We start from the raw sequence: 115,343 nt of genomic DNA on the forward strand, positions 1-115,343 counted from the left end.
TTGTTTTATGTTGTTTTTATCATAAAACTCTTCGGGATTAATTTTCCTCACTAACTTGTTGTTTTGAGCGTGAGGATTCGGGGAGACATTCACGCTCATGCTTTCCATGTAAACAATGGACAATAAGAGGGGAACATCGCAACAAATTTGCATGATCGTGCATTTTGCTTGCCTAAAGAGTGAACGGGCGTTCATAATTCAAAAGGGAAGCAAATAGATATAAGGAGCAAGGTTGGGAGAATTTTCAGGAAAAGGAGAGAATGTCATGACTGTTATTCGAGGTTTAGAAGGGGTAGTAGCAACAACATCATCTGTGAGCTCTATTATTGATGATACATTAACTTATGTTGGGTATAATATTGATGATTTAGCTGAGAATGCTACATTTGAAGAAGTAGTGTACTTATTATGGCATCGCAAGCTTCCTAATGAACAAGAACTAGCGAAATTTAAAGAGATTGTATCGGAATACTATAAAGTTCCAGGTGAGATTTTAACATATTTGAAACAAGTAGATTTAAAAATCGCACATCCGATGTCTGTTTTACGAACTGCAATTTCCATGCTATCATTATACGATGAGAGCGCTGAAATTATGGATGAAAACTCCAATTATTTGAAAGCGGTTAAATTGCAGGCTCAAGTAGGAACTTTAGTTGCTGCTTATGCAAGAATTCGTAAAGGTTTAGATGTTGTTGAGCCTAGAAACGATTTATCATTAGCTGCAAACTTCTTGTACATGTTAAATGATCGCGAGCCAAATGAAGTTGAAATTGAAGCTTTTGATAAGGCGCTTGTACTTCACGCAGATCATGAGTTAAACGCTTCTACATTTACTGCACGCGTTTGTGTAGCTACACTTTCAGATGTATATTCTGGTATTACAGCAGCAATCGGTGCGTTAAAAGGTCCTCTTCACGGCGGGGCAAACGAAAATGTAATGAAGATGCTAACTGAAATTGGCGAAGAAGAAAATGTAGAATCATATATTCATAATGCTCTTCAAAATAAAGTGAAAATCATGGGCTTTGGCCACCGTGTATATGAGCAGGGTGATCCGCGTGCAAAACATTTACGCGAAATGTCTAAGAGATTATGCGTGCTTTTAGGAGAAGACAAATGGTATAATATGTCTATCAAAATTGAAGACATTGTAACAAAAGAAAAAGGTCTTCCACCAAATGTTGATTTCTATTCAGCTTCTGTATACCATTGTTTAGGAATTGACCATGACTTATTTACACCTATTTTTGCAATTAGCCGTATGTCAGGCTGGTTAGCTCATATTCTAGAACAATATGAAAACAACCGTTTAATCCGTCCGCGTGCTGATTATAATGGACCAACACATCAAGTGTACGTTCCAATTGCACAACGATAAGCGAAAAACACTATTTTGATAGTGAAAATACGCTTTCAAAAGTCTGATTTTTTCGGAAAGACGTAATGATTAGAATATTTTAATTTAAATAACGGTTTGAACTGAGGGGTTATTCCCTCAGTTTCATACATATGAAATTTCAAACATGGGGGTTATCACATTGACGACAGGTGAAAAAATTACTGTAACTAATGGTGTTATGAATGTACCAAACAATCCGATTATTCCATTTATCGAAGGAGATGGAATTGGTCCTGATATTTGGGCAGCTGCATCTCGTGTACTAGAAGCAGCAGTTGAAAAAGCTTATGATGGTGAGAAGAAAATCGTTTGGAAAGAAGTGCTTGCAGGGGAAAAAGCATTCAACCAAACAGGCGAGTGGTTACCAGAAGAAACTTTAAATTTAATCCGTGAATATTTAATCGCGATTAAAGGTCCACTTACAACTCCAGTTGGCGGTGGTATTCGTTCTCTAAACGTAGCACTTCGTCAAGAATTAGATTTATATGTATGTCTACGTCCAGTTCGTTATTTTGATGGTGTTCCTTCACCTGTAAAACGTCCGGAAGATACTGATATGGTTATTTTCCGTGAGAATACAGAAGACATTTATGCTGGAATTGAATATGCGCAAGGATCTCCAGAAGCAGAAAAAGTCCTTGCTTTCTTAAAAGAAGCAATGGGTGTTAATAAAATCCGCTTCCCAGAAACATCTGGTATTGGTATTAAACCAATCTCAGAAGAAGGGACAAAGCGTCTTGTTCGTGCTGCAATTCAATATGCAATTAACGAAAAACGTTCTTCTGTTACATTAGTTCATAAAGGAAACATTATGAAATTTACAGAAGGTGCTTTCAAAAACTGGGGTTACGAAGTAGCGGAACAAGAATTCGGCGATAAAGTATTTACTTGGGCTGAATATGACCGTATCGTTGAGAAAGATGGTAAAGATGCAGCGAATAAAGCGATGGCAGACGCTGAAGTGGCTGGGAAAATCATCGTAAAAGATTCTATTGCAGACATCTTCTTACAACAAATTTTAACTCGTCCACGTGAGTTCGATGTTGTTGCAACAATGAACTTAAACGGAGACTACATCTCTGATGCACTTGCTGCACAAGTAGGTGGAATTGGTATTGCACCTGGTGCAAACATTAACTATGTGACTGGACATGCTATCTTTGAAGCTACACATGGTACAGCTCCAAAATATGCAGGTTTAGACAAAGTAAACCCATCTTCGGTTCTTCTTTCTGGTGTATTATTATTAGAGCACTTAGGATGGAACGAAGCTGCGAAATTAGTAACTGATTCAGTTGAGAAAACAATTGCTTCAAAAGTAGTAACTTATGATTTCGCACGCTTAATGGAAGGTGCAACAGAAGTGAAATGTTCTGAGTTCGCTAATGAACTTATTAAAAACATGGATGTAGCGATAATCAAAAACGCATAATTAAAGCGGGGGGTAAATTATGACAATCAAACGCAAGAAAGTTTCAGTCATCGGTGCAGGATTTACAGGAGCAACAACAGCATTCTTATTAGCACAAAAAGAACTTGCAGATGTTGTATTAGTGGACATTCCACAACTGGAAAATCCAACAAAAGGGAAAGCGTTAGATATGTTAGAAGCGAGCCCAGTACAAGGTTTTGATGCTAACATTATTGGAACATCTGATTACACAGATACTGCTGATTCTGACGTTGTCGTTATTACAGCAGGTATTGCACGTAAGCCTGGTATGAGCCGTGATGACTTAGTAGCAACAAACTCTAAAATTATGAAAAGTATTACGCGCGACATTGCAAAACATTCACCAAATGCGATTATTGTTGTATTAACAAATCCAGTTGATGCAATGACATATTCTGTATTTAAAGAAGCAGGATTCCCGAAAGAGCGTGTTATCGGTCAATCGGGCGTATTAGATACAGCTCGTTTCCGTACATTTATTGCACAAGAATTAAATCTTTCTGTGAAAGACATTACAGGATTTGTTCTTGGTGGACACGGTGACGATATGGTACCTCTTGTACGTTATTCTTATGCAGGTGGCATTCCGTTAGAAACGTTAATTCCGAAAGAGCGTTTAGAAGCAATCGTAGAACGTACCCGTAAAGGTGGCGGCGAGATTGTAGGCTTATTAGGAAACGGTAGTGCATATTACGCACCAGCTGCTTCTTTAGTTGAAATGACAGAAGCAATTTTAAAAGATCAACGCCGTGTATTACCAGCTATTGCGTACCTTGAAGGTGAATATGGTTATAGCGACCTTTACTTAGGCGTACCAGTAATTCTAGGTGGTAACGGAATTGAAAAAATTATTGAGTTAGAACTTCTTACAGATGAAAGAGAAGCGTTAGATCGCTCTGTAGAATCTGTACGTAATGTAATGAAGGTTCTTGTTTAATAATTAAATATAAGTAGAAAAAGATTCGGGGCCCCGAATCTTTTTCTACTATTTATTCAAATGTTTTTTTGAAATAATATGAAAACGCTATCATTTGGTGTATCCTATAATGAAACTATAGATTTATACTATACATTGCCCTCATCATAGTAAATTTCGGATCAGGTATCGCTATTAGTAGGATAATAAGGTGAAAAAATCGGAGGGGGTTGTAACATGTTAAAGAAAAAAGTTCAAATTGGTCGTAGAATGGATGAAATTACAGTAGGAGAGAAATTATCTATCACTGAAAAAATTGAGGATAAAGATTTGTTATTGTACTTAGGGTTAACGAATGATGCCAATCCATTATATATTCAGCATGATTACGCATCCCAAACTCCGTATGAAAAGCCGATTGTACCAAGCATTATGCTAACGGGAATGATTACAACGGCAGTTACGAAATATTTACCAGGTCCAGGCAGTCATATTACTAGGAAGGACCTTACGTTCGTGAAGCATGTTCATCATTATGAAACGTTACAAATCCATTTTGAAGTTGTGGCTGTTTCTGAGGAGGAACATACAATTGATATGCTTGTATCTGCTCATGATGAAAAAGGAGAAACGGTTGTAAAGGGTTCTTTAACAGTAACGCCGCCTTTTAAATCAGTTTCTATTATGGAAAAAGCATTAGATAATTTTTAAAGCATGAAAATATGAATAGCGCTAGCATACCTTACTATAAGGGGCTAGCGCTATTTTTAGTTGAAAAATCCTTCTTTAAACCCTTCGGCAAATTCTGAGCAACCTGTTTTAATCGTATCCCAGCTTGGTACGTTAAAAGTAAGGAAACATGTTACTACTAAAGTTAAAATAGGTAGTAATACTCGCATAATAGCCTCCTGAATCGTATTTATTTATATATTTAAATTAATAATATATTTATTGGTAATTGAAGTCAATGAAAGGGTTGTTTTTAAGGTGAAGTGGAAGAGAGAAGACATTATTTTTGAAACGATAAGAGAAGCTGAAGTGTGGGCAGAGGGGGGGGCGCGAATGAAATGTATGGAAGACTATTTGATGGATATGAAACACTGGACTATAAAATAGCGTATGCTCTTTCGTTTTTCCTAGCGCAGGAGGGGGGATTTATGGTTCATACGGAAAAATACTTTGAAAAAGGTAGGTTTATCTATCGAATTTGGATAGCGGAGAGGGAGAGAGAATGAAGTTTTAATTGCTTTTATTTTCGAAGCATTAGTAGAAACGAGCTCCATGTATAGACAATTATATTGAGAGGTACCTTGTTTTCTAGTATGATGAGAATAACGGGGAAAATACTAGGATGAAGAAGGTTTCAAGTCTATAACTTGGAGGAAAAGAATGAACAATCGTATTTTAGTAGTTGATGATGAGGAGTTTATCTTAACTTTAATTGAATTTAATCTACAACAAGCTGGGTTTGAAGTGATAACAGCGATGGATGGAGAAATGGCGCTTCAAAAAGCGACAACAGAACGCCCAGATTTAATTATATTAGATTTAATGCTTCCGAAAATGGATGGTATGGAAGTGTGTAAAGAATTACGATTGCAGCGCGTTATGACGCCGATTTTAATGTTAACAGCAAAAGATGATGAATTTGATAAGGTGCTAGGTCTTGAACTTGGGGCAGATGATTATATGACGAAGCCATTTAGCCCAAGGGAAGTTGTTGCGCGTGTGAAGGCAATTTTGCGCCGCACGAAATTACAACAAGAAGAACAAGTGAAAGAAGCGTCAGATGAAGAGAGCATCACACTTGCTGAACTTAAAATTTTGCCGGAATTTTATGAGGCTTATTTCCAAGGAAGAAAGCTTGAATTAACACCAAAAGAATTTGAACTACTTGTTTATCTTGCGAAAAATAAAAGTCGCGTGTTGACACGTGATCAATTATTAAGTGCTGTATGGAACTATGATTTTGCTGGTGATACACGAATTGTTGACGTTCATATTAGCCATTTGCGCGATAAAATTGAACAAAATACGAAAAAACCGACGTACATTAAAACGATACGTGGTTTAGGATATAAATTAGAGGAGCCAAAAGGGGATGAATAAATTTCGTTCCAGGCTTCTTTTTACATTTGTTTCTCTTATTGTATTTATTTTAGTTGGACTAGGTTTATTACTGGAAACCGTATTTGAAAACTACTATATAGATCATGCGAAAGAGAGAATGGTAAAAGAAACAGAGTACGTTGCGGTATTAGCAGAAGAACAGGGTTTTGATGATGTTTTAAAAAATCCATATGTATTTGAAAAGTTAGAAGAAAAAATCCAGGCTTCTATTGCATTTTTAGATGAAAAAAAGAAAGTTCAATATAGCGGAGGAGAACAGTCTGCTTTTAGTCAAGGGATAATTAAAGAACTTTCTTCTGAAACAACAAAACAAAGAAACAAAGTCATTACGAAAGAAACAGATCAGAATAATGAATTTTACCATGCGGTATTCGTTCAAGATGTAGCAGGGAAACAAGGGTACATCTTGGTGAAAAGTACAATTGAGCCTTTGAAATCTGTTCATCAAAAAACGTGGGGATTATTAATTATAGGATTTGTTATCGCTTGTCTCGTAGTCGTATTTTTAGGTATGAAAATTACAGGGCAATATATTAGGCCGATTGAATCCGTTACGAAAGTTGCTATCGAATTAGCGAAGGGAAATTATAAAGCACGCGCTTATGAAAGTCATTCGGATGAAACGGGAATGCTGAGTAAAGCGATTAATATTTTAGCCCGTAATTTACAAGAGATGACACTTGAGCAAGAAATGCAACAAGATCGTCTGCATACGTTAATTGAAAATATGGGAAGTGGAATGATTTTAATTGATAGCCGCGGTTATATAAACCTTGTAAACCGTTCTTATAAGGAGACTTTCCACGTAACAGATGAAGAATATTTAGATCGTTTATATTATGAGTCGTTTCATCATACAGAAATTATAGAGCTCGTGGAAGAAATCTTTATGACAGAAGTGAAAGTGCGTAAACAAATGTTATTGCCGCTTGGAATTGAGCGAAAGCATTTTGAAGTATATGGAGCACCGATTATCGGGACGAACCATGAATGGAAAGGGATTGTCCTTGTATTCCATGACATTACTGAGCTAAAGAAATTAGAACAAATGAGAAAAGACTTTTTAGCGAATGTGTCTCATGAACTAAAGACACCGATTACTTCTATTAAAGGTTTTTCAGAAACGCTCTTGGACGGTGCTATGGATAATAAAAAATTCTGCGAACATTTCTTGCACATTATTTTAAAAGAAAGTGAACGCATGCAAGGGTTAATTGAAGATTTATTAGATTTATCAAAGATTGAGCAACAAGGATTTAAATTGAGTATGGGGACCGTTGATATGAAGGGACTTCTTGAAGACATTCGTATGGTGCTTGATAACAAAGCAGGAGAAAAAGAAATCTCTTTACAAGTAAATGCGCTAAAAGGAGTCTCGGTCATTGGAGATCCAAGTCGTTTGAAGCAAATCTTTATTAATTTAATGAATAACGCAATCGTATATACGCCGGCTGGAGGCGTTGTTTCTGTAGAATTAGCAGAAGATAAATATAATGCTTATATAAAAGTATCGGATACGGGAATTGGTATTAGTAAAGATGAAATTCCGCGTATTTTTGAACGCTTTTACCGAGTGGATAAAGCGAGAAGTAGAAATACTGGTGGTACAGGCCTTGGATTATCGATTGTAAAGCATTTAGTTGAGGCACATCACGGTACGATTACAGTGGATAGTGAAGTTGGCGAAGGGACAACATTTACAGTTGTTTTACCAAAATCAGCAACTGAAAAATAGGATGAAGGATGTTTACAATATATTAACAATGGCTTAATTAAATATTAATAAAGGTCTGTTAATATAATACATGAAAACCCCTTCATCCAAGGAGTAATTTTGGACGAGAATAGTTATGCTGTTCTCGTCACTTCCCTTTTATGTTAGTAAACGTTTGTATATATGATAGAAAATAGCCGTTATTTTTCTTCTCTCTATTAGTCATGTTAATATAGAGAGAAGAAAGGAACGGTTTTTTTCTGTGAAAAAAATCATTTCAAATTTGTATGGGGAGGTTTCTGGTTTGGAAAAAAAGGTCGTATTAGTAGATGGTAACAATATCGCGTATCGTGCTTTCTTTGCACTACCGCTTTTAAATAACGACAAAGGTATACATACGAACGCAATTTACGGTTTTACAATGATGTTAATGAGAATATTAGAGGAAGAAAAACCAACGCATATGTTAGTAGCGTTTGATGCGGGGAAAACGACATTCCGTCATAAAACGTATAGTGAGTATAAAGGAGGACGTCAAAAGACTCCACCTGAATTATCAGAGCAATTCCCGTTTATTCGTGAGATGCTTGATGCATTCAACGTACCGCGTTATGAATTAGAAAATTATGAAGCGGATGACATTATGGGGACGTTAGCGAAAGAAGCGAGTGAACAAGGGTTTCATGTAAAAGTTATTTCAGGAGATAAAGACTTACTGCAACTTGTTTCAGATAATACACTCGTATGTATTCCTCGTAAAGGGATTACAGAAGTGGATGAATATACGAAAGAAGCTTTATTTGAGAAATACAGCTTATCACCAAAGCAAATTATCGATATGAAAGGTTTAATGGGAGACCAGTCAGATAATATTCCAGGTGTACCAGGAGTTGGTGAAAAAACTGCGATTAAATTGTTAACACAGTTTGAAACGGTCGAGGCAGTGTATGAAAATATAGATCAAGTAAGCGGGAAGAAATTAAAAGAAAAGCTAGAAGCAAATAAAGACCAAGCTCTTATGAGTAAAGATCTTGCAACTATTATTACAGATGCGCCGATTACAGTGCATGTGGATGATATGGAGTATAAAGGGTATGAAGCAAGTGATGTGATTCCAATGTTCGAGAATTTAGGATTTACATCCCTTTTAAATAAATTAGGTGTTACGCCAGAAGAAACGACTCCAGCTGAATTAGATGATATTACATTTGATATTGTGGAAGAAGTTACAGAAGAAATGCTAGTGCAAGATAGTGCGCTTATTGTTGAAGTACAAGAAGATAACTATCATAAAGCGGACATTCAAGGTTTTGGTATTCAAAACGAAAATGGCTGTTACTTTATTCAAACAGACATTGCCCTTAAGTCAGACGCTTTTAAAGAGTGGCTTGCAGATGGAGAAATGAGAAAGTATACATTTGATGCGAAGCGCGCAATCGTTGCACTTAAATGGAACGGGATAGATATGCAAGGGATTGACTTTGATCTATTAATCGCTGCTTATTTACTTGACCCGGCTGATACGGATAAAGATTTCCGTACTGTAGCAAAAATGAAAGAAACACATGCTGTGAAATCTGATGAAGAAATTTACGGAAAAGGTGCGAAGCGTGCTGTTCCAGAGCTAGAAGTAGTAGCGGAGCATGTAGCTCGTAAAGTGCACGTATTATATGATGTAAAGCAAACATTCGTTGAAGAGTTACAAAAGAATGAGCAATATGAACTGTTTACAGAGTTAGAATTACCACTTGCGCGTGTATTAGCTGATATGGAAGTAAAAGGTGTAAAAGTTGATACGGAGCGTCTTCGTAATATGGGAGAAGAACTTGCAGGTAGATTAAAGGAAATGGAACAGGAAATTTATAAGCTTGCGGGAACAGAATTTAATATTAATTCACCGAAGCAGCTTGGTGTTATTCTGTTTGAGAACTTAAATTTACCAGTTATTAAAAAGACGAAAACAGGTTATTCTACGTCAGCTGATGTACTAGAAAAGCTTATGGATCGCCATGAAATTATTCCAAACATTTTACATTATCGTCAATTAGGGAAACTGAATTCAACTTATATTGAAGGTTTATTAAAAGTTGTACATGAAGATTCATCTAAAATTCATACTCGTTTCAATCAAGTATTAACGCAAACAGGTCGATTAAGTTCAACAGATCCGAACTTGCAAAATATCCCGATTCGATTAGAAGAAGGAAGAAAGATTCGTCAGGCATTTGTTCCATCAGAAGAAGGATGGATTATGTACGCGGCAGATTATTCACAAATTGAACTTCGCGTATTAGCTCATATTGCAAATGATAAAGGGCTAGTTGAAGCGTTCCAACATGACATGGATATTCATACGAAAACAGCGATGGATGTATTTGGCGTTGAAAAAGATGAAGTAACTTCGAATATGAGACGACAAGCGAAAGCTGTTAATTTCGGAATTGTGTATGGTATTAGTGATTATGGTCTTTCACAAAACTTAGGAATTACAAGAAAAGCAGCAGCGGAATTTATTGAAAAGTATTTAGAAAGTTTCCCTGGTGTACAAGAATACATGAGTGACATCGTAAAAGATGCGAAACAAAAAGGATATGTGGCTACATTATTAAATCGCCGCCGTTATATTCCGGAAATTACGAGTCGTAATTTCAATTTACGTAGCTTTGCTGAGCGTACCGCTATGAATACACCAATTCAAGGGACTGCAGCAGATATTATTAAAAAAGCGATGATTATTATGGCAGACCGTCTAGAAGAAGAAGGATTACAAGCGCGTCTACTTCTGCAAGTACACGATGAATTGATATTTGAAGCACCAAAAGAAGAAATTGAAAAATTAGAGAAGCTTGTACCTGAAGTAATGGAGCATGCGATTGAACTCGCGGTTCCGCTGAAAGTTGATTATTCTTACGGTCCAACTTGGTACGATGCAAAATAAGGAAGTGATGAAATGCCTGAATTACCAGAGGTTGAAAACGTCAGACGGACACTTGAAAATCTTGTGACAGGAAAAACAATTGAAGATGTCATTGTTACCTATCCCAAAATAGTAAAACGTCCGGATGATGCAGAAATCTTTAAAGAAATGCTAAGAGGCGAGAAGATTGAAAATATAAAGCGAAGAGGAAAGTTTTTGCTTTTATATGTAACGAATTATGTTATTGTTTCACATTTGCGTATGGAAGGTAAATTTTTACTGCATCAAGAGGACGAGCCAATTGATAAGCATACACACGTCCGTTTCTTATTTACAGATGGAACTGAACTACATTATAAAGATGTGAGAAAGTTTGGTACGATGCATCTCTTTAAGAAAGGTGAAGAATTGAATCAAATGCCTCTTGCTGACTTAGGTCCGGAGCCGTTTGATGCTGAATTGACACCGCAGTATTTACAAGAAAGATTGCAAAAGACCAATCGTAAAATAAAAGTCGTATTATTAGACCAGCGTCTTTTAGTAGGGCTTGGAAATATATATGTAGATGAAGTTTTATTCCGTTCTCAAATTCATCCGGAACGAGAAGCTTCGTCTTTAACAGCAGAAGAAATTGAGCGAATTTACGAGGCGACTGTTACAACGTTAGGTGAAGCAGTGAAGCGAGGCGGAAGTACAATTCGAACGTATATGAATTCGCAAGGGCAAATTGGCTCATTCCAAGAACTTCTAAATGTATACGGAAAAAAAGGAGAACCATGTGTGACTTGCGGTACGATATTAGAAAAAACAGTTGTTGGCGGAAGAGGAACGCATTACTGCCCGATTTGTCAGCCGAGAATATAGAAAAGAGATAACATCGGATAGGCATTTGTCATATACATACAGCAGGGCTATGTATAAGGGAGGAGCTTACCGATGTACCTTTATTTATCTCTTATTTTATTAGCTTTTACATTAAGCTTAGATAGCTGTAGTGTAGGGCTAACGTATGGTTTAAGAAGCGTAAGAATTCCACTAAGATCAATTATAATTATCGGAATGTGTTCAGCGGCTGTTATGCTTGTTTCAATGGGAATTGGACATATGATCGCGAAAATATTTTCACCTGTTATCGCAACGCGTATCGGTGGGCTTGTTCTTATTGGAATAGGAATTTGGGTATTATACCAATTTTTTCGAAGTGAGAAAAAAGAAGAACCAAAGCAAGAGGAGAAGGTTTGGAAATTAGAAATTGCTTCGCTCGGGCTAGTGATTCAAATTTTACGGAAACCGACTGTTGCAGATTTTGATAAATCAGGCACCATTTCTGCAGGAGAAGCGTTACTTCTTGGTATCGCTCTTTCTATAGATTCGTTCGGTGCTGGAATTGGTGCATCTTTATTAGGGTATGCGCCCGCTATGATGGCGATATTAGTTGCGGTTATGAGTTCTTTGTTTTTATTTATTGGAATGAAACTTGGAACGGTTTTATCAAATATGAAATGGTTACAAAAATTTACATTCCTGCCTGGGGTATTACTCATTATTATTGGAATTTGGAAAATGTAAGTATGGGCGTGGAACATTAGTTTTGCGCCTTTTATTATGAGGAGGATTATATGATGACAGTAGTAATTGGATTAACGGGAGGCATTGCAAGCGGAAAAAGTACAGTGTCTCAAATGTTTCGTGAACTGAGTATACCAGTTATTGATGCAGATATTATTGCGCGAGAAGTTGTAGAACGAGGAAAACCAGCATATAACAAAATTGTAGAAGTGTTTGGAACGGAAGTATTACAAAAAGATGGAGAACTGGATCGACCGAAATTAGGAAGTGTCGTTTTCTATAATGAAGAAAAACGATTGCAGTTAAATAAAATTGTTCATCCTGCAGTGCGTGAGGAAATGAATACGCAAAAGGAAATGTACATAAAAGAAGGGGCGCAAGCGGTTGTGTTAGATATCCCTCTTTTGTTTGAGAGTAAATTAACAAGTCTCGTTGATCGTGTTTTAGTTGTAGCAGTTACACCGAAAACACAATTAGAACGTTTAATGAAACGAAATAATTTTTCAGAAGAAGAAGCAACAGCTCGTATTCAATCTCAAATGCCGTTAGAAGAAAAAGTGAAGAATGCAGATGAAGTGATAAATAATGATGGCACAATTATGGGAACGAAAACACAATTACAGGTGATTTTAAAGAATTGGAACATTATTGACTAAAAAATTGTGAAATTAATGAAAATGCTTAGTGACATATCCCCTTTTTGTGTTATACTATTATTGGGATTGGAGATAAATAGTATAACGCATTCAAGGGGGATAACATATTATGACTCGTGTGGCAATTAATGGATTTGGACGTATTGGGAGAATGGTATTTCGTCAGGCAATAAAAGAAAGCGCATTCGAAATTGTAGCAATCAATGCAAGCTATCCATCTGAAACGTTAGCACATTTAATTAAATATGATACAGTTCACGGCAAGTTTGACGGAACAGTAGAAGCATTTGAAGATCACTTATTAGTTGATGGGAAAATGATTCGCCTTTTAAACAACCGCGATCCAAAGGAATTGCCTTGGACAGATCTAGGTGTTGAAGTTGTAATTGAAGCAACTGGTAAATTTAATTCAAAAGAAAAAGCAATTCTACATGTTGAAGCTGGAGCGAAAAAAGTTATTTTAACAGCGCCTGGTAAAAATGAAGATGTAACAATTGTAGTTGGTGTGAACGAAGACCAATTAGATATTACAAAACATACTGTTATTTCAAATGCATCTTGCACAACAAACTGTTTAGCGCCTGTTGTTAAGGTGTTAGATGAGCAGTTTGGAATTGAAAACGGTTTAATGACAACTGTTCACGCTTATACAAATGACCAAAAAAATATTGATAACCCACATAAAGATTTAAGAAGAGCACGTGCTTGCGGACAATCAATCATTCCGACAACGACAGGTGCTGCGAAAGCGCTTGCAAAAGTTCTTCCGCACTTAAACGGAAAACTTCATGGTATGGCACTTCGTGTACCAACACCAAACGTGTCTCTTGTTGACTTAGTAGTAGATGTAAAACGTGATGTGACAGTTGAAGCTATTAATGAAGCATTCAAAACTGTTGCAAACGGTGCGTTAAAAGGCATTGTAGAATTCAGTGAAGAGCCTTTAGTATCTATTGACTTTAATACAAATACACACTCAGCTATTATTGATGGTTTATCTACAATGGTAATGGGTGATCGTAAAGTGAAAGTACTTGCTTGGTATGATAACGAGTGGGGCTACTCTCGTCGTGTTGTAGATCTTGTAACGTTAGTTGTTGACGAATTAGCAAAACAAAAAAATATGCAACATATTTAAGTAAATAAGGGAGAGGGCAAGTGAATATTTGCCCTCTTTTTTTTATTTTTTTCTGAAAAGGAAAAAAATTATATAAGTATATTTTTGAAAGTGGACATACCACGAAACGTTGTGATTACTGTATTTGTGAATCGTTTATGTTTTTTAGGGAAAAGTAAAGAGGAAAATATGACAGAAAATCGAAAAAACTGTTGTTGCAAAATGAAAATAAACAAAGTATACTAACACTCGTAAACTTAAGAGCTGAGGTACGTAGTCACTACTTAAAGGGTTAGGACCTCTCTGGACTAACTTTCCCCCGTGGTAGTGGAGCAAGCCAAATTGCAAATTAGTTTTCAATTCGAACAGTTAGAATAAATTTACAAGGGGGAACTGTAGAATGGATACTATGGATACGATGGGTCGTCACGTAATCGCTGAACTTTGGGATTGCGATTTCGACAAGCTTAATGACATGCCGTATATTGAACAATTATTTGTGGATGCAGCACTGAGAGCTGGTGCTGAAGTGCGTGAGGTTGCTTTCCATAAATTTGCACCACAAGGTGTAAGTGGAGTAGTAATTATCTCGGAATCACATTTAACAATTCATAGCTTTCCGGAGCACGGTTACGCAAGTATTGATGTTTATACTTGTGGGGATCGTATTGATCCAAATGTTGCTGCAGAATATATTGCAGAAGGTTTAAACGCGAAAACGCGTGAGAGCATCGAGCTTCCTCGAGGCACTGGTAGCTTCGAAATTAAGCAGAGAGAAACAAAAGCTCTTTAAAAAAGAACATAATTGATTTAAAATGTAAAGAGGTGTATAATGCACCTCTTTTTTAGTTTATAAAAAAGGAAAAATATAACGTACTCGTTAGTGAGATAAATTGGGCTCTTACGAATAAGTTAGCACCCCATCTACCATCTTATTTCTGAAAACGAGATGATAAAATAATGTGCTTAAACTTAAAGTGGTAAGAGAGTTAGAATGAGTTATATAATATTGTATATATATTGTCAGATGAAGTAAGTAGAGAAAAAATAAAGAGTATAGTGTAAAGGAGTGAATATATTGCGTTGTCCATCCTGTTCGCATAATGGTACAAGAGTGTTAGATTCGCGTCCGGTAGACGAGGGGCGCTCTATTCGAAGAAGGAGAGAGTGTGAAAGTTGTTTAAGTCGCTTTACGACATTTGAAAGAGTAGAAGAGTCACCTCTTATCGTTGTAAAAAAAGAAGGCACACGAGAAGAATTTAATAAAGAAAAGATTTTGCGCGGCTTAATTAAAGCGTGCGAAAAAAGACCAGTATCTTTAAGACAATTAGAAGAAGTAACTCAAAGTGTGGAACGTGAACTTCGTAATTTAGGTATATCAGAAGTGAAAAGTGATATGATTGGTGAAATTGTTATGGAAGAACTGCGTGATATTGATGATGTTGCTTACGTGCGTTTTGCTTCTGTATATCGCCAATTTAAAGATTTAAATGTATTTATTGAAGAATTAAAAGATATACTGCAAAAAGAAAGAGAGTAGAAGTTGTATTTTATTCTCTTTACATACCGTAAGTAATGAGATAAGAGAGCTAGAAGCGAAAGCTAATAGCTCTTTTTCGCTAAGCAATTATATAATGAAGATAGAACGAATGAAGTAGAGGATAGATTGGATGAGAGAAAGGAAAAGCAAGAATGGAAAAACAGTCATGGATGGAGCTATTGCCAATTGATCGTTATAAAGTAAGTGCGAAAGGGTTACTGCATAATTACGACCGAAAAGTGTTAACGATGTTGTATCAGCCGTTAATAGGTAGTAGAGCTTTTAGTTTGTACATGACGCTATGGGGAGAGTTAGAGCAAGATCGTGTGTTTGGAAAAGAGAATACACATCATTCCCTTATGGTGACCATGCAGATGCAGCTTCCCGAAATATATGAGGAACGAGTAAAGTTAGAAGCAATTGGCCTTTTGAAGGTATATATTAAGAAAGAAAAAGATATTCGAATGTTTATATACGAATTGCAACCACCTTTATCTCCGAAGCAGTTTTTTGATGATATTGTGCTAAGCATCTTTTTATACAATCGATTGAGTCGGACAAAATATAATCAAGTAAAGCAATATTTCTTAGAAGAAGAATTTGATTTTGCTTCTTATGAAAATGTTACGCGTTCTTTCAATGATGTGTTTGGTTCGTTTAATCCAGGACAGCTTGAGCATGCGCAAGAAGATCTTCGTATTCCAAAAACGACAGCTATGCCAAGTAACGAGAAGGGAGACGCTCCAAAAGTTTGGAATGATTTCTTTGATTTCTCCTTATTTGTAGATGGCTTGTCCGCTCTTGTCCCTAAAAAGGCGATTACAGATCAAGTGCGAGAATGTGTCAGTACACTTGCTTACGTGTACGATGTAGATGTGTTATCGATGCAAAATATCGTTCTTGGTACGGTGACAGAGATGCAGACAATTGATATCGAAAGGCTTAGAAAAGGAGCACGTGATTGGTATCAGTTCGAAAACGGTCAAGCGTTACCTGTATTAAGTGAAAGAGTACAACCTCACGCTGCACGTATGATGGAAGGAAAAGAGCCTTCTACGCAAGAAGAGATGTTAATAAAACAGTTAGAGGAAATCTCACCAAAACAACTATTAAAAGAAATCTCTGGTGGTGCAGAGGCGACAAAGGCTGACTTGCAGATCGTTGAAGATGTAATGATCAATCAAAAATTAACGCCAGGTGTTGTGAATGTACTTATTTATTACGTTATGCTACGCTCAGATATGAAGCTTGCGAAAACGTATGTGGAGAAAATTGCTGGGCATTGGGCACGTAAAAAGGTCGGTACAGTAGCTGAAGCAATGGCGTTAGCGAAAGAAGAAAACCGTCAATATCAAGAATGGGCTGAGACGAAGAAAAAAGGCCGTACGTCGAAGAAAACGATAAGAAAAGAAATGGTACCAGATTGGCTGAAAGAAGAGCCGAAAGAACAAGAGAAAGAAATAGTGAAGAAAGATGTAAGTAAGAAAAAAGATGCAAGTACGTTAGATGATGAACGAAAACGACTAGAAGAAGTGTTAAAAAAATATAAGCGTGATTAATAGAAGAGAATGAACGCTCTTTGAGGTGAGAAAATGGAGCATATTCAAAATTCATTTGCAAAGTTAATGGAAAATAAAAATTTTAAAAATAGATATGAAGTATTAAAGGCGGAAGTAATGGCACATCCGCGTGTGAAAGAATTTATAGACGAACATCAAGGTGAAGTAACAACTTCTATGATTGAGCGCAGCCTGGTGAAGTTATACGAATATATTGGACAAAGTGTAGGTTGTGCGGATTGTCCGGATCTAGGTTCGTGTAAAAACATGCTGCAAGGATATGAGCCAAAGCTCGTTATCCAAGGGAAGATGATTGATATTCAATACGATCGTTGTGTTAGAAAAGTAGCATATGACGAGAGAAAGAAATATGAAAAACTCGTTCAAAGTGTATATATGCCAACTGACATTTTACAGGCAACGATGGAAAACTTAGATCCTTCAGATTTAGATGCGCGTATTGATGCAATTGGTGCAGCTAATGAATTTTTAAGTACATATGAACCTGGTAAAAAAGTACAAGGTTTATATTTGTACGGTAAATTTGGTGTAGGGAAAACGTATTTGTTAGGAGCAATGGCGAATGAACTTGCTCAAAAGAAAATAAGTTCGATGCTCGTATACTTCCCTGAATTTCTACGTGAAATTAAAAGTTCGATTCAAGATAATTCGATTGGGGAAAAGATTGATGCGGTGAAACGCGTACAAGTTTTAATGCTAGATGATATCGGAGCAGAAGCGATGTCAAGCTTTGTGCGTGACGATGTGCTTGGTGCAATTTTGCAATTCCGTATGTTAGAAAACTTGCCGACGTTCTTTACGTCTAACTTTGATTTCAAGGAATTGGAACATCATTTAACGTATACACAGCGTGGTGAAGCAGAACAAATGAAAGCAGCACGTATTATGGAACGAATTAAATATTTAGCGAAGCCAATCCCGATTGGCGGGAAAAACCGACGTCATAAGTAAAGAGTAAGCTGAAAAGCTTGCTCTTTTTTCGTTTTGAACACTTTTCAGAATAGGTGAATTGCAAAACGAAAAACTTCTTATAGAAAATTCATTGTAGCTTGTATCATTTTTTTCTCCCTCCCTTAATATATATAAAATTAGCAAGCCATATTGAGTGGATTTTCTAACGATAGGAAATGTAATTCTACTAAGAGTGAACTTCACGCGGGACGGACTCTTATAGGATTTGTAACGTATAGATACAATCCTTTAGAGCAGGGATAAAAGGGGGGACAAAAGTGATTGAAATTTGCTTCGAAGAAAAAAATGATGCTATGCATGTATATAGACAACTATTGAAAAGAGCGGAACTGTTATATAAGGAAACGAGTGTGTATTTACAGGAACAAAAAGTGGTGATTCACATACCAGTATGTGAATCGAATTATATTGAAAAGATTTTATTGCCGGTAATGGTATATTTCATTGTGAATGTAAAGCAAAATAAGTGGATTTATACAATCTTAAAAGAGAAGTTTTTTTATGAAGAAGAGGAAGAGTGTCATCAAATATTGCATATGGCACAAGAGATTTTAAAGGGAAGAAGAAAAGGGATTGCTCGTGAATTAACACGTCACACATTTGAATCATATATTAAATCTTCTTTAAATAACTGGCTTTGTGATCCGCTTTCGTTCTCGTTTTCATCATATGTTCGTTTTCGCCTTCGTACATATAGGGAAATGGTAGCTAAGCTTGCTGAATTGTCGATTGATGAGTATAAGTTGGAACAAGAATATCAAATGTTTATTGAGACGCTAAGGCAACAAGTGCGCAGCCGAAAATCACGTTTGTCCTGTGTGCATCTTATTTTTGATGAAAGTTTTATTTTCTATGATGATAAAGGTAGACGTTTAAAACAGGAGAAATTGGTCCAATATATAGACGAGGAATTATTAAAGCAAAAGGATGTATATATTGATACGAAAGTAATTGCACCACTTCTTTCTATTTCGCCGAAAAAAATTTATTTATATACGAAAGAACAAGACCATAATATGATTATTACTTTGCGAAATGTATTTCAAGAACGGGTCCAATTACATGGATTACATGAGTTTGAGCGCAATGTGAAAAATTTAAAAAATAAAGGTAACGCCCTTGATTTTCTAAGTTTTTGAGCATATAATTACCTACATAAATGAAATATATTGAAATGTCATGATGAGGACATGAGTAGTTTTCTACGATTTTCAGAGAGGGAAGCCTTAGGGTGTGAGCTTCCTAGTACGGGATAATTACTTACCACCTCTAAACTTTAGCAGTGAACGGTTTTTTCTAGTAATTGCTAACGGACAACACCGTTATGTTGAACTTGAGCAATTAACAATAATGTTAATTGGAACAAGGGTGGAACCACGAATTCAACACTCGTCCCTTTTTACGGGATGAGTGTTTTTTATTTTGAAAAAAAGAGGAGTGACCAGTGATGGCAGATGTAGTTAAAATTACTTTCCCTGATGGAGCTGTGAAGGAGTTTCCAAAAGGCGTAACAACTGAAGAAATCGCAGCTTCTATTAGCCCAGGCTTAAAGAAAAAAGCTGTGGCTGGAAAATTAAACGATGAGATGATCGATCTTGTTACACCAATCGAAGAAGATGGTGCAGTTTCTATTATTACATTAGATTCTGAAGATGGCTTATACATTTTACGCCATTCAACAGCCCACTTATTAGCACAAGCGTTAAAACGTTTATATAAAGATGCTAAGCTTGAGCTCGGCATTGGTCCAGTAATTGAAAATGGCTTCTACTACGATATTGATATGGAAGAAGCAATTACAGTTGAAGACTTCAAGAAAATCGAAAAAGAAATGCAAAAAATTGTGAACGAGAACTTAGAAATCGTTCGTCATGAAGTGCCACGTGCAGAAGCACTTCGTCGCTTTGAAGAAATCGGCGATGAGTTAAAATTAGATTTAATTAACGATCTTCCAGAAGATGCAGTTATTTCAATCTATGAGCAAGGCGAATTCTTCGATCTTTGCCGTGGTGTTCACCTTCCATCTACAGGGAAAATTAAAGTATTTAAATTATTAAGCGTTGCAGGTGCTTACTGGCGCGGCGATAGCAATAATAAAATGCTACAACGTATTTACGGTACTGCATTCGTTAAGAAAGCAGAATTAGATGAGCACTTACGTATGCTTGAAGAAGCGAAAGAGCGCGATCACCGTAAATTAGGTAAAGAATTAAAACTATTTACTAATAGCCAAAAAGTAGGACAAGGTTTACCACTTTGGTTACCAAAAGGTGCAACTATCCGCCGCATTATCGAGCGTTACATCGTTGATAAAGAAGCAAGCTTAGGCTATGATCACGTATACACTCCAGTACTAGGAAGCAGAGAGCTTTATGAAACTTCTGGTCACTGGAATCACTACCGTGATGGTATGTTCCCATCAATGGAAATGGATAATGAAGAGTTAGTTCTTCGTCCGATGAACTGCCCTCACCACATGATGGTTTATAAAAATGATATTCACAGCTACCGTGAATTACCAATCCGTATTGCGGAACTTGGAACAATGCACCGCTATGAAATGTCTGGAGCATTATCTGGATTACAACGTGTACGCGGAATGACTTTAAACGATGCGCACATTTTCGTTCGCCCAGATCAAATTAAAGAAGAGTTAAAACGTGTTGTAAACTTAACTCTAGAAGTGTACAAAGATTTCGGTTTAGAGAATTATTCATTCCGTCTATCTTATCGTGACCCAGCTGATACTAAAAAGTACTATGCTGATGATGAGATGTGGGAAAAAGCACAAGGTATGTTAAAAGAAGCTATGGATGAAATGGGTCTTGATTACTATGAAGCTGAAGGCGAAGCGGCATTCTACGGTCCAAAACTTGACGTTCAAGTTCGTACTGCTCTTGGAAAAGACGAAACACTTTCAACTGTACAATTAGACTTCTTACTTCCAGAACGCTTTGAATTATCTTACGTTGGTGAAGACGGTAAACAACATCGTCCAGTTGTAATTCACCGTGGTGTTGTATCAACTATGGAACGTTTCGTAGCCTTCTTAATTGAAGAATACAAAGGTGCATTCCCAACTTGGTTAGCTCCAGTTCAAGCGCAAGTAATTCCAGTTTCTCCGCAAGTACATTTAGACTATGCGAAGAAAGTACAAGATGAATTACGTCGTGCTGGTATCCGTGTTGAATTAGATACTCGTGAAGAGAAAATTGGTTACAAAATCCGTGAAGCACAAATGCAAAAAATTCCGTACATGCTTGTAGTAGGTGACAATGAAGTAACTGAAAACGGCGTAAACGTACGTAAATATGGTGAACAAAAATCAGAAACAATTGCATTAGATGCTTTTGTTGATATGATTAAAGTAGAAGGAAAACGATAAGACAGAGCCGCGGTATACCGCGGCTTTCGTATGTATTATAAAAAAGAAAAACTAGAAAAAATAACCAAACTATACTTATCATAAAAAAGTATTGCAAGTATGTTAGTTGTTTGTTACAATATTTCTTGTTGTTAGTAAAACACATAGCGTCTTCTTGACAGACGTCATGTCCTATGATAAACTCATCAAGGATAATAGAATATTGTTTTGTGGAACAAGTAGAAGCACCCGCTTCTCACCTGATGGACGCATTCGCAGTTTACAGGTAAATGTATTTCTTACTTAAGAATTTACAAGTGTGGGTGTCGTATGCCCGCACTTTTTTTGTCGGGTTCTATGACTACAAAAGATGTTCTGAAAAAACCTTGGAGGTGGCTTACTATTAGCAAGGATATGATGATTAACGAGCAAATTCGTGCACGTGAAGTACGTTTAGTTGGTGCAAATGGCGATCAACTTGGAATCAAGTCTCGTAATGACGCTTTAGACTTAGCTGCAAATCTTAATCTTGATTTAGTATTAGTTGCTCCAAATGCGAAACCGCCAGTATGCCGCATTATGGACTACGGTAAATTCCGCTTTGAGCAACAGAAGAAAGAAAAAGAACAGCGCAAAAATCAAAAAGTAATTAGCATGAAAGAAGTTCGTTTAAGTCCAACAATTGACGAACACGACTTTAACACAAAACTTCGTAATGCTATCAAGTTTTTAGAGAAAGGCGACAAGGTTAAAGCGTCAATTCGCTTTAAAGGACGTGCCATTACTCATAAAGAAATCGGTCAACGTGTTTTAGATCGCTTCTCAGAAGCTTGTGCTGAAGTTAGTACAATTGAATCTAAGCCTAAAATGGAAGGACGTAGTATGTTCTTAGTTTTAGCACCGAAAAACGATAAGTAATAGATAGAGGAGGAAATACCTATGCCTAAACAAAAAACTCATCGCGGCTCTGCAAAGCGTTTCAAAAAGACTGGATCAGGTAAACTGAAACGTTCTCACGCTTACACAAGCCATTTATTCGCTAACAAATCTACAAAAGCTAAACGTAAACTACGTAAAGCTGGTGTAGTAAGCGCTGGTGACTTCAAACGCATTCGTCAAATGCTTGACAACTTAAAATAAGTTCGGCTGATATATAGAACAATTAGGAGGTAATATTATGCCAAGAGTAAAAGGTGGTACAGTTACTCGTCAACGTCGTAAAAAAGTTATAAAATTAGCAAAAGGTTACTACGGTTCTAAGAGTACATTATTCAAGGTTGCTAACCAACAGGTTATGAAATCTCTAATGTATGCATTCCGTGACCGTCGTCAAAAGAAACGTGACTTCCGTAAATTATGGATTACACGTATCAACGCAGCAGCTCGTATGAATGGTCTTTCTTACAGCCGTTTAATGCACGGTCTTAAAAATGCTGGCATCGAAGTTAACCGCAAGATGCTTGCTGACTTAGCTGTTCATGACGAAAAAGCTTTCGCTGAATTAGCAACAGTTGCAAAAAACAACATTAACTAATTAATTAGTTGAAACCTTAGAAGATTTTTCTTCTAAGGTTTTTTTATTTGTATGCAAAGAGAAGTATGTCGTTATCGATATGACAAAATCAATATAAAAGCTATAGCGATATAGAAGAATATCTATATGAAGCCAGGAGAATTCTCCTGGCTTTTTTCAATTATCCCCCTTTGGAAAGAAGAGTATCTTTCCTACCTGAAACGACACTGCTATAATGGAAAGATGATATGGAACTTTCATCAGATAAAATAAATTTTTTATCAGTGGACAATCCCCGGATAATGATTAACTATCACCAATCGGAGTGAACAATCTAATAGTGATGATTGAAACGTATTTGTAAATTAAGGACAAGCTATTTTGTAAAGAGATAAATGGCTGACTTATTAATAAGAAACGAAAAATAATAATGAACTTTGAGATGAAACAACATTGTTGCGTAAAATGCGATGTTGGAGGAGGACAATAGAATGGACTTACTACAACTATTTAAATTACAAAAAGAATTAGATGACCGTATTGTGAAAGAGCATGATTTACAACCGAAAAAGTTGTTAAAAGAAAAAATGTTAGCTCTTCTTGTAGAAATTGGAGAACTTGCAAATGAAACACGTTGTTTTAAATATTGGAGCAACAAACCAGCATCAGAACGTGAAGTAATATTAGAAGAATACGTAGATGGCTTGCATTTTATTTTATCAATCGGAATTGATTTAGGTATTGATAAAAACTTCCTATTCTATAAATGTGCACAAACGAATAAAACACAAGTAGAAATTTTCTTAGACACATATGCGAAAGTAATTCGTTTTACAGATCAACCATCTATTACGAACTATATTGAATTATTTACAAGCTACCTTCGACTTGGACAAGCGCTAGAGTTTGAGCAAGAAGAAATTGAAAAGGCATATTTAGATAAAAATGAAGTAAATCATCAGCGTCAAACACAAGGATATTGATTTAATTTTTGAATATTTCAATTTCCTTTTGTATAATGAAGTGACTGAAGAAAAAGGAGGGTGTTGGCAATGACAAAATTAGACGCGACATTGACAATGCTAAAAGAATTAACAGATGCACGTGGTATTGCGGGTAACGAGCGTGAACCACGCGAAGTAATGAAGAAATATATTGAGCCGTTTGCGGACGAACTTGCTACTGATAATTTAGGAAGCTTAGTTGCGAAAAAAGTAGGGGAAGAAAACGGCCCGAAAATTATGGTTGCAGGTCATTTAGATGAAGTCGGCTTTATGATCACACAAATTGATGACAAAGGTTTCCTTCGTTTCCAAACGGTTGGTGGCTGGTGGTCACAAGTTATGCTTGCGCAGCGCGTGACAATTGTAACGCGTAAAGGAGATGTAACAGGTGTAATTGGTTCAAAACCACCGCACATCTTACCTCCAGAAGCGCGTAAAAAGCCAGTTGAAATTAAAGACATGTTCATCGATATTGGTGCTTCTAGCCAAGAAGAGGCAATGGAGTGGGGCGTACGACCAGGCGATCAAGTTGTACCTTACTTTGAATTCCAAGTGATGAAAAATGAAAAAATGTTACTTGCAAAAGCATGGGATAACCGAATTGGTTGTGCAATTGCAATTGACGTATTAAAACAATTAAAAGATGAAAAGCATCCAAACGTTGTATACGGCGTAGGGACTGTACAAGAAGAAGTTGGTCTTCGTGGTGCGAAAACATCTGCGAACTATATTAAACCAGATATCGCGTTCGCAGTAGATGTTGGCATCGCTGGAGATACGCCAGGTGTAACGGCAAAAGAAGCGCAAAGTAAAATGGGTGATGGACCACAGATCATTTTATATGATGCTTCTGTTATTGGACATACAGGTTTACGTGACTTTGTAGTTGATGTTGCTGATGAATTACAAATCCCGTATCAATATGATTCAGTAGCGGGCGGTGGAACGGATGCAGGCGCAATTCACATTTCTGCAAATGGTATTCCGTCTATGGCAATTACGATTGCAACGCGCTACATTCATTCTCATGCGGCAATGTTACACCGTGATGACTATGAAAATGCAGTGAAGTTAATTGTAGAAGTTATTAAACGTCTTGATAAAGAGGCTGTACATAACATTACATTTAATTAATAGAAAAAGCGAAGGAGATTTTCCTTCGCTTTTTTATGTTTTAAAAAGGTCGTTCTAATCCTGCAGCAGTATGAGCTCCTAAAATAATTAAACGAGTTAATTGCATGGCCATAAAATGCGGGGTATAAATCATCCCTCTTTTTAACCATGACATAATCATCCCGATATGAGCTCCTGTCACATAACTAATTAAAATATCACGAGGAACCATAAGATCTTTATCATCTGGCTGTGAAATAGACAAGCTTAATGTTAAATGTGTTTGTATTGTTTTCATCATTTTATAAGAGTAGTTTCCAGCGGCTTTATCACCAAGCATAACGTTATAGAAGTTCACATTTTCTGCGATATGTTCGAACAAAGCCAAAAATGTCGGATGTGGTGAATCAAATGTAAGTTGAAACTCTTCTTTATTTCTATTTTTCGGCTTAATAACTTCTGTTAACTTCTCTAACATTTCTTCAATGCTTTTGTCTAATAGGTCATATTTATCATGGTAATGGCTATAAAACGTAGCGCGATTTACAGGAGCACGTTCTGCAATATGTTGAACAGTTACATCATCAAATCCTTTTTCGCCTACTAAAGCGACAAAAGCATCCTGTATGAGTTGTCTCGTCCGCTTTACACGTGGATCATTTGTATTTTTAATAGACATTTTTACTTCCCCTCGTTTAATTTTCTATACTTAAACAACATATAGGTATTATATTGTTGTTTAAGCGACATTTCATGCGTAAATTGTCGGTTGTAGATTCAAAATAATTATTTATAATTATAAACGATAGTCCTTCAGAAATCAGCACCGCTCGCAGGTAGATAAATTTCAATTTACACCGCAGATGGTGTGATTTTTTTGTTTAAAAGTTAATATAATTAACAATTAAACAATCTAAACAATAAGGACGTAAATAGTTTAGAAAAAAATTATATGCGATATAAGGAGAGGAATGCAATGAATCAGTTTCGAAGAATGGTGATTATCAACATTATCACATTAATTGTACTAGTTGGCGGCGGTATTGGCGGTTATTACTATTACAATCAAACGGAAAATTATTTAAAAACAGAAAATGCAAAAATTGATGGAAAGGTAATTCCGATTGCATCACCAGTAGCAGGTAAATTAACTGACTGGAAAGCTGAAGTAGGAAAGAATTACAATGAAAATGATAAATTAGGTGCTGTTACTGTAGCGGCAGCAAATGGAGAACAAACAGTAGATGTAACAATTCCACAAAATGCAACAATTGTACAATCAAATGCAACAACAAATGCTTTCGTTGGAGCAGGTAGCCCAATTGCTTATGCATTTGATATGAACAATTTATGGGTAACAGCAAACATTGAAGAAACAGATGTTGACGATGTACAAAAAGGTCAAGATGTAGATGTGTATGTAGATGCATACCCAGATACAACGTTATCAGGAAAAGTAGAGCAAGTTGGATTAACAACAGCGAATACATTCTCTATGTTACCATCAAGCAACGCAACAGCGAACTATACGAAAGTAACACAAGTAGTACCAGTTAAAATTTCTTTAGATCATAGTAAATCAGTAAATATTGTTCCTGGAATGAATGTGTCAGTTCGTATTCATAAGTAAGGGGGAGATGAGATGTCCTCAATTGCAATTGCAGGATATGCACTATTTTGTATAATCGTCTTCTTCCTTGTAAATCGTCTTTTACGAAAGAAAAAAACGAACGTGGGAGAAGAACAAGTCCCAGCCGTAAATAAAATAGAAGTAAGTAAGGTAGAAACAGAAGAGAAAGAAATTGAACGAAAGCAAGAAGCAGAAATTTCTAATGTAGTTGAGTTAGAAACAGGAAAGCAAGAAGAAGTAAAACAAGAAAAAGAAGTGCCGAAAAAACAAATGTCTACGCCTGTAGAAAATGTGAACGTAAAAGCAGTTGTAGCTGTATTAATTCTCGGCATGTTCGTTTCTATTTTAAACCAAACAATTATTAACGTTGCATTGCCTCCGTTAATGAATGAATTTAACGTATCAACTTCAACAGCACAATGGTTAATTACAGGCTTCATGCTTGTAAATGGTATTTTAGTACCGATTAGTGCCTTTTTAGTTTCACGATTTACGTATCGTAAATTATTCGTAGCGGCAATGTTATTCTTCACGGTAGGATCTATCATTTGTGCTATTTCAGGAAACTTTACAATGATGATGACGGGCCGCGTTATTCAGGCGGTGGGTGCAGGTATTTTAATGCCGGTTGGTATGAATATTTTCATGACATTATTCCCGCCTCATAAGCGCGGAGCAGCGATGGGATTACTAGGTGTAGCGATGATTTTAGCACCAGCTATCGGACCAACTGTAACGGGCTGGGTGATTGAAAATTATAGCTGGAACTTAATGTTCTATGCGATGTTTATTATCGGTTTAATTATTACATTCCTATCTTTAAAATTCTTTACACTAGCTCAGCCAGTATCTAAAACGAAGTTAGATGTATTCGGTGTTGTTAGTTCAAGTATTGGACTAGGTAGCTTATTGTACGGATTTAGTGAAGCAGGAAATAATAGTTGGACTAGTGCAGAGGTTGTTATTTCACTTATCATTGGTGTAGTAGGTATTGCGGTATTTATTTGGAGAGAGCTAACAACGGACAATAAAATGCTTGATTTACAAGTGTTTAAATACCCAGTATTTACTTTTACTTTAGTAATTAATGCAATTGTTACGATGGCATTATTCGGAGGTATGTTATTACTTCCGGTATATCTGCAAAACATTCGCGGTTTCACACCGATAGAATCAGGTTTATTACTACTGCCAGGATCATTAATTATGGGGATCATGGGACCTATTGCAGGTAAACTATTTGATAAGTATGGTATTCGTCCGTTAGCAATTGTCGGTTTAGCCATTACAACGTTTGCGACATATGAATTCACAACGTTATCGATGGATACACCGTATAGCGTTATTATGACGGATTATATTATACGTTCGATTGGTATGTCATTCATTATGATGCCAATTATGACAGCAGGTATGAACGCACTGCCGATGAAATTAATTTCTCACGGTACAGCAACGCAAAATACGTCAAGACAAGTAGCTGGTTCAATTGGAACAGCGATATTAATTACACTTATGACGCAACAAACGACTGCTCACGTAGCAGATTACGGCAACATGTTAACAACGTCAAACCCAATTTTAGTTGATAAAGTACACGGCATGGGGCAAAGTTTAGCAGCTATTGCTGGATCAGCGCAAGCAGGAGATGCGATGAGCACGCAACTATTATTTGGACAAATTTCAAAGCTATCTGCAATTAACGGTATTAACGATGCCTTCTTAATTGCAACGATACTCGCAGGGATTGCTTGGGTGTTATCGTTCTTCTTACCGTCAGGCAATAAATCAAATAGAAAAGCAGGGAATTAATTTCCCTGCTTTTTTGTCTTTTAAAGAGTGAGATATAAAAGGTGACAACCACTCACAGAGCATAATCCTGTTATAAACAAAAGCGTCCCCATAGCACGAATACTTGATATTTGTCTTCCGCTTATAATAGCTAATAGTCCGGCTAAAGAGAAAAAACTCCAATATAAAGTTCCTGAAATTGGAACCATCCCCTCTAGATCTATTCCATAACCTATACAAATGATAGGAACAACAATAAGCGATATGCTAATGAAACCAGCCATAATAGTAAGTGAGTTACGACATTTAATACCAGCAATAATTTAAAAAATGCCAACGATGAAGTCGCATAACATCAAAGTAAGAGCGAAAACCATCCAAGTTAATATTCCGAACACTTTTGTATTACCTCCGATTTATGCGTTTCTAAAAAATATTATATATAGTATGAATCACCTACAGTCATGGGTAATCAGAAGATAACCCCTAATATACCAGCGAAAAATCCGCATAAAACAAGAAGTGGCATATAAACAACCCAAAGTAAGCTCAACATATATAGTCTCCTTCTATGTAATCAGTTTTTACTACAGAAGGTTTATTTTGGATATTATTAATAAATATGTATAAATTGATAGAAGTGAGAAGTAATGATACGAATTAATAGATATAGAGAACGTTAGAGAGGAGGGTGCATATGAAAATTACAGAAGAGAACGTTGCAATGCAGCTAAGGAAAAGGAATGAAAAAGCATTATACTTTATTATCGACCAGTACGGTGGACTTATAAAAAGTATTATTCAGAAGCATTTAGCTTCGTTTCAAGATGTACAAGAGGAATGTATGGATGATGTCTTATTAGCGATTTGGAATCATATTGAAAAGTATGATGAAGAGAAAAATACTTTGAAAAATTGGATCGCGGCTATTACAAAATACAAATCTATCGATTATGCGAGGAAATATGCGAAAACAGTAAATGAAAAAGGGTTAGATCAAATAGGTGAAATAGCGATGCATACCGATACGACTAAAAATGAAATTAGTAATGATATGGAACATATATTAGATCATTTAAAGAAGAACGATAAAGAAATCTTTATGAAGCATTATGTGGAAGAAGATAGTGTAGAAAATATTGCAGAGAAAATGGGAGTGAAAACTTCTTTTATATACAATCGTCTATCGAGAGGACGGAAGAAGTTAAGGTCATTATTTTTACATAACCGGATGAAATAAATAAGAAAAGAGGTGAAGAAAATGAAAGATCCATATGAAATGTTAAATGATATGAAAATGGATGAGAATGAATATGAAGAGGTTAACTTAACTCACATAGAGAAACAGAAAATAAAAAAGCGAGTTCGTAAAAAAATAAACAAGAACAAAGCTCATACGAAACGGAATGTAGCGATTGTAACATCGGCTGCGGCATTATTTATTATGATGATGACTGTAGATATGAGAAGGATGATTGCGGATATACCGTTAATCGGAAGTAAAATGGAAGACTACGTAAACAGTAGAGGGGAACCTTTAAAAGAATATAAAACGACAATAGGACAAACAGTTTATGATAACGGTGTAGAAGTACGGTTAGATGAAGTGATGATAGATGAAGGGCAGATTATTGTTAATAGTACGTTTAAGTCTAGTCGAATCAATTTAGAGGGTTCTTATCCTAGTCCTGATATTTATATAAATGGAAAACAGTTAAATGGCAGTGGTAGTGGTGGAGACAAGAAAATAAATGAGTACACGTATACATTTTTCTCAAATATAGATTTAAAAGATGATGAAATGAATCCTCTAGAAATTCGTGGAGAATGTGATGTACAAGTTGTATATAGGGATATTTCTTTAAAAGAGGGCAATTCAACATGGAAAGGAGAATGGGGCTTTTCCTTCAAAGTGTCTGGAGACAAAATAAAAGCTGAAACGAAAACAATTCCAATCCATAAGCATTTTAAATTAGAAAATGGCCAAAAAATAGAAGTGGAAGATTTAAAAGTTTCTCCTATATCTGCGAAGTTGAACTATAAGATGTTGAATGGAACGAAATTAGAGGTGAAATTTATCGCGAAAGATCAAGAGGGAAAAGAGTTAATACCACATTCAGGCCTTACACTATCGAAAAATAGTTATTGGCGGTTTGAAAAACTAGAGGATAATGTAACGAAAATTATACTGACACCTGTCCTAACTTCTGGTGAAGAGGGAGAAAAGAAAACGAATTATCGAAAAGTGTTAACGGAAGAAGAGTTTGAAGTTGTTATAAAAGAGTAAAGAGAGGTATCGTGATGATACCTCTTTTTAGCTCAAAAATGCCAACATATTATTCAGAATATGAAATAACATAGCTGGAATTGGGGTGTCGCTAATAAATTTGATTTTTAAGTAAGAAGTAATCAGTGTAGGATAAAGAATCCACTACTGATGGAAGTTTTATAACAATGCAATGGTATTATTCAGCATGTGTAATAAAATAGCTGGAATAATGGAATTTGTTCTTTTACATAAAATAGCCATAAATAGACCTAGTATGAACATGCTAAACATCACACCAGTTGAGTACATATGACCTATTCCGAAGAGAAAGCTAGACCCAAGTGCTGCAATCCAAAAAGGGAAGCGCTGTTGTAGGAAGTGAAGAATAATACCACGGAATATAAGTTCTTCAAAAATAGGTACAAATATAGCAGTACCTAGTAGCAATACTAGTTTGTATTGTTTTAACATTTCTAGGTTTAAAGTGGATGATTGCTCTTTTACCGCATCAGGGAAAAGATTACTAATTATAAATATGTCATTAACAATATATAGTCCGTAAAAAAGAATGATATAGATGTATGTGCTTACTTTTTTTAATGCTGTAAAGTTTAGTGTTGGGACAATTAAATTTCTTAATGGCTTATATGCATAAATTAAAATTAATAAAATGCACAATACAAATAAATGCCTCCCAAAAGTAGTAAGTGATTTTGTTAAAGCAATTTGTTTTGGATCGGTTAAACCTTCTGTATAAATAACGGTAGGAAGGCCTATAAAGAGATCGGCTAGAAATCCTGTTCCCCAAATCGCAAAAACGAGTGAAAATAGAAATTGTGAGAGTGACATAGGGTGTTTTTGTGGGTAAGTTAGTTGTGTGGCTTGTATAATAGTGAATCACCTATCCTTGCTTATTTTATAGTTATATATAAAGATTATAGAATGTTTATACAAAAAAGTCATCAGTGTAGTAAAAATGATATTTTGAAGCTAATATTTACAGACAGTAATGATTTTACATTGATGTTCTGTGCAAACGGAAGAGTTTGAAGTTGTGATAAAAGAGTAAAAAGAGGTATCGCAATGATACCTCTTTTTAGCTCAAAAATGCCAACATATTATTCATAATATGAAATAACATAGCTGGAATAATGGATTTTGTTTTTTTACATAAAATAGCCATTAATAATCCCATGAAGAAAGTAATTACCATTACGCCAAGTGAGTATGTATGAGCGATACCGAAGAAGAAGCTTGTTACGATAGCTGCAATCCAAAATGGAAAGCGTTCTGAGAAGAAGCGGAGTATAAAACCACGGAAAATCAGCTCTTCAAAAATTGGTGTAAGTATTGCGAAGCCGAGAAGTAATAATATTTGATACTGCTTGAAAACATCTAAGTTAAGTGCAGAAGATTGCTGCTTTGTTGCGTCTTGGAACATATAATTTAACAAGATGTAATTGAGTAAAATATTTATAGTGAAGAAAAGAAGTAAGTATACGTATGTACGCCATTCTTTAAGTGCTTTAAAGTTAAAAGATTTTAGTAGTAATTTTTTTGCGGGTTCGAATTTAAAAATGAAGAATAACAACACGGCTAGTTGTAATACGATACTTGCAGTATTTGCAATAGATTCATACAGGGCAATTTGTTTTTTATCTGTAAGACCGGCTGTATAAATTGTTAAGGGCATTGCGAGGAACACAGTGATAAGTCCGGTTCCGAAAAAAGCGAATAAAACGGAGCTAATAAATTGTCCCCATGACATAGAGTATTTCTGTTCATTAGAAAGTTGTATAGCGGGTTGCATTTATAAAATCACCTCTTTATATTTGTATATTTAATTATGAAGTATTTTGTTTTCGAGTGTAACATTAAAATATTACATATAAAGGTGTATTTTCCATAAAATAATAAAAGAGGTATCACCCTATAGTGATGCCTCTTTCTCATTGATAACTATGTTCTGCCTTGTTATTCGATTTTGATTGCTCTATTTGCAATTCACGCTCTACCAATCGATCTAACTGCTGAATAGCTTTTAATGCTTTTTCATAAGAAATCGTTCTATAATGATGCGCTCCGCCCGGTTCTTCATCTGCTTCGTCTGCCCATTTAATAATACTTTGAAGAGATGTTCTTTCAATTTCTTGCTGTACTAAGAAAGAATCTGTATGAAGAAGAATCGCGATAGAAATTTCTTTTGCTAGTTTCGGATGTTCTCCTAATCTAATAAGCAATTTATGAGCTCTTTCTGCTCCTTTAATCGCATGTATATCATTCTTTTTATACAAGTCATAATCCCATTCTCCCTCACTGTACCATGTGTGATGTCCGATATCATGAAGGAAACCAGCTTTTGTTGCAGCATCGACTGAGGCATGATGCTTTTTCGCTAAGTGAAACGCATGGTAAGCGACAGCAATCGCGTGGACCATTCCAGAACGGTTTACATATTTTTGTGTAATGTGATGTTTAAAAACTTGTTCAAGCGTAATACGTTGCATAAAACATTCACTCCTTTTATCTAATGATGTATATGAAGAAAAATCGATCGGTTTAAATGTATTTTGAACATTGTACTCCATCTGGGTAGCGTTAGTAAAGTAGAAATGTTTAGGAGAAGAAAAATTTTATAGACATAAAAGGTCACCTTAGTTTTTTTCTAAGGTGACCTTTTATTGTTTATTTTTTTAATCCTTGCTCCAGTGTTCCTAACATTTCGTGTTTTTCATTTTCATCAGCATTTTTCCAAATGACTTCGAATAAAACGCCAAGACCTGGAAGCATTTTTTCTTCACCGCTTTGAATTGCATCGACAATCGTTTCTTGTAATTGATCTTGTGAATTTCCAGATACATTCGCTAATACAGCGCCGCGTAAATTAAAACTCATTATTTTCACCTCTTCTTCAGAATTGAAACTGACGTTAGTTTTTGTTCTTTTTTATGTAAATATGTATGAAAAATAGGCTATAATGATAAGACAAGAAGAGAGGGAAATACATATTATGAAAAACATTGATTCAGTGCAAAATCCGCGTGTGAAGCAGTGGAAAAAGCTGCAGACGAAAAAAGAGCGCGATAAAAAAGGTTTATTTTTTGTAGAAGGATTCCACTTAGTGGAAGAAGCTTTAAAAGCAGGAGTTGTAACAGAACTTATCGTTTCTGATCAGACAGATCTTCCGAAAGATTGGACAGTTAATGATGTGGAAATGTATATCGTACCTGAAGCAATCGTAAAAGTACTCCGTGAAACAGAAACGACGCAAGGGGTATTTGCTGTTTGTGAGAAACACGAGAGTGAAGTAGCTCTTGCAGATGGAAAGTTTCTTTTATTAGATGGTCTTCAAGACCCGGGCAACTTAGGGACAATTATTCGTACAGCTGATGCAGCTGGTATTCATGCTGTTGTGCTTGGAGAAGGATGCGTTGATGCATATAATAGTAAAGTGCTTCGCTCTACACAAGGTTCTATTTTCCATTTACCAGTTGTAAAAGGGAACTTAGAAGAGTGGGTAGACAAGTTAAGAGAAAATAACGTTCCTGTATATGGAACAGCTCTTGAAAATGGAGTTCCGTATGGTGAAGTAACACCAGCTGGTGGTTTTGCATTAATTGTAGGAAATGAAGGAAGCGGCGTAAGCCAAGAAATTCTTGCAAAAACGGATCAAAACTTGTATATTCCGATTTACGGCGGGGCAGAATCATTAAATGTTGCGGTTGCAGCAGGGATTTTAACGTATTATTTACAAAGCCCAGTTGCGAACAAATAAAAAACTTCTTATAATAAGTTGAAGTATATTATATTAAAAGTTAAATAACGAAAAACGTTGATAGAGAAGAGTAACTTACAAAATCGCCATATAGGGAGAGAATGCCTTAGACTGAAAGCATTCTTATGGTAGACGGAAGTGAATTCACCTCTGGAGTTGACGCCAGGACCATATATATGTAAAGGCGTTCCGGTCAGAATTGATCGTTATAACTAATGAGTGGGCAGACCTGGTCTGTCAATTTAGGGTGGTACCGCGAATTTACCTCGTCCCTTTTTGGGAGCGAGGTTTTTTTATTTTTAAAATTAGGAGGGTTCCAAATGGAAGCACGTTTAAAAGAGCTAAAGCAAAAAGCGTTAGAGCTTATTGAAGAAGCGAAAGAGCTAAAGGGCTTAAACGACGTACGCGTAGCGTATTTAGGAAAAAAAGGTCCAATTACAGAAGTATTACGCGGCATGGGAAAATTATCAGCAGAAGAGCGTCCACGTATGGGAGCATTAGTAAATGAAGTACGTGAAGCGATTCAAACGCGTCTAGACGACAAAATTGGTAACTTAGAAAAAGCAGTAATTGAAGCGAAATTAGCTACGGAAACAATTGATGTTACACTACCAGGTCGTCCTGTTGAAACAGGTTGTCACCATCCGTTAACAGCTGTTGTTGAACAAATTGAAGATGTATTCATCGGTATGGGTTATGAAGTAGCTGAAGGAACAGAAGTAGAAAAAGACTACTACAACTTCGAAGCATTAAACTTACCGAAAGATCACCCAGCGCGTGATATGCAAGATACATTCTACATTACAGAAGAAACGTTACTACGTACACATACATCTTCTGTGCAAGCACGTACGATGGAAAATAATAAAGAAAAAGGCCCAATTAAAATTATTTGTCCTGGTAAAGTGTATCGCCGCGATGACGATGATGCGACGCATTCACACCAGTTCATGCAAATTGAAGGTCTTGTAATTGATAAAAACATTCGCATGAGTGACTTAAAAGGTACACTGCAAGTATTCGTGAAAAAGATGTTCGGTGAAGATCGTGAAATCCGTCTTCGTCCAAGTTTCTTCCCATTCACAGAGCCATCTGTAGAGATGGATATTTCTTGTATGATGTGTCACGGCAAAGGTTGCGGCACTTGTAAAGGAACTGGCTGGATCGAAATTTTAGGCGCAGGTATGGTTCATCCGAACGTACTTGAAATGGCTGGTTATGATTCAAAAGAATATCAAGGTTTCGCATTCGGTATGGGCGCAGAGCGTATCGCAATGTTGAAATACGGCGTAGATGACATTCGTCATTTCTATACAAATGATGTACGTTTCTTACAACAATTCAAACGAGCGTAAGGGAAGGAGAGGATAAGTATGTTCGTATCATATCGTTGGTTACAAGAGTATGTAGATATTAAAGATGTAACAGCACAAGAACTAGCAGACAAAATCACGAAAAGTGGTATTGAAGTAGAAGGCGTTGAAGTATTAAATAAAGGTGTAAAAGGTGTTGTAGTAGGTCACGTATTAGAATGTGAAAAACACCCAGAAGCTGATAAGTTAAGCAAATGCTTAATCGATATCGGGGAAGAAGAGCCAGTTCAAATTATTTGTGGAGCTGCTAACATTGCAAAAGGTTTAAAAGTACCAGTTGCAAAAGTTGGTGCTGTACTTCCTGGCAACTTCAAAATTAAAAAGGCAAAACTACGTGGTGAAGCTTCTCACGGTATGGTTTGTGCGCTTCAAGAGCTTGGCATTGATGGAAAGTTAGTTTCAAAAGAATATGCAGACGGTATTTTCATCTTCCCGAGTGACGCTGAAGTTGGTGCAGACGCACTTGAAATTTTAAATTTACATGATGAAGTACTTGAGCTTGGTTTAACACCAAACCGTGCAGATTGCTTAAACATGTTAGGTGTTGCATATGAAGTCGCTGCTATTTATGGCCGTGAAGTAAAACTTCCAGCTATCAGCTTACAAGAAACAGCAGAAAAAACTTCTGATTACATTTCTGTAAGTGTAGAAGCGAAAGAAGAAAACCCATTATATATTGCAAAAATGGTGAAAAACGTAAAGATTGGTCCATCACCAATGTGGATGCAAACGCGCCTTATGGCAGCTGGCATTCGTCCAATTAGCAATGTAGTTGATATTACAAACTACATTTTAATGGAATACGGTCAACCGTTACATGCATTCGATTACGATAAATTAGGTTCAAAAGAAATCGTTGTTCGTCTTGCAAAAGAAGGCGAAAAAATTGAAACGTTAGATGATCAAGAGCGTACGTTACAAAGCCACCACCTTGTAATTACAAACGGAACAAAAGCTTTAGCTGTTGCTGGTGTAATGGGCGGAGCGGATTCTGAAGTTACAAATGAGACAGTAAACGTTTTAATTGAATCTGCATACTTTGCAGGTCAAACAGTGCGCCGTACATCAAAAGACTTAGGTCTTCGCAGTGAATCAAGCGCACGTTTTGAAAAAGGAATCGACCCAACACGTACATTTGAAGCAATTCAACACGCAGCTGCTTTAATGGCGAAATACGCTGGCGGAGAAGCACTTGAAGGTGTAGTAGAAGCTGATAACTTACAAGTACAAGAGCATACAGTATCTGTTACTGCTGAAAAAGTAAACCGTGTATTAGGTACAAATATTCCTGCAAGTGAAATGGGTACAATGTTCACAAACTTGAAATTCCCATTCACAGAAGTAGAAGGAACATTCCATGTGAATGTACCAGCACGTCGTCCTGATATTACAATTTCAGAAGACTTAGTAGAAGAAGTGGGTCGTCTATACGGTTATGACCACATTCCAGTTACATTACCTTCTGGAACAATGACTCGTGGTAAATTAACATCAGCACAAACGAAACGTCGTAAAGTACGTCGATTCCTAGAGGGTGCTGGTTTATATGAAGCGATCACATATTCATTAACAAGCGCTGATAAAGCGAAGCAATATATGGTTGAGCCAAATGAAAAAGCTCCTGTAAACCTTGCACTTCCAATGAGTGAGGAGCGTAGCCAACTTCGTTTAAGTTTAGTACCGCAATTACTAGAAGCTGTTTCATATAATGTGGCACGCAAAAACGATAGTGTTGCTTTATACGAAGTAGGTTCTGTCTTCTTACCAACAGAAGTAGGAGAACTTCCGAAAGAAGAACAACATCTTGCAGGTGTTATGACAGGACTTGCTCTTCACCATGCATGGCAAGGTGAGAAGAAAGTAGTAGACTTCTTCGTTGTGAAAGGTGTACTAGAAGGATTATTCGACGTACTTGGCGTTGCAAACCAAATCACTTATGCACCAGCAAAACGTGAAGGTATGCACCCAGGTCGTACAGCTGACATCGTATTAGATGGCGAAGTAATTGGTTTCATCGGTCAATTGCACCCAGAAGCAGAAAAACAATTAGATGTGAAAAATACATTCGTATTCGAATTATCTCTTGTAAAAGTATTTGGTGCAGACGCAGAAGAAACTTACTATGCAGCAATTCCACGTTTCCCATCTATGACACGTGATATGGCTGTTGTCGTAACAAAAGAAACAAAAGCTGGCGAAATGAAGCAAGTCATTGCTGAAGCTGGCGGAGAACTTCTGAAAGACGTAACGTTATTCGACTTATACGAAGGTGAAAAAATGGAAGAAGGCAAGAAGTCACTTGCATTCTCTATGACCTACTTCGATGCAGAACGTACGTTAACAGACGAAGAAGTAACAGAAGCACATAACCGTGTATTAACAACGGTAGAAGAGAAATTTGGTGCGGAGTTACGTAAGTAATAAAAGATTGCCGGATTAAGTCCGGCAATTTTTTTTTATGGCACGATTGTCGGAAAATCGATATATTACAAAAATCGCTGATATATTTTTTGGTATCTTGCATCTTTCTCTCGAATGTAGTACATTAATTTTAGTTTAACAAAATGAAAGACGATGATAAGGAAAAGTAGTATATACTATAATCCAAAGCGAGTCAGGGACGGTGAGAGCCTGATGAGGCGGTATATGTGAAGAACACCTTGGAGTTGCTAACCGAAATTGAATCTTGTATTCAAGAGTAGACTTAGACGGGAATCCGGCCTGTTACAAACCGGGAAGTATGTATTACATACGAGTTAAAGTTGGTCTTTATGACAAATTGGGTGGTACCGCGAAGTTTAACCTTTCGTCCCTTTATGGATGAAAGGTTTTTTTGTATTTAAATATATGTGCAAAGGAGAATTTCACTATGGAAAACACATTAGTAAAAAGTCTGTATAGAGATACAGATAAATACGCAGGTCAAACAGTACAAGTATCAGGGTGGATTCGTAACTTACGTGATTCAAAAGCATTTGGTTTCATCGAATTAAACGACGGTAGCTTTTTCAAAAGCGTTCAAATCGTTTTCGATACAGAGTTAGAAAACTTCAAAGAAATTGCAAAACTTCCACTTAGCTCTTCAGTTAAAGTAGAAGGTACAGTAATTGCAACGCCTGGAGCGAAGCAACCATTTGAAATTAAAGCAGAAAAAATTGATATCGAGGGCTTATCAGATTCTGATTACCCACTTCAAAAGAAACGTCACACGTTTGAATACTTACGTACAATCGCTCACTTACGTCCAAGAACAAATGCATTCTCTGCAACGTTCCGTGTACGTTCTGTCGCAGCATTTGCGATTCACCAGTTCTTCCAAGAGCGTGGATTCGTACATGTTCATACACCAATCATCACTGGTAGTGATACAGAAGGTGCAGGCGAAATGTTCCGCGTAACAACGCAAGATTTAAACAACGTACCAAAAGGTGAAGACGGACAAGTTGATGAATCAAAAGACTTCTTCGGCAAAGAAACAAACTTAACAGTAAGTGGACAGCTGAACGCTGAAGCTTATGCATTAGCATTCCGTGACGTATACACATTCGGACCCACATTCCGTGCAGAAAATTCAAACACAACTCGTCATGCAGCTGAGTTCTGGATGGTTGAGCCGGAGATTGCATTCGCTGAATTAGGCGACGTAATGGATCTTACAGAAGATATGCTGAAATATGCAATGAAATACGTACTAGAGCATGCACCAGAAGAAATGGAATTCTTCAACAGCTTCGTTGATAAAACAGTTCTTGAGCGCATGAACAACGTAATCAACTCTGACTTCGGTCGTATCACATATACAGAAGCAATTAAAGTGCTTCAAGAGTCAGGTGCTGACTTCAAATACCCAGTAGAATGGGGTATTGACTTACAAACAGAGCACGAAAGATACTTATCAGAAGAAATTTTCAAACGCCCTGTATTCGTAACAGACTATCCAAAAGACATTAAAGCGTTCTACATGCGTATGAATGAAGATGGAAAAACAGTAGCTGCTACTGACCTTCTAGTTCCTGGCATCGGCGAATTAATCGGCGGAAGTCAACGTGAAGAAAGAATGGACGTTTTAGTAGACAGAATTAAAGAATTAGGTATGAACGAAGAGGACTACTGGTGGTACTTAGAACTTAGAAAATACGGCGGTACAAAACACGCTGGATTCGGTCTAGGTTTCGAGCGCTTCCTAATGTACATCACTGGCATGGCTAACATCCGTGACGTAATTCCATTCCCAAGAACTCCAGGTTCTTCTGAGTTTTAAGATATGAAAAAGCGAGAGGGTTTCCTCTCGCTTTTTTATTTTGTATATTGTATAGTTTATTCTCCCGTAGCAAAAAGTAACGCGAAGGGGTGAATATAAATGAGTAAAAAAGTAAAAAAAGATCATTCAAGATCAAGCCTTGGTTCTCCAGAAGTAGAAGGACAAGGAACGACGACACATGAAACAGGTTCTTATAAAGTATCTTCATCAAATAAGAAGCAGAAACGAAGCTAACATAAAAAAGGAGAGTCTTGGCGGCTCTCCTTTTTTATGTATTATATCTTATTATTGATCTCTTTTGTAATGTTATCTACATCTTTGTCTAATCGATCTAAATAGAAAAACCATAGTAAGCTCATGAGCACGTAGTAGATGGCCATCACACCAAGATTATCAGATATATTTCCAAATGTGGATTTAGTAGTGAAAAAAGCTCCCCAAATGGTAGAAATAGTGAGGTAAGAAAGCGGGCCCACGAGGTGTACGAAAACATATAATAACTTTTTAACTTTTACAGCGTTCATATGAATTCCCTCCTTATGTAAACAATCCTTTTCTTCTAATCATAAACTCAAGTTCCTCACAGAAGTGTTGTAGTTTTACTGGATTATGTATTAACAAGCGGGCATCGTGTTTCCCGATAAATCTTCGAATCCGAAAGTTTAATAAGAAAGACCGGCCATAACGCTCTATTAAATCGTTGAACTCTCGTTGTTCACTTAGTAGCTGAATGTTTTCTCTAATTTCGAACTGTCTTTCGTGTGGATCGCCTAGTAAAATATTTAGAATCATTTGTAGAAGTAGCAATGGGAATCTCCTCCTATGTTGGAATAATTTGCATATTTTAATTGTAACAAAATTATAAGGATAATAGTAGGGGAAACAAAAAAACAGGAGTTTGTAGGCTCCTGTTTTTGTCGATACTATTTTAATAAGCGAAGCGCCTTTTCCCTATTAGCGAAATGCATTTTTACAAACTCAGGTAAGCGTTCTTTACCAAGCTTTTGAATTAATTTAGCAGCGGCGATATCGACTTGTTTACCGGCACCTTTTGGAAGTGGCATACCAGCTTTTTTGCTTAGTTCGTCGAACTGTTTTACGAATGAGTAACGAGCTAAAATAGAAGCAGCGGCTACTGCTAAATGGACGCTTTCGCCTTTCGTCGCGAAGTAAACATTTTCACGCTGTACCTGCTTTTGCTTTGCTAAATATTTGTAGTATGTATCAGGTTGTGTGAATTGATCGATTAAGACGCCTTCAGGTTTTGTAGGTGCAATTTTAGCTAATAAGTTTGTAATAGCTTTATTATGCAGTAAAGCTTTTAACTTACCTTGGTTGTTTCCTTTATCAAATAGCTCGTTATATTTTTCATTATGAAGGACAAGAGAGCTGTAAGGAACAACGTGTAGAAGTTGTTTTGCAATGGCAGTAATTTGATCGTCATTTAAGTTTTTAGAGTCTTTTACACCAAGTTCTTTTAACAGTGGGATTTGCTTCGCATCCACATATACAGCAACTACTGTCATCGGTCCGAAGAAATCACCAGTACCAACTTCATCTGACCCTACGATAGACATTGTACCGATGGAAGCAGGGGGTGCATAACGGTGTGAATCGACAGATTTTTTTACAGCTGTTTTCGGTGTTTGAGAGACAGTTTGCCAACGAGAAGCTTCTGCTTCAGCACGGCCACCTTGGAACATTACTTTTCCAGATTTATAAGCTGTAATGGTGCAAGACGGCACCTTTGCCATGAAGATTCCGCCTTGTGGGGTTTTTGGGCTAAGTGCCTGTTTGTATTGTTGTTTCATGTCTTCAATTACTGTAGAATTTGTTTGAATTACGATAGAATTTGACATAGTGGTCGCCCCTTTTTTTATATTGTTATTTTTATCATATCGGATTGTTCTTTCTGTTTCCATAATATGATGGTTCATGGTATGATAAACTTTAGGATTCTGTACGTGATTGGAGGCCGGTGAGTTGTCACAACAAAAGGGAAAGAAAAGTCGAATTAATGTAGAAATCTATGGTCAACAATATTCAGTTGTTGGCGATGAAAGTACAAGTCATATCCGCATGGTAGCAGCGATTGTGGATGATAAAATGCGCGAACTCAATGCCAAGAATCCTTCGCTTGACACGAGTAGACTAGCGGTATTGACGGCGGTAAACGTCATACACGATTACATAAAATTAAAAGAAGAACATGAGAAATTGAAAGAAAGTATGACAAAAAAAGGAATGGAATAACATGATTGATATTATTATCATTTTACTGCTTGTTATGGGATTTTTCCTCGGCTTACGCAGAGGGTTTATTCTGCAACTTGTAAAGTTAACAAGCTTTATTATCGCATACCTTGTTGCATACTGGTACTGTAAAGATTTAGCGCCAGCACTTGCGAAATTTATTCCGTATCCATTTGATAAAAACGTATCTGTTCCAGAATGGATTGATGCAAATAATATTGAGACAGTATTTTATCAAGCGCTTGCGTTTATCATATTGTTTATTATTACAAAAATTGCACTTTCATTACTTGGTAATTTGTTAAATATGTTTGCAGAAATACCGGTTTTAAAGCAAGTCAATGCGTTTGCGGGGGCAATCCTCGGATTTTTAGAAGTATATATTATTTTGTTTGTTTTAATTATCGTTGGAAACATTCTTCCAATTGAACAAATACAAACACCATTACAAAAATCATCAATTAGCAAAATAATTGTAGACGATACACCGATTCTTTCTGAAAAGGTGAAGGAACTATGGCAGACAGGTAGCAGAGTATAACTTCTCTTTTTTCGGAAAGAGGAGTTTTTTTCTATGAAAGAAAGGCGGGGCAATGATGAAAGTAAATAAAAAACAAGTTATTAAATTATTAGAGACAATCGGTCTGTTTATGGAACTAAAGGGCGCAAATCCATTTAAAATATCTGCATTTCGTAAAGCGGCAGCAGCGTTAGAAAGTGACGATCGCAGTCTTTCTGAAATTGAAGATTTCACGAAGATTCCGGGAATTGGAAAAGGAACAGCGGCAGTTATTCAAGAATATATAGAATCGGGAACATCTGAAGTATTACAAGAGCTTGAAAAAGAAGTGCCAAGTAGCTTATTACCGTTATTAAAATTACCAAGCCTTGGTGGTAAAAAGGTAGCTAAGTTATATAAAGAACTTGGTGTTGTTGATATGGAATCGCTAAAAGCGGTTTGTGAGGAAAATAAAGTACAAGCTTTAGCAGGTTTCGGTAAGAAGACAGAAGAGAAAATATTAGAAGCAATCGATCAAGTAGGATCTCGTCCAGAGCGTTTACCAATCGCAATGGTATTGCCTATTGCCGGGGAAATAGAGGAGAAATTGTCGAATATTGCTGAAGTAATTCGTTTCTCGCGCGCTGGTAGTTTGCGCCGTGTTCGTGAAACAGTTAAAGATTTAGACTTTATCATTGCAACGTCAGAACCAGCTGCAGTACGTGAGCATTTACTGCAATTCGATAATATGATTGAAGTAATCGCAAGTGGAGATACGAAAGTTTCTGTTCGTCTTCAATATGAATATGATATTTCAATCGATTTCCGTTTAGTAAAACCTGAAGAATTTATTACAACCCTTCACCATTTCACTGGATCAAAAGACCATAACGTAAAAATGCGCCAAATCGCCAAAGATAGAGGCGAGAAAATTAGTGAATACGGTGTAGAAAACTTAGAAACAGGTGAAGTGAGAACATTTGAAACAGAAGAGGAGTTCTTCGCTCATTTCGGTCTTCCATTCATTCCACCAGAAGTGCGTGAAGATGGAAAAGAAATTGAATTAATTAAAGAGTATCCGAACTTAATTCAGTTCTCTGATATACAAGGTGATTTACATATGCATACAACGTGGAGTGACGGTGCCTTTTCGATTGAGGAAATGGTACAGGCATGTCGTGCTCGTGGTTATAAATTTATGGCAATTACCGACCATTCACAATACTTAAAAGTAGCGAATGGTTTAACGAAAGAGCGCCTTCGTGAACAAGCGAAAGAAATTGAACGTATGAACGAAAAGTATCCAGACATTACAATTTTACGCGGAATTGAAATGGACATTTTACCAGATGCAACACTTGATTTTGATGATGAAGTATTAGCAGAATTAGATTATGTCATTGGAGCGATTCACTCTAGCTTCTCACAAGACCGTGAAACGATTATGAAACGTCTTCGTGCTGCGCTGGAGAATAAGCATGTCACAATGATTGCCCATCCGACAGGACGCCTTCTTGGGCGTCGTGAGGGTTACGATGTAGATACAGATTTATTAATTGAACTCGCAAAAGAGACAAATACAGTTTTAGAATTAAATGCGAATCCAAATCGTCTAGATTTAAGCGCGAAATTATTAAAACAAGCACAAGATGCTGGTGTAAAAGTAGCGATTAATACGGATGCTCATACGCTTGAAATGTTAGAAGATATGGAAACAGGTGTAGCCGCAGCACGTAAAGGTTGGATTCAAAAAGATAACGTGATTAACACGTGGGATATCGAACGTTTATTAGACTATATTAAACGTAATAAGTAACACAAGGGGGACCTGCAACATGTTAGAAAGAACGTTGCGTGTATTAGAATACAATAAAGTAAAAGAACAATTACTTGAACATACAGCCTCTTCACTTGGCCGTGACAAAGTGAAGCATTTAGTGCCAAGCACTGATTTTGAAGAAATTGTAGAAATGCAAGATACAACGGATGAAGCAGCGAAAGTCATTCGTTTAAAAGGTAGTGCACCATTAGGTGGTATTACGGATATTCGCTCAAATGTGAAGCGTGCAAAGATTGGGAGTATGTTAAGTCCAAATGAACTACTTGATATTGCAAATACGATGTATGGTAGTCGCAATATGAAACGTTTCATTGAAGATATGGTTGATAATGGTGTTGAGCTTCCTATTTTAGAAACTCATGTCGCTCAAATTATATCTTTATATGATTTAGAAAAGAAAATTACAAATTGCATCGGTGATGGCGGTGAAGTAGTTGATAGCGCAAGTGATAAACTGCGTGGTATTCGTACTCAAATTCGTACTGCGGAAAGTCGTATTCGTGAAAAGTTAGAAAACATGACGCGTTCTTCTAACGCACAAAAGATGCTGTCTGACGCGATTGTAACGATTCGTAACGAACGTTACGTAATCCCAGTAAAACAAGAATACCGCGGTGTATATGGCGGTATTGTTCACGATCAATCAGCTTCTGGGCAAACGTTATTTATTGAACCACAAGTCATTGTAGAGTTAAATAACGCGCTTCAAGAAGCACGAGTGAAAGAAAAACAAGAAATTGAACGCATCTTATTGATGTTAACAGAAGAAGTGGCAGTAGAAGCAGATATCGTTTTATCTAACGTAGAAGTAGTTGCGAATCTTGACTTTATTTTTGCGAAAGCTTTTTATGCGAAGCGTATAAAAGCAACGAAGCCAATTGTAAATAACGAGCGCTATATGGATTTAAGACAAGCACGTCATCCGCTTATTGATCCAGAAATTATCGTGCCAAATAACATTATGTTAGGTAAAGATTTCACGACAATTGTTATTACAGGGCCGAATACAGGTGGTAAAACAGTTACGCTGAAAACAGTTGGTATTTGTGTATTAATGGCGCAATCTGGCCTTCACATTCCAGTAATGGATGAGTCAGAGATTTGTGTATTTAAAAATATCTTTGCCGATATCGGTGATGAGCAATCGATTGAACAAAGTTTAAGTACGTTCTCCTCACATATGGTGAACATTGTTGATATTTTAGAAAAAGCTGATTTTGAAAGCTTAGTTTTATTCGATGAATTAGGTGCTGGAACAGACCCGCAAGAAGGGGCTGCATTAGCAATTTCAATTTTAGATGAAGTATGTAATCGTGGTGCTCGCGTTGTTGCTACGACGCATTACCCAGAATTAAAAGCATACGGATATAACCGTGAGAAAGTTATTAATGCGAGCGTTGAGTTCGACGTGAATACATTAAGCCCAACGTATAAATTATTAATCGGTGTACCAGGACGTAGTAATGCTTTTGAAATTTCGAAGCGCCTTGGACTATCTGATCGCGTGATTGATCAAGCTCGTAACCACATTAGTACAGATACAAACAAAATTGAAAATATGATTGCGAAGTTAGAAGAAAGTCAAAAGAATGCAGAGCGTGACTGGAACGAAGCAGAAGCACTTCGCAAGCAATCTGAAAAACTGCATCGCGAATTACAGCGTCAAATTATTGAATTTAATGATGAGCGCGATGAAAAATTATTAAAAGTGCAAAAAGAAGGGGAAGAAAAAGTCGAAGCTGCAAAGAAAGAAGCAGAAGGCATTATTCAAGAACTTCGTCAATTGCGTAAAGCACAGCTTATAAACGTGAAAGACCATGAGCTTATTGAAGCGAAGAGCCGTCTAGAAGGTACGGCGCCAGAGCTTGTGAAGAAACAAAAAGTAAACGTGAAAAACACAGCGCCAAAACAACAATTACGCGCAGGTGATGAAGTAAAGGTGTTAACGTTTGGTCAAAAAGGTCAATTGCTTGAAAAAGTAAGTGATACAGAGTGGAGCGTACAAATTGGTATTCTGAAGATGAAAGTGAAAGAATCCAATATGGAATACATTAATACACCGAAGCAAACTGAGAAAAAGGCAGTCGCAAGTGTGAAGGGTAGAGATTATCACGTTTCGTTAGAGCTTGATCTTCGCGGTGAACGTTATGAAGATGCAATGATGCGCGTTGAAAAATATTTAGACGATGCACAGCTTGCAAGCTATCCTCGCGTATCAATTATTCACGGTAAAGGAACAGGAGCGCTTCGCCAAGGTGTACAAGATTACTTGAAGAAACACCGCGGTGTGAAAAACTTCCGTTACGGTGACATGGGCGAGGGAGGCCTAGGCGTAACAGTTGTCGAATTAAAATAGCAAACAACGAAACAAAGGGGAACCATTATATGTTTATGGACAAACTTGCAAAAGTATTGTTAGCTTGTTGCGGAATATTTTTGGTAATTGGGGTTATTTATTTAGTTGTTTTTGCGAAGTAAAAGAGCGTCAATCGTGGCAGAGTGATATTGCCATAGATTGACGCTTTTAATATATAGGAAAAGGAATAAGCTATGAAAATCAACCAATACATAAGCGAAGCAAAATCCTGTTCAAGACGCGAAACAGACCGTCTCATTAAAGCAGGACGCGTGGCTATTAACGGTCAAATATGTACGCACGGTGCACTCGTGAGCGATGGTGATGTGGTAACGATTGATGGACAGGTTATTGTAAAAGAAGAGAAAGAAAAGGTGTATATCGCCTTTCATAAACCAGTTGGTATTACTTGTACAGCAGCCGAGCATATTGAAGGCAATATTATTGATTATATTAATTACCCTGAGCGTATTTTTCCTGTTGGACGATTAGATAAAGCGTCGGAAGGATTAATTTTATTAACGAATGACGGTGCGATTGCGAATCAAATTTTACACGGAGATCATAAACACGAGAAAGAATATATTGTTACGGTTGATAAGCCGTTTACAGATTGGTTTATTGATGAGATGTCTAGCGGTGTAAAGATTAAGGATGGAATGACGAAGCCTTGTAAAGTGACGAGAGTGGATCAGTCTACATTTCGCATCGTTTTAACGCAAGGAATGAACAGACAAATTCGTAGAATGAGCCGTGCTTTCGGATTTACTGTAACAAAGCTAAAGCGGGTTCGTATTCTGAATATAGAGCTAGACGATCTTGAAGTGGGAAAATGGCGGAGCGTTACATCTGAGGAATTAGACATTTTAATAAATCAGTTTTAGGGAGGAAAAATTTTCTCCCTATATTTTTTTGTCAGAAAAAATAAAACTATTGATTTTTTAAAAAATAGCCCATATAATAAAAAACAACAAGTTTCGACAAGATATTTTATAAAAGTAATGATGAGGACATGAGTTGTTTTTGACGATTCTCAGAGAGGGAAGCCTAGGCTGTGAGCTTCCTAATACGGAAAGACAAACTTACCACCTCTAAACTTCAAGAGTGAACTGCATGATGCATTGTAATTCTTGGCGGATAAAACCGTTATCAATTTACACGAGCTATAAAATGAGCTTATTTTGTTATAAATTCATTTTATTAGAATAAGGGTGGAACCACGATTTCAACACTCGTCCCTTTGTTAGGGACGGGTGTTTTTTGCGTTCTTTTACGGGGAAGTATGCTTGAAAGAGGATATGTGACGGCCTTTAATTCAGAATATTTTGTCAATATAAAAATATGTAGGAGGTTAGTAGAAATGAAATCATCTTTAAAGTTTTCTGAGATGTTTGCAATAAGTTTAATGTTGTTTGCACTATTTTTCGGTGCAGGTAATATGATTTTCCCGCCGGCTTTAGGGCAAGGTGCTGGAACAGACGTATGGATCGCGTTATTTGGCTTTATCGTAACAGGTGTTGGATTACCTTTATTAGGGGTAATTGTTATAGCTCTAAAGGGAGATATTAATGAGCTAGCGGGGCGTGTACACCCTGTATTCGCACTTGTTTTTATCACTGCAATTTATTTATGTTTAGGCGTATTCGTAAGTGTTCCGCGTACAGGAACAGTTGCTTATGAAATGAGTGTTGCACCATTTTTACCAAGTGAGATAGCTGGTCAATCGTATCCACTTGTTATCTTTACATTCATTTTCTTTGCAGTAACTTTCTATTTAGCTTTAAACCCATCGAAATTAGTGGGCCGCATCGGTAAAGTATTAACTCCGATTTTGTTAGCTGTTATAGCAATTATCGTAGGTAAAGCAATTATTACACCAATTGGAGAATTTGGTGCACCGACAGAAGCGTATAATGCTCCGCTCTTTAAAGGTTTTATTGATGGATATTTAACTTTAGATGGACTTGCAGCACTTGTTTTCGGAAATGTTGTTATTAATGCTTTAAAAGCAAAAGGCGTTACAAATAAGAACAGCATTGCAAAAGTAACAATCTTTGCAGGATTTATTGCAGCGCTCGGTTTACTACTTGTTTATTTAGCACTTGCTTATCTGGGAGCTTCTAGTGTGTCTCTTGGAATGGGAGCAAACGGAGGGATTATTTTAACAAACGTTGTAAATCATTTATTTGGTAGTTACGGAACTTTATTATTAGGGATCGCAATTACAGCGGCATGTTTAACAACTTCTGTAGGTATTGTTGCAGCTTGTGGGGAATATTTTTCTTCTTTATTACCAAAGCTTTCTTATCAAAAGATTGTTTTCATCTTCTGTGTATTAGCATTTATGGTAGCAAACCTTGGGTTAACTCAGTTAAACGCATTAGCATTACCGATTTTAATTGCAATTTACCCAATTGGTATCGTACTGATTGTATTATCACTTGTTGAAAACTATATTCGTCTTCCATTAGCTATGTATGTAGGCGGTATTGTAGGTTCATTTGCAATTAGCTTCTTTGATGGATTGCATAATGCAAATCTTCAAGTAGCGGCCCTTGCTCCTATCTTAGATAAAATTCCACTATATAGTGTAGGGATTGGTTGGCTAGTTCCGGGTATCATTGGAATTGCAATTGGATATGTAGTTTCTTTATTTCAAAAGCAAGAAGTTGCTGTAGAAAAATAGTGAAAAGAGGCTTTCTATGAAAGAAAGTCTCTTTTTTTGTAGAAAAAATTGCATATAGGGAAATTTAGATGTTAAAAATTTTATACGTAATATAGTTGACAAAAAAATTAGCATTAGGCTAAGATTGACTTAGTTGTGGAAATATTTGAAGGAAAGTGAGGAGTGAAAGGTATAAGGTTTTCTATAACGATATCATTTTGTAGATAGAGGTGATAGAGTAGGAGAATGGAGGTTTTATTTTTTTTGACCTTCATTGAGAATGATAATCATCAAAAGAAATAGGGACTTATGTTAAAATGTAAATCGCTCTTTATAAGGAATAGGGAGGGATATTATTTTTAACACGTAGTGAGAATGATAATCAATAATATCTACATTACATAAATAAATTACAATTAAATAATGATAGAGGATTATTATTTTTTTCTTATAAATTGAGAATAATTATCATTTTCAAAAAAGTATGGATGAAAGATAAACAAGGAGGAAGTAAGCCAAATGAGAAAGATTTCTGTATTACCCGCTTTTATTATAACGTTCGTATGTATGCTAGCTTTTCTTGTCATGCCATATGGGAAAGTTTCAGCACAACTAGCTGACGGTACTTATGATATTAACTATGTCATTCAAAAAGCGGAAAATGATTCAGCTTCAATGGCAAATGATTATTTTGAAAAACCAGCTAAGTTAGTTGTAAAAAATGGTGAGATGAGAGTACAAATTCCGATGAATCATAGTGCTTGGATTACAGAATTTAAAGCACCTGAAAACGGGAATTTTGTTGATGCAAAAGTTGTTAGTAAAGATGAATCAGCAGATAAAAGAACTGTAGAGTTTAAAATAGACGATTTATCTAAGCCAGCAGCTGCAAAAATTCATGTTGTTGTACCGAACGTAAATTATGACCATAACTACACAATTCGTTTTGCGTTTGATGCAAATGTAAAAGCGGTAGGTGGAGAAAATAAAGCAACTACTGTAACAAAGAATAATGATCAAACAAAAACAGATACACAAGTAAAAGAAGAAGTGAAGAAAGAAGAGAGTAAAGAAGCAAATAAAGAGGCGAGCAAAGGAACAAATGAAAGTGGAAAAGCTGAAAAAACAGATAATCCAAAAACAGGTGATGAAGCACGCATTGGAATATTTGCAGCGTTAATTCTTATTTCAGGTGTTTTCTTAATTCGTAAAGTACGTCAAAACTAAATAAAGGAGCGTTATTCCATTGAATAGATATCTTAAAATTGTTGTTGCGATGTGTTTAATGATATTTACATTCGTATCAACATTACAACCGCTTGCAGTTCAAGCAGCAAGCCAACTAGCTGACGGTGAATATTCAATCGGTTTCAAAGTTCTTAAGGATACATCAGATGAAGAATCTATGATGAATCAATACTCTGTAAGTCCAGGAACTTTAAAAGTGAAGGATGGGAAGAAGAAGGTATCCTTTACGTTAGAACATAGTTCATGGATTACGAAGTTTGAAACAGAAAAAAATGGCCAGTTTGTTGCGACAAATGTAATTAGTGAAGATAAAGAAAAAGATACACGAGTAGTAGAATTTGAAGTGGACGATGTAGAGAAAGTATTAAATGCGAAAGTAAAAGTGGACATAGACTTTTTAAATTATCATCATGATTATGATGTGCGTATTGCATTTGATCAAAATAGTATTACACCGATTCATGTAGAAAAACCAAATGAAAAAGAGGATCCAGCAAATAAGCCAGATCCAAATGAAAAACCGGATCCAAGTCAGAAGCCCGACCAAAAGCCTGACCCAGATCAACAACCCAATTCTAACACAATTAACGATGGGAATTATAGTATTCCATTTAAAGTGTTAAAAGATAAGACAGATGAAGAATCTAAGATGAATACTTACATGGTAAATCCAGGAGTATTAAAAGTAGAAAACGGTAAGAAAAAGGCAATTGTAACACTAACAAGTAGCTCATTAATTAAAAATTTCCAAACGGAAAAAGATGGCGTATTTGTTGATGCAAAAGTATTGAGTGAAGATAAAGAAAAAGATACAAGAGTAGTAGAGTTTGAAGTGGACGATTTATCAAAAAATTTAAATACAAAAGTATTTATCGAAATGGCATCAAGAAACTATAAGCAAACACATGATGTACAACTTTTATTTGAACAAGATAAACTTGAGTCAATTAAGAACGAAGAAAAGAAACCAGACGGTGATAAAAAGCCAGAGGTAGAGAAACCAGAAGTAGAGAAGCCGAATGTTGAAACAATGAAAGACGGTGAATACAGCATCAATTTCAAAGCTTTAAAAGATCAATCAGAAGAAATTTCAATGATGAACACGTATACGAAGAGTCCGGGCGTGTTAAAGGTGAAAGATGGTAAAAAATATGTATCATTCACATTAACGAATAGTGCATGGATTACAAAGTTTGAATTTGAGAAAAATGGTTCGTTCGTTGATGCGAGTGTATTAAGTGAAGATAAAAAAGCTGATACACGCGTAGTGGAAGTAGAAGTAGATGATTTATCTAAAAAGTTAAATGCAAAAGTAAAAGTAGATATCGATTCAATGAATTATCACCATTTCTACGACATTCAATTTGCATTTGATAAAGATAGCGTTAAACCGTTAGACAACCAAGGCGGAAACGATAACCAAGGCGGAAACGACAACCAAGGCGGAAACGATAAGGAAACGATAACCAAGGCGGAAACGATAACCAAGACGAAAACGAAAACGAAAACGATAACCAAGGCGGAAACGATAACCAAGGCGGAAACGATAACCAAGGCGGAAACGATAACCAAGGCGGAAACGATAACCAAGGCGGAAACAACAACCAAGGTGGAAACAATAACCAAGGTAACAACACAACCATTGATCCAAAAGCCCTTAAAGATGGTGAATACAGCATTGGCTTTAAAGTTTTAAAAGATAAAACAGAAGAAATTTCAATGATGAACACATATACAAAAAGTCCAGCTGTACTAAAAGTGAAAGATGGTAAGAAGTATGTATCGTTTACATTAACGAACAGTACATGGATTACAAAATTTGAGTTTGAAAAGAATAGTTCTTTTGTTAACGCAAAAGTGTTAAGTGAGAATAAAGAGCAAAATACAAAAGTAGTAGAGTTAGAAGTAGAGGATTTATCTAAAAAATTAAACGCAAAAGTAAAAGTAGATATTGATGCGATGAATTATCACCATTTCTACGATGTTCAATTTGTATTTGATCAAGATAGTATTAAAGTTTTAGGTAACCAAGGCGGAAACGACAACCAAGGCGGAAACGACAACCAAGGCGGAAACGACAACCAAGGCGGAAACGACAACCAAGGCGGAAACGACAACCAAGGTGGAAACGATAAACAAGGCGGAAATAATCAACCAAAAGTAATAGTTGATCCGAAAAATTTAGTGGATGGTCAATATGATATTCCATTTAAAGTGTTAAAAGATAAAACAAATGAGCTTTCAAAGATGCATGACTATACTGTACACCCAGCAAAATTAATCGTTAAAGATGGTAAAAAGTACATTGAGATGACGTTGAAAAATAGTGCATGGATTACAAAATTTCAAACGGAAAATAACAGTCTTTTTGCTGATGCGAAAGTAGTAAGCGAAGATAAAAATGCAAATACGAGAGTAGTGCAATTTGAAGTAAGTGATTTATTTGCAAAATTAAATGCAAAAGTAAAAGTTGATATCAATGAAATGAACTACCATCATTTCTACGATGTCCAAATTCAATTTGATACAAATAATATTGGTGCGTTAGGCACGATTAAAGAGGATCCAAAAAAAGATCCGAAAAATGATCCGAACAATCCAGTGATTACACCGAAAGTAGATAATGTGAAAAAAGTAGATAATCCTGACTTTAACCGAAATGCAGATGATAAGAAGAAAAAAGAAGATCAAAAAAATGATCCAAAAAAAGAGAAAAACTCAAAAACGGCAGATACAGCACAACTAGGTTTATACATGGTGCTATTGCTTGGGTCACTTGTTTTACTAGTTCGTAAATATAGAGCAGGAAGATTGTAATTTTTGGAGTCTTGATGCATGTTCGCATGCATCAAGACTTGTTTCATATTATTTGGAAAGGAGTGGTGATTGAGAGTGAAGAAAATTGCTAGTGTACTAATGGCTATCATTCTATTAGTGAGTATAGCTGGATGTTCGGCGCCTAAAAAAGAAGCAGCAAAACAGGTAAAGAGTGAGAGTAAAGAGAGAATTGTTGCAACGACAGTTGCTGTTACTGAAATTATGGATGCATTAGAAGTAGATTTAGTTGGTATTCCAACAAGTACGAAAGATTTACCAAAGAGATATAAAGGTTTACCTGAAGTCGGGAATCCGATGAGTCCTGATATGGAAAAGGTAAAATCGTTAAAGCCGTCAGAAGTATTATCCGTGACAACACTTGAATATGAATTAAAGCCAGTTTTTGATGGTGTGGGCACGAAAGCAAACTTTTTAGATTTAACAAGCTTGAAAAATATGCAAAATTCCATTAGCGATTTAGGTAAGCAATATGGACGTGAAAAGCAGGCTGAAGCAGTTGTAACGAAGTTAGATAACAAGGTTACAGAGATTAAAACAGCAGTAAAGGGAAAGAAAGAACCGAAAGTGCTTATTTTATTAGGTGTACCAGGGAGTTATTTAGTAGCAACAGAGCATTCTTATATTGGAGATTTAGTGAAACAACTAGGTGGTAAAAATATTGTGCAAGGTGAACAAGTAGAGTATTTAGCTTCTAATACAGAGTATTTAAAAAAAGCTGATCCGGATATTATTTTACGAGCAGCTCATGGTATGCCTGAAGAAGTTGTGAAAATGTTTGATAAAGAATTTAAAACAAATGATATTTGGAAGCACTTCGCTGCAGTTAAAAATAACCGTGTTTACGATTTAGAAGAGCGTTTATTTGGAACAACAGGTAATTTAGCAGCAATGGAAGCTTTAGATGAATTGAAAAAAATGATGTATCCGTGATGCATTTTAATATAAAGGAAGAGTGGAATGAATAAAAAAACTTGGAGTTTCCTAATTGTTACTGCATTGCTTATTGTTATGACATCATTGTCAGCGACGAAAGGAAGTTTAGAAGTAGGTATTGTTGAGCTTATACAAGGGATATTTACAGGGGGAAATGAAGATGTTGAAGTGATTAAAGATTTACGTTTCCCACGTATTATTATTGCACTATTTACTGGAGCAGCTCTGGCCGTTTCAGGTGTGCTTTTTCAAGCTGTTATGAAAAATCCACTTGCTGATGCTGGGGTAATCGGGATATCTTCTGGGGCAAGTTTTATGACACTTGTTATTATTACGTTATTCCCGCAATTGTTTTTCTGGACACCAGTATTCGCCTTTTTAGGTGGTGCGTTTGCATGTTATCTCGTTTATGCATTTTCATGGAAGTCAGGGTTAAGTCCGCTTCGCATTATTTTAGTTGGTATAGCTATTAATGCAATGTTCACTGGATTAAATGAATCGTTCATTACAATTTGCGGATACTTCATTAAGAGTATTAAGCAAACGACGACTTCTAACATAACGATGAAGACGTGGGGCGATGTAGAAATAATGGTTACATATGGAACGATTGGTCTTATTCTTGCTCTGTTTGTAGGAGCTTGGTGTAACTTATTATCGCTACAAGATAAGACTGCGAAAAACTTAGGTTTGCACGTGACGAGAGTTCGTCTTATTATTTCTGCTATTGCAGTACTTTTAGCAGCAGTATCAACAGCAATTGCAGGTGTTATTGCTTTCGTAGGATTACTCGTTCCGCACATTTCAAGACAATTAGTCGGTTCGGATCATAAAGTATTAATTCCATTTTCTGCTCTTGCAGGAGCGTTATTAATTTTGACGGCGGATACGATTGGAAGGTTAATTGTGCCACCTAACGAAATTCCAGCAGCGACGATTATGGCGGTGATTGGTGGCCCATTCTTAATATTCTTGCTTAGAAAGAGTGATAAAGTTCATGGAAATTAAAAATGTAACCTTTTCGTATGATAATGTAACGGATCGATTAAAGTCGGTTAGTAGTGAAATAGAAATTGGTAAAATTACAACAATTATTGGCCCAAACGGTTGCGGGAAATCGACATTACTTGGCGTGATGTCAAGAAATCACGACCCTCGTAGCGGAGAGATAATACTCGATGGGAAGGCGATTAGTCAATATAAACCGAAAGAGTTTGCTAGAAAGTTAGCCGTTGTCCATCAACAAAATGAAGCACCGGCAGACATGACGGTAGAGAAATTAACAAGTTATGGTCGTATGCCTCATAAAAATATTTTTTCCTCGCAAACTGTTGAAGATAGAGAAGCGATCGAAAGGGCTTTAGCATGTACGAATTTGCTAAGTAAACGTGATAAAGAGATTCATGCTTTATCTGGTGGAGAAAGACAACGTGTTTGGATTGCCATGACGTTAGCTCAGAAAACACCAATGCTCTTTTTAGATGAACCGACAACCTATTTAGATATTTATTATCAACTCGAAATATTAGAGCTAGTAAAAGAGTTAAATGAAGTACATGGATTGACAATCGTTATGGTACTACATGATATCAATCAGGCGATTCGCTATAGTGATCATATCATCGTTATGAAAGACGGCGAAATTGTTACGAAAGGTAAGCCGAATGATGTTGTGACAGAAAGTATGATAAAGACGATATACGGTGTAGATGTCGTTGTAAAGCAAGATGAAGATACAGGGTTGTATATGGTCCCAATGGGTATTTAAATATGCGAACAATCCGTTTTGAGGTGATGATTTGAGTAGTAAAAAAGAACGGAAGAAGAATTCTTTTTTTCAACGAATACTTACAGTTGTTTTTTTAGGTACCTTTTTCTATTCAGTATATGAATTAGGTGATATTTTCATGGATTACTATGAAAATCGTAAAGTAATGGCCGAAGCACAAAACATTTATGAAAAGAGTCCGATGGAAGAGCAATCACAAGACGGGGAAGTACGTAAACAGTTCAAAGCTCTGCAGCAAATTAACCAAGAAATAGTTGGATGGATTACGATGGACGATACACAAATTAATTATCCAATCGTTCAGACGAAAGACAATGATTACTATTTATTTCGTAATTATAAAGGTGAAGATATGAGAGCGGGAAGTATTTTTATGGACTATCGTAATGATGTGAAATCTCAAAATCGAAATACTATTTTATATGGTCACCGTATGAAAGATGGTTCTATGTTTGGAAGTTTAAAGAAAATGTTAGATGAAGAGTTCTTCATGTCGCATCGTAAATTATATTACGATACATTATTTGAAGGATATGATCTTGAAGTGTTCTCGGTGTATACAACAACAACTGATTTTTATTACATTGAAACGGATTTTAGCAATGATACGGAATACACATCATTTTTGGAGAAAATTCAAGAAAAATCGCTGTACAAAACGGATGCAAAATTGACAGCAAGTGATCAAATCGTAACACTTTCGACGTGTGACTATGCACTTGATCCAGAAGCAGGAAGGTTAGTCGTGCATGCTAAACTAGTAAAAAGACAGTAAATAAAAAAGTATAGAATATGAGAAGTGGTAACGCTTCTCATATTCTATACTTAAAAAAAGAAATATGTTTACTGTGCTGCAGCCATTGGCATACGTACAACTTCAACATTGTAGTAAGTGATTTTATTATCAAGAATATATTCTGGCATCCCACCTTGATGTGAGTGAGCATCTTTAAATGCTGAGCTCTTCGTCCAACCTTGGAAATCTTCTTTTGCATTCCAGCGTGTGCTAATTGTTACCTCATCATAATCAACTGTATTTTGCGTTAAAAGAACTTCTAATCCTAAAAAGCCTGGCATCGTTTCGACTTGACCTACTTTATTAAAACGCTCAATTAATTTATGTCCATTTCCCTTTGTAATTTTAGCTGTATTTGTAACAATAATCATGTTTTATTCCTCCTATAAATGTAGCCTTTATTTTCGAGAACTCATATACGTTAAATGATAATGAAAATCATTATCATTGTCAATGGTAAATGTGAAATAAATAAGTTTTTTTATTATTTTGGACAGTAAGATTTCCATTTTAAAATGTAGTAAATATGTGGCGGTTAAGTGAGAGAATGAGCGAGTTGTACTAGCAAAGCAATAATATGGTATAGTGAAACGAGGCTGTTTTTTCAGGCTCGTTTTTTAAATGCTTCCTATAGAGAAAGCATGCAAATGGAAAGGAAGTTATTATATGCGATCAGAAATAACTGTAAAAATAAAACCGAAATTTATAAAAGAAATTAAAAGTGGATATCCGCTTATTTTAAAAGATGCGATTCAAAATTTAAATGATGTTCAGGAAGAAGGAACAATCATTAAAGTAGTGGATGAGAAGAACCATTTTATTGGAAAAGGTTATTATGGAAAACAAAATAAAGGATACGGCTGGATTTTAACGAGAAAAGAGAGTGAACAAATTAATCAATCTTTCTTTGAAAGTAAAATAAAATCTGCCTTACATAAACGAAAGCAATTTTACAAATCAAGTGATACGACAGCATTCCGTGCCCTAAATGGTGAAGGTGATGGTCTTGGAGGCTTAATTATCGATTATTATGACGGCTATTATGTAGTAAGTTGGTATAGTGAAGGGATTTATACTTTCAGAGATGAGATTATAGCAGCTCTTCAAAAAGTAGCAAACTTTAAAGGTATTTATGAGAAAAAGCGTTTTGATACGAAAGGGAAATACATTGAAGGCGATGATTTTGTAGCAGGAGAGCGCGGTGAGTTCCCGCTTATCGTAAAAGAGAACGGTGTGAACTTTGCTGTTTATTTAAATGACGGAGCGATGGTTGGTGTATTTTTAGATCAGCGTAACGTTCGAAAACAAATACGTGATACATATGCAAAGGGGAGAACAGTATTAAATATGTTCTCTTATACAGGTGCTTTCTCTGTATTTGCAGCGCTTGGCGGAGCGAGTAAAACGACGAGTGTCGACCTTGCAAATCGTAGTTTAAGTAAAACGATTGAGCAATTTAGTGTAAATGAAGTTGATTATGAAGCGCAAGATATTATTGTAGAAGATGTATTTCTTTACTTCAAATATGCAGCGAAGAAAAATATGAAATTTGATATGGTCGTACTTGATCCTCCAAGCTTTGCACGCTCAAAAAAATATACATTTAGTGCAGCGAAAGATTATAAAAACTTATTAAAAGAAACAATTGCGATTACAGAAAATAATGGGATTATCGTTGCCTCTACAAATTGTAGCGCATTCGATATGAAAAAGTTTAAAGGCTTTATCGATACAGCATTTAAAGAAATGAATGGTAAATACAAAATATTAGAAGAACATTCTTTACCAGAAGATTTTCGTACCATTGATCAATTTAAAGAGGGAGACTATTTAAAAGTAGTTTTCATCGAGAAAATTAAAGGTTAATAAAGAAAAAGGAGCCCGAGTTTACTTGAGCTCCTTTTCTTATTGAACGATATTTTGTACTCTACCGACCTGCCCGTCCTGCAATCGCACTTTAATGCCATGCGGATGAGAAGGGGAGTTTGTTAAAATATCTTTTACAATTCCACGTGTTAATTTACCGGTGCGTTGATCTTGTTTTAATACAATATCAACTTCAAGACCAGGTGCGATATTAGTACGTTTTTGTCCGTTCATTTATACACCTGTACGTCTACGTTGGTTGTTTGTTTTCTTTGTTTGTTGGTTTTGTAATTTTTTCGTTTCTTGGCTTTGATTTGTATTATTTGAACCATTTCCATTTCCTTGCTTTTTCTTTGCAAGTTGTTCGCGCATTAAATCAGCTAAGCTTACTTTTTTGTTTTCTGACATGATAAGTCTCCTTTATATAAAGTTAATTATGAACAATCGTAGTGAATTTCATCATATCATTGTTAAGGAAGGAAGGGAAGTTGGTTTGAAAATTCATATAATTCTTTCCAGTATTCATTCGTTACGATACAATTAATATGCTAATGTTTGTAAAAAAAGGGGATAGACATATGTCACATCATATTTTATTAGTTGAAGATGATATTTCAATTCAAGAGATGGTGGAAAAGTATTTAATAAAAGAAGGTTTTCAAGTTACAATCGCGTCTGACGGTGAAGAAGGGGTGCAAGCATTTTTTAAATCATCCTTTGATTTAGTTATCCTTGATATAATGATGCCAAAGTTAGATGGCTTAGAGGTTGTACGTATTATTCGTGAGAAGAGTGCCGTTCCGATTTTGATGATGTCGGCAAAAGATACAGATGTTGATAAAGCTGTTGGATTAGGACTTGGAGCAGATGATTACATTTGTAAGCCATTTTCTATGATTGAATTGGCTGCACGTGTAAAAGCCGGTATTCGGAGATCTACGAAATATTCGGCTACAGAAACAACAGAAAAGATGATTCAAATTGGTGATTTAACAATTGACCCAATTAATTTTACGGTTGAAAAAAACGAGAAGCCCCTCAAACTTACTTTAAAAGAATTTGAGATTTTAAAGTTATTCGTAAAGAATCAAAATCGTGTATTTACGAAAGCGCAAATATATACGTTAGTTTGGAACGAAGAGTATTACGGTGACGATAACGTTATTAATGTTCATATGAGAAGGTTGCGCGAGAAAATTGAAAGTGATCCATCTAATCCAGAATATATTAAAACGTTATGGGGCATCGGCTATAAGTTGGAAGTGATGTAATATGGTCAATTTGTTAATAGGTATTATTTTTATATTGTTATGTGTTATTTACATACAATATAAAATGAGAAAAAATAGCAGTGAAAATTTACGATACACATATGAAAAGTTAGAAAGTATTGTAAATGTACAAACAGGCGAGAAGTTACTCGTTATGACAGATGATCGAGAATTGCAAAAATTATTAGTGGCAATTAATCAATTATTAGATGCAAAACAGAAAACAAATGCAGATCATGCGAAAGTAGAAATTTCGATGAGAAAAATGCTTTCAAATATTTCACATGACTTGAAAACACCGCTAACAGTTATTCTTGGATATACAGAAATGTTAAATAAGGATAAAACAATGAATAAAGAAGAACAACAAATATTACTTGAAAAGGTGCATGTGAAAACACTAGAAGTAATGGAACTAATTCATAAGTTTTTTGACTTAGCAAAATTAGAATCTGGTGACAAAGCAATCGAGATGACAAAAGTGAATATGAATGAAGTTTGTCGTGAGAAGATTTTATCTTTTTATGATTTAGTGACGTCGAAAGGTTTTCATGTTCATATTGATATACCAGAAAGAAATATATATGCACTTGGAAATGTAGAAGTATTAGGTAGGGTATTGAATAATTTAATATCAAATGCAATTACATATGGAGACGATGGAAAGATACTGGGTATGACGTTAAGAGATGATGAAACGAATGTGTATATAGACGTATGGGATAAAGGAAAAGGGATTGATGAATCTCATATTGATAAAGTGTTTGAGCGTATGTACACACTTGAAGATTCGAGAAATAGATTGTACCAAGGAAGCGGTTTAGGGTTAACGATTACGAAAAGACTGGTGGAAGCGATGGATGGAAAAATTCATCTTTCTAGTAAGCCGTATGAAAAAACAATTTTTACAGTTGCATTAAAAAAGATGCAGTTTTAGCTTGTAGAGAAGTAGATTCTACAAGCTTTTTTTTCAGCGTAAGGAATTTGTAAGAAACGGGTAAGAAAAAAGAGATTTCCGTTGTCTATTATAAAAATATAAAGTAGTGCGAAAGGGGAAAGTGACATGACCTATATATTAAAAACGAATCAGTTAACGAAAGTGTTTAAAGGGAAAGAAGTTATTTCTAGCGTTAACATGCATGTGAAAAAAGGAGAGATATACGGTTTCTTAGGACCGAATGGTGCTGGTAAAACAACGATTATGAAAATGATTACAAATTTAATAAAACCGACGAGCGGTGAGATTGAAATTTTAGGTGAGAAGTTAACAGACACATCTTATGAAGTATTAAAAAGAATGGGGACAATTATTGAATACCCAATCTTTTATGATAAATTAACGGCGAAAGAAAATTTAGAATTACATTGTGAATATATGGGCTATTACGATAAAAACGCAATTGACCATGCATTACATTTAGTGAAACTGCAAGGGATAGATAATAAAAAAGTAAAAGATTTTTCATTGGGAATGAAGCAACGACTTGGTATTGCAAGGGCAATCGTGACAAAGCCAGAATTGCTCATTTTAGACGAACCCATAAACGGTTTAGATCCAATTGGTATTAAAGAGTTACGAGACTTATTTAAAATGCTCTGCAAAGAATATGGCATTACATTATTAGTTTCTAGTCATATTTTAGGTGAGATGGAATTAATGGCGGATACAATTGGTGTAATTCAAAATGGAAAGCTAATAAAAGAAGTTTCAATGAAGAGTATTAACGGAAAACAAACAGAGTACATTGAAATTACTGTTCCTGATGTGAAGCGTGCAGCTTATATTTTAGAAGATAAACTTGGTATAAAAAATTATAAAATAATGAGCGGAAATATGATTCGTGTGTATGATACGGCAGTGTCTCAGCAAGCCATTTCAAAAGCACTTATTATGAATGATGTGGAAATTGAAAGTATTAATAAGAAACATAGTTCCTTAGAGGAATATTTCTTAAATGTAATGGATGGAGAGGGCATTCATGCTTAATGGATTGTTAGTGAATCTAGTAAGTGGATTGGTCGTAATGTTCATAAGTGGGATTTTATATTATAGAAAACCAGAGCGGAAATGGTTGTTAATTCTACTAGTGATAGGAATGTTAAGTGTAGTTACTGCTGGAATTAGAATGTTAGTAGTGTAGAGACAGTTATATAAAGAATGGAGGCGTGGTTTGAATGTTTAGATTAATGAAGCTCGAGTGGAAGAAACATCAATTATCTAGTTATTTTAAAGGAGCAGCGATTGGTATTATAGCAATTTTTGCTGCGGTAAGTCTTATGGCATGGGCATCTAAAGTAGAGGATGAGTTGATGTTCTCTAGCTATATGGAATACATGTCTTTAGCAAATATTTTTATTAGAACTACATTTATTATTTTTGCATCGGTTATTTTATCACGTTTAGTGATTGATGAATACAAGAACAAAACAATACAGCTACTATTTATGTACCCACTGCAAAGGAAAATGCTAATGAGAGCGAAATTAGCAATTGTTTTTAGTTTTTGCTTTGTGAGCACGATAATCGCAACATTTATTATTAGTTTGCTCATATTCTGTATGAATCCAATAATAGGAATACTTGAAACGCCTGTTACGATGGGGGAAATAATAGCTACCGTTCCAACTACTATTATAAGTGCATTTATGATATCTGGTATAAGTTTAATTCCTTTATTTTTTGGAATGAGAAAGAAATCGACACCGACAACGATTACTTCAGCAGTAATAATTGGTATGCTGATTAATGGTAACGTTGGTCCTGGAAATGGTCAAGTAAGTATGTTTGATTTTATAGCTATCCCAATAGTGCTCTGTTTATTAGGAATTTTCATTAGTTATCTATCGTATCGAAAAATCGACAAGATTGATGTGGCGTGAAGCAAGCTTAAAACAAAAACGAACTGGGGTATGACTGGTGAAAAAAATAATAGTAATTGCAATATTAGTCATTACAATTGCTAGTGCGGTTTTGGATTTTAAGGTATTTCAGGTGAAAGATTTTAAGCAAGAAAAGTCTTTTGAAATCAATAATATAAAAGAAATAGAAGTAGACAATGAAAACTGGAATATTGAATTTAAAAGTACAGACGCTAATAAAATAGTAATTTCCGCTCAAGGTCAACAAGTAGATAAAGAGATAGATCCCGTCAAAATAGAAAATGACGAAAATAAAATTGTGATTAAGCAAAAACAAAAGGTGACCAAATTTTTTAATGGTTTTACGTTTAGGAAGAAAAATAGTATATGTATAGCTATTCCGAGGAAAGCAATAGACAAAATTGTAGTAAATAATAAATCGGGTGATGTGAAAATAAACGATATAGTAGTAAAAAGTATCGTGACAAAAGGCAAGTCTGGAGATGGAATGATTACAGGACTATCGGCAGAGAAGGGTGAATTCACATCCGAAAGTGGAGATTTAATGTTAAAAGATAGTTCATTACAAGAAGTAAATATAACTTCTACTACTGGCGATAATTATGTGAAAAATGTAAAAAACGAAAATGTGAACATCACTTCAACATCTGGGGAAGTATTACTGAAAGATATGACAGAAGGAAAATCATTATTTGTAGAAACAAAATCAGGAGATATTGGCGTACGGTATAAAGGTGTTCCGATTTCTTTAAAACTTACGGCTAAAAGTAATTCGTCTGACGTAATGATAGATTTAAAAGGACTTAAGAAAGATAAAAATACAGAAAAAATAAAAGCGGGAACCATTGGTGATGCAAAAAACGGAGTGAAGATTTTAAGTGAAACAGGAGTCATTTATATTGATTAAATCTTAGGAGGAAGGAGGACACTATCATGCTACATTTAATGAAGCTAGAATTGAAAAAGTTTAAGCTTGGTTGGTACGTGAAGAGAGCAATTATTGCAAATATTATTATACTGGCATTAATGATCTTTGTGAGCATCATCGCTCAAGTAGAAGGTGATGCAGAAATAAGGAATCCAGAGACGATATTGTTAATGGCTAGCACAATAGTAAGAGCAACGTTTATTGTTTTTGGTAGTGTATTAATCGCAAGGCTAATAATTGGTGAATATAAAAATAAAACAATACTACTCATGTTTTCTTATCCCATTAACCGAAAGAAGATGATGGCTAGTAAGTTGGCTATTACAGCGACAGTAACATTTATAACAGTTATTGTATCTAACATTTTAGTAGTAGGAATTTTCTTTGGGATAGATAGTTATTTTTCAATTCTTCCTAATTCATTCACAGTAGATCAATTGATGCAAGAAGGAATAAAACTAGTTCCTTTAGCCATTGCAACTGCGGGAATGAGTTTAATCCCATTATATTTTGGAATGCGTAAACGTTCAGTGCCAACTACAATTGTTTCATCTCTTATCGTTGTATCAATTGCAATGAATAGCAACCCAGAGTTTCCTATAGCAACTTTTCTTCCCCTTCAACTAGCACTTGCAGCAATTGGAGTTGTGATTGCATATTACGGAATTAAAAATATAGAGAAGGAAGATGTAACTATATGACAAGAATAAGAAAAAAGAGTTGGCGTTACACCAACTCTTTTTTGTATATGTATGCTTCGTTACTACTCTGTAAATTTGGAGTGTTTGCTTAAATACTCTTGCACTCCTGGAGAAATATTAAAGTTATTAGGACTTTTATATTCAATAGTAAACTCTCCGTCTCTACTTGTCTCAAAGGAGATGGCATAGCTATTCATTTTAGCATCGTAAGAAGTATTTTTGACTTCCGCATCTAAACCAAAGTATTTTGTAATATATTCTTTTGATTCCGTAATTGCTGCTTGTTTTCCCCAAGGGGTACCATAATAGGTGAAATAAAGAGATACACTAATAACTCCAATAATAGAAGTTAGTAAAATAGTTCCCATAGCTATTTTTTTATTTTTTGTATTCAATTTGGTTACTCATCTTCATAATATGTATTCATTTTAACCTATCTTTTCCATAAAACAACCATTTAGAAAAAATAGTTTCACATGAAACAAGTTACAGAAAAAGACAAGATTTGTAAACATCTTGTCTTTTTTATTGTTACATTTTAGGAGCTTCCATTCCAGTCGCAGCCCATTCTTCTTTTGCAGGACCATATACGCCAGGGACTGTTAAACCAGCTTGTCGCATTAAAACTGTCATTTGTCCGCGATGGTGATTTTGATGATTAATGAGTGTCATTAAAAATATAGAATTCGGCATAGGACGACCAAAGAAGTCATTCATAGTTGCTAAATCTTTATCAGTCCATTCGCTTTGAAGTGCTTCAACGAAAGCCGCATTCACTTTACGATACCCATCTGCAATTGTTTTAGCTGAAGTTGGAACAGGATAATCTTTCGTTTCTCCTTCAAATTTAAGTCCCGTACCAGATAGTATAACTGGAATTGCCGTCACGATATGCCAAGCAACTCTGCCTAACGTCCAGTGCCCATCTGCAATTTCTTGTAATAAAGATTCATCCGTTAATGCGTCGAGCATTTTCTGAGTAGACTCAGCCTCGTATGTCCATGATTGTAAGAAGCCTTCAATTGTCTGGTACATATTTATCCCTCCTATTTATGTTCATAGGTTACATTCGTGAAAAAAAGATAGTTTCCTTTTTAACTAACTTTCTTCCCACTCTTCCTCATCAACCATAAGAAATAAGTTGATCCAAGTACAGCAACGTTCAAATTTGCGTTAACAATAAAGAGTTGAATAATCGCTGAGCCGAGAGCTGAAATACCGATTCCTATTAAAGTAAGGGGTGTTGGGCTAAATCCTAATTTTCATGAAAAGAAAAGTACAATTCCGACTGCAAGTAGTCCGCCGATGAATAAACCAATTGGATTGAAATTTATATGTATATGCAGAATGGAGAAAAAGAATTTCGTTTGAGCAAGAAGGCGAAAGTACAAGCAAAGGGAGAGCAAATCGCATGTAATAATTAATAGAATGTATGGAATAAATCTGTGTTTATCCCGACTAGGTAAAGTATTTCTTTGTTATTTAAATAGATGTTTTTTAACTCGGCGATTGTACTTAAAAGATTGAATGTGAAGGAAGTGGTCAACATGTCTTCATGGCGCAATAATATAAATGGGTATTGTGAGTGTAATAATCAAAATGGTGTACATGTTGATTCTTGCTGTTTTAGTTGTGATGGGACAGTTCCTAAGCTGGGCCCAACAGGTCCGACGGGAGTAACAGGTTCAACAGGCCCAACAGGAGCGACGGGAGTAACAGGTCCAACGGGGGCGACGGGAATAACGGGAGCAACAGGAGCAATAGGCCCAACAGGAGCGACGGGAGTAACAGGTCCAACAGGTCCAACGGGGGCGACGGGAATAACGGGAGCAACAGGAGCAACAGGTCCAACAGGAGCGACGGGAGTAACAGGTCCAACAGGAGCGACGGGAGTAACAGGTCCAACAGGAGCGACGGGAGTAACAGGTCCAACAGGAGCGACGGGAGTAACAGGTCCAACAGGAGCGACGGGAGTAACAGGCCCAACAGGTCCAACAGGAGCAACAGGAGCAACAGGAGCAACAGGCCCAACGGGAGTAACAGGTCCAACAGGAGCGACGGGTCCAACGGGAGCAACAGGAGCAACGGGAATAACAGGAATAACAGGAGCGACGGGAATAACAGGAGCAACAGGTCCAACGGGTCCAACGGGGGCAACCGGGGCTACAGGTACAAGTATCACGGCGACGTATGCATTTGCAAATAATACGTCAGGAACAGCGATATCGGTACTTCTTGGTGGAACGAATGTCCCGCTTCCGAATAATCAAAATATCGGTCCAGGTATTACGGTTTCCGGGGGGAATACAGTATTTACGGTTGCAAATGCTGGAAATTATTATATTTCATATTCGATTAATATAACGGCTTCATTATTAGTTAGTTCACGGATTACAATTAATGGAGCACCACTTGCTGGAACAATCAATTCTCCTGCTGTAGCAACCACATCATTTAGCGCAACAATCATTACAACTCTTGCAGCAGGAGATGCTATTAGTTTGCAACTATTTGGTTTGTTAGCTGTTGCAACATTATCAACAACTACACCAGGAGCTGTGTTAACGATAATAAGGTTAAGCTAAATAATAACTCTCTTATTCTTTTAAGATTAGGAGAGTTTATACATATAATAAGAAGTTAATGGAGTGAAGCATAGTTATATAAAAGTCAGAATATTATGATTGTAACGTTATGGCGACTATAATATAATGAAAACAACTTCATGAATGAACATTCATTTATTTTTTATGTATTTGAAGGGGGAATGAAGGTGGAAAAACCATGGTTGAAAAGTTATCCAGAAGAAATTCCAAGTACGATTTCTTATGATATTCAGCCGCTTCATGGATATGTGGAACAGGTGGCTTCTTGCTATCCAGAAAAGAAAGCGCTTCACTTTTTGGGGAAGGATATTACATTTTCAGAATTCCACGATAAGGTGAAGAGGTTTGCAAATTATCTTCAAAAGCTCGGTGTGGAAAAGGGTGATCGAGTTGCTATTATGTTGCCGAATTGTCCGCAATCTGTAATTGGTTATTATGGTACATTACTTGCGGGAGGTATCGTAGTACAAACAAATCCACTATATACAGAAAGAGAATTAGAATACCAGCTTCATGACTCAGGAGCAAAAGTAATTCTTTGTCTCGATTTAGTGTTTCCAAGAGTAACGAATGTTCAATCTGCTACAAAAATTGAACATATTATCGTAACTCGGATTGCGGACTTTTTACCCTTCCCTAAAAATTTACTTTATCCATTTGTACAAAAAAAGCAGGCAAATCTAGTTGTGAATGTGTCGGAAAGCGAAACAATTCATCTATGGAAATCAGTAGAACGAGAAAGTAATGTTAATGTTGAAGTTCCTTGTGATCCTGAAAATGATCTAGCCCTTTTACAGTACACAGGAGGAACAACTGGATTTCCGAAAGGCGTTATGTTGACGCATAAAAATCTTGTTTCGAACACTTTAATGGGAGCTCATTGGCTATATAATTGTAAAGAAGGAGAAGAAGTAATTCTTGGCGTCCTTCCGTTCTTTCATGTGTATGGGATGACAGCTGTAATGAATTTAAGTATTATGCAAGGATATAAAATGGTGCTGATTCCGAAGTTTGATATGAAAATGGTTTTTGAAGCGATAAAAAAACATAAAGTCACACTATTTCCAGGGGCACCGACCATTTATATTGCTCTATTAAATAGTCCCCTCTTAAAAGAATATGATATTTCTTCTATTCAAGCTTGTATTAGTGGATCTGCCCCGCTTCCTGTAGAAGTACAGGAAGAGTTTGAGAGAGTTACAGGTGGAAAATTGGTAGAAGGTTATGGATTAACGGAGTCGTCGCCAGTTACACATGGGAATTTTTTGTGGGAAAAACGCGTGCCAGGAAGTATAGGTGTGCCGTGGCCAGATACAGAGGCAAACATTATGTCACTTGAAACTGGAGAGGCTTTACCCCCGGGTGAAATTGGTGAAATTGTTGTAAAGGGTCCTCAAATTATGAAAGGGTATTGGAATAAGCCAGAAGAAACAGCAGCTGTATTGCAAGACGGATGGCTTCATACAGGGGATGTTGGTTACATGGATGAAGATGGATTTTTCTATGTGAAAGACCGTAAGAAAGATATGATTGTTGCGAGTGGATTTAATGTGTATCCTCGTGAAGTAGAAGAAGTATTATATGAGCATGAAAAAGTGCAAGAAGTAGTGACGATTGGAATTCCCGATCCGTACCGGGGAGAGACGGTTAAAGCATTTGTTGTGTTAAAAGAAGGTGCGGAGTGTTCTGAGGAAGAATTAAACCAGTTTGCGCGTAAATATTTAGCGGCTTATAAAGTGCCGAAAGTATATGAGTTTAGAGATGAATTACCGAAAACGACAGTTGGAAAAATTTTACGCCGTGTCCTAATAGATGAAGAGAAAAGAAAAAATGAGGATGAGCAAACGGGCTAAGGCCCTTTCTTTTTGAAAAAATAGGATTGACACTTTTCTAAATAGTCAGTATTATAAGAATATGAATGACTATTCATTCAGTCATCTTCTTGAAGGGGACAGTAAAGTGAAAAAAAATAGACCGAAATACAATCAAATTATTGATGCGGCAGTCATTGTGATTGCGGAGAATGGGTACCACCAAGCGCAAGTTTCTAAAATAGCAAAGCAAGCTGGGGTAGCTGATGGCACGATTTATTTATATTTTAAAAATAAAGAAGATATATTAATATCCTTATTCCAAGAGAAGATGGGAGATTTTGTCGAAACAATTCGTCAAAAAACAGCAGGAATTGAAAGCGCTGTATCGAAGTTATTCATGTTGGTAGAAACGCACTTCTTGCTGTTATCACAAAATGATCCTCTTGCTATCGTTACGCAATTAGAGCTAAGACAGTCCAATCAAGACTTACGCCTGAAAATAAATGAAGTATTAAAAGGCTACTTACAAGTTATGGATGAGATTTTAGAGACAGGTATAAAGCAAGGTGAATTCCAAGCGGATTTAAATGTTCGCGTGGCAAGACAAATGATCTTTGGAACAGTAGATGAAGTTGTGACCAATTGGGTAATGAGCGATCATAAGTATGATCTGGTCGCACTTTCAAAAACGGTACATGGGCTACTTATTGCAGCTTGTGGTTATCGTCAATAATGGGAGGGATCATGTTGAAATTCCTATCTGTAAGAGTTGAAGATCATATCGCGGTGGCGACGTTAAATCATGCGCCGGCAAACGCGATGTCTTCACAAGTTATGCATGACGTTACTGAATTAATTGATCAAGTGGAGAAGGATGATAACATTCGTGTTGTTGTTATTCACGGTGAAGGGCGCTTCTTCTCGGCGGGAGCAGATATTAAAGAATTTACATCTGTTACTGAAGCGAAGCAAGCGACAGAATTAGCGCAGCTTGGACAAGTTACGTTTGAGCGTGTTGAAAAATGTTCAAAACCAGTTATCGCGGCAATTCATGGAGCGGCACTTGGCGGCGGCCTTGAGTTTGCTATGTCTTGCCACATGCGCTTTGCAACTGAAAGTGCAAAACTTGGGTTACCTGAATTAACACTTGGATTAATTCCTGGATTTGCAGGTACACAGCGATTACCACGTTATGTTGGGAAAGCGAAAGCTTGTGAAATGATGTTAACAAGTACACCGATTACTGGTGCAGAAGCATTAAAATGGGGACTTGTTAACGGAGTTTTTGCTGAAGAAACATTTTTAGATGATACGCTTAAAGTTGCAAAACAGATTGCTGGAAAAAGCCCAGCGACGACTCGTGCTGTACTAGAGTTATTGCAAACGACGAAATCGTCTCATTATTATGAAGGTGTACAACGCGAAGCTCAAATCTTTGGTGAAGTATTTACGGGTGAAGATGGAAGAGAAGGTGTAGCAGCGTTTTTAGAAAAACGTAAGCCTTCATTTAGTGGCAGGGAGTTTAATTATTTTTTTAATATAAATTAACAGAAAATTAAAATTGATAGAATCTTTCTGAAAAACAAGGGGGTAAATGGAATGAACATCTACGTACTCATGAAACGAACATTTGATACAGAAGAAAAAATCGTAATTAAAAACGGTGCAATTTACGATGGCGAAGCGGAATTCATCATCAACCCTTACGACGAATATGCGATTGAAGAAGCAATTCAAGTAAGAGACGCACAAGGTGGCGAAGTTACTGTTGTAACAGTCGGTGGCGAAGATAGTGAGAAAGAACTTCGTACGGCATTAGCGATGGGCTGCGATAAAGCGGTATTAATTAATATTGAAGATGATGTGGAAAATGGTGACCAGTTCACGACAGCAAAAGTACTTGCTGAATATTTAAAAGATAAAGATGCAGATTTAATTTTAGGCGGGAACGTTGCAATTGATGGTGCATCTGGACAAGTTGGTCCACGCGTAGCAGAAGCGTTAAATATTCCGTACGTAACGACAATTACAAAACTTGAAATTGACGGTACAAGCGTGAAGATTGAGCGTGATGTTGAAGGTGATACGGAAGTGATTGAAACTTCATTACCAGTTTTAGTAACAGCACAACAAGGTTTAAATGAACCTCGTTATCCATCGCTTCCAGGTATTATGAAAGCGAAGAAAAAGCCACTAGAAGAAGTAGAATTAGATGATTTAGATTTAGAAGAAGATGATGTGGAAGCAAAGACAAAAACAATTGAAATCTATTTGCCTCCTAAGAAAGATGCAGGAAAAGTGTTACAAGGCGAGCTGCAAGATCAAGTAAAAGAACTTGTATCGTTGCTCCATACAGAAGCGAAAGTAATCTAATAAAATACGAAATTATATATGCAGGAGGGAAAATCTATGGCTCGTAAAGTATTAGTAATGGGTGAGGTTCGTGATGGATCGCTACGTAACGTTTCGTTTGAAGCGGTAGCAGCAGCAAAAACAATTGCAGAAGGCGGTGAAGTAGTAGGTCTTCTAGTTGGAGACAGCGTTGCCTCTTTTGCAAATGAATTGATTCATTACGGTGCAGATCGCGTTGTGACAGTTGAAAATGATAAATTAAAATCATATACATCTGATGGTTATGCACAAGCATTTTCAGCTGTATATGCTGAAGAAAAGCCAGAAGGTATTGTATTTGGACATACAGCACTTGGTAAAGATTTATCACCAAAATTAGCAGCGAAGCTTGAAGCTGGTCTAGTTTCTGACGTAACTGCTTTAGAAGTTGAAGGTGGAAATGTTATCTTTACTCGTCCAATTTACTCTGGTAAAGCGTTTGAGAAGAAGATTGTAACAGACGGTATCTTATTTGCGACAGTGCGTCCAAATAACATTGCGACACTTGAAAAAGATGAGTCTCGCAGTGGTGACGTGTCTTCTATTACAGTAGATGTGAAAGATTTACGTACAATTATTCAAGATGTCGTCCGTAAGACGGCAGAAGGTGTTGACCTTTCTGAAGCGAAAGTTATTATCGCTGGTGGACGCGGTGTGAAGAGTGAAGAAGGATTCAAGCCATTAAAAGAGTTAGCTGACGTATTAGGCGGCGCTGTTGGAGCATCTCGTGGTGCTTGTGACGCTGAGTATTGCGATTACTCATTACAAATTGGTCAAACTGGTAAAGTTGTTACGCCGGACTTATACATTGCATGCGGTATTTCTGGTGCGATTCAGCATTTAGCTGGTATGTCTAACTCAAAAATAATCGTTGCGATTAATAAAGACCCAGAAGCAAGTATCTTCAAAGTAGCTGACTATGGTATTGTTGGCGATCTATTTGAAGTCTTACCTCTTTTAACAGAAGAGTTTAAAAAGTTAAAAGTACATTCATGATTTGAGTACCCTTGAGTTCCAAGTGAAGTACCCCTATATATAGAAAAGGTGAGAGATCCCCTGTCTCTCATCTTTTTAGTATTTACTCCGTATTTTTATATAGTATAAAGGAACACTTTTTTGTTACAATACATAACGATACATATTATTCGCCACGTATATAAGTTAATGATATACTCTTGGTAGAATATACTTGAAGGAGGAAATAAAATGGCAATTGTAAATGCAAATGACCAAAGCTTCGCAGCTGAAACTAGCGAAGGTGTTGTATTATTAGATTTCTGGGCACCTTGGTGTGGACCTTGTAAAATGATCGCTCCTGTATTAGAGGAAATTGATGCAGAATTAGGCGAAAAAGTAAAAGTAGTAAAAGTAGACGTGGATGAAAACCAAGAAACTGCTCGTCAATTCGAAGTAATGAGCATTCCAGCTCTTTTCGTATTAAAAGACGGTAAAGTAGTTGATCAAGCGTTAGGTTACAAACCGAAAGAAGCGTTAGTAGAATTAGTTTCTAAACACTTCTAAAATAAAGGGCTACCATTTGGTAGCCTTTTTTATTTTCCTTTTTTACACCTTTCCGTTACAATAAAGGAACGTATGTTGGGTGTTTTGGCATAGTATGTTTTCATGTGAAAATAAAGATGCTAAGCATGTAGAAATGGAGGGTAACGAGTGCACGAACATTTAAAAGAAAAATTGGCTATTTTACCAGATCAACCTGGTTGTTATTTAATGAAAGATAAGCAAGGAATGGTTATATATGTCGGAAAGGCAAAAGTGCTTAAAAATCGTGTGCGCTCGTACTTTACTGGTTCGCATGATGGAAAAACACTGCGGCTTGTAGGAGAAATTGTAGATTTTGAATATATTGTAACCTCCTCAAATTTAGAGGCTCTCATTTTAGAGTTAAACTTAATAAAAAAACATGATCCAAAATATAATATTCAATTAAAAGATGATAAAACATATCCTTTTATTAAAATTACAGCTGAGAAACAGCCGCGATTACTTATTACGCGAAATGTAAAAAAGGATAAGGGAAAGTATTTTGGCCCTTATCCGAATGCACAATCAGCTCATGAAACGAAAAAACTGCTAGATCGTATGTATCCGCTTCGTAAGTGCTCAAATATGCCCGATAAAGTTTGTTTATATTATCATATGGGTCAATGTTTAGCACCTTGTGTGAAAGAAGTGACGGAAGAACAAAACAAAGAAATTGTAGATGAAATTATTAAGTTTTTAAATGGTGGGCATAAAGAAGTTCGTTCAGAATTAGAAACAAAGATGTATGAAGCTTCAGAGAAACTAGAATTTGAACGTGCAAAAGAGTTACGTGATCAAATTGCTCATATCGATGCGATTATGGAAAAACAAAAGATGATTATGAGTGACTTAGTGGATCGTGATGTGTTTGGGTATGCAGTTGATAAAGGTTGGATGTGTGTTCAAGTTTTCTTCGTTCGAAAAGGAAAGCTAATTGAACGTGATGTTTCTATGTTTCCAATCTACGATGAACCAGAAGAGGGATTTTTAACGTTTATCGGTCAATTTTATGAGAACAGCAGTCATTTTAAGCCGAAGGAAATTGTCGTTCCAGGAAGTATAGACTCAGAGTTAGTAGAGCGCTTTTTAGAAGTTGAAGCGACACAGCCGAAACGTGGTAAGAAAAAAGATCTTGTAGAATTAGCAAGTAAAAATGCGAAGATTGCTCTTGAAGAGAAATTCTACTTAATTGAACGTGATGAAGAGCGAACGATTAAAGCGGTAGATCATTTAGGGAAGCAGCTCGGGATTGAAACACCTTATCGTATTGAGGCGTTTGATAACTCAAATATTCAAGGGACAAATCCTGTTTCTGCAATGATTGCTTTTATCGATGGGAAACCAGCTAAGAAAGAATATAGGAAATATAAAATTAAAACGGTTCAAGGACCAGATGATTATGAGTCTATGAGAGAAGTTGTGAGACGCCGTTATACAAGGGCACTGAAAGAGAGTTTGCCTTTACCAGATTTAATCATTATTGATGGTGGAAAAGGGCATCTGGCAGCTGTAAGTGATGTTCTAGAAAACGAACTCGGTTTATATATTCCGATGGCAGGGCTTGTAAAAGATGACAAACATAAAACCTCCCATTTAATTATTGGAGATCCACCTGAACCTGTGATGCTTGAGCGAAATAGCCAAGAATTTTATTTATTGCAGCGCATTCAAGATGAAGTGCATCGATTTGCGATTACATTCCATCGTCAATTACACGGGAAATCTGTCATTCAATCAGCACTGGATGATATTCCAGGAATCGGTGATAAACGAAAAAAGATATTGTTAAAACATTTTGGTTCATTAAAGAAGATGAAAGAAGCTTCTTTAGCTGAATTTGTCGAAGCGGGTATGCCGAAAAATGTCGCAGAGACGATTTATACTTATTTAACAGATAAGAAGACGTTGTAGTTTACAACGTCTTCTGTTTTTTGGTATAATTTCTGAAGATTTAAAATAAATCTAACTGAATGAAAATACAAAAAAGTCAACTAAACTTATATGTCTAGTTGACTGTAGGTAATGCTACACTTCAATGAGATCTTTTATATCCCATTTCACAAGAAATGTAATAGAGTCTGAACGTTTTTTCTTTTCTTCATAGGACTCTGCAACGACGTTTCGTTGCTTTTGAATTTGTTCAGCGATGAATCCAGCTTCTAATTGATAAGAAGAATGTCTGTTTTGTTTTTGACGTTCAGCGATGAGTGTGCCCTTAAGTTGGAACTGCATTTCACGACGCTTATGTTCAATAATGCTTAAAGTGCCCCAGCCAGCTTTTTCAAAGAACTGAATGACTTCTTCAATTGTTTCTAGTGGATATTTTCTTGCAAGGTTTCTACCAGACCAGTATAAAATACCATCTAAATCGTTACCGATTAAATCAGGTAGTAATTCTTCACGTAGCAATTCATAAGCGAAGGCGTTCAATGAAACATCTTCTAAAGATGTTGTATCGATTGTATTTTTACTCACAATATTCCCCTCTTTCTATAGGGATTATTATATAACATTTCTCGTTTATAAAAACAGATTTTTCTTTGGGGAAATCTGAATATATAAGAAGGGAAAAAGAATTGGCAAATTATATGCAAATTATGTATACGTTTTCTTGACGCTTCGACAAAAATAGGGGTAAAATGAACTTGTTATCAAATTATGCTGAAATATTTCGAATAATTTTTTCAGTTTTTCTTATGCCAATAGTGAAAAAACATTATTGTTGTAAATTAATCTGAAAACAGCAGTCAAACATTCAAGGGGGTAATGGGGACATGAAAGGCCGCGAGTATACGTTTCGTAAGTGGCACTCATTAATGGGGGTCATCCCGGTTGGTGTCTTTTTGACGCAACATCTAATTGTAAACAACTTTGCAACAAGAGGAGCAGAGGCTTTTAACAAAGCTGCAGGCTTTATGGAGCTCCTTCCATTCCGGTATGCGCTAGAAATTTTCATCATCTTTTTACCTATACTGTACCATGCTATATATGGCTTATATATTGCATTTACAGCTAAGAACAATGCGGTATCTTACGGTTATTTCCGTAACTGGATGTTCGTCTTCCAAAGAATTTCAGGTATCGTTACACTGATTTTCATTTCTTGGCACGTCTGGGAAACTCGTATTCAAGCATTGTTAGGTAAAGAGGTAAACTATGATATGATGGCAGATATTTTAAACAATCCAGCTATGTTTGCATTCTACTTAGTTGGTGTTGTTTCAACAATTTTCCACTTTGCAAATGGACTATGGACATTCTGCATAAGCTGGGGAATTACAGTATCTCCACGTTCACAAAGAATCTCTACTTATGTAACATTAGCTATTTTCTTAGGTCTATCTTATGTAGGTGTGAGTGCATTATTAGCGTTCATCGATCCACAGCTAGCAAACCAGTAAGGAGTGGGAGAGCATGAAAGGGAAACTTATAGTAGTCGGCGGTGGCTTGGCCGGCTTAATGGCAACGATTAAAGCGGCAGAAGCAGGAGTAAATGTTGAACTATTTTCTTTAGTACCAGTAAAACGTTCACATTCTGTATGTGCCCAAGGTGGAATTAACGGTGCCGTAAATACGAAAGGTGAAGGGGATTCTCCATGGATCCACTTTGACGATACAATTTATGGTGGGGACTTCTTAGCGAACCAACCGCCAGTTAAAGCAATGTGTGAAGCAGCACCTGGTATCATTCATTTAATGGACCGTATGGGTGTTATGTTCAACCGTACGGAAGAAGGACTTCTTGATTTCCGTCGTTTTGGTGGAACGCAACATCACCGTACAGCATTTGCTGGTGCAACAACTGGACAGCAATTACTATACGCATTAGATGAGCAAGTACGTCGTCACGAAGTAGCAGGACTTGTAACGAAATATGAAGGTTGGGATTTCTTACGAGCTGTTGTTGATGACGAAGGTGTGTGCCGAGGAATCGTTGCACAAGACTTACAAACAATGGAGATTAAAAGTTTCCAAGCTGATGCCGTGATTATGGCAACAGGGGGCCCTGGTATCATCTTTGGAAAATCAACTAACTCTATTATTAATACAGGTACAGCAGCTTCTGCTGTATATCAACAAGGTGCATATTATGCAAACGGCGAGTTCATTCAAATTCATCCAACGGCAATTCCTGGAGACGATAAATTACGTCTTATGAGTGAATCTGCACGTGGTGAAGGTGGCCGTGTTTGGACATATAAAGATGGTAAACCATGGTACTTCCTAGAAGAAAAATATCCGGCTTACGGAAACCTTGTACCTCGTGATATTGCAACGCGTGAAATCTTTGACGTTTGCGTAGAGCAAAAACTAGGTATTAACGGTGAAAACATGGTGTACTTAGATCTTTCTCATAAAGATCCGAAAGAACTAGATATTAAACTTGGTGGAATTATTGAAATCTATGAGAAGTTTACAGGTGATGATCCTCGTAAACTACCAATGAAAATCTTCCCAGCAGTTCACTATTCAATGGGCGGACTATGGGTTGATTATAAGCAGATGACAAGTATTCCAGGTTTATTTGCAGCAGGTGAGTGTGATTATTCTATGCACGGTGGTAACCGCCTTGGTGCGAACTCACTATTATCAGCAATTTACGGTGGTATGGTAGCAGGACCGAATGCGATTGAGTATATGAAAGGTCTTTCTAAATCATCTGATGCTGTTTCATCTACTGTATATGAGCAAAATGAATTAATCGAAACAGAGAAATTTAACAATATTTTAACGCTTGATGGTAACGAAAATGCATATGTTCTTCATAAAGAGCTTGGAGAATGGATGACAGATAACGTTACAGTAGTTCGTGAAAATAAAAAGCTACTAGAAACTGATGCGAAAATTGAAGAGTTAATGGCGCGTTACAAACGCATTAACATTAACGATACAGCGAGATGGAGTAACCAAGGTGCTTCATTTACACGCCAACTTGCAAATATGTTTGAGTTAGCACGTGTTATTACAATTGGCGCATATAACCGTAATGAAAGCCGCGGAGCACATTACAAACCAGAATTCCCAAATCGTGATGATGCAAACTTCTTAAAAACTACGATGGCGAAATTTGAGGGAGAAGGAAAAGCACCAGCATTCCATTACGAAGAAGTGGATGTTTCATTAATTAAACCACGTAAACGTGACTATTCCTCAAAACATGATGTAGCTTCTAAGGGTGAAGAGAAGGGGGATAAGCAACATGTCTGAGAAAACAATCCGCCTCATCATTACGAGACAAGATGGACCAGATGCACAAGAGTTTGACCAAGAGTTTGAAATTCCATATCGTCCAAATATGAACATTATTTCGGCACTGATGGAAATTCGTCGTAATCCTGTTGATTCAAAAGGAAACCAGACGACTCCGATTGCATGGGATATGAACTGTTTAGAGGAAGTATGTGGCGCATGTTCGATGGTGATTAACGGAAAACCACGTCAATCATGTACAGCTCTTATTGATCAGTTAGAACAACCAATTCGCTTAAAGCCGATGAAGACATTCCCGGTTGTACGTGACTTACAAGTTGACCGTAGTCGCATGTTTAACGCTCTAAAACGCGTTAAGGCTTGGATTCCAATTGATGGTACGTATGACTTAGGACCAGGACCAAGAATGCCTGAGAAGAAACGTCAATGGGCTTATGAGCTTTCAAAATGTATGACATGTGGTGTTTGCTTAGAATCATGTCCAAACGTAAATAGTAAATCTGACTTTATTGGACCAGCACCGTTATCACAAGCTCGTTTATTCAACTCACATCCGACGGGTGAAATGCATAAAGCAGATCGCTTACGTGCAATTATGGGAGATGGAGGACTTGCAAACTGTGGTAACTCTCAAAACTGTGTGCAATCATGTCCAAAGGGTATTCCATTAACAACTTCAATTGCGGCATTAAACCGTGATACAACAATTCAATCGTTCAAAGATTTCTTTGGTAGCGACAATAACTATTAATAAATATTGCCTCTTCATGTTGAAGAGGCAATATTTATAACTTTATTTTTCTGTTTATTCTGTTTATTTTAAGAGCGAAAAGGAGAGAGAATAATGAAGAGGATTTCTTATATTGAAGACTTTGAGCGATGGGAAAGTGGTTTTTCATTTTACAATCCTGTAAAAGTTCGTTTTGGTGAAGTAGATATGTTTGGGCATGTAAATAATGTCATTGCCTTTACCTATTTTGAAGAAGCGCGTATCGCATTGTTTAAAGAACTTGGATTTATGCAAGAATGGACGCATGAATCTTCAGAAACGATGATCGTTGTTGCAGATTTACAATGCAATTTTATTAAGCAAATATATTTTGATGAACAGTTGAAGGTATATGTAAAAGCGGGATCGGTTGGGAATTCTTCTTTAGATTTGCATTACATGGTGAAGAATGCAGAAGGAGAAGTTTGTTTAGTTGGTCGTGGAATGATGGTTCAAGCATCGAAAAAAACGGGAAGAGGCGAACCGTGGCCTGAAGAATGGAAGAAAAAATTACTACAATGATAGAGTGAAAGAAAAATAAGAGAGCAATTTGCTCTCTTATTTTTTGTCTTCCATTGCTTCTTCTAATGTTAAATGATGTTTATATATGTATGTAGCATACGGGTTTCCAACGTAGCGCAAATGCCACGGTTCATATGCATATTCTGTTGTTTCTGTTTTATCTTCTAAATAACGAATGACAAAGCCAAATTCATGGGCGTGTTTTGCAACCCATTTTCCTTCGGCTGTCTCTCCAAAAATAGGCTCTAATTGGAATTTAGCAGATTTTGAACTAATATCCATTGCTAAACCAGTTTGATGTTCACTCGTACCAGGAATGGCACTTACTGAATCAGCTTCAGCTTTTCCTTGACGTCTAACGTATGTATCATGTAATGATTTTTGGCGTTTGTATGAACGATAACCAGATACAGCTGTAAGTTCAAGTCCTTCTTTCTTTGCCGCTACAAACATATCTTCAAGCGCATCTGCAGCATCTTTGCGCAGTAGCGTTTTTTCTTTATCTTTTGGACTAGTAAATGGTACGTTTGGTCTTGTTAAATCTTCAGGTATGTATCCGTCTGGTAGTTTTCGATGTTTATTAACTAATACAAGATTAGACTCTGGATTTGTTACAACGGAAAAATCATTGTCTAGCTTCTTTGCATTATGATCAGCTTTCGGAAAAGCAGGAATCTCTTCTTTTTGGTGATTACTATGCTGTTGACTTTCGACAGCTTTTGCCCCATTTTGTAGTGGTGATTTAGAACTAAAGTAAGCGAAAGAAGTGATACCGATTACAATAGTAGTGGCAGAAATAATGATTATCTTTTTCATGATGCCTTGTAATCACAGTCCTTTCTTAATAAAATATGTATTGTTTTTATTATAAGTCTAGTTTGTTGAAAAAGAAATATAAGAGTCGTAACGTAATAGAAATGCAAAGAAAATGTCAGAAAATGTGTGAAATTGTAGTATTTTTTCATTTAATTCATTTCTTATCTTTCATGAAATGAATTTTTTATGTAATATATATACATAAGAAGATGTAGCGATTATCGAGAATAAAGAACTTCTTGTATAGACTAGGAGTGAATGGGAATGGATTTTGCAACAATTATTGGACTTATTTTAGGATTTGTAGCAGTGGTAGTAGGGATGGTCGTCAAGGGCGCTGACGTAAATTCTTTATTGAATCCTGCCGCAGCATTAATTATTTTTATCGGTACATTTGCTGCAGTATGTATCGCATTTCCGATGAATCAACTAAAAAGGGTTCCAAAATTATTTAAAGTTCTTTTTGGTTCAAATAAAAAGGATTTAAGTTATGAACAGTTGCTAGAATTATTTGTTCATTGGACATCAGAAAGTAGAAAATACGGTATTTTGTCTTTAGAGCAACAATTAGACAAAATTCAAGATGAATTTCTTTTGCGTGGTATGAAATTTGTGATTGATGGCGTATCCGCAGAAGATTTAGAGCAAATTTTAGAAGCTGAATTAGAAGCGATTGAAGAAAGGCATGCAAAAGGAGCGGCAATTTTTTCTCAAGCTGGTACATATGCACCGACATTAGGGGTTTTAGGTGCTGTTATTGGTCTTGTAGCTGCACTTGGCAATTTAACTGATATTGAAAAGTTAGGTCACGCTATTTCGGGTGCATTTATTGCAACGATTTTTGGTATTTTTTCAGGTTATGTATTATGGCATCCATTTGCAAATAAACTAAAGCAAAAATCTGCAGCTGAATTAGAAAAAAAACGTTTAATTATTGATTGTTTATTAATGTTACAAGAAGGTACATATCCGTTTATTATGAAGAACCGCATTTTAGGTGCACTTTCTGCAACTGAGCGTAAAAAGCTTGAAAAAGGGGCAGAAAAAAATGCGGAGTAAAAAAAATAGAAGAGGCAAAAAGAAAAAACACGAAGAACATATCGATGAAACTTGGTTAATCCCTTATTCTGATATGTTAACGTTGTTATTTGCATTGTTCATCGTTTTATTTGCGATGAGTAGTATAGATGCTGCGAAGTTCAAACAGATGGCAGTAGCATTTCGAAGCGAATTAGCAGGTGGAACAGGAAATAAAGAGTTTTTAAGTGATCAGAAGCCAAATGATGAAAAGGAATTATCAGCAAGTAGCCTTGAGGCAGAACAAGCAAAAAAACAAGAAGAAGCTAGAGAAAAAGAAAAAAAAGAAATGGATGAATTGAAAGCATTACAAAAAAAGATTGATCAATATATTAATGAGAAACAATTATCCTCTTCTTTTCAAACTAAATTAACTGAAAAGGGATTAATGGTGACAATATTAGAGAATGTGCTGTTTGATTCGGGGAAAGCAGATGTGAAGTTAGAATCACTAGGGATTGCAAAAGAGATGTCTAGCTTACTTGTTTCAGCGTCACCTCGTGAGATTACAGTATCTGGTCATACGGATAATGTCCCTATTGCCAATGCGCAGTTTGCATCGAACTGGGAATTAAGTACGCAGCGTGCAGTTAATTTTATGCAAGTATTACTCCAAAATAAAGAATTACAACCAGAAAAATTTAGTGCGATTGGTTACGGAGAATACCGTTCAATTGCTCCAAACGATACACAAGAAGGAAAGGCAAAGAATAGGCGTGTGGAAGTGTTTATCTTGCCTTTAACAGAGAAGGGAAAATAAAGAGGATGGCGAATGCCATCCTCTTTATTTTGCATCAAATGATTTTAAGTTGTCGCGACGGATTTTATCTTTTTCTGCATCTGATTTTTTGAAATCATAATCATATAAAGCGCCTTCCCAATCACCATACATTGGATTCGGGAAAATAATAAATTTCTCACCAAATTGTGCTTTCGAATCTGATACTGCTTGATTGCGGTCTTTTACAGACTTTCCATCAAAACCAGTGAAATCAGATAAGTTATCACCGAAGAATAAGACGATATCATGTGTTTGTGAAACGAGTTCACGTCGTTTTTCTTTTCCTTTTTCTTTCGGATCTTGTAGTAATATATGTTCTTTCGTTGCTTGAGGAGCACCTACACGCTCAAGATTTTTAATTGTTGCATCTAGTTGGTTCGTTTTACGATTTGAGATGTAGTAAATATCTACACCTTTAGATTCTGTATATTTTAAGAAATCAATTGCGCCTGGAAGGGCCTCAGCTTCAGCCTTATTAATCCAATCATCCCATTTATACGGATAGCCTTTTCCTGTTTTTACGCTCATTGCTTGATGAGGACTGTTATCTAAAACAGTTTCATCTAAATCAAGTACGATAGCAGGTTTTTTCTCTGTCCCTTTTGCAAGAACTGCATCAAGCTTCAATTGACCGATATTGTACCCTTGGTAGTAAAGTGCTTTCGTTTCACCAGCTGTTTGATACCATAAATCAGCCATTAATTGCTGTTCTGTTAATTTTACTTTTTCTTCTTTTGCCACTGTTTTCTCTGGTGTTCCTGAACATGCTACAAGCGATGTAGATAGAACCGCTACAGATAATAAAGTGGTAATACCCCTCTTCATCTTCATATGTATCCTCCTTGATGTTAGAAAATCATCTTATATTATATATTAAAATATAAAAATTTTTTTATGAACATTTGCATATTGTCTTTTGTATATATAGTAGTATGTCCTATATTAGAAAGATGAGAAAAATATTGGAAATTATTTTGTCAATTATAATTGTCGTAATGACAATTATAATTGACAAATGAAATGATATTATTTACAATTTTAACTAAATAGAACAAATGATGGATTAAGGAGATGTTACATACTAAGAGGATGAAGTGTAGTGCTATATTTTATCCTGAATAAACATAGTCTTTGAAAGAGAGTATGAATGATAGTAAAGGGGAGGCTTTATACTTTGAGTTTACAAATTCAAAACTTAACGAAACAATTTGGGGAATCAAAAGCAGTTAACGGTTTGCAAATTTCGTTACCAAAAGGTGAAGTGCTAGGATTACTTGGACGAAATGGTGCAGGGAAAACAACGACAATCAAAATGCTTCTCGGATTATTAACGCCTAATGAAGGATCTATTACATGGGATGGAAAATCATTTGGGACTAGTGGGGTAACGATTGGGTATTTACCAGAAGAAAGAGGTTTATATACAAAAAGTAGAGTAATAGACCAGTTGCGATATTTTGGTAGATTAGAAGGAATGTCGAAAAAAGAAGTAGATCTTGCTATTGATCACTGGTTAGAGCGATTAGCGATACCGGAATATAAATTTAAAACGGCAGGAGAGCTTTCAAAAGGAAATCAGCAAAAAATCCAATTAATTGCTGCTCTTCTTCATAATCCTGAACTTCTCATTTTAGATGAACCATTTAGCGGACTTGATCCAGTTAATGCTGGGATGCTAGCTAGCATTATTGAAGAACAAGTACAGAGCGGAAAGACAATTATTTTATCTAGTCATCGTATGGAACAAGTAGAGGCTTTTTGCCAACATGTATGTATTTTGAAAAAAGGCGAAGCAGTCGTAAAAGGCCAGTTAAGTGATATTAAAAAAGAATACGGTTTCCGCAATTTAACGATTGAAGATACAGAAGAGAATGAGAAGGGATTAGAAGCTATTCATGTATCGTATGAAAAACAACAAGGTCTTCTTTATGTGCAAGTACAAGATGATGCAGAAGCTCTAAAGATTTTACAACAGTTGCAAGAACAAGGTGTTACCTTACGACAATTTAAAATGTTAGAGCCGACGTTAAACGAAATCTTTGTAGAGAGGGCGAAATAACGATGCGTAAATTTTCTCACGTATTTTCATTTTATTTCAGGGAAGCGTTTTTATCTAAAAAATCATTAATCATGAGCGCGATTTTATTTTTAATTGTTTTTGGAATTTTTGCGTTCAATCATTTTACTTCAAGTAATGATAAAAATAAGGATAAAGATAAAATTGCAGTTGTGACAGAGAGTTCTACATATAAAATACAAAAAGAAGAGTTAACTAAGTTATTACCATCAGCTAAATTAACAATTGGTTCAAAAGAAGATTTCAATAAACTGCATAAACAAGTAGAAGAAGGCGAGTTAGACGGTTTGTTTCGTGTAACTGAAAAGAATGGAGTTCCAGAAGTCACGTATATGTTTAATGGGTTCGCTAGTGAAACAAATTCTACAATTATAGCTAGTTATTTAAAGGGAAAATATATGGCGATAACAGTTGCTAAACATAATGTTTCACCAGAAATTGCACAACAATTGCAAACCGAAATTTCTGTGAAACAAGAAGCAATAAAAGATCGTTCTGCCTCTGCCGGAATTGCATATTTCTTCATATTCGCTTTATATATGTTTATTGTTGCGTTCGGAAGCACAATTGCGATGAATATTGCTTCTGAAAAAGCTTCTCGCGTTATGGAAGTTATGATTCCGAAAGTAAAACCTCTTACGATGATGTATGCAAAAATTTTAGCGGTTGTTTCAACGGCTTTATTACAACTTGTCATATTGGCATGTGGTTATTTAGTTCCTTATTTACTAGGGTGGGTAGATTTAGAAAATGGTTCATTATTTGGCGTAATTGATGTTACAAAGTTAGATGCAAAAATAATCGGTATGTTCCTAATTTATTTTGTTACAGGATATTTCCTGTATGCGATGATGTATGCAGCTGCTGGTGCGGTTGTTTCTAAGACGGAGGATTTGCAAGGTGTAATGCTACCGATTTCAATTTTAATAATTGCAGCATTCTTTATAAGTCTTAAATCGTTAGGTGACCCAAATAGTACTATCGTTGTTATAAGCTCTTATGTTCCGTTCTTTACCCCGATGGTTACATTCTCACGCTTTGTAGCTGGTGAAACTGGTATGTTAGAAATTATGATAACATTGGCGGGGCTTTTAGCGACAATCGGTATTTTAAGTGCTGTTACAAGTCGCATTTACGTAAATGGCGTAATGAATTACTCAGACAAAGTGAAATTTAAAGATTTAGCGAAGTTTATAAAGCGTCAATAATGAGAGAAAAGCATGATTTCCTATTGAAATCATGCTTTTTCTTTATGTATAAATTAAAAATAGTATATAATAATAAGAGTCGTCTTTTAATAGAATGAATACAAAGGAGGGTGTGCAGATGGGGATTAGTAGTCGTTTTACAGTAGGTGTTCATATGTTAACGTTACTTGCGATAGATCGAAACTCTCGCTGTACCTCTGAATGGATTGCTGGTAGTGTGAATACAAATCCAGTTGTGATTCGTCGCATTACAGGAATGTTGAAGAGAGCAGGACTTGTTGATGTACAAGCTGGTAAAGGTGGTACGACACTTGCTCGTGATTTAGAAGAAATTACATTACTTGATGTATATAAAGCAGTGGAAGTTGTAGAAGAAGGACAACTATTTTCCTTCCATGAAAATCCCAACATTGAATGTCCAGTAGGAGCTAATATTCAATCAGTATTAGAAATTATTTTAATGCAAGCGCAAGAAGCGATGGAAAACGTACTTGCAAATGTAACGGTAGATCAATTAGTTACAAACTTAAAGTCTAAAATGAAAGAGTAAAAAAGCGAGCAACCTCATAATGAGGGCTCGCCTTTTTTTGTTCAGAAATATTGAAAATTCTATTTTTCAGTATTTAAAATGAATTTACCAACAATAGCTGCTACGATACCACCAAGAATTGGTGCTACGATGAATACCCATAGTTGAGAAAGTGCTTCTCCGCCAGCAAATAAAGCTGGTGCGATACTACGAGCTGGGTTAACAGAAGTTCCAGTTAACGGAATTCCTAATAAGTGAACTAAAACTAATGTGAAACCAATTACTAATCCTGCTAGAGAAGAACTTCCTTTTTTACCTGTTACAGCAACGATAACTAAAATGAATACGAAAGTTAAAATAAATTCAACTAGGAATGCTCCAGATAAACCAAGAGTTCCAAAACCATTTTGTCCTAAATTATCTAAAGGTGTTTTAGCAGAGCGTAAAATCGTTACTAACGTTGCAGTTCCTAATAAACCACCTAAAATTTGAGCTAATACATAATAACAAAGTTCCATAGCGTTCATTCTTTTGTTGATGAACATAGCTACTGATACTGCTGGGTTAATGTGACATCCAGAAATTGTTCCGATGCTATATGCCATAGCCACAATAGATAGACCGAAAGCCATAGCGATTCCTAATGTTCCAATTCCTTCAATTCCGCCGCCAATGACAGCTACTCCAGTTCCGAATAATACAAGTACAAATGTACCAATAAATTCAGCGATTGCTTTTTTTAACATAATTTACCTCCTAATATTGCGCATGAAACGTATTATAACATAGGTTTTAGTATAAACAGCTAATGAAATACTATTCTGATAAGACGAAATAGGGGGACAATAAAAAAAGAGTATAGTTCTTTGTTAGAGAACTATACTCTTTTTTATGCAGTTTTTTTCTGCTTAACGACTGGAGCAGAACGGTTTAACACGCTATTAGCAACCATTCCTAACATAATAATAATCATTCCAAGTAGGGAAAGACCACCAGGAAATGAACCATTCAAGAAAACAATTTCACCAAGCACTGTAAAGACCATCGTTCCAGCTTGCGTTGCTTCAACAGCTCCAAGTAGAGCGAGGTTATCTTTGGCTAAGTCAGTAGCAAAGAAAAATGTCATCGTTGCAATCACGCCAGAACATAATGCTAACAAAAATCCTTGCAACATTTGGCTGGATGTTGGAATACCTGTAGTAGAAAATCCATATATGCCAAGTAAAATTGTTATAGGTAGACTTCCTATTGCCATTCCTAATACACGTTGGAATGTATCAAGACGTCCGCCAACAAGTTCCATCATTTTTCGGTTGCCGAATGGATATAAGAAGGCTGCTACTACGACAGGTAAAAAACCTGAAATGAACTGAGTCATTGTAATATGACCTGCTGCAGTCGCTTGCATACAAATTACACCAAGTAAAATAAATAATGCAACATATAAACTACGAAGTGGAATTTTCCCCCGTACAAGTTTTGTACCTGATTTCGTTTCTATTTTAACGAAGAATAATGGCGATAAAAGTAAACCTGCTAATATAGTAACTTGCCAAGTTCCAGCAACGAGCCACGCTGGAGAAAAGACAGCAGAGAAACTTAATAAAGAATAGAAACCAATACCAGCGACGGACCCCCATCCGATCCACGCTAATGGATGTTTCTTTAATTCTTCCCATAATCCCCTTAAGTTTTTGCGAAATAAAACGATAAGGAATAAAATAGGGAGAGCAAATAAAAAACGGAAGGAAGCTGTCCAGGCCCAGCTCGTTCCAGATACATTCATCGCTCGATTAATAATAAAGGTTGCGGAAAAAAAGGCTGATGATAAAAGGCCTAATAAAATTGCGCGCATGAAGTATAGCACTCCTTTCGGAATTTGATGATTATGTATAGTATAATATACTTAAAAACGATAAAAGTAAACTATTTTATACTTTAAGGTGGTTTTATAGATGAAAGAACAGGAAGATATGCAAACGAAAGAAGTCATTCAGCAAGTAGGTCAGCTGTTAAGACAAATTCGAAATGAACAAAAATTAAGTTTAGAAGAATTAGCTCAAAAAACAGGGGTTAGTAAATTAACATTAGGAAAGATTGAAAGAGGCGAAACGAATCCGACGTTAGCTGTCATTTGGAAAATAACGAAAGGGTTATCGATTCCTTTATCGAGATTGATGGTTGTTGGAGAACCTGTAGCTGTGGCGCGCTGCGGAGAAGGATTTGCAGTAGATGTAGGACAAGCATGGCATTTAGAAACGATGTTCCGCTATACGAAAGAAACGGGGATGGAAATGCACCGTGCTTGTTTAAGATCGAATAGTATATATGAACCAGAAGCTCATCATGAAGGTGCTATTGAGCTTGTAACAGTAATGAAAGGGAAAGTATCGATTCAAGTAGAAAGCGATGTATACGAATTAAATGAGTTTGACTCTATTCAATTTGAAGCGAATAAAAAACATAGTTATAGAAATGAAGAAGATGAAGTAGCAGTATTACATTTAACAATGAAATATTCTTCATGAAAAAATCCCCTATAGAAAAATCTATAGGGGATTTTTTATATGCTGTGCTCAAATATATGAAAGAATGTTATTAGTAAGAGCGTGGCATAAGTAATAAACAAATAAAATAAACTAAAAACCCCGTCCCAAAACATAAAATAGCAATGACCCAAAGTATGCGAATGAGAGTAGAGCTAATATCAAAATATTCCCCTAAACCACCGCATATACCAAATAGCATTTTATCAGTTTCGGATTTATATAATTTTTTTGACATATTACGATCAACTCCTTTTTATCCCGCTTTAACGAGCAGTAAGAACTCCACCTAAAAATTCAGCGAAAGCAAAGAAGTTAGGTGGGGATTAACTGCCCGTAAAAGCCCGATTGGTTTAACTAATGATCAGTGGGGGGATGAACAACCCCCCACTGATCAAAGTTTCACTTTATAGCAAGCTATATACTTCTATTCTATATGGAAATTTATGAGAAGACTATGCGGTTGTATTACATTTTTTTTAGGGAACAGTCGTATTAATTGTCTTAATTTTCAGTTGATATTAAAATTATAGTAAGAGGTAACTTTTAATAAAGGGTGGGGGAAATAGAGATGACAGTATATTGGCTGACTAATGTAATGCTTGAATCGGGGTATACATATGAAGAGGGGAGAATTTCCCAAACAGAAACAGAGTTATGTAGTTTACTCATTGAAGATGGACGAATTAAAAAAATGATAGCAGGGGCTGTTCAAGAGGAAGGCGTATTAATTCTTGATGCTAATCGTTTATTGATTTTGCCAGCCTTCGAAGAGATGCATATTCATATTGATAAGACATATTATAGTGGTCCTTGGAAAGCTTGTATGCCAGCAGAGAATATTTTTACGCGTTTTAATGAAGAAGAAAAAATTCTGCCGAAGCAATTAGCAACTGCTCAAGATAGGGCGGAAAATATGTTAGCGTTATTGCTTCGAAATGGTGCAACGAATATAAGAACGCATTGTAATGTTGATCCGATTATTGGACTTGGTAATTTGGAGGCGACGTTAGCGGCGTTGGAAACATATAAAAATCAGGTTTCTGGTAGAATTGTTGCTTTTCCACAACATGGATTATTGCGTAGTAATTCTGTACAACTTGTGAAAGATGCGATGCGTATGGGTGCGCATCTAGTCGGTGGAGTGGATCCAGCTACAGTGGATAATGATATTGAAAAATCATTACATACCATTATGGATATCGCAGTAGAATTTAATGCGGATGTTGATATTCATCTGCATGATGCGAATAATCTTGGGACGTTTACGATGAAGCGATTGGCAAGTTTAACAGAAGAAGCGGGATGGCAAGGTCGCGTAACAATTAGTCATGCACTTGGACTTGGTGGTGTTACGGATAAAGAAGTTGAAGAAGTGGCGGAAAGACTAGCTGCTTTAAATATTGATATTACTTCAACGGTGCCAATTGGGAAACAAGTAATCCCAATTCCGTTATTAGATAAAAAAGGTGTGAAAGTTTCATTAGGAAATGATAGTATTACTGATCATTGGTCACCGTTTGGCACAGGTGATATGCTGCAAAAGGCAAATCGATTAGCGGAACGTTTTGGCTGGAGTGACGAAAGGTCTTTAGGAAAAGCCCTTCGCTTTATTACGGGAGGAAAAGAAACGTTAAACAATGAAGGGAAGCGAGCATGGCCGAATGTAGGAGATGAAGCGAGTTTTGTTTTGACGAATGCAACATGTACTGCTGAAGCGGTAGCGCGTCAAACAGAGAAGCGTTTAGTCGTGCATAAAGGGAATATTGTTGTTGGAAGTTTAAATGAGGTGGAATTAAATAATCTTGTGTAAAAGAATCGTGTGAATGTTTTGAGGAGGGTTCTAATTATGAGTGTAGAGCCCTTCTTTTTTATGTTTACAATATATTTTTTATAGGGAAGTTAGAAAGGATGAAAAATTTGGACAATCAACATAACCAAAATCATATTATGGGAACTTTGCAATGGTTTATATTTTTATTAGCGAATTCAATTGCACTACCAATTGTCGTTGGCGGATTATTTCATCTTACGACGGAAGAAATATTTTATTTAATGCAGCGTACGTTTTTTGTAGTTGGTATATCTTCTTTTTTACAAGGGTGGCTTGGACATAGACTGCCAATTGCGGATGGCCCAGCTGGATCTTGGGTTGGCGTATTTACCGTACTCGCTTATGCAACGGCCGGGCAAGATCAATTACATAGTACGTTGCAAATTTTAGAATTAGGAATGATAATTTCCGGTGTTATTTTAATAGGATTAGGAGTCACTGGTTTTATCGGACGTATTTTATTTTTATTCACGCCGCTTGTAACAGGGACGTTTTTACTTTTATTATGTTTACAATTAAGCGGTGTATTTCTAAAAGGAATGCTAGGAATTACTGCTACCGTTTCTCAAATCGATGGATTTACAGCGATAATTGCGTTTAGCATATTTCTTTTCGTTATTATACTATCTAATTTTGGAAAAGGTTTTGTCAAAAGTTACGCAGTTTTAATAGGATTAATTAGTGGGTGGGTTCTTTTTCTCATTGCAGGAAAAGTGACGATTCCATCTCAAGTAACTCATTTTGTGCAATTTCCGCAAATATTTGCTTGGGGACTTCCAAAGTGGAATACAGGTATGGCTGTATCAAGTTTCGTTATGGTATGTATTTTAGTTTCTAATACAGTGGCAGCAATTATAGCAATCAATCAAGCTACCATTCAAAAAGCGACTATTGAACAGAAACAGTTGAAGGATGGTACGTGGGTTGGAGGGATTTCGCACATCATTTCTTCTGTATTTTCAACTGTAGGTGTCGTACCGTTACCAGCAACGGCAGGATTTATACGTTTAACGAAACAAAAATATATACGATCGTTCTTACTAGCATGTTTGTTACTAGTCGTAATGTCGTTGTTTCCAAATATTATTCGTTACTTAGCATCGTTACCACCTGCTGTCGCATCTGCGGTTTTAATGGCTTCGTTCGTACAGTTAATTGGAATTGGGTTTCATAATATAAAACAAGTGCCAATGAGCGAAAGGAATGTAACGATTTTAGGAGTTTCTGTATTATTTGGCAGCGGTGTTATGTTTTTACCGTCTGGAGCACTCCAATCACTGCCGTCTGTTATGCAATATATATTCGGAAATGGTTTGTTCGTAGGTACAGTTGTCAGCATATTACTAGAACAAATATGGCGTACTGAAAAGTGAGTGGATACAAAGAGTGTCTGCACTGTATAAAAGTCTAAAATAACATGTGAAATAAAGCCTATTTTCATTCACCACCCGCACATTTCGTTCATACAATATCTTGACTAAATAAACACCCAACTTACACATACACGGCTCTGGCTTAAGCAAGGAGGTTTATACCAGTTGAAGGAAAAAGCGTATCAATCTAAACCGTTACTCACAAAGAGAGAGAGAGAAGTATTTGAATTACTGGTTCAAGATAAAACAACGAAGGAAATTGCAGGTGAACTTTTTATCAGTGAAAAAACAGTACGCAATCACATCTCAAATGTTATGTGTAGGGATTGCAAATAAAATTATAACTTGTAAACATCAAAGGGAAATTAAAAAGAATAAAAATATTGATGTAGGAAAACAAACCTTTGTGGTTAAAGAGAATCAATTGCAATTTAAAGCCAACTGATTTTATCGGCATGGTGATGATTAATTAGCAGTGGTTTAAAATTTTATAGATGTATATAAAATTTTAATATGGGATTAAAGAAGGAACAAGAAATTTGTGATGGGGAAATTTATTTTAAATGAAATAAAAAGGAGTACCGTATAAAAAACAAAATGATTTAATAAAGTAAAAAGTTATTGTATATTATGGATGAATTTTTTAGATTTTATTCTAAATGAATTATAAATAAGGAGTGGAGCTTTTAGAGTGTATTAAAGTAATAAGTAGGATAAAATGTGCGTATATAGAGTTTATAACAAAAGTGTATATGGGAATGTATTATATAATTGACAAGTATACTTTTAAATGATAGCATTTACTTGTAAGATAGAAGTAATTAATAAAGGTTATTCGGTCTACAACTACCGAATTCTCCCCGTCGGAGACGATAAACATGAGACGAGACCTAAAGTTGTAAAAGATGAAAATGTTTTAGTTTTTTAGGATAATCTCCTAACTTTTTGAATAAGATAATAGTGGACTGCGTAATAAAAGTCATTCGGGTGCAGCTCTCGAATTCTCCCCGTCGGAGACAATAAATATGAGACGAGACCTAAAGTTGCAAAAGATAAAAATGTTTTAATTTTTTAGGATAATCTCCTAACTTTTTGAATAAGGTAATAGTGGACTGCGTAATAAAAGTCATTCGGGTGCAACTCTCGAATTCTCCCCGTCGGAGACAATAAATATGAGACGAGACCTAAAGTTGCAAAAAAGCGAGATTAGTGCCCTGATTTATTTTGAATCAGGGCACTATTCATGTTCGGAGAGAAAATATGATAACAACTACTCAGGATTTGTATGGGTTAACCACAAACCCAAGAATTAATGAAATAAGCTTAGAGCTTTTGTGTAAATTCTACGAAAAATATCTGAATCCTTATATTTTTCAGTATGAAATTATAGATGATTCAGGAGAAAAACCGATAGCCAGTACAATTGAATTAAGATTTGATAAAGAGAATTTTTGTCATTTATTAGCTATCGAAAAAATTGTTGAACGTGTAAAGAATAAGCAAGAAATAGAAGGTTTTAAAGGTGAAGAGGGATGGAACAATGTCAAAAGTGGGGAGATTACTTTAAGTTCTCTTCGAGGCAGACCAACCAAAAAGAAGTTTGACAGCAATAAAGATAAATATGTTTTCTTTTATATAATACCAAAATTAGTAGATAAGCCAAAAGCTGTATTGTACGATAAAGAAAAGGTTCGTGGAAATGTTACGAATATAGATTGCGAAATATTATTTCACGATCAACAGCAAGATGCAACGGTTCATTTAGGAATAAAAAAAGACGAAGACTTGGGTTATTATATACCAAAGACATTTTTTGTTGAGCGAATCACAGAAACTAAAGACGGTCTTCGATTTGTTGGAGATCAACAGAAAATAACAGTTACAAAGATGCCTGCCAAATTAATTTGATTAAAAAAAGAGATGCAAATGAACTGCACCCCAATTGTTAGACTCATAATCTAACAATTGGGGTGCAGTTTTTCTATGGCTAAATTTACACTTGAATTTTTTTGTTTTGTAAACCGCTATAGTATATCGTTTTTTTGTTGCTAAAATGTCAAGGCTTACGAAAATCGCCTACATACATTAAAAAAGAAGAGCTCTTATGTTTAATTCCTATCCATGGTAAAATTTTTATAAGTAAAAATTTTATTTTATGTAAGGACGGTAAGAGATGAAATTAGAATGGGTGCGAATTAAAGATTTTAGATCAATTGAAGACACAGGGAGAATATATGTGGATTCTAATCTCACTGTTTTAGCAGGGCAGAATGAAAGTGGGAAGAGTAATGTTCTGAAGGCATTAGAAGCCTTTTCAACTTCACAATTTTTAGGTGGGGATTATCCAGAAGGAAAAGAGAGAACCGCGAGTGATCCTACTGTAGAAATTTCTTTTATAGTGAAGTCAGAAGATATAAAAAGGTATTTAAAAGCAAGTGTTTATCATTCTGAATTTTTTAGTGAAGGGTCATACAGTTTTACAATAAGAAAATCTTTAGTAACTCAAAAATATTATACATATGGATCAATTCAAAATGTTTTTTTTAATAAAAAGAACTTAGAATTAATAAGAGACATTGTGGAGGAGTTAAATTCTCATATAGAGAGGTTTTCTACGCGGGGTTATTTGGAAGATATTCCTGATTCAGGAGGTATGGCTGATTTTGTAATAGAAGATGCGCAGGAATTTTTGGAAGCATTTCCGAAGATAGAAGATCCAATCGAATGGTTGAGAAGTTTTAAATCAGATTTAGAACAATTCTTTGGAATTAAGATAATAAGAGCACCTGATGAAGAGGAGTTGGGTATTTATAAAATTTCTGTGGATGCAGAAAACCCCAATAGTGATAATGATTTTATTAGGGATTCACTAATAGATTTTGACAGGAGTATAAGAAATTACGAGGAATTTGAAAAAAGTTTTAAGATTCCAAGATTTAAGATGCTTGAATCATTTGAAAAAACATTACCTGATTCTATAGAACTAGTTCTTAATGAAAAAGATATATGGTCTTCGTATGTAAATCAAGTCTTAGGAGGAGAAAGTATTCTTCATACTCAAGATATTTCTAATCGAACCTTAAAAAGAAAAATGATGGATGTATCAAATGAGATTACTTTACTTTTTCAAAGTATATATACACAAAGTCAAATTAAATTGGAACTAGATGTAGGGACTAATAATACATTGAATTTTTACATATATGATGGGGGAAATGATATTGATTTTCTTCCAAGTCAGCGTAGCAAGGGCTTTCAATGGTTCTTATCTTTCTTTTTTGCTATTAATTCAGTAAAAGGGGAAGGTAGTATTATTTTAATTGATGAACCAGGTCCATATTTACACCCAAAAGCACAAAAAGATGTTTTAAAAGCATTGGAAGTTTTAACGGAATCTAATCAAATTATTTTTACTACGCATAGTCCTTATTTGATAAATCCGAACAACTTAGAAAGAATTCGCTTAGTTAGTAGAGATAATAAAAATTGTACTATTGTTGAAAATAAAATACATGCATCCTCTAAAGCAAAGAAAGAGGTATATACTCCGATAATTACAGCTATCGGTCTAGATCTATCAGGTGCTTTTGGTACATTTGGGGAGTATAACACAATAGTTGAGGGGATTTCAGATTATTTTTATTTAGAATGTATGAAAAAGTATGTAGATAATATTGAAAAATTTGGAGAAATGAGGTTCATTCCTAGTATAGGAGCTTCAAATATTGATAATTTAGCCTCTTTACTAAAAGGATGGGGAGTGGATTTTAAAGTTTTATTAGATAATGATAAGGCTGGAAGAGATGAACAAAAAGAGCTTAAGAAAGAATTGATACTATCAGATGAACAATTGATTTTCGTAAGTGATGAACCTGGACATGCTATTGAAGATTTATTTTCAAGAGAAGATTTCTTGAAATATGTTATCCCTGATTTAGATGTGTCAGAACAAGACAAAGAATTAAAAAATTCTAGCTTATTCAAAGGGAAAAGTAAGGCATTATTTGCAAAGATGTTTAAAGAGAAATTCCAAAAAGAAACAGATATAAAGTTCACTTCACAAACCATTAATAATTTTACTAACTTGTTCCACAAATTATATGGTGTAAGTGATGTGAGAGCCGAGGTAATGGAGAGTGTACGATAGGATTTTATCCTGAGTGTAAAAAAGAAAGATTTTAATAAATTTAAAGGGTTGTTCGCTTAATCAATCATCATATAGTGGGGATGAGTTGATGTCTCGTGACCAAAAAAGCATCTCCATTTAAACTTGGAAATGAATTATACGGCACAATAAAATTTGAAGAAGCGTTTCTTCGAGCTTTAGAAGTGTATTTTTAAAAAAGAAAGATAGTAAATCTCCTGATCAACCAGGAGATTTTTTTTGCTTTTAGGATTTATTCTTTTTTTCAACAAATAGCTATTTTTTGGGGGGCATATTTCAAACGAAGAAAGGGTGAAAGAGATGAATTGAGTCATATAATCAGCACAATCTGTTTTGGAAAATTCGGATTCAAGAAAAGTTTTTCAAAAAGGTAAAAGAGTATGGTGCGTTGGAATGAAAAAAATGTGAAGGTCGAAGCGATGGAACAATTGTTAAAACAAACTCTTAACGAGTTACAGGCGGTGCGGAAAGACATAGCGGAAATAAAAGAAATGATGGAACTATTGCAAAAGAACTTTAATTAAAGTTTTGATGCTTGTACAGAAAGAATTATAGAATATGTTAATGACAAGGCATAAGGTTTAAACAAACGAGTTTTTACAGTAGAAACAGGCGTTCAACGGATAGGTAGACAGTAGAGTATTTGATTAGGGGAAGGATATTTTGCGATAGAACTAAACACAATTTCTTTTTTCTGGTAAAAAATAAGATTATAGTATTATAATTGATATAATAGGATATTAAAATTAATAATCTTAGAAAGAGGGATAAGTATGCCTACTTTTACACTATTTCATAATGAAATAAGGATTAATGATGAAATGGATACATTCAATAATTTGAAGCAACCATTTTATGAGAATGCGTTTACCCAGCGAGATTTTTTTTGTGAAAGGCTTCGTAAGGAAGTACACAATATGGATGATTTAATGGAAAAGGTTCCTCATATCGCGACCGAATGTATCAGTCAATCTGTAGAACTCGCTATCAGAGTATTAGTTGAGAAAGGGATATTGACGCGTACACCACACTCTTTTATTGAAGAGTATTATGCGGAATTTTTCGAGTATAGTCAGTATTTTGATGTGGTAAAAGAAAGATATTTGCAAATTGTATATACAGAAAATGAATTGCAAAATTATAGGGAAATCCAGAGAAGCGATAGAAGTAAATGGCAAGGTGGCGGATTTGGTTTAAGTGGTGCAGTAAAAGGTGCGGTGACAGCTGGCGTATTGAATCTTGGTCAAGGTGTAGTTCGAGGAGTTAGCGATAGTATTGTTAATGCAAATGATGCTGCAAAAATTCGCGAAGCAAAACATGCGTTATTTACAAATCACGACACTTTAAAAATATTAATAGATGGTGTTTTTGATTGTTGTTTCCAAGTATTCTATGGGGTTCTATGCGAATATGAAGCATTCACAGGTTATAGAAGTCCTTCAGTTGAAAGTGACACTGCTTCTGCCATTTTAGAGAATACAAAGAAATATGTTAAAGAAGAAGATCAAATTCTTGCAAATGTGATAAAGAGTATTAATATGAATCCATATAACTTTGATAGTTATGCTTACCTTTACGATATATTTGGGGATGAAGATGGTGAAATTGAACAGATTGTCACATACTTTGGATTTGGTTTCCGTTTTAATAAACTCAAGGAACAACAGATGCAAATTCTGTTTGAATTACCAGAGAATACGTTACAAGAGATGTATGATAAAAAACAAAAGATTATAGCGAAAGCAAAATTGTTGCAATGGAACTGTACGAATGAATTAAGTAAACTGGATGAGGCTATTTGCGAGAAAAAGAAACAATTAGAACGAGAAGAAGCAGAAAGAAAAAAACAAGCAGAAAAAGAAAATAGACTAGTTTCAAGAAGAGAAAAATTACGTCAAATGAAAGCAGAGATAGATGATGCTTTAAAAGTAGGGAATATTTCATATGTTAGAGAGTGTGCTGTAAACGAAAATGGATATGCAGTATATGCTCTTGAAGAATACTTCAAAGATGGTACAAATACCTCCAAAGAGGAGTGTTATAAACTTTTTGAAGCTGAGTATAACAATAATCAACATGATTCGTTTACATTATACATGCTTGGTCGCTGTTTAGATAAAGGACATGGTATAGAAATGAATGACAGCCAAGCAACCCATTTTTATCAATTAGCTGCTCAAAAAGGAAATATAGGTGCGAAATTTGTGTTGGGGTTTAAATATACCCATGGTTATGGTGGTTTAAAAAGAGACGATAAAAAGGGTGGTAATTTACTGCAAGAAAGTGCAGAAAATGGATATCCATTTTCATTTGTATGGATAGGGTCTTTTCACCATAAAGGAGAGCATGGGTTTAAAAAAGATACAGATAAAGCAAGGGAATTACTGACAATTGCAGCAAATATTTTTGATCTTGAATTCGGAAAAAAAGAATTAAAAAAATTAGATAACACAAATTCAGGTGGTTGTTTTATAACAACAGCTACTCTTAAAACTTTAGGAGTTGAGGATGACGATCATGAATTAGAAGCTTTTCGGAGCTATAGAGACAATTGGTTATTATCCCAATCTGATGGGGAAAGCATAATTCAAGAATATTATGCAATTGCTCCAAGCATTGTTGAGGGTATAAATAAACAATCAGATTCCTTCGATATTTATAAGGGGATATGGGATCAATACCTTTCAAATTGTCTAAGTGATATTGAAAATCAGCATTATGAAGCATGTAAAGAAACATATATGCGGATGGTAAAAGATTTACGAAAGTATGCGTAACATTATTGAATTGTCTCTTTACTTTCTGTTATCCATGAAACTAAAAAATGAAAATAAGCCACCTAGTATATGCTAGGTGGCTTCGTTGTCAACCGATGTATCTATTGTTGTATGTTTTTATAGTTTATGAGAAAAGTTATGAACTATTCTGTTAAAATAATATTTAACAAAGTGGTTTATGAAAGGAGTAAATATAATGAGTTTAAGTGCTTTTATATGGTCTGTATTAGCTGGTATTTTAGCAACTGTATTCGTGGGAGCTACATATGTAATAAAAAAGAAAAAAAAGAATGCAGGCATTGTGCAAAAAGGAAAGAAACACATAGGGATTAATAAATCTAAGAATGTTAACATTTCAATAAAAGGTGATGAGAGTGAATAGAAAAAATGAAGTGCAAGTTGACGGACAAAACAATTTGGCGATAAACCGCTCTAAAAATGTAAGTGTTGTTGTACATCAAAATACAGCAATCGATGAGCTTTCGAAATTATTATCCACTGGTGATCTTCGAGGAGCGGCCATGATGTTTAGTGAGTTGCAGAGATTTATGAGTAGCAAACATCCATTTGCACCACATTATATGTACGAACCGATTCAAATAGGATCAAAAGTAGTTTTTGAACATCAGCCTACAAGTGAGTATGCGGCTAAAGAGTTCCCTTTAATGTATAAAGGGAAATTTAAAATTGTAGACAAAAACATCCCTAAGCTTGGGAATATTAACGAGGTTTTAAAGTATGCTTATTTAAATCGACAGCAAATCGAAATTGATATGCTTTCTTTAGAAGCATGGATTAAACAAACACAAGTTTCTTCAATTACGGAACAATTAGATGGGGATAATATACAATGGTTTATAAAACCTATAGATGAACCTGAAACAGTGTTACTAAAGCTTTCTTTGGAAAATGAGAATATAGGGCTGGGTATAGCAGATTATCTTGAAATGACACTAGGAGATTTTAATGAGGTAGAGAAAACATTTGTAATAAATAATAATCGGCAGGTCAATAGTTTTCTTGTAGTTGAAATTATATTACAATTTGATAATTTACAGGGTACTTCAGAAGATGAGGTTGTAGTTAATGGGAAAGTTAATATTGTGGTAAGAGATAAATTTCAACATAGAGTGGATGCTCAATTAGCCCTTTTGAACTTCATAGATGGAACGAGGTTAGGTAAAGATATTGTATTTACAGACTTACAAAAACATAGGGTGTTTTTGGTTGGTAAAAATTATAAAGCGGATGAAGAGCAAACAGAAAATATTCAACAGAGTCTTTCCTTATTTAAACGTTTAAAAAAGTTAGAAGAATTTTTTAATGTCGTATTTGATGTACCAGAAGAGCTTAATATTAGTGATTTTGAAGCAGTTGAAGTGTTAGAAGCTGCGATGAATCAAACATTAGTAATTTCAAAGTTTGAGTTTTTGGATACAGAAGTTAACGAGAGGGAGAAATTATCATCTATATTAGATATCTTTAGCAAAGAAACAAAGGGGGTTAAATTGACGGCTGTATATAAAGGAATCGATACATACCTTTTTGGTACTCATATCCATCTGTCTAAGTTAGAAAGAAGTTATAATAACTTAGTAGTTGCAGATACTGATAAATTAAAGAAAAAATACGAGCTAATGGACGAAGGAGATATAATTAATGTTCGATATAATCCTGGTACAAATGATGAAATTCAAGATAAATATTATGCCTAATACTTAAAGTTCTGTTCCTTTTAAAAGAAATAGGGTTGTCCTTAAGCTCAATTCGCATATATTTGAGCGAGGTGATGTTGTGTGGTGCAAAAAACATCTCCACTTAAAATTGGAAAAGAAACCTTTGGGGGAATAAAAGTAGAAGAAGCGTTCTTGAAAGCTTTGCAAGAATTCTTTAAAACACAGCAAGGAGAAAAATCTTCTAATTAAAAATTAGGAGATTTTTCTTTTCCATAAGTTGTGATTGAACTTTATTTTTGAATTGATTTATAGCCCCAAACAAAATGCTCTCCGATATGAAAATCCCAATCTTGCCATTCAAAGGGTAAAGGTGAAGTCTCGTGATAGTATAAGTGATAAAAGAAGCTTAACCACTTAAAAGACCAGTGATCGATTTCTAAAGAATGATATAAATCGCGTGGAATCGGAAAGGCATCATTATTTTTAATGAACCCTCTTGTTTCCGAGAAGTATAAATCAAATTGCGTATCTTTTGGAATAGTATTTAAATCCTCACTGTAATAAATGAATCCATTTCGTTTTTGATCTTCTAAAAATCTAATAATGATGTCAGAGCTTGTTACTCCTAGTTTTTGAACACATTCTGTAAGTGAAAGAGAATCCATTGTTTTTCCTCCTATACATATGAAAAAGGGAATCTATATAAATATAGTTTCCCTTTTTTAATAATTTATTCATATTAATGAAATTGATTCATAAAAATGAATAAAGGATAGACAAACTGTTCAAAGTAAGAACAGAATAGCCTTAGGAAGAAGGGTATATTTCTAAACCTTTCTCGACATGGGCAATAAAGAAATTTGCTAATTCTGGAGCTGTGTCGTGAACTTGTTGTAACACTTGGCATAATCGTTGCAAACGAAAATGAAGTTCATGGTGTTGTGAATCTGTTTCTTGGGTGAGAGCAGGAAACAGATTCAATTCTTCTTGCAATTTCTGAAGTAAATCCAATGTGATGGTATCGGTTTTTGCTGTTTCTAAATTACTCAGATAACCTGGTGAAATATTTAGCTTTGCAGCGAATTCGTTCAATGTAATATGTTTGTGTTTGCGTAATGTACGAATTGTTTGCCCAAGATGTTGTAACAAAGAAAAACCTCCTTACTTATGTTTGATAAAACAAATGTTTCTTTAGGAAAGTGTATGATGTAAGTCAAAAAAACAGACTATGAATAAAATTTATTAAAATGAACAGAAGAAATTGAGAGAGGTTTCGATATATGGATTACGTTAATAAGACTTTGTTCTTAAGAGAATGAAGTCTTATTTTCTATTTTTCTTATTACATTTGTATAGTTATATCTTTCTTATTACATTCATAAAGTAACTAGAGAAATGAGGTGTAATATGAAAAATTGGCTTAATGTTGAAGAAGCGATGGCGTTTTTGGAGGAGCATTATATTCATGTCAGTTATAAAACATTTACGAATTGGTTGCGTAATGGAGAAATTCCAGCAATAGCATCTGATAATCGTAAGGAGGGATGGGCAATTAGAAAAGAAGATATATTTGCATTTACGGATAAAAAGAGACCAGGGTTGAGGGGAATATTAGAGGGATACCATGGCTTATTGGAAGATATGGAAAAAGTGAAGCAGCAAGTAAACGTATTAATGGAAAATGAATGTGATATAGACTCGATGGATAAGGAGGGGGGACTTAATTCTTCATCAGCAAAAATTGGGATTCATAATGAGGAAATTGAATTTTTATATGACTTTATACAGCTGCTGTCAGATGAATTGCGGGAGGTAAAGAAACGAAATGAATGGATGAATCAAGCGTATGAGCAACTGGTAGGAGACTATAATTTTTTATATGAAGAATTGAAAATGCATCATGAAAACGATGAGGAATTAATAGTAGCTAAAGATGAGGAGGTTATTAGAAAAGAGGAAGTCGCTAAGATAGACGAAGAAACGTTTTTTGAATTATTACAGGTTCAATGGGAAAAGAAGTTCCCTAATGAAATATTTGGTTTAGGAAAAGAAAAAATAAAAAAACTATATACAATGTTTTATAAGAACCTATATCAAAATGGTGGTGAGGAAGAATTAGCAATTATAAAACAAGGAGATGTTTATATTTGTCCTGTTAGTCAAAAGGAATATAAACATATTAATCGAATTTATAATCCTGTGATTCGTAGGGTATTAGATCATACGCAAGGGAAGATTTTAAAAAAGCAGCATATGATTTCGGCAGAAAATGTGTTGTAGGAAGATAGGGGATTTAGTGAGAAGAATAGTAACCAGTAACAGTAAGTATAAAGCGAGTGAAACAAAATAACGAAGGTACACTGTCTTTTGAAAAAGTAGTGTACCTTCGTTATTTTTATTGAATTAATTGAAGATCATTGATAAGAAAATCTTGTTTTTCGTAAGAATGGGGTGTATATAAAACATCCATCCGATTATATCGATTCCAGTTTTGAAATAAGTGACCATGCGAATAAGCATAGGCTCGCTTTTTTGAAAAAAAGAATTCAACGTGTTCTTTATTTTTCCCAAAGCAGGAGTGTCCGCATGCAAATATGTTTTTGCTTCGAAAAGAAGGTTTTGGGTGTCCGTTCCCATAGGGTTCCAGTGCCATCAAATCATCAAATAAATGATTTGGAAAGTTATAGATTGGGAATTCGCTTATAAAATATGAAGTTGGTTGGGGCGTATTTTGTTGTTGTGCTGCTTCTTGCATACACTCTCTAAACTGCTGGATGTATGCCTCTTCTGGAACAATAGATAATCCAGCCGCAGCAGCATGTCCTCCGAATTTTTTCAATAGTTCACTGCAAGATTGAATAGCTTGTATAATTGAAAACTTACTTCCATTTCCACTTCTTGCAGAGCCTACTCCATCTTGGGTAAGTACAATTGTGGGCCTTTTATAATAGCTAGAGATTTTAGAAGCTAGTATGCCAATAATACCTTTGTGAAAATCTCCTTGTACAACGAGTAATGAATCTTTTTCTAATGATTGTTGTGCAATGATTTCGGATGCCAATTTGAACTGCTCAGTAGTTAATTGCTTGCGCTTGTTATTTAAATTTATAAGCAGTTTAACATCTTCTGCTGTTGGTTCTGCTTTTTGGAGGATAGCTGCACCGATGTTAGGGTCAGATATCCGTCCGCAGGAGTTCAGCATGGGTCCAATGAGAAAACCAATAGTAGTGCTATCAATATATTTGAGGTGTAATTGCTCACGAAATAATTGTAAAAGTTTATTTGGACAGTTTCGCATTTTATAGAGACCATACCAACAAATAACTCTATTTTCTCCAGTCAGTGGCATGACATCGGCAATCGTTCCTATTGTTGCATACTCAATATAATTCCAGGTTTCTTTTACCCAATCTTGTTTTAATGTTAGAAAGAGAGCTTGTATTAATTTTAAAGCAACGCCAGCTCCGCATAAGTGCGGGTACGGATATGTATTATCCTTTCTTTTAGGATTTATAAATGCTAAACAAGCTGGATGTTCTCCCAATACTTCATGGTGATCTGTCACAATCACATCGATTCCTTTTTCTTTTGCTCGCCTTATTGCTGGATGTGCACTGGATCCGTTGTCAACGGTGATTAATAAACTTATATTTTCGGGAAGAGAATTCACAGCAAGTGGTGATAATCCATACCCTTCTTCTCGTAAAGGTAGCCTTGTCATTACATGGGCACCGAGCTTTTCTAGTGCTTGTTTTAAAATCGTTGAAGAAGTAATTCCGTCGCAATCGTAGTCACCAAAAATATAAATGCTTTCTTTTTGCCGAATAGCCTTTAAAATACGATCGACTGCTAGCTTCATATCATTGAGTAGAAAAGGATTGTGAAACTGTGAAGGATCAGGATATAAAAACGACCATAATTGTTCTTCGGTTTGAATACCATGAACAAACAAATGATAACCGAGTAGAGGATGGATGTTTACATGTTTTGCTAGGTACAGCATGTTCGCGCAGTGCGGATGATTTTCAAATGGAATATCAAGTTGTTTCCAATGCATAAAGAACCTCCTTGGATAGGCACAAAAAAGAGAACCTGTTTAATTGACAGGTTCTCTTTTTCTATTTGATTTTATTCATTTAAATAAAATTTATTTACTAAAATGAATAAAACGAAGATTGTTTGACAATATTAACCATTGTAGGGTTTGTTCCTTTTGTATAGCTCTAACCCTTCTTCAACATGAGAAATGAAATAATCTGCTAGCCTTGGATCAGTATCATGCAGTGACTTTAACAATTGGCACATACGATCTAAGCGGAAATGTAATTCGTGATAGGGAGAAGTGGTTTGATTAAGTGAAGGGAATAAATTAAATTCTTCATTGAGTCTTACAAGTAATTGAAGTGAGATAGTATCTGTTTTTCCTGTTTCTAAATTGCTAAGGTAGCCTGCGGAAATATCAAGTTTATCCGCAAAATCGTTTAGAGTAATATTTTTTTGTTTTCGTAAGTTTCGAATGGTTTGCCCTAATTGTGTAATCAATGTAATTCCCCCATTTTATTTATTTCGGTAAGGAGATGAACTAAGTGGCTAAACAAAAACAAATTCAACTTCGTGCTATATCGTATATTCATGATCCTGATGCAGCAGAGAAATGGTTTCAATTATACGCAGAAATGTGTGTAGAAATAATGAAACAAAATGATTCTAAAAATCAGGTGGACACGCATACATTATAAGCACCAAAAGATGGAAGGACTGGTTACTTTGAAAAAAACGGTTTCGTACTATCGTAGTTCTTCTAAAAAGCAGGAACATTCTGTTACGATGCAACGTTATTTTGCAAGAGCGTATTGTAAAGAACGTTATTTTAAGTTGGATTATGAGTTTGAAGATCCATATGTATCAGCTCGAACCAAAAAGATGTATGAACGACCAGGTTTATGTAAGTTATTAGAAGCAATTCGTAAAGATGAAATTGAAAATTTAATTTTGTATAAACGAGATCGTTTAGCTAGGAATGTAATGGAGTACATGGAAATTTATGAACTATTGCAGGAAAAGGAGATTAAGGTTCACTTTACAACAGTTGGCGAACCCATCATGGAATATACACCCATGAATCGATATCTTGAGTTGATTATGGCGGGATTTGCTCAGCATGAAGGTGAACAAATCAACAAACGTTTTGATGCTATGCGTCAGAGTAAGTTCGATGCAGGGAGAGCGGTGAGTAGCCTCCCGTATGGTTTCAAAAATAATAAAAAAACAAAAGAGATTGAAATGATAGAAAATGAAGTGGATAGTATCAAGTTTATCTTTAATGAATTTTTAGATGATGCGTGTACATCTTTGAAACAAATCAAAAACAAGTTGGATGCAGAAGGTTTTAAAAAACGAAAAGGAAGCCTTTGGGAAACGCAAGATATTAGAAGGACATTAGAAAATCCATTTTATATGGGTACATATTGTGTTCGATTAAAAGGTGTAGCGCAAGAACAACAGTTAGATGAAATTATGATCATTGAACCACAAGAATGGGATGCTGTACAAGAAAAGTTAAATCGAATTTTAAATAAACTTGGTCCTAGAAATAAAGAAGAAGATCCATCTGAGGAAGATATTCTGTATCGTATGGAAGGACTCCTGCAATGTTCATATTGTAAGAAGCCATTAGAAGGAGTTCGTAAAAAGAGAAAAGGTATTTTGTTAATGGGGTATCAGTGTGATGAACACGCGTTGTACATTGATAAAGATTATATAGAAGAGCAAACATTCGATAAGATGAAACAGTTTTTTCTTACCTTGCAAGAAAAAGAGATGGATCGTTTATTTGAACGATATTACAAGGAGAATGTCCAAAAGGCGAAACAAAAATCACAGGAATATACACAGCGTTTAAATAGAATGAACAAGAATGTACACAAAAAAGTGCAAAATTGGTTGAAGGAAAAGGAAAATATACTATTGCAGAATCAAATGCTTGATTCACATAGAAAAGTACAAGAGTACAAGCAAATGAAGGAGGAATTGGAAGCGAAGTTACATGTATTAAAAAAGATTCCTGATCAATTAAAAGATTTAAAGGATGACATTCATAAGGAAGTAGTGTTAGATTCATTACCAGATTATAAGAGTCTTGAGTTATTTCGAGATTTAATTTTTACGGTAATGATAGACAAACATGGTTATGAAATTATTTTTAAGAATCCATTTTTAAACTATCAAGAGGTGTATACATGTGAAAACAATTCGTGAAGTATTAGGGGAAGGGAAAAAAGGAGCTTTTTATGCGAGGGTTTCATCGGATAAACAGACTATTGATATGCAACGTCATCATGTATATAAGTTTATTGAAAATTACGAATGTGAAATTGTTAAGGAATATATAGACCCTGGTGAATCGGCATTTAAGAAGAAGATAACGCAACGCCCACAAATGATGAAGCTTATAGAAGGTGTTGAACAGGGGAAGTACGATTTTGTTATTGTATATGCGGACGATCGTCTTGCACGTTCAGAATTGGAACACATGCAAATACGATTGATTATGAAGCAAAGGAATACGGATGTTATATTAACAAGCACATCAGAAATATATACGGAGCGGGATTCGATTACACAGTTAATTCGGGATGGTGCAACACGGTATGAAGTAGAACGAATTAGCCGTCGTACAAAAGATGCATATAAACAAAGAACTGCGGATGGGAAGAGGATGGGAGGGCCCATTCCATACGGATATAAAGAAGATGAAAAAACAAAAGAACTTTCAATTGTAGAGGATGAAAAGGATGTTGTATTAAAAATATATGAGATGTATCACAAAGGGGATGGATTTTCTGCTATTGCAAATATGTTAAATGAACAAAAAGAAAAGACAAACTGTCAGCATTGGAAGAAAGAAGCAGTGAAACGTATTTTGACAAATCCATATTATGCAGGATATGTTACTAATAAGCGTATCAAGCCTGGAGCTGGAAATAGTGTTGAAGATTTTTCGAAGTGGGAAATGGAACGGTGTGAAGAAATTCCACCAATCATGTCTAAGGCAGAATGGTTAACAACGATTCGTTTGTTTGAACAAAAGCGTAATGGAGAAATTCCTCCTAAAAAACTAAAAACAGAATATATTCTTCGAGATTTAATCCATTGTAAAAGTTGTGATTTGCCTCTTATGCCAAAAAATCAAGAGACAAAAGGAAAAAATGGAAAGAAGTATGGGCACAAGAAATATATCTGCCCAAATAAATCCTGTAAAATGTCGCATGTAATGGGTGAGCTTCATGATTCAATTTTCAATAGTATTGTTGCAGAAATTAAAGATAAAGTGATTTCTAAATCATACACAGAACTGATTGTTGAAATAGAGAAAAGTGTAGATGATCAGATGAGAAACACTCAAAAAGAAACGAAGCGTCTAACAAAACAAATAGAAAAATGTCTGGTTTTGGTTAAAGAATCAGAGCGTGAAATAGATGCTTTATATAATCATAAGAAAAGGCTATCCGAAGATAATCCTGAAATTGATCCTTTATTGGATGTAATGCTGGATTATCGTATTCACTTGTTACACGAGATCAAGGAGTCGGAAGAAATCATTAAGCAAAAGCAATTGGAAATAGAGCATATACAAGAAGTGAGCTTTAATCGGAAGGGTTTACAACAAAATGTATTAAAAGAGCTTGCATTAGAATTTTCTAGTTTAAAATTAGATATAAAAAGAATTCGTAACTTTTTGGTACATATAGTTGATAAAATTACGATTGATAAAGATAGGAATACAGCATACACACTAAAAATAAATCTGGGATATTGAGAAAAGAAGGGCTGCCATTTGCAGCTCTTCTTTTTATTTAATATTAGGACATGCTGTCTACAGTGTTTTAAAATATGCTAGTTTCAAAGAATAAAATCTTCACGGTGTAAGGGTGAAGTAATTAGGATAAGGAAAAATTTGTATCGGTAAAGGAGTAGGAATGGTATCCCACTCCTACTCTTTCACCGAGTGTTTTTTCAAAAAAAGTGGGACGAGACCTTATGGTACATAAGGTTTGTCCTTTTGTTTGTTAATGGGGAATATTCTGAATAATAACTTCTCGGTGTAAGGGTGAATTTGTCTTTTGCTATTCGGTGTTGAGGTGAGTAATAAATTGATTAATTTTCAAAGGTTGGTAGAAGATATTGTGTTTAAATCAGGAATGTACAAAAAATAGGAAGTTCCGTATTCTTCCCTACATTTAAAGTAGAACGTTACATTATTTTTATCTGAAGAAGTGTTTCTTTTTAAATCAGTAATGTAACATGTATTATTTAACCATTAGAAAATTAAAGATGTAATATTACATGGGTAAAAATAAGAAAGCTCACTTACCTAAGTTAGCTTTCTTATTTGTTCAGAGAGTATTATTTGAAAATCTCTTTTGTAATTTTAATACAACATTAACAAGTGCAATTAATCCAGGTACTTCTACTAATGAATCGATAACTGCTGCGAAGACTGCACCTGAGTGAATTCAAAATACTCCAACCGCAATAACCAATTCAAAGTGAGTACTTGCTGCTGTGAATGATAAAGAAGTTGCAACAGGATAATTCGTTCCTATTTTTTGGATAAGAAAAATGGTACAAAGAACATTAAGATAAAGTAAATAAGTAATGGAATTGCAATTCGTACAACATCCATTGGTAATTGAATAATCATTTCTCCTTTAATAGAGAACATCACACTGATGGTAAAAAACAATGCAATTAATGTTAATGGATTAATACGAGGAACGATGGTTAACTCATATGATTTGCGTCCTTTTATTTTTACGAAAATAAGTCGGGTTAACATACCTGTACCAAATGGAATACCTAAATAAATACCGATATTTTTTGTGATTTCTCCCATTGAAATATCTACAACAAAGCTCTCCATACCTAACCACTTCGGTAATACTATGACGAATACACAGGATAGTTTTACCTCGATTTCTTAAAACCTTAGATAATTTTCTCTTATTGGCACAAGTTATATATGAAAAATATTTTAGAGAGGCTTAATACCCCATGAAAAAATTAACTTATATTTTAATTGCTACAATAACTTTTTGGATTATTCCCAGTAAGATTTATGCCCAAAGTGAACAGACTAATTATAAACTTATATATGATACATTGATTACAACCCTTCATCCATCCATAAAAAAGGAAATTATTAATTACTATGGCTATCCCAAGCAATATGGTTTATATGATGCTAAGATTCTGAGTATCATTAGAGAGCCTGAGGGTCAGTTTAGCTTTATTACCAAAGTCCAAGTCACAACATTTGAACATGCACATGATCCTCCGTATGGTAAGGAAACAATGACTTTCAAAATAAGTCCATTTGAGGTTAAAATAATTAGCTTTAAACATGAGGGAGATAAAGTAGGAAAGGAAATAAATGAATTCTATAGTGCAACACTTTCAGATATAAAACATTCTTTTAATTTGAATTTAGAGTCTTACTCTTCTTACACATACAATCAATTACAATACCAAGCAGAAATAAATAATGAATTTCCCCCCCTTTTTAATATTGCAGAAGAAATAGTAACCAACATTTTGCTTCCTGAGAGAAAGATACCCTATAAAAATGTTATAGACCCTGTAACCTTTATAAAAGACAACACAGGCTATATGCTCTTTAAAAAGTCTGATGGTACAAATGTGAATTATAAAGTACAAAAGAAAGATGGTAATTGGATAGTAACAGCTAAAAATAGTAAACAAGGTAAGAAAATGGATTATAAATTACTATGGTATGTATGGAAAAAATTTAAGCCTATCACAACTCAAAACCGAATGAGTAGAGAAAAAGAGGAATTACTGGATTCTTGTCCTTTACTTGTAAATCAAAGAAACTTGTTTAAATAAGTTTTCAAATTCAATTGTATAGATATCAGGATGTAGTTTCGGAGTTTGGTAGCTTTTTGAAATAAGTAAGGGGAGTTTGTTCTAGGGGGTGATTTAAAGAACATTACTAAATCAAACAGGAAAGGTAGCTACTTTAGCTACCTTTTTTATTTTAAAGATTGATTTAGAAATGAAAAGAAAAAACAGTTGTACTGAAAGTTATACATTTTAGATTTTATGATGTGTATCAATTTTATCTTTTTTTAGTGGGATTTTAATGACTTGCCATATACAAAACATAATAAAGAAACCCTGAAGAAGAGTTAATAAAAACTCTTGATACTGTGTATGTAATGAAAAAGAAAAGAAATCGAAGAGAAAGTGCTCGATAATTAATGGGAGAATGCTTCTATAATAAAGCATAAAGTAAAAGGTGGGAATGGCACCAATCATTAAAGGTAATCCTGCAGTTAGCTTATAATTGAATACATGCATATAACCAAACATAAAGGAAGCTAGGACTATAGCAATAAATATTCTGGTATGCCCTGGAAATTGAGAAAGCAAAATAAAGAAAGAAATAAATATTAGAAGTTTATAAAACTCTTCCCCAACGGCGATAAAGGGTAAATGTAGTAAGTTATCGATATATTCTTTATTTGTGTATACCACACTTCTAATTCCTTGTGGGTCGTGAATGTTAAAAAGTCTCAGCATCTCTAATGCCAATAATGAAAAGAGTAAATTAAGAATAAGTAAGACAATGGATATTCTTAGCAGGTTTTTCAATTTGTATCTTTTAATATCTACAAAAACGTGTATATCCTTATATCCAATAAGTAGGCATACAAGAGTTAATAAAATCGGGCTATAAATTCCTGTGTTCAAAGTTATAATCAAGCTTGGAATTAGTAAAAAATATAATATGGCTTTTTGATGAGGGAAACGTGTTGGTTTTGGTATGTAATTCAACTTGTTTAATAATCGGCAAATCGTGGGTGATCCATTCATATGAAGGCACATCCTTTATTTTAGAGTTGGTTTGTACATGTATATACTACAAAGCGGTTTGTTATGAAAGAACTTCTATCAAAAGGAAGTCGAAGAAACTGCGATACAACCTTGTTCTCATATATTTCTTTTTAATATATTGGCTCTAAAATGACTTCACAATGTACTTGTTACTGATGCTTGGAGAGCTTATAGACCTATGCAAAAGAAATTAGAGCATTATCGATTAAAATCGACTGATGGTAAGCATGTTATCAAGGGCTTGTATCACATCCGAAATATAAAAATTTTCCAATATCGTCTGAAGTAATGGGTAGAACGTTTTAAAGGTATGGCTACAAAGTATCTTGGTAATTACCTGGCTTGGTTCTTGTTTGTCGATAGTCGAAGTAACGAAAGTACAAAGCACAATATTAAAGAATTTTTTCTGTCATCATTTGTATTTGAAATGGTAGATATTTATGATAGTTTGTGTCTGTCGAAGTTCAAGATTTAATTATTGGTTGTATGACAAGATAAAGATGTTATGTTAGGGAACGCTAAAATGAGAAAAACACTATATATACGATTTGTCTTGTTGATTCAAATCTATATATAGTTTATAATATTTTTGGGTATTTAACGGAAAGGTTATACATCTAACAGAGAGAATTCAATACAAAGGGGAAAGTGGTTTGGAAAATATTGAATGGTTAGTAAAATATGAACGTGAAGGCACAAGATTAGATTTTAAAAGAGAACAATATCAAAGGGAAAAAAACAAAGATTTAATTAAAGATATTATGTCGATGGCGAATGCACCAATTGATGGAAAAAAATATATTGTTGTTGGTGTCAAGGATAAACCAGATGGAACGAAAGAATTTCATCCTATTCCTAGAGAAAGTGTTATAGATCAAGCAACTTATGAGCAAGTTATTCGAGAAAACATCGAACCCTCTATTGAGTTTTCGTATTCTTCAATCCAAGTAGATGGGAACTTATTAGGTGTGTTTGAGATTGGTCCTTGTAACAATCCTCCGTATATGATGAAAAAAGATTTTCAGGGTTTAAAAAAAGGAGAATGTTACATTAGAAGAGGAAGTCAGCAAGATCGATTAACAAGACGGGATTTAGATGAGTTGCTAGCATTTCGATCGAATCATTATTTTAACGATAAAATTTCAGTTGGCTTTAGTGAAAGTTTAGAAAATAAGTTAGTTATAGAAGGGATTAAAGAAGTAAAATTTCCATCTGACTTAGCCAAAGAAAACATTGAGGCAGAATTGAGTAAGAGAGAAAGAGAAGGTTTGATTGAAAAAACTGCTTTCAATAATATGTGGTTTTCTCCTTTTGAGCCAGTGCCTTATCAAAAAAGAAGTGTGGAAAAATTAAAGGAAAATTTAGAAAATGTTAAAGAGGATTATAGGGAAAACGATTGGTATTATGTGGGGGAAGAAATTTCACACAAATTAAATTTAATTCTTCGAAATGATGGGGATAAATATTTAGAGGATGTATCTATTGAGATAAAGGTTCCGAAAGAAGTAGGGGTTGTTGTGATGGATCGTATCCATTCAAAGCCACTCTCTACGCCCGAAATAATAAAGGCAGCGACTATTTCTAATACGAAGGTTGATACAGTAATACGTTATCCAGAAGTGGAAACAAAAGAGGAGTATGTAATTATTGAAGCTGATGTTGGGGCTCTTAAACATCAACAGAATACAGTAGCTTTTGGTAAGTCGCTAAGGGTGTTTTTTGGTCCTAGAGCTCGCGGGAAGGTTTGTAATTGGGAATATACGATATATGCCAAAAATCTTCCGAAACCTATTGTTGGAGAGCTTATAATAAAAGTTGTATAAAAGGAACTGCGATAGTTCCTTTTTTATTTGTGTATATAATTCATTTTTATGAATTTATTTTATAAAAATGAATTATATACATTGTTAAAGACATACTAATATTGAAACAAGTTATATTTTACTTTTAGTAATGAAAAAACACTAAGGTATCATATCTTTTATAAAAAGAAAAAAGTATTTAGTGTGAAATTAGGTAGTCGGGAGCTTCGGAGATGGGAAGGTGAAAAGGTTGGGGTCTTATGCAATTTATGTTCGTATATCAACAGACCGAGATGAACAGGTTTCATCTGTCGAAAACCAAATTGACATCTGCCGAAACTGGTTAGAACGGAATGGATTTAAATGGGATGAAAAAAGTGTTTTCAAAGATGAAGGGATTAGTGGGACGTTATTCACTGATCGCCCTGCAATTCAATTACTTCTACAAAAAGCAAAGTTAAAAGAAATTAACATGGTGGTATTTAAATCCATTTCGCGCTTAGCAAGAGATTTAAAGGATTCATTAGAAATTCGTGAAGTGTTTTTGGCTCACAATGTCCGAATTATTTCTGTGGAAGAAGGTTACGATTCGGTAAAGGCTGGGAAAAATGATATGGCGTTTGAGCTGTGGTCCTTATTTTCAGCGCAATATAGTCGAACCTTATCGTCAAGTATCACAGCTGCGTTGGCTGTGAAGGTGAGAAGAGGAGAACATATTGGCAAAGTTCCTTATGGATACGATCGTGTTAATCAAAAATTAGTAATAAATAAAGACGAGGCAGAAGTGGTTCAAAGAATGTATAAGTGGTATATAGACGGTTGGGGATATAAAAAAATCACAAATGAGTTAAATCGATTAGGTGTAAAGTCGAAAACTAAAAAGAACTGGCAAATGACTTCTGTCCAGCGAATTCTTCGAAATCCGATCTATAAAGGAACCTTTATTTTAAATCAATATACTTCTGTGAAAGTTAGTGGCAAGAAAAAACAAATTCGAAATCCGAAAGAAAAATGGTTTGTTTTTCCTAATCATCACCCAGTAATTATAGATGAAGAGGTATGGGGTCAAGTGAATCCAAAGGATGCTAATACAAATAAAACAAAGATTACAGCTTGGAATGAATTTCGGAATATAGCAAAATGCGCGGCTTGTGATTCGAACATGATAATTGTACAATCCCATTCTAAAAAGAAAAATGGAGAACGAACAGAGTGGAAATATTTAAAGTGTTCTCAATATCGTCGAGCAGGGAAACATGGTTGTGTAAATCATGTGCCAATTCAATATAAAGATTTTCGTCAGTTTATTATTGATTTGCTTGTGAAAAAAGGAGAATCACTTACTTTAAAACTGCAAAATAATGTAGAAGAAGGAAGAGGCAAAAAAGTAAAGAAACTTCAGCATCTTGTGAATGCCAACGAACAAAAGAAAAAGTCGTTGCTTGATTTATACTTGGAAGAGTTAATTGATAAAGAAGAGTTTGAAAAAAAGAGGAGCGATCTGGAAATAGAAATAAAAAAAATGAGCAATGAGTTGTTTCTTTTAAAACAAAATGACTCAGTTGCAGTGGATATTAAGACAATAAAAGAAGCTTTTGAGCAGTTACAGCAGAGGGAATATGATTTATACCATGTTTTTCAAACGTTAATTCAGGAAATTGTAATCTATCAAAATGGGACAGTAGATATTACATATACATTTGAAGATACATGACTATATAAAAAGGATTGAGGAATTCCTCAATCCTTTTTATATAGGTTAATAGATGACGATCCCGAATGTTTTTGATAATATCGCTTGGGGATAATTCTTTGTTTTGACTAAAGCGCATTGTTTTTTTAAGGAACGGTTTATCATTACTACCTTGGACTTCACAAGTAATCATTTTATTCATGGTATTATTAAACGAATCGGGACGATTTCCGAAAGTGAAATTAATACTTAATCTTCCAAAAGACGAACCTAATCATATTTTGATTCCTATTTT

At 35.4% G+C, this 115,343-nt stretch carries 111 protein-coding genes, 6 pseudogenes and 5 other annotated features; of the genes and pseudogenes, 88 read left to right on the forward strand and 29 right to left on the reverse strand.

From position 1 onward, the window contains the following. Positions 1-232 precede the first annotated feature (232 nt). The 4 genes from citZ (at position 233) to DN394_RS00130 (ending at position 4,482) form a co-directional block, all read left to right on the forward strand. Positions 233-1,381, forward strand: a complete 1,149-nt coding sequence (citZ, locus tag DN394_RS00115; protein WP_000503659.1) for a citrate synthase — start codon at positions 233-235, stop codon at positions 1,379-1,381. A gap of 160 nt (positions 1,382-1,541) precedes the next feature. After that, entirely contained in the window at positions 1,542-2,834 is a 1,293-nt protein-coding gene (gene icd, locus DN394_RS00120) for an NADP-dependent isocitrate dehydrogenase (RefSeq protein ID WP_000206896.1), read from the forward strand. A 19-nt stretch (positions 2,835-2,853) separates the two neighbouring features. After that, entirely contained in the window at positions 2,854-3,792 is a 939-nt protein-coding gene (gene mdh, locus DN394_RS00125; RefSeq protein ID WP_046958746.1) for a malate dehydrogenase, read from the forward strand. Positions 3,793-4,008: 216 nt separating this feature from the next. After that, a complete protein-coding gene (locus DN394_RS00130; RefSeq protein ID WP_000914190.1) occupies positions 4,009-4,482 on the forward strand; it encodes a MaoC family dehydratase in 474 nt (157 codons plus the stop codon). 56 nt (positions 4,483-4,538) lie between these two features. Here DN394_RS00130 and DN394_RS29220 read toward each other — a convergent pair whose 3' ends face one another. Then, positions 4,539-4,670: a hypothetical protein gene (locus tag DN394_RS29220; protein WP_001265022.1), complete on the reverse strand. Its 132-nt coding sequence runs from the start codon at positions 4,668-4,670 to the stop codon at positions 4,539-4,541. Between the two features lie 88 nt (positions 4,671-4,758). On the opposite strand from DN394_RS29220, the pseudogene DN394_RS00135 reads away from it, so the two are divergent. From DN394_RS00135 to DN394_RS00225, 19 genes and pseudogenes are all read left to right on the forward strand, one after another. Next, a pseudogene (locus DN394_RS00135) lies at positions 4,759-5,006 on the forward strand (hypothetical protein). Positions 5,007-5,160: 154 nt separating this feature from the next. After that, positions 5,161-5,880 (forward strand): two-component system response regulator PhoP, encoded by a 720-nt coding sequence (gene phoP / locus DN394_RS00140; protein WP_001065223.1) that lies wholly within the window; start codon positions 5,161-5,163, stop codon positions 5,878-5,880. Further along, entirely contained in the window at positions 5,873-7,636 is a 1,764-nt protein-coding gene (gene phoR, locus DN394_RS00145; RefSeq protein WP_001032123.1) for a sensory box histidine kinase PhoR, read from the forward strand. Before phoP ends, phoR begins: the two co-directional genes overlap by 8 nt. A gap of 283 nt (positions 7,637-7,919) precedes the next feature. Beyond that, a complete protein-coding gene (polA, locus tag DN394_RS00150) occupies positions 7,920-10,553 on the forward strand; it encodes a DNA polymerase I (protein ID WP_149293505.1) in 2,634 nt (877 codons plus the stop codon). Between the two features lie 12 nt (positions 10,554-10,565). Continuing rightward, entirely contained in the window at positions 10,566-11,396 is an 831-nt protein-coding gene (gene mutM, locus DN394_RS00155; protein ID WP_001114486.1) for a DNA-formamidopyrimidine glycosylase, read from the forward strand. 72 nt (positions 11,397-11,468) lie between these two features. Then, positions 11,469-12,101: a sporulation membrane protein YtaF gene (gene ytaF, locus DN394_RS00160; RefSeq protein ID WP_000281739.1), complete on the forward strand. Its 633-nt coding sequence runs from the start codon at positions 11,469-11,471 to the stop codon at positions 12,099-12,101. 53 nt (positions 12,102-12,154) lie between these two features. Continuing rightward, complete coding sequence (gene coaE, locus DN394_RS00165; RefSeq protein ID WP_097916539.1) at positions 12,155-12,757, forward strand: dephospho-CoA kinase; 603 nt, start codon at positions 12,155-12,157, stop codon at positions 12,755-12,757. Positions 12,758-12,866: 109 nt separating this feature from the next. After that, positions 12,867-13,895 carry a glyceraldehyde-3-phosphate dehydrogenase gene (locus tag DN394_RS00170; protein ID WP_097916543.1) on the forward strand — a complete coding sequence of 343 codons (1,029 nt, stop codon included), beginning with the start codon at positions 12,867-12,869 and terminating at the stop codon, positions 13,893-13,895. Positions 13,896-14,283: 388 nt separating this feature from the next. Then, positions 14,284-14,667: an adenosylmethionine decarboxylase gene (speD, locus tag DN394_RS00175; protein ID WP_002003660.1), complete on the forward strand. Its 384-nt coding sequence runs from the start codon at positions 14,284-14,286 to the stop codon at positions 14,665-14,667. 285 nt (positions 14,668-14,952) lie between these two features. Further along, positions 14,953-15,414 (forward strand): transcriptional regulator NrdR, encoded by a 462-nt coding sequence (gene nrdR / locus DN394_RS00180; RefSeq protein WP_001203687.1) that lies wholly within the window; start codon positions 14,953-14,955, stop codon positions 15,412-15,414. A gap of 152 nt (positions 15,415-15,566) precedes the next feature. Next, a complete protein-coding gene (locus DN394_RS00185) occupies positions 15,567-16,973 on the forward strand; it encodes a replication initiation and membrane attachment family protein (RefSeq protein ID WP_046956233.1) in 1,407 nt (468 codons plus the stop codon). 33 nt (positions 16,974-17,006) lie between these two features. Beyond that, complete coding sequence (gene dnaI, locus DN394_RS00190) at positions 17,007-17,945, forward strand: primosomal protein DnaI (protein WP_000400114.1); 939 nt, start codon at positions 17,007-17,009, stop codon at positions 17,943-17,945. Between the two features lie 278 nt (positions 17,946-18,223). After that, complete coding sequence (ytxC, locus tag DN394_RS00195; RefSeq protein WP_087985377.1) at positions 18,224-19,105, forward strand: putative sporulation protein YtxC; 882 nt, start codon at positions 18,224-18,226, stop codon at positions 19,103-19,105. A gap of 31 nt (positions 19,106-19,136) precedes the next feature. Beyond that, positions 19,137-19,366 (forward strand) — a binding site (T-box leader). Between the two features lie 47 nt (positions 19,367-19,413). Next, positions 19,414-21,351 (forward strand): threonine--tRNA ligase, encoded by a 1,938-nt coding sequence (thrS, locus tag DN394_RS00200; RefSeq protein ID WP_000786074.1) that lies wholly within the window; start codon positions 19,414-19,416, stop codon positions 21,349-21,351. Between the two features lie 210 nt (positions 21,352-21,561). Further along, positions 21,562-21,682 (forward strand) — a sequence feature (ribosomal protein L20 leader region). Positions 21,683-21,744: 62 nt separating this feature from the next. Next, complete coding sequence (gene infC / locus DN394_RS00205; RefSeq protein ID WP_000973214.1) at positions 21,745-22,248, forward strand: translation initiation factor IF-3; 504 nt, start codon at positions 21,745-21,747, stop codon at positions 22,246-22,248. A gap of 21 nt (positions 22,249-22,269) precedes the next feature. After that, positions 22,270-22,470 carry a 50S ribosomal protein L35 gene (rpmI, locus tag DN394_RS00210; protein WP_001125946.1) on the forward strand — a complete coding sequence of 67 codons (201 nt, stop codon included), beginning with the start codon at positions 22,270-22,272 and terminating at the stop codon, positions 22,468-22,470. A gap of 37 nt (positions 22,471-22,507) precedes the next feature. After that, complete coding sequence (gene rplT / locus DN394_RS00215; RefSeq protein WP_001138364.1) at positions 22,508-22,864, forward strand: 50S ribosomal protein L20; 357 nt, start codon at positions 22,508-22,510, stop codon at positions 22,862-22,864. Between the two features lie 470 nt (positions 22,865-23,334). Next, positions 23,335-23,826: a dUTP diphosphatase gene (locus DN394_RS00220; RefSeq protein WP_000365057.1), complete on the forward strand. Its 492-nt coding sequence runs from the start codon at positions 23,335-23,337 to the stop codon at positions 23,824-23,826. A gap of 69 nt (positions 23,827-23,895) precedes the next feature. Further along, on the forward strand, positions 23,896-24,981 hold the full coding sequence (locus tag DN394_RS00225; RefSeq protein ID WP_097916545.1) for a M42 family metallopeptidase: 1,086 nt from the start codon (positions 23,896-23,898) through the stop codon (positions 24,979-24,981). A gap of 40 nt (positions 24,982-25,021) precedes the next feature. On the opposite strand, the gene DN394_RS00230 is transcribed toward DN394_RS00225, so the two are convergent. Continuing rightward, positions 25,022-25,639, reverse strand: coding sequence for a TetR/AcrR family transcriptional regulator (locus DN394_RS00230; protein ID WP_000023655.1), 618 nt, complete (start codon positions 25,637-25,639; stop codon positions 25,022-25,024). A 297-nt stretch (positions 25,640-25,936) separates the two neighbouring features. On the opposite strand from DN394_RS00230, the gene DN394_RS00235 reads away from it, so the two are divergent. Both DN394_RS00235 and DN394_RS00240 read left to right on the forward strand, forming a co-directional pair. Next, positions 25,937-26,590: an HlyD family secretion protein gene (locus tag DN394_RS00235; RefSeq protein WP_097916547.1), complete on the forward strand. Its 654-nt coding sequence runs from the start codon at positions 25,937-25,939 to the stop codon at positions 26,588-26,590. A 12-nt stretch (positions 26,591-26,602) separates the two neighbouring features. Then, the gene (locus DN394_RS00240; RefSeq protein WP_046956237.1) at positions 26,603-28,402 is read left to right on the forward strand and encodes a DHA2 family efflux MFS transporter permease subunit; all 1,800 of its coding nucleotides are present in this window, start codon (positions 26,603-26,605) and stop codon (positions 28,400-28,402) included. A gap of 20 nt (positions 28,403-28,422) precedes the next feature. Here the strand turns inward: DN394_RS00240 and DN394_RS00245 are convergent, their stop codons facing one another. Next, positions 28,423-28,704, reverse strand: a complete 282-nt coding sequence (locus DN394_RS00245; RefSeq protein ID WP_241775810.1) for an ammonia permease — start codon at positions 28,702-28,704, stop codon at positions 28,423-28,425. Positions 28,705-28,859: 155 nt separating this feature from the next. Further along, positions 28,860-28,937: pseudogene (locus DN394_RS00250) on the reverse strand (DNA-binding protein); the annotation flags it as partial. A 141-nt stretch (positions 28,938-29,078) separates the two neighbouring features. Here DN394_RS00250 and DN394_RS00255 point away from each other — a divergent pair. Together DN394_RS00255 and DN394_RS00260 are read left to right on the forward strand one after the other, a co-directional pair. Continuing rightward, positions 29,079-29,621: a sigma-70 family RNA polymerase sigma factor gene (locus DN394_RS00255; RefSeq protein WP_098705143.1), complete on the forward strand. Its 543-nt coding sequence runs from the start codon at positions 29,079-29,081 to the stop codon at positions 29,619-29,621. Positions 29,622-29,642: 21 nt separating this feature from the next. Beyond that, positions 29,643-30,668, forward strand: a complete 1,026-nt coding sequence (locus DN394_RS00260) for a DUF4179 domain-containing protein (protein WP_149293506.1) — start codon at positions 29,643-29,645, stop codon at positions 30,666-30,668. Between the two features lie 159 nt (positions 30,669-30,827). Here DN394_RS00260 and DN394_RS00265 read toward each other — a convergent pair whose 3' ends face one another. From DN394_RS00265 to sspI, 4 genes are all read right to left on the reverse strand, one after another. Then, a complete protein-coding gene (locus DN394_RS00265) occupies positions 30,828-31,499 on the reverse strand; it encodes a CPBP family intramembrane glutamic endopeptidase (protein WP_087982293.1) in 672 nt (223 codons plus the stop codon). 247 nt (positions 31,500-31,746) lie between these two features. Continuing rightward, positions 31,747-32,460, reverse strand: a complete 714-nt coding sequence (locus DN394_RS00270) for a CPBP family intramembrane glutamic endopeptidase (protein ID WP_097916551.1) — start codon at positions 32,458-32,460, stop codon at positions 31,747-31,749. A gap of 139 nt (positions 32,461-32,599) precedes the next feature. After that, a complete protein-coding gene (locus DN394_RS00275; protein ID WP_097916553.1) occupies positions 32,600-33,157 on the reverse strand; it encodes an HD domain-containing protein in 558 nt (185 codons plus the stop codon). A 178-nt stretch (positions 33,158-33,335) separates the two neighbouring features. After that, on the reverse strand, positions 33,336-33,545 hold the full coding sequence (sspI, locus tag DN394_RS00280) for a small acid-soluble spore protein SspI (RefSeq protein ID WP_000009511.1): 210 nt from the start codon (positions 33,543-33,545) through the stop codon (positions 33,336-33,338). A gap of 82 nt (positions 33,546-33,627) precedes the next feature. On the opposite strand from sspI, the gene DN394_RS00285 reads away from it, so the two are divergent. The 5 genes from DN394_RS00285 to DN394_RS00305 all read left to right on the forward strand — a co-directional run bounded on the left by DN394_RS00285 (position 33,628) and on the right by DN394_RS00305 (position 40,293). Continuing rightward, on the forward strand, positions 33,628-34,425 hold the full coding sequence (locus DN394_RS00285) for a TrmH family RNA methyltransferase (protein ID WP_137036649.1): 798 nt from the start codon (positions 33,628-33,630) through the stop codon (positions 34,423-34,425). Between the two features lie 48 nt (positions 34,426-34,473). Next, positions 34,474-34,702, forward strand: a binding site (T-box leader). Positions 34,703-34,745: 43 nt separating this feature from the next. Continuing rightward, positions 34,746-35,780, forward strand: a complete 1,035-nt coding sequence (pheS, locus tag DN394_RS00290; RefSeq protein WP_000388217.1) for a phenylalanine--tRNA ligase subunit alpha — start codon at positions 34,746-34,748, stop codon at positions 35,778-35,780. A gap of 18 nt (positions 35,781-35,798) precedes the next feature. After that, a complete protein-coding gene (gene pheT, locus DN394_RS00295; protein WP_097916555.1) occupies positions 35,799-38,219 on the forward strand; it encodes a phenylalanine--tRNA ligase subunit beta in 2,421 nt (806 codons plus the stop codon). Positions 38,220-38,363: 144 nt separating this feature from the next. Further along, positions 38,364-38,615 (forward strand) — a binding site (T-box leader). A 52-nt stretch (positions 38,616-38,667) separates the two neighbouring features. After that, complete coding sequence (gene asnS / locus DN394_RS00300) at positions 38,668-40,059, forward strand: asparagine--tRNA ligase (RefSeq protein ID WP_000432172.1); 1,392 nt, start codon at positions 38,668-38,670, stop codon at positions 40,057-40,059. A 99-nt stretch (positions 40,060-40,158) separates the two neighbouring features. Next, positions 40,159-40,293 (forward strand): YuzL family protein, encoded by a 135-nt coding sequence (locus DN394_RS00305; RefSeq protein WP_046958756.1) that lies wholly within the window; start codon positions 40,159-40,161, stop codon positions 40,291-40,293. Positions 40,294-40,334: 41 nt separating this feature from the next. Here the strand turns inward: DN394_RS00305 and DN394_RS00310 are convergent, their stop codons facing one another. The 3 genes from DN394_RS00310 to rnhC all read right to left on the reverse strand — a co-directional run bounded on the left by DN394_RS00310 (position 40,335) and on the right by rnhC (position 41,918). Further along, positions 40,335-40,583 carry a hypothetical protein gene (locus tag DN394_RS00310; RefSeq protein ID WP_097916557.1) on the reverse strand — a complete coding sequence of 83 codons (249 nt, stop codon included), beginning with the start codon at positions 40,581-40,583 and terminating at the stop codon, positions 40,335-40,337. A 13-nt stretch (positions 40,584-40,596) separates the two neighbouring features. Beyond that, on the reverse strand, positions 40,597-40,866 hold the full coding sequence (locus DN394_RS00315) for a hypothetical protein (protein ID WP_046958757.1): 270 nt from the start codon (positions 40,864-40,866) through the stop codon (positions 40,597-40,599). Between the two features lie 116 nt (positions 40,867-40,982). After that, entirely contained in the window at positions 40,983-41,918 is a 936-nt protein-coding gene (rnhC, locus tag DN394_RS00320) for a ribonuclease HIII (protein ID WP_097916559.1), read from the reverse strand. Between the two features lie 124 nt (positions 41,919-42,042). On the opposite strand from rnhC, the gene zapA reads away from it, so the two are divergent. From zapA to srtB, 12 genes and pseudogenes are all read left to right on the forward strand, one after another. Next, positions 42,043-42,312, forward strand: coding sequence for a cell division protein ZapA (zapA, locus tag DN394_RS00325; protein ID WP_000082701.1), 270 nt, complete (start codon positions 42,043-42,045; stop codon positions 42,310-42,312). A 1-nt stretch (position 42,313) separates the two neighbouring features. Further along, complete coding sequence (locus DN394_RS00330; protein ID WP_000565411.1) at positions 42,314-42,853, forward strand: CvpA family protein; 540 nt, start codon at positions 42,314-42,316, stop codon at positions 42,851-42,853. Positions 42,854-42,908: 55 nt separating this feature from the next. Then, positions 42,909-44,627 carry a DNA polymerase/3'-5' exonuclease PolX gene (gene polX / locus DN394_RS00335; protein ID WP_149293507.1) on the forward strand — a complete coding sequence of 573 codons (1,719 nt, stop codon included), beginning with the start codon at positions 42,909-42,911 and terminating at the stop codon, positions 44,625-44,627. A gap of 19 nt (positions 44,628-44,646) precedes the next feature. Continuing rightward, positions 44,647-47,007: an endonuclease MutS2 gene (locus DN394_RS00340; RefSeq protein WP_098084249.1), complete on the forward strand. Its 2,361-nt coding sequence runs from the start codon at positions 44,647-44,649 to the stop codon at positions 47,005-47,007. 194 nt (positions 47,008-47,201) lie between these two features. Beyond that, positions 47,202-47,891 (forward strand): 23S rRNA pseudouridine(2604) synthase RluF, encoded by a 690-nt coding sequence (locus DN394_RS00345; protein WP_149293508.1) that lies wholly within the window; start codon positions 47,202-47,204, stop codon positions 47,889-47,891. Positions 47,892-47,999: 108 nt separating this feature from the next. After that, positions 48,000-48,250 (forward strand) — a binding site (T-box leader). Positions 48,251-48,367: 117 nt separating this feature from the next. After that, positions 48,368-49,693, forward strand: coding sequence for a branched-chain amino acid transport system II carrier protein BrnQ6 (gene brnQ6 / locus DN394_RS00350; protein ID WP_097916563.1), 1,326 nt, complete (start codon positions 48,368-48,370; stop codon positions 49,691-49,693). Positions 49,694-50,191: 498 nt separating this feature from the next. After that, a complete protein-coding gene (gene isdC / locus DN394_RS00355) occupies positions 50,192-50,899 on the forward strand; it encodes a heme uptake protein IsdC (RefSeq protein ID WP_149293509.1) in 708 nt (235 codons plus the stop codon). Between the two features lie 19 nt (positions 50,900-50,918). After that, positions 50,919-53,737, forward strand: a pseudogene (locus DN394_RS29225) (NEAT domain-containing protein). A gap of 69 nt (positions 53,738-53,806) precedes the next feature. Next, positions 53,807-54,688 carry a heme ABC transporter substrate-binding protein IsdE gene (isdE, locus tag DN394_RS00365; protein ID WP_141474874.1) on the forward strand — a complete coding sequence of 294 codons (882 nt, stop codon included), beginning with the start codon at positions 53,807-53,809 and terminating at the stop codon, positions 54,686-54,688. Positions 54,689-54,715: 27 nt separating this feature from the next. Next, on the forward strand, positions 54,716-55,699 hold the full coding sequence (locus DN394_RS00370) for a FecCD family ABC transporter permease (protein ID WP_046958765.1): 984 nt from the start codon (positions 54,716-54,718) through the stop codon (positions 55,697-55,699). Continuing rightward, positions 55,689-56,459, forward strand: a complete 771-nt coding sequence (locus DN394_RS00375; protein ID WP_097916571.1) for an ABC transporter ATP-binding protein — start codon at positions 55,689-55,691, stop codon at positions 56,457-56,459. The genes DN394_RS00370 and DN394_RS00375 overlap by 11 nt, the downstream gene beginning before the upstream one ends. 31 nt (positions 56,460-56,490) lie before the next feature. Next, on the forward strand, positions 56,491-57,255 hold the full coding sequence (srtB, locus tag DN394_RS00380) for a class B sortase (protein WP_046956250.1): 765 nt from the start codon (positions 56,491-56,493) through the stop codon (positions 57,253-57,255). A gap of 68 nt (positions 57,256-57,323) precedes the next feature. Here the strand turns inward: srtB and isdG are convergent, their stop codons facing one another. After that, positions 57,324-57,647 carry a heme oxygenase gene (gene isdG / locus DN394_RS00385; RefSeq protein ID WP_000587825.1) on the reverse strand — a complete coding sequence of 108 codons (324 nt, stop codon included), beginning with the start codon at positions 57,645-57,647 and terminating at the stop codon, positions 57,324-57,326. 295 nt (positions 57,648-57,942) lie between these two features. Here isdG and DN394_RS00390 point away from each other — a divergent pair, with 295 nt between their 5' ends. Continuing rightward, a complete protein-coding gene (locus DN394_RS00390) occupies positions 57,943-59,142 on the forward strand; it encodes a class I SAM-dependent rRNA methyltransferase (protein ID WP_001255862.1) in 1,200 nt (399 codons plus the stop codon). Between the two features lie 39 nt (positions 59,143-59,181). Here DN394_RS00390 and DN394_RS00395 read toward each other — a convergent pair whose 3' ends face one another. Together DN394_RS00395 and DN394_RS28835 are read right to left on the reverse strand one after the other, a co-directional pair. Continuing rightward, entirely contained in the window at positions 59,182-59,376 is a 195-nt protein-coding gene (locus DN394_RS00395; RefSeq protein ID WP_001014319.1) for a YwbE family protein, read from the reverse strand. Next, positions 59,377-59,550, reverse strand: coding sequence for a hypothetical protein (locus tag DN394_RS28835; RefSeq protein ID WP_001293585.1), 174 nt, complete (start codon positions 59,548-59,550; stop codon positions 59,377-59,379). Between the two features lie 170 nt (positions 59,551-59,720). Between DN394_RS28835 and DN394_RS00400 the strand changes: the two genes are divergently transcribed. From DN394_RS00400 to DN394_RS00425, 7 genes are all read left to right on the forward strand, one after another. Further along, positions 59,721-60,413, forward strand: coding sequence for a response regulator transcription factor (locus tag DN394_RS00400; RefSeq protein ID WP_000018041.1), 693 nt, complete (start codon positions 59,721-59,723; stop codon positions 60,411-60,413). Between the two features lies 1 nt (position 60,414). Next, on the forward strand, positions 60,415-61,350 hold the full coding sequence (locus tag DN394_RS00405; protein WP_000247661.1) for a HAMP domain-containing histidine kinase: 936 nt from the start codon (positions 60,415-60,417) through the stop codon (positions 61,348-61,350). 126 nt (positions 61,351-61,476) lie between these two features. Beyond that, positions 61,477-62,400 carry an ABC transporter ATP-binding protein gene (locus tag DN394_RS00410; protein ID WP_000221100.1) on the forward strand — a complete coding sequence of 308 codons (924 nt, stop codon included), beginning with the start codon at positions 61,477-61,479 and terminating at the stop codon, positions 62,398-62,400. Next, the gene (locus DN394_RS28840; RefSeq protein ID WP_000931777.1) at positions 62,393-62,554 is read left to right on the forward strand and encodes a hypothetical protein; all 162 of its coding nucleotides are present in this window, start codon (positions 62,393-62,395) and stop codon (positions 62,552-62,554) included. Before DN394_RS00410 ends, DN394_RS28840 begins: the two co-directional genes overlap by 8 nt. 34 nt (positions 62,555-62,588) lie before the next feature. Beyond that, positions 62,589-63,293, forward strand: a complete 705-nt coding sequence (locus DN394_RS00415) for an ABC transporter permease (protein WP_097916575.1) — start codon at positions 62,589-62,591, stop codon at positions 63,291-63,293. Between the two features lie 37 nt (positions 63,294-63,330). Further along, positions 63,331-64,200, forward strand: coding sequence for a DUF4097 family beta strand repeat-containing protein (locus DN394_RS00420; protein WP_149293510.1), 870 nt, complete (start codon positions 63,331-63,333; stop codon positions 64,198-64,200). 26 nt (positions 64,201-64,226) lie between these two features. Then, positions 64,227-64,922: a hypothetical protein gene (locus tag DN394_RS00425; protein WP_097916577.1), complete on the forward strand. Its 696-nt coding sequence runs from the start codon at positions 64,227-64,229 to the stop codon at positions 64,920-64,922. A gap of 62 nt (positions 64,923-64,984) precedes the next feature. On the opposite strand, the gene DN394_RS00430 is transcribed toward DN394_RS00425, so the two are convergent. From DN394_RS00430 to DN394_RS28845, 3 genes and pseudogenes are all read right to left on the reverse strand, one after another. Then, positions 64,985-65,317, reverse strand: coding sequence for a YfjL-like protein (locus tag DN394_RS00430; protein WP_149293511.1), 333 nt, complete (start codon positions 65,315-65,317; stop codon positions 64,985-64,987). A 136-nt stretch (positions 65,318-65,453) separates the two neighbouring features. Then, a complete protein-coding gene (locus DN394_RS00435) occupies positions 65,454-65,957 on the reverse strand; it encodes a DinB family protein (protein WP_098705587.1) in 504 nt (167 codons plus the stop codon). 101 nt (positions 65,958-66,058) lie between these two features. Continuing rightward, a pseudogene (locus tag DN394_RS28845) lies at positions 66,059-66,250 on the reverse strand (iron chelate uptake ABC transporter family permease subunit); the annotation flags it as partial. 219 nt (positions 66,251-66,469) lie between these two features. On the opposite strand from DN394_RS28845, the gene DN394_RS00440 reads away from it, so the two are divergent. The 8 genes from DN394_RS00440 (at position 66,470) to uvrC (ending at position 75,186) form a co-directional block, all read left to right on the forward strand. Beyond that, positions 66,470-67,507 carry a collagen-like protein gene (locus tag DN394_RS00440; protein WP_149293512.1) on the forward strand — a complete coding sequence of 346 codons (1,038 nt, stop codon included), beginning with the start codon at positions 66,470-66,472 and terminating at the stop codon, positions 67,505-67,507. Positions 67,508-67,695: 188 nt separating this feature from the next. After that, positions 67,696-69,381 carry a long-chain-fatty-acid--CoA ligase gene (locus DN394_RS00445; RefSeq protein WP_141551002.1) on the forward strand — a complete coding sequence of 562 codons (1,686 nt, stop codon included), beginning with the start codon at positions 67,696-67,698 and terminating at the stop codon, positions 69,379-69,381. 106 nt (positions 69,382-69,487) lie between these two features. Then, complete coding sequence (locus DN394_RS00450) at positions 69,488-70,075, forward strand: TetR/AcrR family transcriptional regulator (RefSeq protein ID WP_000742213.1); 588 nt, start codon at positions 69,488-69,490, stop codon at positions 70,073-70,075. A gap of 11 nt (positions 70,076-70,086) precedes the next feature. Beyond that, positions 70,087-70,890: an enoyl-CoA hydratase gene (locus DN394_RS00455; RefSeq protein WP_098910058.1), complete on the forward strand. Its 804-nt coding sequence runs from the start codon at positions 70,087-70,089 to the stop codon at positions 70,888-70,890. Between the two features lie 51 nt (positions 70,891-70,941). After that, positions 70,942-71,715 (forward strand): electron transfer flavoprotein subunit beta, encoded by a 774-nt coding sequence (gene etfB / locus DN394_RS00460; protein ID WP_087982240.1) that lies wholly within the window; start codon positions 70,942-70,944, stop codon positions 71,713-71,715. A gap of 36 nt (positions 71,716-71,751) precedes the next feature. Continuing rightward, positions 71,752-72,729 (forward strand): electron transfer flavoprotein subunit alpha, encoded by a 978-nt coding sequence (etfA, locus tag DN394_RS00465; protein ID WP_000101968.1) that lies wholly within the window; start codon positions 71,752-71,754, stop codon positions 72,727-72,729. 210 nt (positions 72,730-72,939) lie between these two features. Further along, positions 72,940-73,254, forward strand: coding sequence for a thioredoxin (trxA, locus tag DN394_RS00470; RefSeq protein WP_001018943.1), 315 nt, complete (start codon positions 72,940-72,942; stop codon positions 73,252-73,254). A gap of 147 nt (positions 73,255-73,401) precedes the next feature. Continuing rightward, complete coding sequence (gene uvrC, locus DN394_RS00475; RefSeq protein ID WP_149293513.1) at positions 73,402-75,186, forward strand: excinuclease ABC subunit C; 1,785 nt, start codon at positions 73,402-73,404, stop codon at positions 75,184-75,186. Between the two features lie 114 nt (positions 75,187-75,300). Here uvrC and DN394_RS00480 read toward each other — a convergent pair whose 3' ends face one another. After that, complete coding sequence (locus tag DN394_RS00480) at positions 75,301-75,750, reverse strand: YslB family protein (protein ID WP_000042225.1); 450 nt, start codon at positions 75,748-75,750, stop codon at positions 75,301-75,303. 299 nt (positions 75,751-76,049) lie between these two features. On the opposite strand from DN394_RS00480, the gene sdhC reads away from it, so the two are divergent. From sdhC to DN394_RS00500, 4 genes are all read left to right on the forward strand, one after another. Continuing rightward, complete coding sequence (sdhC, locus tag DN394_RS00485; RefSeq protein ID WP_000678353.1) at positions 76,050-76,676, forward strand: succinate dehydrogenase cytochrome B558; 627 nt, start codon at positions 76,050-76,052, stop codon at positions 76,674-76,676. A 13-nt stretch (positions 76,677-76,689) separates the two neighbouring features. Beyond that, positions 76,690-78,483 (forward strand): succinate dehydrogenase flavoprotein subunit, encoded by a 1,794-nt coding sequence (gene sdhA / locus DN394_RS00490; RefSeq protein WP_097916585.1) that lies wholly within the window; start codon positions 76,690-76,692, stop codon positions 78,481-78,483. Then, complete coding sequence (gene sdhB / locus DN394_RS00495) at positions 78,476-79,237, forward strand: succinate dehydrogenase iron-sulfur subunit (RefSeq protein WP_001291830.1); 762 nt, start codon at positions 78,476-78,478, stop codon at positions 79,235-79,237. Before sdhA ends, sdhB begins: the two co-directional genes overlap by 8 nt. Before the next feature lie 93 nt (positions 79,238-79,330). Further along, entirely contained in the window at positions 79,331-79,777 is a 447-nt protein-coding gene (locus tag DN394_RS00500) for an acyl-CoA thioesterase (protein WP_149293514.1), read from the forward strand. 36 nt (positions 79,778-79,813) lie between these two features. Here DN394_RS00500 and DN394_RS00505 read toward each other — a convergent pair whose 3' ends face one another. Further along, a complete protein-coding gene (locus tag DN394_RS00505) occupies positions 79,814-80,593 on the reverse strand; it encodes a M15 family metallopeptidase (protein WP_046958780.1) in 780 nt (259 codons plus the stop codon). A gap of 264 nt (positions 80,594-80,857) precedes the next feature. On the opposite strand from DN394_RS00505, the gene motA reads away from it, so the two are divergent. After that, positions 80,858-81,652, forward strand: a complete 795-nt coding sequence (gene motA, locus DN394_RS00510) for a flagellar motor stator protein MotA (RefSeq protein ID WP_000344855.1) — start codon at positions 80,858-80,860, stop codon at positions 81,650-81,652. Beyond that, positions 81,642-82,430 carry a flagellar motor protein MotB gene (gene motB, locus DN394_RS00515; RefSeq protein WP_001256743.1) on the forward strand — a complete coding sequence of 263 codons (789 nt, stop codon included), beginning with the start codon at positions 81,642-81,644 and terminating at the stop codon, positions 82,428-82,430. Before motA ends, motB begins: the two co-directional genes overlap by 11 nt. Positions 82,431-82,454: 24 nt before the next feature. Here the strand turns inward: motB and DN394_RS00520 are convergent, their stop codons facing one another. Then, a complete protein-coding gene (locus tag DN394_RS00520; protein WP_097916587.1) occupies positions 82,455-83,282 on the reverse strand; it encodes a 5'-nucleotidase, lipoprotein e(P4) family in 828 nt (275 codons plus the stop codon). Positions 83,283-83,625: 343 nt separating this feature from the next. On the opposite strand from DN394_RS00520, the gene DN394_RS00525 reads away from it, so the two are divergent. The 3 genes from DN394_RS00525 (at position 83,626) to DN394_RS00535 (ending at position 86,286) form a co-directional block, all read left to right on the forward strand. Continuing rightward, a complete protein-coding gene (locus DN394_RS00525; protein WP_137054056.1) occupies positions 83,626-84,510 on the forward strand; it encodes an ABC transporter ATP-binding protein in 885 nt (294 codons plus the stop codon). A gap of 2 nt (positions 84,511-84,512) precedes the next feature. Continuing rightward, on the forward strand, positions 84,513-85,736 hold the full coding sequence (locus tag DN394_RS00530) for an ABC transporter permease (RefSeq protein WP_001224960.1): 1,224 nt from the start codon (positions 84,513-84,515) through the stop codon (positions 85,734-85,736). A gap of 118 nt (positions 85,737-85,854) precedes the next feature. Continuing rightward, entirely contained in the window at positions 85,855-86,286 is a 432-nt protein-coding gene (locus DN394_RS00535; RefSeq protein WP_000512998.1) for an Rrf2 family transcriptional regulator, read from the forward strand. 59 nt (positions 86,287-86,345) lie between these two features. Here DN394_RS00535 and DN394_RS00540 read toward each other — a convergent pair whose 3' ends face one another. Both DN394_RS00540 and DN394_RS00545 read right to left on the reverse strand, forming a co-directional pair. Next, positions 86,346-87,011 carry an MIP/aquaporin family protein gene (locus tag DN394_RS00540; RefSeq protein ID WP_000913204.1) on the reverse strand — a complete coding sequence of 222 codons (666 nt, stop codon included), beginning with the start codon at positions 87,009-87,011 and terminating at the stop codon, positions 86,346-86,348. 143 nt (positions 87,012-87,154) lie between these two features. Further along, complete coding sequence (locus DN394_RS00545; protein WP_097993740.1) at positions 87,155-88,120, reverse strand: DMT family transporter; 966 nt, start codon at positions 88,118-88,120, stop codon at positions 87,155-87,157. Positions 88,121-88,220: 100 nt separating this feature from the next. Here DN394_RS00545 and DN394_RS00550 point away from each other — a divergent pair, with 100 nt between their 5' ends. Continuing rightward, entirely contained in the window at positions 88,221-88,793 is a 573-nt protein-coding gene (locus tag DN394_RS00550; protein ID WP_000662745.1) for a helix-turn-helix domain-containing protein, read from the forward strand. Between the two features lie 70 nt (positions 88,794-88,863). On the opposite strand, the gene DN394_RS00555 is transcribed toward DN394_RS00550, so the two are convergent. Continuing rightward, complete coding sequence (locus tag DN394_RS00555) at positions 88,864-89,049, reverse strand: PspC domain-containing protein (RefSeq protein WP_000038790.1); 186 nt, start codon at positions 89,047-89,049, stop codon at positions 88,864-88,866. A gap of 333 nt (positions 89,050-89,382) precedes the next feature. Here DN394_RS00555 and DN394_RS00565 point away from each other — a divergent pair, with 333 nt between their 5' ends. From DN394_RS00565 to DN394_RS29230, 10 genes are all read left to right on the forward strand, one after another. Continuing rightward, positions 89,383-90,624 (forward strand): amidohydrolase family protein, encoded by a 1,242-nt coding sequence (locus DN394_RS00565; protein WP_060488192.1) that lies wholly within the window; start codon positions 89,383-89,385, stop codon positions 90,622-90,624. Positions 90,625-90,722: 98 nt separating this feature from the next. After that, positions 90,723-92,018 carry a purine/pyrimidine permease gene (locus DN394_RS00570; RefSeq protein ID WP_149293515.1) on the forward strand — a complete coding sequence of 432 codons (1,296 nt, stop codon included), beginning with the start codon at positions 90,723-90,725 and terminating at the stop codon, positions 92,016-92,018. A gap of 165 nt (positions 92,019-92,183) precedes the next feature. Continuing rightward, positions 92,184-92,354 (forward strand): helix-turn-helix domain-containing protein, encoded by a 171-nt coding sequence (locus DN394_RS00575; protein ID WP_149293516.1) that lies wholly within the window; start codon positions 92,184-92,186, stop codon positions 92,352-92,354. A gap of 924 nt (positions 92,355-93,278) precedes the next feature. Further along, positions 93,279-93,926 (forward strand): PBECR4 domain-containing protein, encoded by a 648-nt coding sequence (locus tag DN394_RS00580; RefSeq protein ID WP_149293517.1) that lies wholly within the window; start codon positions 93,279-93,281, stop codon positions 93,924-93,926. Positions 93,927-94,191: 265 nt separating this feature from the next. After that, positions 94,192-96,165 carry an AAA family ATPase gene (locus tag DN394_RS00585; RefSeq protein WP_149293518.1) on the forward strand — a complete coding sequence of 658 codons (1,974 nt, stop codon included), beginning with the start codon at positions 94,192-94,194 and terminating at the stop codon, positions 96,163-96,165. 398 nt (positions 96,166-96,563) lie between these two features. After that, positions 96,564-96,707: a hypothetical protein gene (locus DN394_RS28850; RefSeq protein WP_179953642.1), complete on the forward strand. Its 144-nt coding sequence runs from the start codon at positions 96,564-96,566 to the stop codon at positions 96,705-96,707. Positions 96,708-97,100: 393 nt separating this feature from the next. Further along, the gene (locus DN394_RS00590) at positions 97,101-98,960 is read left to right on the forward strand and encodes a tetratricopeptide repeat protein (protein ID WP_179953643.1); all 1,860 of its coding nucleotides are present in this window, start codon (positions 97,101-97,103) and stop codon (positions 98,958-98,960) included. 196 nt (positions 98,961-99,156) lie between these two features. Then, the gene (locus DN394_RS00595; RefSeq protein WP_149293520.1) at positions 99,157-99,342 is read left to right on the forward strand and encodes a hypothetical protein; all 186 of its coding nucleotides are present in this window, start codon (positions 99,157-99,159) and stop codon (positions 99,340-99,342) included. Then, positions 99,335-100,675, forward strand: a complete 1,341-nt coding sequence (locus tag DN394_RS00600; RefSeq protein WP_149293521.1) for a hypothetical protein — start codon at positions 99,335-99,337, stop codon at positions 100,673-100,675. The genes DN394_RS00595 and DN394_RS00600 overlap by 8 nt, the downstream gene beginning before the upstream one ends. Before the next feature lie 84 nt (positions 100,676-100,759). Then, on the forward strand, positions 100,760-100,885 hold the full coding sequence (locus tag DN394_RS29230) for a hypothetical protein (RefSeq protein ID WP_255451609.1): 126 nt from the start codon (positions 100,760-100,762) through the stop codon (positions 100,883-100,885). Between the two features lie 41 nt (positions 100,886-100,926). On the opposite strand, the gene DN394_RS00605 is transcribed toward DN394_RS29230, so the two are convergent. Continuing rightward, the gene (locus DN394_RS00605; RefSeq protein WP_149293522.1) at positions 100,927-101,301 is read right to left on the reverse strand and encodes a hypothetical protein; all 375 of its coding nucleotides are present in this window, start codon (positions 101,299-101,301) and stop codon (positions 100,927-100,929) included. Positions 101,302-101,443: 142 nt separating this feature from the next. After that, entirely contained in the window at positions 101,444-101,785 is a 342-nt protein-coding gene (locus DN394_RS00610) for a helix-turn-helix domain-containing protein (RefSeq protein WP_149293523.1), read from the reverse strand. Between the two features lie 258 nt (positions 101,786-102,043). On the opposite strand from DN394_RS00610, the gene DN394_RS00615 reads away from it, so the two are divergent. Then, the gene (locus DN394_RS00615; RefSeq protein WP_149293524.1) at positions 102,044-102,916 is read left to right on the forward strand and encodes a helix-turn-helix domain-containing protein; all 873 of its coding nucleotides are present in this window, start codon (positions 102,044-102,046) and stop codon (positions 102,914-102,916) included. Between the two features lie 115 nt (positions 102,917-103,031). Here DN394_RS00615 and recJ read toward each other — a convergent pair whose 3' ends face one another. Together recJ and DN394_RS00625 are read right to left on the reverse strand one after the other, a co-directional pair. Continuing rightward, complete coding sequence (gene recJ / locus DN394_RS00620) at positions 103,032-104,693, reverse strand: single-stranded-DNA-specific exonuclease RecJ (RefSeq protein WP_149293525.1); 1,662 nt, start codon at positions 104,691-104,693, stop codon at positions 103,032-103,034. 131 nt (positions 104,694-104,824) lie between these two features. Continuing rightward, positions 104,825-105,178, reverse strand: a complete 354-nt coding sequence (locus DN394_RS00625) for a helix-turn-helix domain-containing protein (RefSeq protein WP_149293526.1) — start codon at positions 105,176-105,178, stop codon at positions 104,825-104,827. Between the two features lie 44 nt (positions 105,179-105,222). On the opposite strand from DN394_RS00625, the gene DN394_RS28855 reads away from it, so the two are divergent. Genes DN394_RS28855 through DN394_RS00635 form a run of 3 tightly spaced genes read left to right on the forward strand, consistent with a single transcriptional unit; the run spans position 105,223 to position 108,455 of the window. After that, positions 105,223-105,375 carry a hypothetical protein gene (locus tag DN394_RS28855; RefSeq protein ID WP_170933762.1) on the forward strand — a complete coding sequence of 51 codons (153 nt, stop codon included), beginning with the start codon at positions 105,223-105,225 and terminating at the stop codon, positions 105,373-105,375. Positions 105,376-105,403: 28 nt separating this feature from the next. Then, positions 105,404-106,894, forward strand: coding sequence for a recombinase family protein (locus DN394_RS00630; RefSeq protein ID WP_252197111.1), 1,491 nt, complete (start codon positions 105,404-105,406; stop codon positions 106,892-106,894). After that, positions 106,878-108,455, forward strand: a complete 1,578-nt coding sequence (locus DN394_RS00635) for a recombinase family protein (RefSeq protein ID WP_149293528.1) — start codon at positions 106,878-106,880, stop codon at positions 108,453-108,455. The genes DN394_RS00630 and DN394_RS00635 overlap by 17 nt, the downstream gene beginning before the upstream one ends. A 577-nt stretch (positions 108,456-109,032) precedes the next feature. On the opposite strand, the pseudogene DN394_RS00640 reads toward DN394_RS00635, so the two are convergent. Further along, positions 109,033-109,592, reverse strand: a pseudogene (locus DN394_RS00640) (arsenic resistance protein); the annotation flags it as partial. Positions 109,593-109,690: 98 nt separating this feature from the next. Here DN394_RS00640 and DN394_RS00645 point away from each other — a divergent pair. Beyond that, entirely contained in the window at positions 109,691-110,542 is an 852-nt protein-coding gene (locus DN394_RS00645) for a DUF3888 domain-containing protein (protein WP_149293529.1), read from the forward strand. A gap of 207 nt (positions 110,543-110,749) precedes the next feature. On the opposite strand, the gene DN394_RS00650 is transcribed toward DN394_RS00645, so the two are convergent. Continuing rightward, the gene (locus DN394_RS00650; protein WP_149293530.1) at positions 110,750-111,532 is read right to left on the reverse strand and encodes a CPBP family glutamic-type intramembrane protease; all 783 of its coding nucleotides are present in this window, start codon (positions 111,530-111,532) and stop codon (positions 110,750-110,752) included. Positions 111,533-111,692: 160 nt separating this feature from the next. Between DN394_RS00650 and DN394_RS00655 the strand changes: the two are divergent. The 3 genes and pseudogenes from DN394_RS00655 to DN394_RS00665 all read left to right on the forward strand — a co-directional run. Then, positions 111,693-112,028 (forward strand): annotated as a pseudogene (locus DN394_RS00655) (IS1595 family transposase); the annotation flags it as partial. A gap of 178 nt (positions 112,029-112,206) precedes the next feature. Then, on the forward strand, positions 112,207-113,376 hold the full coding sequence (locus DN394_RS00660; RefSeq protein ID WP_149293531.1) for an ATP-binding protein: 1,170 nt from the start codon (positions 112,207-112,209) through the stop codon (positions 113,374-113,376). Positions 113,377-113,596: 220 nt separating this feature from the next. After that, positions 113,597-115,069 carry a recombinase family protein gene (locus tag DN394_RS00665; protein WP_149293532.1) on the forward strand — a complete coding sequence of 491 codons (1,473 nt, stop codon included), beginning with the start codon at positions 113,597-113,599 and terminating at the stop codon, positions 115,067-115,069. Positions 115,070-115,343: the final 274 nt, after the last annotated feature.

This window comes from Bacillus sp. BB081 (genome assembly GCF_008368895.1).
GTDB classification, from domain to species: Bacteria; Bacillota; Bacilli; order Bacillales; family Bacillaceae_G; genus Bacillus_A; species Bacillus_A wiedmannii.

What these genes read in the sequence shown, in the direction of transcription:
- mdh (WP_046958746.1), top strand. Translation starts at nt 2,854, where the DNA reads ATGACAATCAAACGCAAGAAAGTTTCAGTCATCGGTGCAGGATTTACA.
- DN394_RS00130 (WP_000914190.1), top strand. Translation starts at nt 4,009, where the DNA reads ATGTTAAAGAAAAAAGTTCAAATTGGTCGTAGAATGGATGAAATTACA.
- DN394_RS29220 (WP_001265022.1), bottom strand. Translation starts at nt 4,670, where the DNA reads ATGCGAGTATTACTACCTATTTTAACTTTAGTAGTAACATGTTTCCTT.
- phoP (WP_001065223.1), top strand. Translation starts at nt 5,161, where the DNA reads ATGAACAATCGTATTTTAGTAGTTGATGATGAGGAGTTTATCTTAACT.
- phoR (WP_001032123.1), top strand. Translation starts at nt 5,873, where the DNA reads ATGAATAAATTTCGTTCCAGGCTTCTTTTTACATTTGTTTCTCTTATT.
- mutM (WP_001114486.1), top strand. Translation starts at nt 10,566, where the DNA reads ATGCCTGAATTACCAGAGGTTGAAAACGTCAGACGGACACTTGAAAAT.
- ytaF (WP_000281739.1), top strand. Translation starts at nt 11,469, where the DNA reads ATGTACCTTTATTTATCTCTTATTTTATTAGCTTTTACATTAAGCTTA.
- coaE (WP_097916539.1), top strand. Translation starts at nt 12,155, where the DNA reads ATGACAGTAGTAATTGGATTAACGGGAGGCATTGCAAGCGGAAAAAGT.
- DN394_RS00170 (WP_097916543.1), top strand. Translation starts at nt 12,867, where the DNA reads ATGACTCGTGTGGCAATTAATGGATTTGGACGTATTGGGAGAATGGTA.
- speD (WP_002003660.1), top strand. Translation starts at nt 14,284, where the DNA reads ATGGATACGATGGGTCGTCACGTAATCGCTGAACTTTGGGATTGCGAT.
- DN394_RS00185 (WP_046956233.1), top strand. Translation starts at nt 15,567, where the DNA reads ATGGAAAAACAGTCATGGATGGAGCTATTGCCAATTGATCGTTATAAA.
- dnaI (WP_000400114.1), top strand. Translation starts at nt 17,007, where the DNA reads ATGGAGCATATTCAAAATTCATTTGCAAAGTTAATGGAAAATAAAAAT.
- thrS (WP_000786074.1), top strand. Translation starts at nt 19,414, where the DNA reads ATGGCAGATGTAGTTAAAATTACTTTCCCTGATGGAGCTGTGAAGGAG.
- infC (WP_000973214.1), top strand. Translation starts at nt 21,745, where the DNA reads ATGATGATTAACGAGCAAATTCGTGCACGTGAAGTACGTTTAGTTGGT.
- rpmI (WP_001125946.1), top strand. Translation starts at nt 22,270, where the DNA reads ATGCCTAAACAAAAAACTCATCGCGGCTCTGCAAAGCGTTTCAAAAAG.
- rplT (WP_001138364.1), top strand. Translation starts at nt 22,508, where the DNA reads ATGCCAAGAGTAAAAGGTGGTACAGTTACTCGTCAACGTCGTAAAAAA.
- DN394_RS00220 (WP_000365057.1), top strand. Translation starts at nt 23,335, where the DNA reads ATGGACTTACTACAACTATTTAAATTACAAAAAGAATTAGATGACCGT.
- DN394_RS00225 (WP_097916545.1), top strand. Translation starts at nt 23,896, where the DNA reads ATGACAAAATTAGACGCGACATTGACAATGCTAAAAGAATTAACAGAT.
- DN394_RS00230 (WP_000023655.1), bottom strand. Translation starts at nt 25,639, where the DNA reads ATGTCTATTAAAAATACAAATGATCCACGTGTAAAGCGGACGAGACAA.
- DN394_RS00235 (WP_097916547.1), top strand. Translation starts at nt 25,937, where the DNA reads ATGAATCAGTTTCGAAGAATGGTGATTATCAACATTATCACATTAATT.
- DN394_RS00240 (WP_046956237.1), top strand. Translation starts at nt 26,603, where the DNA reads ATGTCCTCAATTGCAATTGCAGGATATGCACTATTTTGTATAATCGTC.
- DN394_RS00255 (WP_098705143.1), top strand. Translation starts at nt 29,079, where the DNA reads ATGAAAATTACAGAAGAGAACGTTGCAATGCAGCTAAGGAAAAGGAAT.
- DN394_RS00260 (WP_149293506.1), top strand. Translation starts at nt 29,643, where the DNA reads ATGAAAGATCCATATGAAATGTTAAATGATATGAAAATGGATGAGAAT.
- DN394_RS00265 (WP_087982293.1), bottom strand. Translation starts at nt 31,499, where the DNA reads ATGTCACTCTCACAATTTCTATTTTCACTCGTTTTTGCGATTTGGGGA.
- DN394_RS00270 (WP_097916551.1), bottom strand. Translation starts at nt 32,460, where the DNA reads ATGCAACCCGCTATACAACTTTCTAATGAACAGAAATACTCTATGTCA.
- DN394_RS00275 (WP_097916553.1), bottom strand. Translation starts at nt 33,157, where the DNA reads ATGCAACGTATTACGCTTGAACAAGTTTTTAAACATCACATTACACAA.
- sspI (WP_000009511.1), bottom strand. Translation starts at nt 33,545, where the DNA reads ATGAGTTTTAATTTACGCGGCGCTGTATTAGCGAATGTATCTGGAAAT.
- DN394_RS00285 (WP_137036649.1), top strand. Translation starts at nt 33,628, where the DNA reads ATGATAAGACAAGAAGAGAGGGAAATACATATTATGAAAAACATTGAT.
- pheS (WP_000388217.1), top strand. Translation starts at nt 34,746, where the DNA reads ATGGAAGCACGTTTAAAAGAGCTAAAGCAAAAAGCGTTAGAGCTTATT.
- pheT (WP_097916555.1), top strand. Translation starts at nt 35,799, where the DNA reads ATGTTCGTATCATATCGTTGGTTACAAGAGTATGTAGATATTAAAGAT.
- asnS (WP_000432172.1), top strand. Translation starts at nt 38,668, where the DNA reads ATGGAAAACACATTAGTAAAAAGTCTGTATAGAGATACAGATAAATAC.
- DN394_RS00305 (WP_046958756.1), top strand. Translation starts at nt 40,159, where the DNA reads ATGAGTAAAAAAGTAAAAAAAGATCATTCAAGATCAAGCCTTGGTTCT.
- DN394_RS00310 (WP_097916557.1), bottom strand. Translation starts at nt 40,583, where the DNA reads ATGAACGCTGTAAAAGTTAAAAAGTTATTATATGTTTTCGTACACCTC.
- rnhC (WP_097916559.1), bottom strand. Translation starts at nt 41,918, where the DNA reads ATGTCAAATTCTATCGTAATTCAAACAAATTCTACAGTAATTGAAGAC.
- DN394_RS00330 (WP_000565411.1), top strand. Translation starts at nt 42,314, where the DNA reads ATGATTGATATTATTATCATTTTACTGCTTGTTATGGGATTTTTCCTC.
- polX (WP_149293507.1), top strand. Translation starts at nt 42,909, where the DNA reads ATGAAAGTAAATAAAAAACAAGTTATTAAATTATTAGAGACAATCGGT.
- DN394_RS00340 (WP_098084249.1), top strand. Translation starts at nt 44,647, where the DNA reads ATGTTAGAAAGAACGTTGCGTGTATTAGAATACAATAAAGTAAAAGAA.
- DN394_RS00345 (WP_149293508.1), top strand. Translation starts at nt 47,202, where the DNA reads ATGAAAATCAACCAATACATAAGCGAAGCAAAATCCTGTTCAAGACGC.
- brnQ6 (WP_097916563.1), top strand. Translation starts at nt 48,368, where the DNA reads ATGAAATCATCTTTAAAGTTTTCTGAGATGTTTGCAATAAGTTTAATG.
- isdC (WP_149293509.1), top strand. Translation starts at nt 50,192, where the DNA reads ATGAGAAAGATTTCTGTATTACCCGCTTTTATTATAACGTTCGTATGT.
- DN394_RS00370 (WP_046958765.1), top strand. Translation starts at nt 54,716, where the DNA reads ATGAATAAAAAAACTTGGAGTTTCCTAATTGTTACTGCATTGCTTATT.
- DN394_RS00375 (WP_097916571.1), top strand. Translation starts at nt 55,689, where the DNA reads ATGGAAATTAAAAATGTAACCTTTTCGTATGATAATGTAACGGATCGA.
- isdG (WP_000587825.1), bottom strand. Translation starts at nt 57,647, where the DNA reads ATGATTATTGTTACAAATACAGCTAAAATTACAAAGGGAAATGGACAT.
- DN394_RS00390 (WP_001255862.1), top strand. Translation starts at nt 57,943, where the DNA reads ATGCGATCAGAAATAACTGTAAAAATAAAACCGAAATTTATAAAAGAA.
- DN394_RS00395 (WP_001014319.1), bottom strand. Translation starts at nt 59,376, where the DNA reads ATGAACGGACAAAAACGTACTAATATCGCACCTGGTCTTGAAGTTGAT.
- DN394_RS28835 (WP_001293585.1), bottom strand. Translation starts at nt 59,550, where the DNA reads ATGTCAGAAAACAAAAAAGTAAGCTTAGCTGATTTAATGCGCGAACAA.
- DN394_RS00400 (WP_000018041.1), top strand. Translation starts at nt 59,721, where the DNA reads ATGTCACATCATATTTTATTAGTTGAAGATGATATTTCAATTCAAGAG.
- DN394_RS00405 (WP_000247661.1), top strand. Translation starts at nt 60,415, where the DNA reads ATGGTCAATTTGTTAATAGGTATTATTTTTATATTGTTATGTGTTATT.
- DN394_RS00410 (WP_000221100.1), top strand. Translation starts at nt 61,477, where the DNA reads ATGACCTATATATTAAAAACGAATCAGTTAACGAAAGTGTTTAAAGGG.
- DN394_RS28840 (WP_000931777.1), top strand. Translation starts at nt 62,393, where the DNA reads ATGCTTAATGGATTGTTAGTGAATCTAGTAAGTGGATTGGTCGTAATG.
- DN394_RS00415 (WP_097916575.1), top strand. Translation starts at nt 62,589, where the DNA reads ATGTTTAGATTAATGAAGCTCGAGTGGAAGAAACATCAATTATCTAGT.
- DN394_RS00425 (WP_097916577.1), top strand. Translation starts at nt 64,227, where the DNA reads ATGCTACATTTAATGAAGCTAGAATTGAAAAAGTTTAAGCTTGGTTGG.
- DN394_RS00435 (WP_098705587.1), bottom strand. Translation starts at nt 65,957, where the DNA reads ATGTACCAGACAATTGAAGGCTTCTTACAATCATGGACATACGAGGCT.
- DN394_RS00440 (WP_149293512.1), top strand. Translation starts at nt 66,470, where the DNA reads ATGTCTTCATGGCGCAATAATATAAATGGGTATTGTGAGTGTAATAAT.
- DN394_RS00455 (WP_098910058.1), top strand. Translation starts at nt 70,087, where the DNA reads ATGTTGAAATTCCTATCTGTAAGAGTTGAAGATCATATCGCGGTGGCG.
- etfB (WP_087982240.1), top strand. Translation starts at nt 70,942, where the DNA reads ATGAACATCTACGTACTCATGAAACGAACATTTGATACAGAAGAAAAA.
- etfA (WP_000101968.1), top strand. Translation starts at nt 71,752, where the DNA reads ATGGCTCGTAAAGTATTAGTAATGGGTGAGGTTCGTGATGGATCGCTA.
- trxA (WP_001018943.1), top strand. Translation starts at nt 72,940, where the DNA reads ATGGCAATTGTAAATGCAAATGACCAAAGCTTCGCAGCTGAAACTAGC.
- sdhC (WP_000678353.1), top strand. Translation starts at nt 76,050, where the DNA reads ATGAAAGGCCGCGAGTATACGTTTCGTAAGTGGCACTCATTAATGGGG.
- sdhA (WP_097916585.1), top strand. Translation starts at nt 76,690, where the DNA reads ATGAAAGGGAAACTTATAGTAGTCGGCGGTGGCTTGGCCGGCTTAATG.
- sdhB (WP_001291830.1), top strand. Translation starts at nt 78,476, where the DNA reads ATGTCTGAGAAAACAATCCGCCTCATCATTACGAGACAAGATGGACCA.
- DN394_RS00500 (WP_149293514.1), top strand. Translation starts at nt 79,331, where the DNA reads ATGAAGAGGATTTCTTATATTGAAGACTTTGAGCGATGGGAAAGTGGT.
- DN394_RS00505 (WP_046958780.1), bottom strand. Translation starts at nt 80,593, where the DNA reads ATGAAAAAGATAATCATTATTTCTGCCACTACTATTGTAATCGGTATC.
- motA (WP_000344855.1), top strand. Translation starts at nt 80,858, where the DNA reads ATGGATTTTGCAACAATTATTGGACTTATTTTAGGATTTGTAGCAGTG.
- motB (WP_001256743.1), top strand. Translation starts at nt 81,642, where the DNA reads ATGCGGAGTAAAAAAAATAGAAGAGGCAAAAAGAAAAAACACGAAGAA.
- DN394_RS00520 (WP_097916587.1), bottom strand. Translation starts at nt 83,282, where the DNA reads ATGAAGATGAAGAGGGGTATTACCACTTTATTATCTGTAGCGGTTCTA.
- DN394_RS00530 (WP_001224960.1), top strand. Translation starts at nt 84,513, where the DNA reads ATGCGTAAATTTTCTCACGTATTTTCATTTTATTTCAGGGAAGCGTTT.
- DN394_RS00535 (WP_000512998.1), top strand. Translation starts at nt 85,855, where the DNA reads ATGGGGATTAGTAGTCGTTTTACAGTAGGTGTTCATATGTTAACGTTA.
- DN394_RS00540 (WP_000913204.1), bottom strand. Translation starts at nt 87,011, where the DNA reads ATGTTAAAAAAAGCAATCGCTGAATTTATTGGTACATTTGTACTTGTA.
- DN394_RS00545 (WP_097993740.1), bottom strand. Translation starts at nt 88,120, where the DNA reads ATGCGCGCAATTTTATTAGGCCTTTTATCATCAGCCTTTTTTTCCGCA.
- DN394_RS00550 (WP_000662745.1), top strand. Translation starts at nt 88,221, where the DNA reads ATGAAAGAACAGGAAGATATGCAAACGAAAGAAGTCATTCAGCAAGTA.
- DN394_RS00555 (WP_000038790.1), bottom strand. Translation starts at nt 89,049, where the DNA reads ATGTCAAAAAAATTATATAAATCCGAAACTGATAAAATGCTATTTGGT.
- DN394_RS00565 (WP_060488192.1), top strand. Translation starts at nt 89,383, where the DNA reads ATGACAGTATATTGGCTGACTAATGTAATGCTTGAATCGGGGTATACA.
- DN394_RS00570 (WP_149293515.1), top strand. Translation starts at nt 90,723, where the DNA reads ATGAAAAATTTGGACAATCAACATAACCAAAATCATATTATGGGAACT.
- DN394_RS00580 (WP_149293517.1), top strand. Translation starts at nt 93,279, where the DNA reads ATGATAACAACTACTCAGGATTTGTATGGGTTAACCACAAACCCAAGA.
- DN394_RS00585 (WP_149293518.1), top strand. Translation starts at nt 94,192, where the DNA reads ATGAAATTAGAATGGGTGCGAATTAAAGATTTTAGATCAATTGAAGAC.
- DN394_RS28850 (WP_179953642.1), top strand. Translation starts at nt 96,564, where the DNA reads ATGGTGCGTTGGAATGAAAAAAATGTGAAGGTCGAAGCGATGGAACAA.
- DN394_RS00590 (WP_179953643.1), top strand. Translation starts at nt 97,101, where the DNA reads ATGGATGATTTAATGGAAAAGGTTCCTCATATCGCGACCGAATGTATC.
- DN394_RS00595 (WP_149293520.1), top strand. Translation starts at nt 99,157, where the DNA reads ATGAGTTTAAGTGCTTTTATATGGTCTGTATTAGCTGGTATTTTAGCA.
- DN394_RS00605 (WP_149293522.1), bottom strand. Translation starts at nt 101,301, where the DNA reads ATGGATTCTCTTTCACTTACAGAATGTGTTCAAAAACTAGGAGTAACA.
- DN394_RS00615 (WP_149293524.1), top strand. Translation starts at nt 102,044, where the DNA reads ATGAAAAATTGGCTTAATGTTGAAGAAGCGATGGCGTTTTTGGAGGAG.
- recJ (WP_149293525.1), bottom strand. Translation starts at nt 104,693, where the DNA reads ATGCATTGGAAACAACTTGATATTCCATTTGAAAATCATCCGCACTGC.
- DN394_RS00645 (WP_149293529.1), top strand. Translation starts at nt 109,691, where the DNA reads ATGAAAAAATTAACTTATATTTTAATTGCTACAATAACTTTTTGGATT.
- DN394_RS00650 (WP_149293530.1), bottom strand. Translation starts at nt 111,532, where the DNA reads ATGAATGGATCACCCACGATTTGCCGATTATTAAACAAGTTGAATTAC.